Source organism: Corynebacterium sp. UMB9976, assembly GCF_030212265.1.
GTDB lineage: Bacteria > Actinomycetota > Actinomycetes > Mycobacteriales > Mycobacteriaceae > Corynebacterium.
Window position 1 is genome coordinate 173,015 of sequence record NZ_JASODY010000002.1, and the last position, 82,155, is coordinate 255,169.

Annotated in this window: 70 protein-coding genes, 3 tRNA genes and 1 pseudogene (1 of these 74 running past the window's edge); 17 read left to right on the top strand and 57 right to left on the bottom strand. The window is 65.9% G+C overall.

Annotated features, from left to right (window positions below; genetic code table 11):
* Nucleotides 1-200: the 3' end of a BCCT family transporter gene (locus tag QP140_RS02375; RefSeq protein ID WP_284757921.1), read on the top strand. Its footprint begins 1,948 nt before the window's first position; only the last 200 of its 2,148 coding nucleotides appear in the window; the start codon falls outside the window, past its left edge; its stop codon occupies nucleotides 198-200.
* An 89-nt stretch (nucleotides 201-289) separates the two neighbouring features.
* Here QP140_RS02375 and QP140_RS02380 read toward each other — a convergent pair.
* Nucleotides 290-361: transfer RNA gene (locus QP140_RS02380), tRNA-Asn, on the bottom strand.
* Between the two features lie 138 nt (nucleotides 362-499).
* Nucleotides 500-571: transfer RNA gene (locus QP140_RS02385), tRNA-Asn, on the bottom strand.
* Between the two features lie 118 nt (nucleotides 572-689).
* On the opposite strand from QP140_RS02385, the gene QP140_RS02390 reads away from it, so the two are divergent.
* A tRNA-Ile gene (locus QP140_RS02390) sits at nucleotides 690-763 on the top strand.
* Nucleotides 764-872: 109 nt separating this feature from the next.
* Here QP140_RS02390 and QP140_RS02395 read toward each other — a convergent pair.
* From QP140_RS02395 to QP140_RS02410, 4 genes are all read right to left on the bottom strand, one after another.
* Nucleotides 873-1,244, bottom strand: a complete 372-nt coding sequence (locus tag QP140_RS02395) for a metal-sensitive transcriptional regulator (RefSeq protein WP_284757923.1) — start codon at nucleotides 1,242-1,244, stop codon at nucleotides 873-875.
* Nucleotides 1,245-1,249: 5 nt separating this feature from the next.
* Entirely contained in the window at nucleotides 1,250-3,691 is a 2,442-nt protein-coding gene (locus QP140_RS02400) for a heavy metal translocating P-type ATPase (RefSeq protein WP_284757924.1), read from the bottom strand.
* A 162-nt stretch (nucleotides 3,692-3,853) separates the two neighbouring features.
* Nucleotides 3,854-4,537 (bottom strand): MBL fold metallo-hydrolase, encoded by a 684-nt coding sequence (locus QP140_RS02405; RefSeq protein WP_284757925.1) that lies wholly within the window; start codon nucleotides 4,535-4,537, stop codon nucleotides 3,854-3,856.
* Between the two features lie 70 nt (nucleotides 4,538-4,607).
* Complete coding sequence (locus QP140_RS02410; RefSeq protein WP_284757927.1) at nucleotides 4,608-5,708, bottom strand: S-(hydroxymethyl)mycothiol dehydrogenase; 1,101 nt, start codon at nucleotides 5,706-5,708, stop codon at nucleotides 4,608-4,610.
* Nucleotides 5,709-6,002: 294 nt separating this feature from the next.
* Between QP140_RS02410 and QP140_RS02415 the strand changes: the two genes are divergently transcribed.
* Entirely contained in the window at nucleotides 6,003-6,332 is a 330-nt protein-coding gene (locus QP140_RS02415; protein ID WP_070761644.1) for a hypothetical protein, read from the top strand.
* A 104-nt stretch (nucleotides 6,333-6,436) separates the two neighbouring features.
* Here QP140_RS02415 and dnaG read toward each other — a convergent pair whose 3' ends face one another.
* A complete protein-coding gene (dnaG, locus tag QP140_RS02420; protein ID WP_442874984.1) occupies nucleotides 6,437-8,437 on the bottom strand; it encodes a DNA primase in 2,001 nt (666 codons plus the stop codon).
* Between the two features lie 163 nt (nucleotides 8,438-8,600).
* Between dnaG and QP140_RS02425 the strand changes: the two genes are divergently transcribed.
* Together QP140_RS02425 and QP140_RS02430 are read left to right on the top strand one after the other, a co-directional pair.
* Nucleotides 8,601-10,328 carry an FAD-dependent oxidoreductase gene (locus QP140_RS02425; RefSeq protein WP_284757930.1) on the top strand — a complete coding sequence of 576 codons (1,728 nt, stop codon included), beginning with the start codon at nucleotides 8,601-8,603 and terminating at the stop codon, nucleotides 10,326-10,328.
* A gap of 29 nt (nucleotides 10,329-10,357) precedes the next feature.
* On the top strand, nucleotides 10,358-10,858 hold the full coding sequence (locus QP140_RS02430; protein WP_284757931.1) for a ribonuclease domain-containing protein: 501 nt from the start codon (nucleotides 10,358-10,360) through the stop codon (nucleotides 10,856-10,858).
* A 13-nt stretch (nucleotides 10,859-10,871) separates the two neighbouring features.
* Here the strand turns inward: QP140_RS02430 and QP140_RS02435 are convergent, their stop codons facing one another.
* The 4 genes from QP140_RS02435 to QP140_RS02450 form a co-directional block, all read right to left on the bottom strand.
* Nucleotides 10,872-12,152, bottom strand: a complete 1,281-nt coding sequence (locus tag QP140_RS02435; protein ID WP_070757670.1) for a deoxyguanosinetriphosphate triphosphohydrolase — start codon at nucleotides 12,150-12,152, stop codon at nucleotides 10,872-10,874.
* 96 nt (nucleotides 12,153-12,248) lie between these two features.
* Complete coding sequence (locus QP140_RS02440) at nucleotides 12,249-13,850, bottom strand: FMN-binding glutamate synthase family protein (RefSeq protein ID WP_070761619.1); 1,602 nt, start codon at nucleotides 13,848-13,850, stop codon at nucleotides 12,249-12,251.
* 32 nt (nucleotides 13,851-13,882) lie between these two features.
* Nucleotides 13,883-14,422: a hypothetical protein gene (locus tag QP140_RS02445; protein WP_070757666.1), complete on the bottom strand. Its 540-nt coding sequence runs from the start codon at nucleotides 14,420-14,422 to the stop codon at nucleotides 13,883-13,885.
* Nucleotides 14,422-15,801, bottom strand: coding sequence for a glycine--tRNA ligase (locus QP140_RS02450; protein ID WP_070757664.1), 1,380 nt, complete (start codon nucleotides 15,799-15,801; stop codon nucleotides 14,422-14,424). Before QP140_RS02450 ends, QP140_RS02445 begins: the two co-directional genes overlap by 1 nt.
* Before the next feature lie 113 nt (nucleotides 15,802-15,914).
* Between QP140_RS02450 and QP140_RS02455 the strand changes: the two genes are divergently transcribed.
* Nucleotides 15,915-16,448 carry a Fur family transcriptional regulator gene (locus QP140_RS02455; RefSeq protein WP_336620618.1) on the top strand — a complete coding sequence of 178 codons (534 nt, stop codon included), beginning with the start codon at nucleotides 15,915-15,917 and terminating at the stop codon, nucleotides 16,446-16,448.
* 5 nt (nucleotides 16,449-16,453) lie between these two features.
* Here the strand turns inward: QP140_RS02455 and QP140_RS02460 are convergent, their stop codons facing one another.
* From QP140_RS02460 to QP140_RS02545, 18 genes are all read right to left on the bottom strand, one after another.
* Nucleotides 16,454-17,635, bottom strand: a complete 1,182-nt coding sequence (locus QP140_RS02460; protein WP_284757934.1) for a VIT1/CCC1 transporter family protein — start codon at nucleotides 17,633-17,635, stop codon at nucleotides 16,454-16,456.
* Between the two features lie 81 nt (nucleotides 17,636-17,716).
* Nucleotides 17,717-18,475 carry an isoprenyl transferase gene (locus QP140_RS02465; RefSeq protein ID WP_012360574.1) on the bottom strand — a complete coding sequence of 253 codons (759 nt, stop codon included), beginning with the start codon at nucleotides 18,473-18,475 and terminating at the stop codon, nucleotides 17,717-17,719.
* 110 nt (nucleotides 18,476-18,585) lie between these two features.
* On the bottom strand, nucleotides 18,586-19,344 hold the full coding sequence (gene recO / locus QP140_RS02470) for a DNA repair protein RecO (RefSeq protein WP_015381768.1): 759 nt from the start codon (nucleotides 19,342-19,344) through the stop codon (nucleotides 18,586-18,588).
* A 30-nt stretch (nucleotides 19,345-19,374) separates the two neighbouring features.
* Nucleotides 19,375-19,794, bottom strand: a complete 420-nt coding sequence (locus tag QP140_RS02475) for a DUF4282 domain-containing protein (protein ID WP_148792508.1) — start codon at nucleotides 19,792-19,794, stop codon at nucleotides 19,375-19,377.
* Entirely contained in the window at nucleotides 19,778-20,320 is a 543-nt protein-coding gene (locus tag QP140_RS02480) for a DUF4282 domain-containing protein (protein WP_148812221.1), read from the bottom strand. Before QP140_RS02480 ends, QP140_RS02475 begins: the two co-directional genes overlap by 17 nt.
* Nucleotides 20,321-20,389: 69 nt before the next feature.
* On the bottom strand, nucleotides 20,390-21,430 hold the full coding sequence (gene era / locus QP140_RS02485) for a GTPase Era (protein WP_284757935.1): 1,041 nt from the start codon (nucleotides 21,428-21,430) through the stop codon (nucleotides 20,390-20,392).
* On the bottom strand, nucleotides 21,414-22,967 hold the full coding sequence (locus QP140_RS02490; protein WP_284757936.1) for a hemolysin family protein: 1,554 nt from the start codon (nucleotides 22,965-22,967) through the stop codon (nucleotides 21,414-21,416). The genes era and QP140_RS02490 overlap by 17 nt, the downstream gene beginning before the upstream one ends.
* Nucleotides 22,968-23,555 carry an rRNA maturation RNase YbeY gene (gene ybeY, locus QP140_RS02495; protein ID WP_210398558.1) on the bottom strand — a complete coding sequence of 196 codons (588 nt, stop codon included), beginning with the start codon at nucleotides 23,553-23,555 and terminating at the stop codon, nucleotides 22,968-22,970. It lies immediately after the preceding gene.
* On the bottom strand, nucleotides 23,555-24,607 hold the full coding sequence (locus QP140_RS02500) for a PhoH family protein (protein WP_070761610.1): 1,053 nt from the start codon (nucleotides 24,605-24,607) through the stop codon (nucleotides 23,555-23,557). The genes ybeY and QP140_RS02500 overlap by 1 nt, the downstream gene beginning before the upstream one ends.
* A gap of 7 nt (nucleotides 24,608-24,614) precedes the next feature.
* Nucleotides 24,615-25,370 (bottom strand): 16S rRNA (uracil(1498)-N(3))-methyltransferase, encoded by a 756-nt coding sequence (locus QP140_RS02505; protein WP_284757937.1) that lies wholly within the window; start codon nucleotides 25,368-25,370, stop codon nucleotides 24,615-24,617.
* Between the two features lie 95 nt (nucleotides 25,371-25,465).
* Nucleotides 25,466-26,608 (bottom strand): molecular chaperone DnaJ, encoded by a 1,143-nt coding sequence (gene dnaJ, locus QP140_RS02510; protein ID WP_284757938.1) that lies wholly within the window; start codon nucleotides 26,606-26,608, stop codon nucleotides 25,466-25,468.
* A gap of 46 nt (nucleotides 26,609-26,654) precedes the next feature.
* Nucleotides 26,655-27,707 carry a heat-inducible transcriptional repressor HrcA gene (gene hrcA, locus QP140_RS02515; RefSeq protein WP_284757939.1) on the bottom strand — a complete coding sequence of 351 codons (1,053 nt, stop codon included), beginning with the start codon at nucleotides 27,705-27,707 and terminating at the stop codon, nucleotides 26,655-26,657.
* A gap of 69 nt (nucleotides 27,708-27,776) precedes the next feature.
* On the bottom strand, nucleotides 27,777-29,042 hold the full coding sequence (gene hemW / locus QP140_RS02520) for a radical SAM family heme chaperone HemW (protein WP_284757940.1): 1,266 nt from the start codon (nucleotides 29,040-29,042) through the stop codon (nucleotides 27,777-27,779).
* Nucleotides 29,043-29,048: 6 nt separating this feature from the next.
* Nucleotides 29,049-29,795, bottom strand: coding sequence for a hypothetical protein (locus QP140_RS02525; RefSeq protein ID WP_284757941.1), 747 nt, complete (start codon nucleotides 29,793-29,795; stop codon nucleotides 29,049-29,051).
* A 170-nt stretch (nucleotides 29,796-29,965) separates the two neighbouring features.
* Nucleotides 29,966-31,801, bottom strand: a complete 1,836-nt coding sequence (locus QP140_RS02530) for an AMP-dependent synthetase/ligase (RefSeq protein WP_284757997.1) — start codon at nucleotides 31,799-31,801, stop codon at nucleotides 29,966-29,968.
* Between the two features lie 236 nt (nucleotides 31,802-32,037).
* Nucleotides 32,038-32,325, bottom strand: a complete 288-nt coding sequence (locus tag QP140_RS02535) for a hypothetical protein (protein WP_284757942.1) — start codon at nucleotides 32,323-32,325, stop codon at nucleotides 32,038-32,040.
* A gap of 35 nt (nucleotides 32,326-32,360) precedes the next feature.
* A complete protein-coding gene (locus QP140_RS02540; protein ID WP_284757943.1) occupies nucleotides 32,361-34,532 on the bottom strand; it encodes a M3 family metallopeptidase in 2,172 nt (723 codons plus the stop codon).
* Nucleotides 34,533-34,599: 67 nt separating this feature from the next.
* Nucleotides 34,600-35,568 carry an ABC transporter substrate-binding protein gene (locus QP140_RS02545; protein WP_284757944.1) on the bottom strand — a complete coding sequence of 323 codons (969 nt, stop codon included), beginning with the start codon at nucleotides 35,566-35,568 and terminating at the stop codon, nucleotides 34,600-34,602.
* A 175-nt stretch (nucleotides 35,569-35,743) separates the two neighbouring features.
* Between QP140_RS02545 and QP140_RS02550 the strand changes: the two genes are divergently transcribed.
* Both QP140_RS02550 and QP140_RS02555 read left to right on the top strand, forming a co-directional pair.
* Nucleotides 35,744-37,042 carry a MalY/PatB family protein gene (locus QP140_RS02550; RefSeq protein WP_284757945.1) on the top strand — a complete coding sequence of 433 codons (1,299 nt, stop codon included), beginning with the start codon at nucleotides 35,744-35,746 and terminating at the stop codon, nucleotides 37,040-37,042.
* Between the two features lie 71 nt (nucleotides 37,043-37,113).
* Entirely contained in the window at nucleotides 37,114-39,009 is a 1,896-nt protein-coding gene (locus QP140_RS02555; protein WP_284757946.1) for an ABC transporter ATP-binding protein, read from the top strand.
* A gap of 137 nt (nucleotides 39,010-39,146) precedes the next feature.
* Here QP140_RS02555 and QP140_RS02560 read toward each other — a convergent pair whose 3' ends face one another.
* Both QP140_RS02560 and QP140_RS02565 read right to left on the bottom strand, forming a co-directional pair.
* Nucleotides 39,147-39,320 (bottom strand): CsbD family protein, encoded by a 174-nt coding sequence (locus QP140_RS02560; protein ID WP_083317280.1) that lies wholly within the window; start codon nucleotides 39,318-39,320, stop codon nucleotides 39,147-39,149.
* A 78-nt stretch (nucleotides 39,321-39,398) separates the two neighbouring features.
* Nucleotides 39,399-40,250, bottom strand: coding sequence for a 3-hydroxybutyryl-CoA dehydrogenase (locus QP140_RS02565; protein WP_284757947.1), 852 nt, complete (start codon nucleotides 40,248-40,250; stop codon nucleotides 39,399-39,401).
* Between the two features lie 139 nt (nucleotides 40,251-40,389).
* On the opposite strand from QP140_RS02565, the gene QP140_RS02570 reads away from it, so the two are divergent.
* Nucleotides 40,390-42,990, top strand: a complete 2,601-nt coding sequence (locus tag QP140_RS02570; protein ID WP_284757948.1) for a DEAD/DEAH box helicase — start codon at nucleotides 40,390-40,392, stop codon at nucleotides 42,988-42,990.
* Nucleotides 42,991-43,078: 88 nt separating this feature from the next.
* On the opposite strand, the gene QP140_RS02575 is transcribed toward QP140_RS02570, so the two are convergent.
* The 3 genes from QP140_RS02575 to QP140_RS02585 all read right to left on the bottom strand — a co-directional run bounded on the left by QP140_RS02575 (nucleotide 43,079) and on the right by QP140_RS02585 (nucleotide 45,626).
* Entirely contained in the window at nucleotides 43,079-44,008 is a 930-nt protein-coding gene (locus QP140_RS02575; RefSeq protein WP_284757949.1) for a hypothetical protein, read from the bottom strand.
* A 65-nt stretch (nucleotides 44,009-44,073) separates the two neighbouring features.
* Nucleotides 44,074-44,844 (bottom strand): hypothetical protein, encoded by a 771-nt coding sequence (locus QP140_RS02580; protein ID WP_284757950.1) that lies wholly within the window; start codon nucleotides 44,842-44,844, stop codon nucleotides 44,074-44,076.
* Between the two features lie 152 nt (nucleotides 44,845-44,996).
* Nucleotides 44,997-45,626 carry a phosphoprotein phosphatase gene (locus QP140_RS02585; protein WP_284757952.1) on the bottom strand — a complete coding sequence of 210 codons (630 nt, stop codon included), beginning with the start codon at nucleotides 45,624-45,626 and terminating at the stop codon, nucleotides 44,997-44,999.
* Nucleotides 45,627-45,774: 148 nt separating this feature from the next.
* On the opposite strand from QP140_RS02585, the gene QP140_RS02590 reads away from it, so the two are divergent.
* From QP140_RS02590 to QP140_RS02600, 3 genes and pseudogenes are all read left to right on the top strand, one after another.
* Nucleotides 45,775-46,812 carry a bile acid:sodium symporter family protein gene (locus tag QP140_RS02590; protein WP_284757953.1) on the top strand — a complete coding sequence of 346 codons (1,038 nt, stop codon included), beginning with the start codon at nucleotides 45,775-45,777 and terminating at the stop codon, nucleotides 46,810-46,812.
* A 124-nt stretch (nucleotides 46,813-46,936) separates the two neighbouring features.
* Nucleotides 46,937-47,092: pseudogene (locus tag QP140_RS02595) on the top strand (bile acid:sodium symporter family protein); the annotation flags it as partial.
* A gap of 21 nt (nucleotides 47,093-47,113) precedes the next feature.
* The gene (locus QP140_RS02600) at nucleotides 47,114-48,043 is read left to right on the top strand and encodes an NADP-dependent oxidoreductase (RefSeq protein ID WP_246817964.1); all 930 of its coding nucleotides are present in this window, start codon (nucleotides 47,114-47,116) and stop codon (nucleotides 48,041-48,043) included.
* Nucleotides 48,044-48,370: 327 nt separating this feature from the next.
* Here the strand turns inward: QP140_RS02600 and lepA are convergent, their stop codons facing one another.
* Nucleotides 48,371-50,224 (bottom strand): translation elongation factor 4, encoded by a 1,854-nt coding sequence (gene lepA / locus QP140_RS02605; RefSeq protein WP_284757957.1) that lies wholly within the window; start codon nucleotides 50,222-50,224, stop codon nucleotides 48,371-48,373.
* Nucleotides 50,225-50,376: 152 nt separating this feature from the next.
* On the opposite strand from lepA, the gene QP140_RS02610 reads away from it, so the two are divergent.
* From QP140_RS02610 to QP140_RS02620, 3 genes are all read left to right on the top strand, one after another.
* Entirely contained in the window at nucleotides 50,377-50,946 is a 570-nt protein-coding gene (locus QP140_RS02610) for a type II toxin-antitoxin system PemK/MazF family toxin (RefSeq protein ID WP_070757614.1), read from the top strand.
* A gap of 176 nt (nucleotides 50,947-51,122) precedes the next feature.
* On the top strand, nucleotides 51,123-51,386 hold the full coding sequence (rpsT, locus tag QP140_RS02615; RefSeq protein WP_012360603.1) for a 30S ribosomal protein S20: 264 nt from the start codon (nucleotides 51,123-51,125) through the stop codon (nucleotides 51,384-51,386).
* Between the two features lie 157 nt (nucleotides 51,387-51,543).
* Nucleotides 51,544-52,572, top strand: coding sequence for an ADP-ribosylglycohydrolase family protein (locus tag QP140_RS02620; RefSeq protein ID WP_284757959.1), 1,029 nt, complete (start codon nucleotides 51,544-51,546; stop codon nucleotides 52,570-52,572).
* A gap of 93 nt (nucleotides 52,573-52,665) precedes the next feature.
* On the opposite strand, the gene holA is transcribed toward QP140_RS02620, so the two are convergent.
* The 13 genes from holA to QP140_RS02685 form a co-directional block, all read right to left on the bottom strand.
* The gene (gene holA, locus QP140_RS02625; RefSeq protein WP_284757960.1) at nucleotides 52,666-53,670 is read right to left on the bottom strand and encodes a DNA polymerase III subunit delta; all 1,005 of its coding nucleotides are present in this window, start codon (nucleotides 53,668-53,670) and stop codon (nucleotides 52,666-52,668) included.
* 6 nt (nucleotides 53,671-53,676) lie between these two features.
* Nucleotides 53,677-55,884, bottom strand: a complete 2,208-nt coding sequence (locus QP140_RS02630; RefSeq protein WP_284757961.1) for a ComEC/Rec2 family competence protein — start codon at nucleotides 55,882-55,884, stop codon at nucleotides 53,677-53,679.
* Nucleotides 55,881-56,852, bottom strand: a complete 972-nt coding sequence (locus tag QP140_RS02635; RefSeq protein ID WP_284757963.1) for a ComEA family DNA-binding protein — start codon at nucleotides 56,850-56,852, stop codon at nucleotides 55,881-55,883. The genes QP140_RS02630 and QP140_RS02635 overlap by 4 nt, the downstream gene beginning before the upstream one ends.
* A 50-nt stretch (nucleotides 56,853-56,902) precedes the next feature.
* Nucleotides 56,903-57,877, bottom strand: a complete 975-nt coding sequence (locus QP140_RS02640; RefSeq protein WP_284757964.1) for a DegV family protein — start codon at nucleotides 57,875-57,877, stop codon at nucleotides 56,903-56,905.
* Complete coding sequence (locus QP140_RS02645) at nucleotides 57,874-58,647, bottom strand: histidine phosphatase family protein (protein WP_284757965.1); 774 nt, start codon at nucleotides 58,645-58,647, stop codon at nucleotides 57,874-57,876. The genes QP140_RS02640 and QP140_RS02645 overlap by 4 nt, the downstream gene beginning before the upstream one ends.
* A gap of 39 nt (nucleotides 58,648-58,686) precedes the next feature.
* Complete coding sequence (gene rsfS / locus QP140_RS02650; RefSeq protein WP_284757966.1) at nucleotides 58,687-59,160, bottom strand: ribosome silencing factor; 474 nt, start codon at nucleotides 59,158-59,160, stop codon at nucleotides 58,687-58,689.
* 117 nt (nucleotides 59,161-59,277) lie between these two features.
* Nucleotides 59,278-59,928: a nicotinate-nucleotide adenylyltransferase gene (gene nadD, locus QP140_RS02655; RefSeq protein WP_284757968.1), complete on the bottom strand. Its 651-nt coding sequence runs from the start codon at nucleotides 59,926-59,928 to the stop codon at nucleotides 59,278-59,280.
* Nucleotides 59,929-59,979: 51 nt separating this feature from the next.
* A complete protein-coding gene (locus QP140_RS02660) occupies nucleotides 59,980-61,269 on the bottom strand; it encodes a glutamate-5-semialdehyde dehydrogenase (RefSeq protein WP_284757971.1) in 1,290 nt (429 codons plus the stop codon).
* 62 nt (nucleotides 61,270-61,331) lie between these two features.
* Entirely contained in the window at nucleotides 61,332-62,510 is a 1,179-nt protein-coding gene (gene proB / locus QP140_RS02665; RefSeq protein ID WP_442874987.1) for a glutamate 5-kinase, read from the bottom strand.
* A gap of 110 nt (nucleotides 62,511-62,620) precedes the next feature.
* Entirely contained in the window at nucleotides 62,621-64,135 is a 1,515-nt protein-coding gene (gene obgE, locus QP140_RS02670) for a GTPase ObgE (RefSeq protein WP_284757972.1), read from the bottom strand.
* Between the two features lie 128 nt (nucleotides 64,136-64,263).
* The gene (gene rpmA / locus QP140_RS02675) at nucleotides 64,264-64,530 is read right to left on the bottom strand and encodes a 50S ribosomal protein L27 (protein ID WP_012360615.1); all 267 of its coding nucleotides are present in this window, start codon (nucleotides 64,528-64,530) and stop codon (nucleotides 64,264-64,266) included.
* Between the two features lie 63 nt (nucleotides 64,531-64,593).
* Nucleotides 64,594-64,896: a 50S ribosomal protein L21 gene (gene rplU, locus QP140_RS02680; protein ID WP_012360616.1), complete on the bottom strand. Its 303-nt coding sequence runs from the start codon at nucleotides 64,894-64,896 to the stop codon at nucleotides 64,594-64,596.
* 367 nt (nucleotides 64,897-65,263) lie between these two features.
* Nucleotides 65,264-68,644: a translation initiation factor IF-2 N-terminal domain-containing protein gene (locus QP140_RS02685; protein ID WP_284757977.1), complete on the bottom strand. Its 3,381-nt coding sequence runs from the start codon at nucleotides 68,642-68,644 to the stop codon at nucleotides 65,264-65,266.
* A gap of 327 nt (nucleotides 68,645-68,971) precedes the next feature.
* On the opposite strand from QP140_RS02685, the gene QP140_RS02690 reads away from it, so the two are divergent.
* The gene (locus QP140_RS02690) at nucleotides 68,972-69,757 is read left to right on the top strand and encodes a hypothetical protein (protein ID WP_284757978.1); all 786 of its coding nucleotides are present in this window, start codon (nucleotides 68,972-68,974) and stop codon (nucleotides 69,755-69,757) included.
* Nucleotides 69,758-69,837: 80 nt separating this feature from the next.
* Here the strand turns inward: QP140_RS02690 and ndk are convergent, their stop codons facing one another.
* From ndk to QP140_RS02715, 5 genes are all read right to left on the bottom strand, one after another.
* A complete protein-coding gene (gene ndk, locus QP140_RS02695) occupies nucleotides 69,838-70,248 on the bottom strand; it encodes a nucleoside-diphosphate kinase (protein ID WP_070757592.1) in 411 nt (136 codons plus the stop codon).
* A gap of 81 nt (nucleotides 70,249-70,329) precedes the next feature.
* The gene (locus QP140_RS02700) at nucleotides 70,330-70,758 is read right to left on the bottom strand and encodes a DUF4233 domain-containing protein (protein ID WP_284757980.1); all 429 of its coding nucleotides are present in this window, start codon (nucleotides 70,756-70,758) and stop codon (nucleotides 70,330-70,332) included.
* Between the two features lie 32 nt (nucleotides 70,759-70,790).
* Entirely contained in the window at nucleotides 70,791-72,428 is a 1,638-nt protein-coding gene (gene folC / locus QP140_RS02705) for a bifunctional tetrahydrofolate synthase/dihydrofolate synthase (RefSeq protein WP_284757982.1), read from the bottom strand.
* Nucleotides 72,425-75,211, bottom strand: coding sequence for a valine--tRNA ligase (locus QP140_RS02710; protein ID WP_284757984.1), 2,787 nt, complete (start codon nucleotides 75,209-75,211; stop codon nucleotides 72,425-72,427). Before QP140_RS02710 ends, folC begins: the two co-directional genes overlap by 4 nt.
* Before the next feature lie 123 nt (nucleotides 75,212-75,334).
* Complete coding sequence (locus QP140_RS02715) at nucleotides 75,335-76,339, bottom strand: malate dehydrogenase (RefSeq protein ID WP_284757986.1); 1,005 nt, start codon at nucleotides 76,337-76,339, stop codon at nucleotides 75,335-75,337.
* A 132-nt stretch (nucleotides 76,340-76,471) separates the two neighbouring features.
* On the opposite strand from QP140_RS02715, the gene QP140_RS02720 reads away from it, so the two are divergent.
* A complete protein-coding gene (locus tag QP140_RS02720) occupies nucleotides 76,472-77,242 on the top strand; it encodes a hypothetical protein (protein ID WP_284757987.1) in 771 nt (256 codons plus the stop codon).
* A gap of 107 nt (nucleotides 77,243-77,349) precedes the next feature.
* Here QP140_RS02720 and clpX read toward each other — a convergent pair whose 3' ends face one another.
* The 4 genes from clpX to tig form a co-directional block, all read right to left on the bottom strand.
* Complete coding sequence (gene clpX, locus QP140_RS02725; RefSeq protein ID WP_070757578.1) at nucleotides 77,350-78,624, bottom strand: ATP-dependent Clp protease ATP-binding subunit ClpX; 1,275 nt, start codon at nucleotides 78,622-78,624, stop codon at nucleotides 77,350-77,352.
* Nucleotides 78,625-78,793: 169 nt separating this feature from the next.
* Nucleotides 78,794-79,414, bottom strand: coding sequence for an ATP-dependent Clp protease proteolytic subunit (locus tag QP140_RS02730; RefSeq protein ID WP_070757576.1), 621 nt, complete (start codon nucleotides 79,412-79,414; stop codon nucleotides 78,794-78,796).
* 3 nt (nucleotides 79,415-79,417) lie between these two features.
* The gene (locus QP140_RS02735; RefSeq protein WP_210398556.1) at nucleotides 79,418-79,990 is read right to left on the bottom strand and encodes an ATP-dependent Clp protease proteolytic subunit; all 573 of its coding nucleotides are present in this window, start codon (nucleotides 79,988-79,990) and stop codon (nucleotides 79,418-79,420) included.
* Nucleotides 79,991-80,252: 262 nt separating this feature from the next.
* On the bottom strand, nucleotides 80,253-81,827 hold the full coding sequence (gene tig, locus QP140_RS02740; RefSeq protein ID WP_284757988.1) for a trigger factor: 1,575 nt from the start codon (nucleotides 81,825-81,827) through the stop codon (nucleotides 80,253-80,255).
* Nucleotides 81,828-82,155 lie beyond the last annotated feature (328 nt).

Genomic DNA, 82,155 nt, shown 5'->3' on the forward strand with positions numbered 1-82,155 from the left:
GCGCACAGATCGAGCGGGAAGAGTTCGAGCAGGCCGTCGCTGACGCTGAGGCCCGGGCCCAGGCAGAGGCCGAGATCGCCAACGATGCCCGAGCGATGGAGGACTACTGGACTGAACGTGTCTCCGGATCCGATTCTGATTCGGACGCGGAGGAACACTCCAAGGAAGACGCGGACAGCGAAGACGATAGTTCCCGCTAGCTCCGGTTAGCGCGGTGGCGCGTGCCCCCTGCGTGCGCCGCTGACCGCAGAAAGAAAGAAGGCCCAGGCTGTGTAGCCTGGGCCTTTTGCTCCCCCAGCTGGATTCGAACCAGCAACCGCTCGATTAACAGTCGAGTGCTCTGCCATTGAGCTATGGGGGAATGCTCAGGAGGAAGCTTACTAAGGCTTAACCCGTCCACCAAATCTTGGCACCACCCCCAGCCCGGTACTGGGAACAGGTTCACAGGACGGTAGAAAAGAAGAAAACCCAGGGCTTTGGACCCTGGGTTGTGGTGTTGCTCCCCCAGCTGGATTCGAACCAGCAACCGCTCGATTAACAGTCGAGTGCTCTGCCATTGAGCTATGGGGGAATATGCCATCTTGGCAACGAATAGACACTCTACCCAGCAAGCCTATAAGCACCAAATCAGCAGGTCAGAACCGGAATATCGGCTTTAAGGCTACGGTATGGTTCAATGACCTGGTGGCGGGACTATAGCTCAGTCGGTTAGAGCCGCGAACTCATAATTCGCTGGTCGCGGGTTCGAGCCCCGCTGGTCCCACAAAGATCATTCGCCGCCCGACGCGGGGCGGCTCCCCGGCGGGCCGGCAGCTTGGAAAGAGCACCAGCCCCGCCGGGGTTTTCGTATCCTTCACCCCGCCCTTAGGCAGTTAGCGAGTGAAGCGCGCGATCGCCTGCGACACTTCCTCCAGTTTCTCCTCCACCGCCTGATCCGAGGTGCGGGCGGCCTGCACCACGCAGTGGGCCATGTGCTCCTCCAGCAGCACCAGGCCCACCCCCTTCAGTGCGGACTGCAGTGCCGCGATCTGGGTGAGCACGTCGATGCAGTACTCCTCCTCGGCAACCATACGCTGCACACCGCGCACCTGGCCTTCGATGCGCTTCAGCCGCGCGATCAGCTTGGCCCGGTCGCCGTGGCCGCTGAGCGGCTTCTCGCTGTGATCAACCTTGCCATTGGCCGCGGGCGCGCTGTGCTGCGGTGCATGGCAATCAGTCTTGGTCGCTGCCTTCGCATTAGTCATGGCGATTAGCTCTCCTCAACCTCGGGCTGAATGGACTTGAAACCGCGCAACCGCAGGCTGTTCGAGACCACGAACACACTGGACAGCGCCATGGCCGCACCCGCCAGCATCGGGTTCAGCAGGCCGAAAGCGGCCAGCGGGATCGCCGCGACGTTATAGGCAAAGGCCCAGAACAGGTTCATCTTGATGGTGCGCAGGGTCTTGCGCGACAAGCGTATGGAGTCCACCACCGCACTCATCTCGGCGCGCACGAGGGTGATGTCCGCGGCCTCGATGGCCACGTCCGTCCCCGTGCCCATGGCGATACCGAGGTCCGCCTGGGCCAGCGCGGCGGCATCGTTGACGCCATCGCCAACCATCGCCACGCGCTTGCCTTCGGCCTGCAGGTCCTTGACCGCGGTGACCTTATCGGCGGGCATCACGCCTGCCCGCACGTTGTCGGGGTTAATCCCCACGAGGCCAGCGACCTCACGTGCGACCTGCTCGTTGTCACCGGTGACCAGCATCGGTTCCAGGCCCAGCTCGTTGAGCTGAGCGATGGCCTCCGCACTGTCAGGCTTCACCGCATCCTCGACGGCGACCGCACCAGCCAGCTGACCGTCAACGAGCACCGGAACCACGGTGCCACCCAGCCCGCTGCGCTCGACGATCTCGGCGCCAACGGTGGTGCCGTCGGAGGTCTCGAAGCCGCGTCCGACCTGAACGGTCACGCCGTCGACGGTGGCGGTCACGCCGCGACCCGGGACGGACTCGAAGTCCTCCGCTTCGGGCAGCTCGCCGCCGATCTCCTCGCGGGCACGCTCGGCGATCGCCTGGGCGATCGGGTGCTCGGAGTGATTCTCCACCGCTCCGGCGATGCGCCACAGGTCCGCCTCGCTGAACCCGGCCTTGCCGGAACCATCCGCGATCGAGTCCGCAGCCGGCGCGAGCCAGGCCTCGGTGGCCGTCATCTCGCCGGTCGTGATGGTGCCGGTTTTATCCAGAATGATGGCATCCACGCCACGGGTCTGCTCCAGGGTCTCCGGCCCGCGGATCAGCACGCCCATCGAAGCGCCCCGGCCCGTACCGACCAATAGCGCGGTCGGGGTGGCAAGGCCCAGCGCACACGGGCAGGCGATGATCAACACCGCCACGGCCGAGGCCATCGCGGCACCCACATCACCCGTGATCAGGAGCCAGGCGACCAACGTGATGACTGCAAGGGCGATGACCACGGGCACGAACACCGCGGACACGCGGTCGGCAAGCCGCTGCACATCAGCCTTCCCGGACTGCGCCTGCTCCACCAGCTTGGCCATCTGCGCCAGCTGGGTATCGGAGCCCACGCGGGTGGCCTCAACGATCAGCCGGCCCGATGCGTTGACGGTCGCGCCCGTCACCATGTCACCCGGGGCGACCTCCACCGGCACGGATTCGCCGGTCAGCATGGACTCGTCCACTGCGGAGCTTCCTGCCACCACGCGCCCGTCCGTGGCGATCTTCTCGCCCGGGCGCACCACAAAGTACATACCCTCGGCCAGCTGGCCGATCGGGATGCGACGCTCGTTACCGCCCTGGGCGTCGTCAACGACGGCAACGTCCTTCGCACCCAGCTCGCTCAGCGCACGCAGTGCCTCGCCAGCACGGTGCTTCGCGCGCTTCTCGTAGTAGCGCCCGGCCAGGACGAACATGATCACGCCCGCGGCGACCTCGAGGTAAATATCCCCCATCGGGTCGCTGTGGGTATTGAACAGGCTCCAGGTATGGCTCATCCCGGGCTCGCCAGCGCTGCCGAAGAATAGCGCGACCAGCGACCACAGGAACGCTGCCCCCGTGCCCACCGTGATCAGGGTGTCCATCGTCACCGCGCCGTGCTTGATGTTCAGCCAGGTTGCGCGGTGGAACGGGTAGCCGGCCCACACGATCACGGGCGCGGCCAGCGTCAGTGAGAGCCACTGCCAGTTCGTGAACTGCAGGTTCGGAATCATGGCCAGCACGATCACCGGGATCGCCAGCCACAGGGAGCCGATCAGGCGGCTTCGCAGCCCCTCCAGCTCACGCTCTGCCGCCTGCTCCGCCGAGGTTTGGGACGTCGGTTCGGCCCCAGGCTGGGCCGCGTCCGCCGCCCCTTGTTCGCCGGCCCCGCCCTGCGGGTCACCGGCGCCCGGCTGGGAAGCCAGCGGCTGCGAGAGCTGGGCCTCGTAGCCCATGTCCGCGATGATCTCCCGGATCTGCTCATCCGTCACTGCCTCGGCGGCGCCGTCCTGCTCGACGTGCGCTTTCTCCGTGGCGTAGTTGACGGAGGCGGTCACCCCGTCCAGCTTGTTGAGTTTGCGCTCGATCCGGTTCGCGCACGAAGCGCAGGTCATGCCAGTGATCTGGTAGTCCAGGTCGAGAACTGGCTGGGCTGCCCCGATGGCGCCCACCTCGGTGGCCGAGCTGTCTTGGTGTTGAGACAAGTTTTCCATCCCCTTTCCACCACCGACCCTATACCCCCTGGGGGTATATGGCAAGGGGCTCCACGGTGGCACGGTAAAACGCAAAAAGATGCACCAAAGACGAGGAAAAGGGGCCGCGGGAAAACTCCCACAGCCCCTCGACCGAGACCCCTGAGGCCCCGATCCAGCGCACTAGTAGCCGCGCTTAATCCACTCGTCCAGGTGCGGGGCCTCGTCCCCGATGGTGGTGGAATCGCCGTGGCCGGTGAGCACCTTCGTCTCCGCCGGCAGTGCCAGCAGCTTCGTCTTGATCGACTCGATGATCGTGTCGAAGTCCGAGAAAGACCGGCCCGTTGCGCCCGGACCACCGTTGAACAGCGTGTCGCCGGAGAACAGCACGTCCGCGGCCGGCACGTAGAACACGCAGCAGCCCGGCGAGTGACCCGGGGTGTTCATCGTCTTGAGCTCCACACCGGCAACCTCGAAGACGTCGCCATCGGCCAGTTCCTTCGGCTCCAGGTCCGGGTAGCTCTGGTCCCAGAGCACGCGGTCCGCCGGGTGGACGTAGATGTCCGCGTCGAAGATCTGGGAAAGCTCCGGCGCCACGGTGATGTGGTCATTGTGCGCGTGGGTGCACAGGATGGCCTTGACCTCGCGGCCGTCGACCGCCTCCTGGATCGGGTCCAGCTCGTGGGCGGCGTCGATGATGTAGCACTCCTTATCATCGCCGATGACCCAGATGTTGTTCTCCACGTCCCACTCGCCGCCATCCAGGGCGAAGGTGCCGTTGGTGATCACGCGGGTCACCCGCAGCTTCTCGCCCGCGCCAGAGAGCTGGCCTGGGGAAATGATGTCCGTAATCGCGTTATCGCTCATTGTTCTTCTCCTTCATTGGGGTGCCAGTACCCCGGCAACTCAGCGCTGCGAACCCCGCAGCAAGGGGTTTTTAGGAAAACTCCACCACGGAGCGCATGACCTCGCCGTCGCGCATCTTCTCGAAGGCGGCCTCCACGTCCGCGATGCCGATGCGCTCGTCCACGAAGCGGTCGAGCGGGAAACGGCCCTGGCGGTAGAGGTCGATATAGGTCGGGAAGTCTCGCTCCGGCAGGCAGTCGCCGTACCAGCTGGACTTCAGCGCACCGCCGCGAGAGAAGACGTCCAGGAACGGCAGCTCCAGCGTCATCTCTGGGGTCGGCACGCCCACCAGCACCACACGGCCGGCCAGGTCGCGGATGTAGAAGGCCTGCTTGAAGGTCTCCGGGATTCCCACCGCGTCCACGGCGACGTCCACTCCGAAACCGCCGGTGAGCTCCTGGACCTTTTCCACCAGCTCGTCGGTGGTGAGGCCGCGGGAGTTGATGGTGTGGGTCGCGCCGAATTCTTCCTTCGCGCGCGTGAGCTTGTCCTCGGAGATGTCGATAGCGATGATCGTGCTGGCTCCGGCGACCTCGGCACCAGCGACGGCGGCCATGCCCACGCCACCCAGGCCGATGACGGCGATGGACTCGCCGCGCTGGATCTCACCGGTATTCACCGCGGCACCCAGGCCTGCCATCACGCCACAGCCCATCAGACCCGCAGCCGCCGGATCCGCCTCCGGATCCACCTTGGTGCACTGACGCTCATGGACCAGGGTCTTCTCCGCGAACGCACCAATGCCCAGGGCGGGCTCCAGCTCGGTGCCATCGGTCAGCGTCATCTTCTTCGAAGCATTGAAGGTATCGAAGCAGTAGTGCGGCTGGCCCTTCTTGCAGGCACGGCACTCGCCACACACCGCACGCCAGTTCAGGACCACATAATCGCCGACGGCGACGTGGGTGACGTCCGCACCGATCTCCGAGACCACACCCGCGGCCTCGTGGCCCAGCAGGAAGGGGTAATCGTCCGTAATGCCGCCATCGCGGTATGCCAGGTCGGTGTGGCACACGCCGCAGGCCTGCACCTGCACAACCACATCGTTCGCGCCCGGGGCAGGGATCTGGATATCCACCAGCTCCACCGGGTCACCCTTGCCGCGCGAGACAACCGCCTTAACGCTCTGAGTCATGCTTTCCTCCTGCTGTGTCTAAATTTTTGGCACCACCGCTGCTCTTCGGTCCGTCCTTTTAGGACGTCAACCCGTTCAGCGGGGCGCTGACTTGCACTTTCCATGGTGGCATAAGTTCCGCGGGTGCGCCCCGGGGCTGCTGCGCGGGTAGTATGTGGGCCCCTCGCACTCGGGCGAAGCTGATTCCCGTGGCGGGGTTATGACGTAGACTGGGCTTTCACAGCTCCACCGCTAGCCAAACACCCGGGCGGGCGGTGGCCGAGTGCACACCACGTTTGGGAGGGCTTGAACTTCATGATCCAGTTCGTTGTCGGGGCCGCAGCCGGCTACCTGATGGGAACCAAGGCCGGGCGGCGCCGTTACGAGCAGATCCGGCGCGGCTACGAAACCGCGATCAACTCTGAGGTCGCCCAGTCCGCGCTGCGCGCCAGCCGCAAGGCCCTGGCCAATCGCCTGGACCCGGATCCGCGCATGCACGAGGTACGCGACTTGAACGCCAACACCCGCAGCTCGCTGGCCGATGGGCACAGCATCGTCGAGCCGGACGATGCCCACCCCAACGACCGTCCGCTGCGCGCGGACTCCGAATTCAAGCGCCCCCGCTTCCCCAAGAAGCCCCGCTAGGGCTCACCCCAACCCACCTCTCGCCGGCTGCACCACCAGCGACGCTAATCCGCGTGCCGGGGCGCTCGGCATACCGCCCGCACAGTCCGTGAGTGGCGGGCGAATTAGTTGCCGAAGGTGAATTCCCCGTAGGCGTTGGCCCGGTCATTAAGCGAGCGCCGGTACTTCTCCAGCGCGGTGAGGTCGGCGAAGGTGGCCATGTAGGCCTCCTTGTCCTCGTCCGGGCGCATGCGCTGCATCTGCGCGCGCAGTTCCGCGACCTCGTTGCTCACCCAGCGCTCCTGCATCCGGGCCATGATCGCCGAGGCATAGTAGGGCAGCCGCTCCTGCTGGACCTGCAGGTCCTCCACCGCGAGCTCCGAAACCACGGCCTGGCCCATCGCATCCGGCACGTTATTGCTCACCGCGTCCAGCCAGCCCGAACCGGACTTCGCCTGCGCGGTGCCGCCGGCCGCGGCCATCGCATTGACGATCGCGATATACGTCGGGTGCACAAAGCTCTCCGGGGGCATGAGGTCGAAGATCTGCCCCGCCAGCTCCGGCTCCTGCAGCCCCAGCTTCAGCACCTCCCGGATGCCCAGCAGCAGTTCGTCCTGCGGGTCCGGGCGCTCCATGCCCGCCACGACGTGCAGGTGTCCGCCGGAGTCCTCGCCGCCAGGCACGCCCTGGCTCCCCGGGCCCTGACCTGCCGGAGCAGTATTCTCCGCGAGCCTTTCCCGGCGCGCCGCCCCGCGCTTGAGCTCCAGTTTCGGCTTTTCCACCCGGCCACGCCGGGCCTCCTCGCGCACCTGGGCCACGATGTCGTCCGGGTCGTCGAAACCGACCCAACCGGCGGCCTGGCGGGAGTACTCATCGCGCAGGGCGTCGTCCTTAATCCCGGCGAGCACCGGGATGATCCGCCGCATCGCGTGGATACGGCCATCCACGGCGGCGGTGTCGTAGCCCTCCAGCAGGGTGCGGATCACGAACTCGAACATGGGGATGCGGTTGGAGACCAGCTCCCGCACCGCCTCGTCGCCGCGTTCCAGGCGGATATCGCAGGGGTCCTGTCCACCCGGAGCGACGGTGACATAGCTGCGGCCGGTGAACTGCTGATCACCCTCGAAAGCACGCAGCGCGGCCTTCTGGCCGGCCTCGTCGCCGTCGAAGGTGTAGATGATCTCACCGCGGAAGTAGCGGTCATCCAGCATGAAGCGCCGCAGCATCGCCAGGTGCTCGGAGCCGAAAGCCGTACCACAGGAGGCCACCGCGGTGTCCACTCCCGCGGCGTGCATGGCCATGACGTCCGTGTAGCCCTCCACCACCACGGCCTGGTGCTTCTGCGCGATGCTGCGCTTGGCTTGGTCAATACCGAAGAGCACCTTGGACTTCTTGTACAACAAGGTTTCCGGGGTGTTCATATACTTGCCCAGCTTGTCGTCCTCGAACAACTTACGGGCGCCAAAACCAATGACGTCACCTGCCACCGAACGGATCGGCCACAGCAGACGGCGATGGAAACGGTCGATCGGCCCCTTGGATCCCATGCGGGATAGGCCAGCGGCCTCCAGCTCCTGGAACTCGAAGCCCTTGCGCAGCAGATGCTTGGTGAGGGTGTCCCAGCCGGGCGGGGCGTAGCCGCAGCCGAACTGATCCACATGCTCCTGGGTGAAGCCGCGGTCGATGAGGAACTGGCGGGCCACGTCCGCACCCTGGACGTCCGAGGCGAACTGTTCCCGATAGAACTCGAAGGCCGCCTTATTCGCCGCGATCAGCCGCTGGCGGGTGCCGGGCTTCTCCCGCCGCCCCGGGCCACCGCCCTCGTAGTTAATGCGGTAGCCGATGCGCTCGGCGACCTGCTCCACGGCCTCCGGGAAGGTCAGGTGCTCCATCTTCATGAGGAAGCTGAACACGTCCCCGCCCTCACCGGTGGAAAAGCAGTGGAAGTAGCCCTTATTCGGGCGGACGTGGAAGGACGGGGTCTTCTCATCCTTGAAGGGGCTTAATCCCTTCATGGAATCGACGCCGCCGGGCGTGAGCTGGACGTACTCCCCCACGATCTCCTCGATCGGCGTCGCCTCGCGAATCGCCTCGATGTCCCGCTCCGGGATCCTGCCCTTACCCATAAGGGACATGCTAATACACCCGCCAGACAAGGGATGTGGCCGAGCGGAACGCCCATTCGCCAGACAAAACCGGCCCGGCTTTTTAACATAGGTTCCCTGACATACTTATTTGCCACGATGTTTACCCATCGCGTGCACCACAGACCCGGGAAGGTAAGTCGCCATGGCCGCAACCCACTACGACGTTCTCATCATCGGCTCCGGTTTCGGCGGTTCCGTCACCGCCCTACGCCTCGTCGAGAAGGGATACAAGGTCGGTGTTCTGGAGGCCGGCAAGCGCTACGCGGACAAGGACTTCGCGAAGAACTCCTGGCACCTCAAGCAGTTCCTCTGGGCGCCCGCGATCGGCTGCTACGGCATCCAGCGCATCCACCTGCTGCGCAACGTCATGATCCTCGCCGGCGCAGGCGTGGGCGGTGGTTCGCTGAACTACGCCAACACCCTCTACCAGCCCGAGGACGAGTATTTCCGCAATAAGCAGTGGGCGCACATCACCGACTGGAAGGACGAGCTGACCCCCTACTACGACCAGGCACGCCGCATGCTGGGTGTGGTCACCAACCCCACCATGACCCCGGCGGACAAGCTGTCGAAGCAGACTGCCGAGGAACTCGGGGTGGGCGATACCTTCCGCATGGCACCGGTGGGCGTATTCTTCGGCGAGAAGGTCGGGCTCGAAGGCCAGCCGAAGGAAACCGTGGACGACCCCTACTTCGGTGGTGCAGGCCCGCAGCGCACCGCCTGCCACGAGTGCGGCGAGTGCATGACCGGCTGCCGCCACGGGGCGAAGAACACCCTGCTGAAGAACTACCTCTACCTCGCCGAGAAGGGCGGGGCCGAGGTCCACCCGCTGACCACGGTCACCGACATCACCCGCAAGCCGGGCGGCGGCTGGAACGTGGATACGAAGGCCACGGGAGGCCTGCTGGGCAAGAAGAAGACCCGCCGCTTCACCGCGGACAAGGTCGTCGTCGCTGCGGGTGCGTGGGGCACCCAGAACCTGCTGCACCGGCAGAAGGTCAACGGCAACCTACCGCAGCTGCCGGACTCCCTCGGCACGATGACCCGCACGAACTCCGAGGCCCTGCTCGGCGCGCAGTTCAAGAAGTACGACCCGGAGTGGGACTTCTCCGAGGGCGTGGCCATCACCTCCAGCTACTTCCCCGCCCCGGATACCCACATCGAACCAGTCCGCTACGGCAAGGGCTCGAACTCCATGGGCCTGCTGCAGACCCTCATGACCGACGGCGACAAACTGCGCCCCCGCGTGCTCGAGTTCCTCCGCCAGCTGGTTCTCCAGTTCCGCCAGATCCCTCGCCTGCTGAACCTGCGCCGCTGGTCGCAGCGCACGGTGATCAACCTGGTGATGCAGTCCCGCGATAACTCGCTGACCACTTACCCGCGCACGCTCGGGAAGTTCACCTGGCTGACCTCCAAGCAGGGCACCGGCGAGCCGAATCCGAACTGGATCCCGGAGGGCAACAAGGCCACCCGCATCCTGGCCTCCCTGCGCAAGGGTGGCCTGGCTGGCGGGGTGTGGTCAGAGGTGGTCGATATTCCGCTGACCGCCCACTTCCTCGGCGGCTGTTCAATCTCCAGCTCCCCGGCCGATGGCGTGGTGGATCCCTACCACCGCGTGTGGGGGCTGCCGGATCTCTTCGTGGTCGACGGCTCGTCCATGGCCGCCAACCCCGGCGTGAACCCTTCCCTGTCCATCACCGCCAACGCGGAGCGCGCCGCTGCGATGTGGCCGAATAAGGGCGAAGCGGACCCGCGCCCCAACCAGTCCGAGGGATATCAGCGCATCGAGGCCGTGGAGCCGGCCTCCCCGATGGTTCCTGCCACCGCCCCGGCCGCGCTGCGTCTGCCGATCACCCCGGTGGGACACTAGCCCCACCCAGCCCGGTATAACTGGCTGTTATGGCGCAGAAGAACAACGGTCCCAAAGCGGGTAAGTACGGAACGGTCGGCGGCGTGGTCGTCGCCCTGGCGCTGGCCGGGGCGAGCCAACTCGGTCTCTTCGGCGATGACGATAACGGCGGTGGCCAGGATGGCAGCTCCCAGTCCGGGCAGTCCTCCAACGCCGCCCAGCAGAACCCGGGCGCGGATAGCGCTGCGGGTTCCGAGTGCGCGGTGGACACCCTGCCGGAGGAGGCCCGGGAGCAGATCGAGGACATTCTTACCGGCGCCCCCTCCGACGACGGCCCGCACGACGGCAAGCACTTCGGCAATTACGAGGGCCTCCTGCCGAAGGAGAAGTCCAGTTATTACCGCGAGTACACCGTCAAAACCCCGGGCCTGAATCACCGGGGCGAGCGCCGCCTCGTCGTCGGCGGTGGCACAGAGACCGACCCTGAGGTCTGGTACTACACCTCCGACCACTTCGAAAGCTTCTGCGAGATCCCCGACGCCGAGGATTAACGCGAAGAAAACACTAAGCCCACGCCGCGCTGATACCGGCAGCGGAGGCGTCCAAGCGCTCCAGCCGGGATTCGGTGAGCGAGGCGACCTGGTCGATGACCACACGTCGACGCTCCACCTCGGTGGCCGCGTTCTCGTACCAGAGCCGAAAGACCGGATCCAGCGCCCCGGCACCGCCCCGGGCCAGGAACTCCGTGACGCGGAAGATGCGCTCCCGCTGCCGATCCTGCTCCGCCAGGTGCAGCTTCTCGTCCATCACATAGAGCACGGCGATGGACTTCAGCAGCGTGACCTCGGCCTTCACCTCCGCGGGGATGACGAGGTTCGCGGCATACCGGCCCAGCGGCCCTGTGCCGTACTCCCGACGGGTCGCGGTGACCACGGCCGTCACAAAGCGGCTGACCAACTCCGAAGTCATCGATTTCAGCGCGACCAAGTCCTGCAGGCTGTGGCGGAAGTCCGCGGCCCGGGAGACCACCGGCATCTGCCGCAGCCGGTCCGCCGCCTCCAGCAACTCCTCGGGTTCCCCGCCGAAGTGGTGGGCTCCCTTGTCCGCGAGTGCTGCCAGCTCCACCAGGTCCCACAGCACACCCAGGGTGATGCGACCGGAGAGCATGCCATCCTCGACGTCGTGGACGGAGTAAGCAACATCATCCGACCAGTCCATGATCTGTGCCTCCAGGCACTGCTCCCCCTCGGGCGCGCCCTGACGGATCCACTCCAGGATGTGCAGGTCGGACTCGTAGGCACTGTACTTGCGGCGCGGGGTGCCATCCGGGGCGGTCGGCCCCCAGGGGTATTTGCAGGCCGCATCCAGGGCGGCGCGGGTGAGGTTCAGACCATAGGAGGTGCCGTCCTCCCCAAGGGTCTTCGGCTCCAGGCGAGCCAGGATGCGCAGGGTCTGCGCGTTACCTTCGAAGCCGCCGATGCTGGCCGCGGCCTCGTCCAGGGCGCGCTCGCCGTTGTGGCCATAGGGCGGGTGGCCGATGTCGTGGCTCAGCCCCGCCAAGTCCGCGAGGTCGGGGTCCGCGCCCAGGGTCTTGCCGATGCCGCGGGCAATCTGGGCGACCTCCAGGGAGTGTGTGAGCCGGGTGCGCGGGGTATCCCCTGACCCCGGCCCCACGACCTGCGTCTTATCGGCCAAGCGGCGCAGCGCCGCGGAGTGCAGGACGCGCGCCCGGTCGCGGTCGAAATCCTCCCGTCCATCCGGGACCGATCCCTCCAGCCCCAGGGTCTTCGGTGCGACGGCATGACGGCGCGCGCAGTCGTGCTCCGTGTACTGATACCGCTGCATCTCGCGCTCCGTTAGTCCTGTCTCCGTCCCCGTGGGAGGTCGTTACCAGGTGCCCCGCACCGGCAGAACCACCCCAGCCCACGGGGTGTTTAACCCCTAGACGCTGCCGATGTTGCCCTCGGCGAAGAAGTGGTGGCCCGGGCGGCGCACACGGCCCTGCACCGGCGGCAGCATCGAGTACTGGTCGTAAGTCGCGCGGTCGTAGTCACGCTGCCAGTCGTCCGGAGCCTTGCCTTCCAGCAGGCTACCCGGCTCGAGCCACGGGTAGAGATCCTCGTACGGGCGGGCCTGGGTCTGGTCCACGCGGCGCACCAGGTGGCCGGGTCCCAGCTGGCTGACGTCATGCAGACCCATGGCTCCCAGAATGCGAGTGGTGGACTTCAGCGTATTGCGGTGGTAGTTCGCCACACGCTCGGCCTTGCTGTCCACGTCCAGGCCGCGGGAGAGCCACGGGTTCTGGGTGGCCACACCAGTCGGGCAGGTATTGTCGTGGCACTTCTTGGCCTGGATGCAGCCTGCGGCCATCATCATGCCGCGGGCGGACATCGTGAAGTCCGCGCCGATCGCGAGGCGGCGGATGATGTCCGCGCCACCGACGACCTTGCCGGCCGCGCCGACGGCGACCTGGTCGCGCAGACCCGTGCCCACCAGGGCATTGTGGACGATCATCAGCCCCTCGGTCAGCGGGGTACCCACACGGTCCAGGAACTCCAGCGGGGCCGCGCCCGTGCCGCCCTCGGCACCGTCGACGGTGATCCAATCCGGCGCGGTCTTCGCCTTGAGCATCGCCTTACACAGGGAGAGCACCTCGTGGCGGGAACCCACGCAGAACTTGATGCCCACCGGCTTGCCATTGGCCAGGCGGCGCAGCTTCTTGACGAAGTGCATCAGCTCGAGTGGGGTGTCGAACTCGGAGTGCCACGCCGGGGAGAGGCAGTCCTGCCCCTCCTCGATGCCACGGGCCTCGGCGATCTCCGCGGTGACCTTGTGGCCCGGCAGCATGCCGCCCATGCCGGGCTTCGCACCCTGGCTGAGCTTGATGAGGATGCCCTTGACCTCCGGGTAGTTCGCCTTGACGCGGAACTGCTCCGGGTCGAAGTGGCCATCCTCGGTGCGGCAGCCGAAGTAGCTGGAGCCGATCTCCCAGATCAGGTCCGCGCCGTACTCCAGGTGGTACTTGGTCAGTCCACCCTCGCCGGTTTCCTGGATGAAGCCGCCCATCGCCGCGCCCTTGTTCATGGCGAGCACGGCGTTGGCGGACAGGGAGCCGAAGGACATCGAGGAGATGTTGAACAGGGAGATGTCGTAGGGCTGGGTGCACTCCGGGCCGCCGAGGCGCACGAGTGGCGCATCGGTGCGGGCCGGCACCGGGTGGGTGGAGTGCAGCAGGTGGTCGTGGCCCGGCACGAAGAGGTCGCGCTGGGTACCGAAGGCCTCCTCCGCCGGGATGTTCTTGGCGTTCTGGTAGACCATCGTGCGGGTCACGCGGTCGAACGGGCGGCCGTCGGTGTTGGACTCGACGAAGTACTGCTGGATCTCCGGTCGGATGGATTCCATCAGCCAGCGGGCGCGGCCCAGGACCGGGTAGTTACGGCGAATAGCGTGCTTGGGCTGGACGATGTCCACCGCCGCGACGGCAGAGGCGGCCAGTGCCCCGTACTTCACCGCTTTACGGATGAGTTTGCGACCACTTGGCATTGATGATGCTCCTTAAGAATTTTATTCTTCGGCTAGGTGGTGAACCAGACGACAATCGCGATGACCACGCAAATGGCCAGCGCCATCGTCAACATCCCCGTGGTTCGAACCACTCGAGTTTCCAGGGTACGCCGGGCAACCCAGGATACGAAGACCTGGACATCCAGCGGCAGCTTCTCCCCCGGCCCTTCGAACTCCACGTGGAGGTTGCGCAGGCCCCGGTTGTCGGAACTGTACTGCCCAGCCTTCTCGCCATCGATGTCGAGGACGAAGTTGCGTCGGGATTCAGCAATGATTCCGATTTCGTGGCGGTCCGCGTTGATGGTCACCCGGTCCGCGGTGTGGAACTTATCGCTGTTCCCCTTCGCAGTCCAGGTGCCCGTCGGGGTCTCCGCCTGTGCCTCCGGCCCCTCGTCGGCGGTGAGCCGCCAGGTGTCGCCGCCAAAGCGGATGTGCTGCACCCCGCGCTCATCGGCGAACTCCGCGATGCGGTCCATGTCATCCGCCGGTCCGGCGTAGATCGGGAAGGTGTGCCCGTCGCTGGGCACGCCCCATCGGATGTCGCTGTTCATTAGCAGCCAGCCAGGCGCTGTGCGAGGTAGCCCTCGAGCTCGTCGATGGCGACGCGCTCCTGCTCCATCGTGTCGCGCTCGCGGACGGTGACGGCGTTGTCCTCCAGGGTGTCGAAGTCAACGGTCACGCAGTACGGGGTGCCGATCTCGTCCTGACGACGGTAACGGCGGCCGATGGCACCGGAGGTGTCGTAGTCGATGTTCCACAGACCGCGCAGCTTGTCAGCGATCTTCTCCGCCGTCGGGGTCAGGGTCTCCTTCTTCGACAGCGGCAAGACGGCGACCTTCACCGGGGACAGGCGCGGGTCCAGCTTCAGGACGGTGCGGGTGTCGGTGCCGCCCTTAGCGTTCGGCACCTCCTCCTCGGTGTAGGCGTCGACGAGGAAGGCCATCAGGGAGCGGCCCAGGCCGGCGGCCGGCTCGATGACGTACGGGATCCAGCGCTCTTCCTTCTGCTGGTCGTAGTAGGACAGATCCTCGCCGGAACCCTCGGAGTGGGTCTTCAGGTCGTAGTCCGTGCGGTTGGCGACGCCCTCGAGCTCGCCCCACTTGGAGCCGGTGAAGTGGAAGGCGTACTCGACGTCCACGGTGCGCTTGGCATAGTGGGACAGCTCGTCCTCGGTATGCTCGCGCAGGCGCAGGTTCTCGCGGTCGATACCCAGGTTGACGTACCAGTTCAGGCGCTGCTCGATCCAGTACTCCTGCCACTCCTCGTCGGTGCCCGGCTCGACGAAGAACTCCATCTCCATCTGCTCGAACTCGCGGGTACGGAAGATGAAGTTGCCCGGGGTGATCTCGTTGCGGAAGGACTTACCGATCTGGGCGATACCGAACGGTGGCTTCTGGCGGGAGGAGTTCATGACGTTCTTGAACTGCGTGAAGATGCCCTGTGCGGTCTCCGGACGCAGGTAGGCCAGGCCTTCCTTGTCGTCGACCGGGCCCAGGTAGGTCTTCATCAGGCCGGAGAAGGCGCGCGGCTCGGTCCACTTGCCCGGCTGGCCGGTCTCCGGGTCGTTGATGTCGGCCAGGCCGTTTGCCGGCGGGTGGCCGTGCTTCTCCTCGTAGGCCTCCAGCAGGTGGTCGGCGCGGTAACGCTTGTGGGTGTAGAGGGACTCGACCAGTGGGTCGGTGAAGACGTCCACGTGGCCGGAGACCTCCCACACGCGGCGCGGGAGGATGACGGAGCTGTCCAGGCCGACGACGTCGCCGCGGCTGGTCACCATCGAACGCCACCACTGGCGCTTGATGTTCTCCTTGAGCTCCACGCCCAGCGGGCCGTAATCCCACGCAGAGCGGGTACCGCCGTAAATCTCACCACAGGGGTAAACCAGGCCGCGACGCTTCGCGAGGTTGACAACGGCATCTACTTTTCCTGCCATGCTGGGACGCTCTCCTTTAAAAACGAACTCTGTTCTGCAATTTCTTGCACTGTTGCGCGACGTGCATTCCTGGGCACCAGGGCAGTCGCTTACCAGAGGCCATCTTAACCGATATGGCAATTCGGCGTTTCAGTGCGCCCCCTCCCCACCGAAGCGCCCCCAGACTCACTATTGACAACTTATTGAAAATCAGCGTCGGCAGGGCTAGGCTTCGATTCATGGTCAGCAAGAACTCCACCGGCGGAATCAACATCGGTCAACGCAACACCCGGCAGCGCGCGGCGGTCGTCGCCATGCTCGAACAGGTTGAGGAGTTCGCCAGCGCCCAGGACATCCACGCGCGCCTCGTCGCGGCCGGCGAGAAGGTTGGGCTCACCACGGTCTACCGCACCCTGCAGCAGATGTCCGCGATGGGGGCGATCGACACGCTCAACAACGAGTCCGGGGAAACCCTCTACCGGCGCTGCGCCATGGACACCCACCACCATCACTTGGTGTGCAACGAGTGCCGCACCACCGTGGAGATCGACGGCGGCCCGGTGGAGGATTGGGCCCGCGACGTCGCAAAGAAGTACGGATTCCGCAAGACCGGCCACACCGCGGACATCTTCGGCCTCTGCGCCGATTGCGCCGCCAAGAAGTCCTAGAAGTTTTAGACGCTGACGTCGAAGAGGGAACCCAGCCCGTAGGTCACCGCAGCGGCCCCGGCACCGATCGCCAGCTGGCGGAACGCGCGCTTAGCCGGGGAGGCACCCGAGAGCAGGCCCACGATCCCGCCGGTCAGCAGCAGCGCCAGGCCCACCAGCACGCAGGCGATCACCGCCGCGCTCAACCCCTCCGCACCAAAGAGGTACGGCAGCACCGGCACGATCGCGCCCAGGGAGAACAGCAGGAAGCTCGACACCGCGGCGGAGACCGGAGAGCCCGTGGACTCCTCGTCCCCCTTCTCTGCCTCCGCCGAATCCCCGTGACGAGGGGACTCGTGAGCCGGATCCTCGTGGGTCAATCCCACGCCCACGGCCGGGGAGGAAAGAATCTCCTCGAAGACCCGCTGCGCCTTCGCCCGGGCCTCCTCTGGCGCCATGCCGCGGGCGCGGTAGACCAGCTCCAGCTCGTTTTCCCGCACGTCCAGCTTGGGCACCGCCCCCGCCGTGTCTTCCGCCGGGGCGTTGGCGGCGAGCAGCTCCTGCTGGCTAGACACCGAAACGTATTCGCCGGCCGCCATGGACAGCGCACCGGCAAGCAGCCCGGCAATGCCGGTGACCAGCACGACCTGCCCGGACGCGCCGGTGCCCACCATGCCGAGCACTAGCGCGAGGTTCGACACTAGCCCGTCGTTGGCCCCGAAGATCGCTGCCCGGAAGTCCCCCGACATCCGTGCCCGGCCACGCGCCGCCAGACCGCGGACAACCTCGGCGTGAATGGCCTCGTCCGCGAGGATGGAATCCGCCGCGTCGATATCCGCCACCCCGCTGCGGCGTTCCTCAGCCGACTGCAGCAGCGCAAGCACGAAGACCGAACCGAAGCGCTCCGCCAAGAAGGCGTGCATCCGGGTGCTGAAACTGGCCTTCTGCGGCAGGCCAACGTACTCGCCCAGCCGGGCACGCCAATAGGCCTCGTGCCGGGCCTCCGCCTCAGCCAGGCCGAGCAGGATCTCGCGCTCCTCCCCCGTCTTCTTGCGCGCCAGCTCGCGGTAGACGGCCCCCTCCGCCCGCTCGTCGGCGAGATAGCGCCGCCACGTGGCGATCTGCTTCTTGGTCGGCTGCTCCACTGGTTGCTCAGCCGGCAGCCCGTCAGGCTGCTCGTTGGGCCGCTGATCCGGCTGATCAACCACGAACCATCACGCCTTCCTCACGCCGCGGCGGCGACGTCCTAAAAAAATCAGAGAAGCAGAAAAGAAAACCAGAGAGCAATCCTACTTCACGCCACCGAAACGGCGATCCCGCGAAGCGAACTCCCAGATCGCCCCGCGCAGGTGAGCCGGGGTGTAGTCCGGGAAGAGCACCTGCTGGTAGACCATCTCCGCGTAGGCCGACTGCCAGATCAAAAAGTTGCTGGTCCGCTGCTCCCCCGACGGGCGCAGGAACAGGTCCACGTCCGGCATGTCGGGCTCGTCGAGGTAGCGGGAAAAATCCTTCTCCGAGACATCCCGGGGCTTGATCCGCCCCTGATTCGCCTCCGCCACCAGGGCCTTCGCCGCATCCGCGATCTCCGCGCGGCCGCCGTAGTTGATGCACATGTACAGCGTCATCCGGGTGTTGTGCTTCGTCTGCTCCTCCGCGCGCTCCAGCTCGCTAATCACCGAGCGCCACAGGCGCGGTCGGCGGCCCACCCAACGGATCCGCACCCCGAGGGAGTCCAGGTAATCGCGCTGTTTGCGCAGCACATCGCGGTTGAAGCCCATGAGGAAGCGCACCTCCTCGGCCGAGCGTCGCCAGTTCTCCGTGGAGAAGGCGTAGGCGGAGAGCGCCTCGACACCCAGCTCCAGGCACTCCTCGACCAGGCTGATCAGCACCGACTCCCCGCGCTTGTGCCCCTCGGTGCGTGCCAGGCCGCGTTCCTGCGCCCAGCGACCGTTGCCGTCCATGACCAGCGCGATGTGCCGCGGCACAAGTCCAGTAGGCAGGCTGGCGATCTGTTCTCGGGTTGCGGTTTCGTTCTTCACAACAGCCATTGTGCCAGCCCCACCTCGCGGATCCGTTATCCCCTCCCGCGGTCACCCCGTTGTTGTGGGGACGACGCCACCGGCTGGCGGATGATTCTTCCCGGCCGGGTCCGATCGGTTCACAGGGCCGCGTAGGCCGGGCAGGCGACCTCTAGCTGCTGGCGGACGTGTGCCAGCAGCAGTTCGTGGGCCACCCGCACATTGCCGGGATTGGCCGCGACCTGGGCGGCCACTGCCAGCCGATCGTGAGCCAGCAGCCACAGCAGGCGCACCGCCTCGGGCGGCGGGGTGGCCGAACCCGGTGGGCGGCAGAGCACGCACACGCTGCCCCCGGCGCGCGGATGGAAGGCCCGGTGTGGCCCGGGACGGCCGCATTGGGCGCAGTCCACGAGGCTAGGCATCCAGCCAGCTTCTGCGAGCCCGTGGAGGACGAAGCGATCGGCCACGCTCACTGGGGGCAGCTCTGGGGTGGCTGGGTCAGTTCCGGCAAGGAGGGCGAGACCTGCGTCCAAGCTAGAAAAGACGGCTTCGGAGGACCCTTCCGCGGTGGAGAGGATCTGGGCGAGCTCCAGCATCGCGGCCCCGGCGAAGTATTTGTCCACGTCCGCGACGATAGGGCCGGCGTAACTAGCCAGGGAGGCGGCGTCCGTGATCTTTCCCAGGCTACGGCCCCGGTAGACCTGCACGTTGACCTTCGAGAAACGATCGAGGCGGGCCCCGAAGCGGGACTTCGTCTTGCGGATGCCCTTGGCGACCGCGCGCACCACCCCGTGACTGCGGGTCAGCAGCACGAGGATGAGGTCGGCCTCCCCCAGCTTGTAGCTGCGCAAGACAAAAGCCTCGTCCCGGAAGTTCGGGCGAGGCGAGAAAGATGACATGGCTGACAGGCTACCGCGTGAGGCAGCTACTTAGACGATGAGCTCGGGGTGCGCGTCGGAGCGGCGACGGATCCGCTGCCAGGCCGTGGCCGTCGCGGCGATGGCGGCGACCATCTCCAGGCCGACGCGCAGCAGGGCGATCTCGATGAAGGCGAGGACAGCGTAGAGCACGCCGGAAACCAGAACATTGGCCACGTTCGGCTCGAAGCTGATCTCCGGAGAGCTGGTGAAGAACTCGGAACCATCGAAGCCGTTGATGGAAATGCCCACCCCACTCAGCCCGATCATCGAACCGAAGGTCATAACCACCGCGTTCACCAGAATGATCACGATGCCCAGGATGTAGAGCACCCGGATGAAGCCGGGGGAAAGGATGCGGTCAAAGCCGAAATCCGTCAGGGTCCGGAGGAAGGCCCCCTGTTGCGCAGGCTGGTTAGTTCTGCGCGCCATGGTTCTGTCCCGGGTTCTGGTTCTGCTCCTGTTCCATGGCGCGCAGGCGCTGCTCCTGGCGCGCGTCGATGGCCTGCACCGACTGGGAAGTGCGGATCAGGGACACTGCAACCTCGAGGTAGACGCGGGACAGCGCCAGCACCGCCACCGTGATCAGCACGATCGGCGGGACAGCCAGGACGAAGACCAGCAGGCTGAAGCCCAGCGGCTGCCCGGAGAAGAACACGCTCACCGCCCCCAGCAGCGCCAGCCCCGCGGCCACGCCGATAACCACGAAGAGCACCATGTACAGCACCTGGGCCACGCTCGGGGTGACGTAGCGGCGGAAGCTGAAGTCGAAAAGCGCGCCGAGGAAGCTGCCGCCCTGCGGGTCCTGAGCCCCGGGGCTGGGCCGATACTCCGGAGTGCGATTTTCCATGCCCTGGCCCTGCAGGAAGGTCTCATTGGCCTGCCGGGCCTGCTCAGGTGTCAGCTCGCCCGGGGTGCGGGGCGAGAAGTCGGAAGGTTGGTTCTCGGGGTTATCCATGTGTACTCCTTGGATGCGCGATCGCGCCGGTGTGCCGCGACGCGCCCAGTGGCCGGGCCGGGCGTGGTTTTAGAAGCCCATGCGCTCCAATGCCTTCGGGTCGGATTGCCAGTTCTTTGCCACCTTCAGGCGGACGTCCAGGTAGATGTTCTGCCCCAGCATCTCGATGATCTGGAGGCGAGAGTTGTGCACGATCCGCGACAGGCGGCGGTTGTTGCGGCCCCGCAGGATGGCCTTCTGGCCCTCCCGCTCCACGTAGATCACCGCGTGCACGTTCAACACGCCCTCCCTGGTCGGGGACGGCAAGATCTCATCGACCTTCACAGCCACCGAGTGCGGCAGCTCGTGTTCCAGTCCGCTCAGCGCGGCCTCGCGGATCAGCTCGGCGATGCGGGTCTCGGTGTCGTCGTCGGTGACGTGGTCATCTGGGTAGAACTTCGGTCCCTCGGGCAGCTTTTCGGCGATGACGTCCACCAGGGTGTCCAGCTGGAATCCGTCCTGGGCGGACAGTGGGACGACGTCCACCTCGGCGCCGTCGAGTGCTTCGGTGAGCATGGCGTGCAGGCCGAGCAGCTGCTGGCCAACCCGGTCTTTGGAGACCTTGTCGGTCTTGGTGACGATGCCCATCAGCGGCACCTTGAGCGCGACCTGGCGGACGTTCTCCACGATCCAGCGGTCGCCGGGGCCGATCTTCTCATCGGCTGGCACGCACACACAGATCAGGTCCATGTCCACGTAGGTTTCCTTGACCACGTCGTTGAGCCGCTCGCCCAGCAGTGTGCGCGGCCGGTGCAGGCCCGGGGTGTCCACGACGACGATCTGGGCCTTCGGGCGATGCACGAGCCCACGGATCGGGTGGCGGGTGGTTTCCGGCTGATCGGCCGTGATGGCGATCTTCTCCCCAACCAGGGCATTCGTCAGCGTGGATTTACCGGTATTCGGCCGGCCCACGAAGCTCACGAAGCCGGAGCGGAAGCCCTCGGGCGTGTCGAAGCCGAGCCCAGCACCCGCACCGTCGGCAGCGGGGCTGCCTGCTGTTGGGTTGGCAGCGGCATCGGCGGGGAGCATCGACTCATCGGGGAAGTTCATCTCGCTAGTCACCCTCCCCATTCTGCCCTACTGCAGGCCGCGGGGCGGAATCATCGCGTCGCGGGGCAACCTCGCCGGAACCGGACGGGCCCACCGCCTCGGCGCTATCCGCATCGGGCTGTTCCTCCCCCGGGTCCACCCGGCTGACGACCGCGGACTTCACGATGTAGCGCCCCCTCTTGTTATGACCGCCCTCGAAGACCAGGTGCAGCCCGGCGGTGGTGATCTCCGCCCCCGGCATCGGCACCTTGCCCAGCTCCAGGGCGCCCAGCCCAGCCACGGTGTCGGCCTGGTCGTGCTGCTCCTCGCTGAATTCGATCTCCGTGGCCCGCTCCGGAATCCAGCTGCGGTCCTCCCAGGAGCCTTCTCCGCCGCGTTCCTCGTGGTCTGCCTCCCCGTTTCCAGGCTCGCCACGGGAGGGATTCCTCGGCTCCCCGTGGTGTCCGCCCTCGTAGCGCTGCTCGCGGAAAAGCTCCTCCAGCTCCCCCAGGGAAAGCCGGGAGCTGACCCGGTAGCGGCCATCGCCCAGCTCCTCAATCGGCAGGTCCTCGTCGGCGTCGTACTCGTCGGAGATCTCGCCGACGATCTCCTCCAGGATGTCCTCGATGGAGATCAGGCCCGCGACCGCGCCGTACTCGTCGACCAGTATCGTTAGGTGCACCTGGTCCCGCTGCATGTCCTCAAGCAGGTCGGTGAGCAGCCGGGAATCGGGGACGAAATTCGGCTTGCGCATCACCTCGGTCACCGGGGTGTGACGGCCGGCGTCCTGGTCGTGGTACGTCTGCGCGACCAGGTCCTTCAAGTAGACGATGCCGACGATGTCGTCGACATCCTCGCCGATCACCGGAAGCCGGGACAGCCCCGAGCGCACGCACAGGCTCGTCGCCTGCCCGGCGGACTTCGTGCCCTCGATCCACACCATCTCCGTGCGGGGCACCATCACCGCACGCGCGGTCGTATTCGTCAGATCGAAAACAGACTGGATCATCCGGCGCTCGTCCGTCTCCACGATCCCACGCTCCGTCGCGATGTCCACCATCTCCCGCAACTCAATCTCCGAGGCGAACGGGCCGTCCCTAAAGCCACGGCCCGGGGAGAGCACCGAACCGGCGCGCACCAACCCGCGGGCGAGAAAACCGAAGACCCGGTTCACCCCTAGCAGGAGCGGGGCCGCCGCCAGGGAGATGGAGTAGGGGTTTTGACGTCCCAAAGTACGAGACAGCACGCCGATGACGACGAAGTTGATGAGCGCCGTCAGCAGGATCGCGGCAAGCAGAGACCAAACGTGTAGGCCGAAAGCCTCGACGAACACCGCGGCCATCAGCGCCGTGCCCGTGACCTCGCACAGGGTGCGCAGCAGAACAAGCAGGTTAATGTGCTCCGCGCGGCGGGCCATGACCTTCGCCAAGCGGCGAGCCCCCGGGCGCTCGTCCTTCACCAGCGATTCGACCCGCGCCGGAGAGAGCGAGGATAGTGCTGTCTCAGCAAGGGAGAACATCGCGCCGACCGCGAGCGCGAGGATCAGGCCAATAGTGCCAGCTATTATCCAGGAGTCCATTTACTTCGGCTCGGTTTCTGGTCCTGTGCTGAAGGAGCTGCCGGAGCCGGTGTCGTCGCGGTCAGCGGCGCTCGGGAAGGCTGCAGCACCGCTTGGCTTCGGGCCGAACTTCACGCCGCGCTCCTCCTGGGAGTCGTACCAATTCGCCAGGACCTCGTTCTGGATGGAGAACATCTGCTGCTCCTCCTCCGGGGTCACGTGGTCGAAGCCCAGCAGGTGCAGCACGCCGTGCACGGTCAGCAAGTCCAGCTCGTGGGCCAGGGAGTGGCCGGCGCGCTCGGCCTGCCCCTTCGCGAAACTCGGGCAGAGCATGATGTCGCCCAGCATCGCCGGGGAGGTCGGCGGGCCGTCCTTGCGGCCCCAGCCCGGGGTCAGCTCATCCATCGGGAAGCTCATCACGTCCGTCGGACCCGGCAGGTTCAGCCAGCGCAGGTGGAGGTCGGCGATGGTCTCCTCGTCCACGATGTGGATGGACAGCTCCGCGCTGGAGTGGACGTCCATGGTCCACAGCGTGTAGCGGGCGACGTCGATCAGCTCTTCCTCGTTGATCTCGCCCCAGCCGGATTCGTTAAAAACCTCGATGCTCACTAGCGGGTTCTCCATTCCTGTTCTTCTTCACGGTCCAAGCGGGCGAGCTCCTCTTCAGCCTCGAAGCGCTCATAGGCGTCCACGATGCGGGTCACCAGGCGGTGCCGGACGACGTCGTTGCTGCTGAGCTCGGCGAACCGGATGCCGTCCACCCCATCCAGGATCTCCTGGCTGGCGGCCAGGCCGCTGCGCTGCTTCTTCGGCAGGTCCACCTGGGTCAGGTCGCCGGTGATCACCATCTTCGAGCCGAAACCCAAGCGGGTAAGGAACATCTTCATCTGCGCGGGCGTGGTGTTCTGTGCCTCGTCCAGGATGACAAAGCTGTTGTTCAGCGTGCGGCCGCGCATATAAGCCAGCGGGGCGACCTCGATGACGCCGGACTCCATGAGCCGTGGAATGATCTCCGGATCCACCATCTCCCGCAGCGCGTCGTGGAGGGGGCGCAGGTAGGGGTCGATCTTGTCGCCCAGGGTGCCGGGCAGGAAGCCGAGGTTCTCCCCCGCCTCCACGGCCGGGCGGGTGAGGATGATCCGGGTGACCTCCTTGGCCTGCAGCGCCTGCACGGCCTTGGCCATCGCCAGGTAGGTCTTGCCCGTGCCTGCGGGGCCAAGCCCGAAGACGACCGAGTAATTGTCGATCGCCTCGACGTACTCTTCCTGGCCGAGAGTCTTGGGGCGCACCGCCTTGCCGCGGTAGCTGACGATGGGGGCGGCCTTGTAGTTCAGTACTGCGCCTTGCTCGTCGAGCATGTCGATGATGCGGCGAGTGACGTCCGGGGTGACCGTCTGGCCGTGGTCGGCGATGGCGGCCATCTCCATCAGGATCTTGCGGGTGCGGCTCACTTCACTGGCTTCGCCGCGCAAGACCAGGTGGTTGCCGCGGGTCAGGATGTCTGCATCGACGACGTCTTCGACGATCCTGAGATTTTCATCTGCTGGACCGGAGATGGCCAGCACGGCTTCTGGAGGAAGTTCGAGGGTGGAGCTGGCGACTCGCGGGCGTGGTGACTGCGCTGCGTGGGCTCCGTGGGTGCGGACATTATGAGGAACCATATGGGCCTTATCCTACCGCGCCCCAACGGTCCGTGAGGGCGCCAATCGCTCCCAGCGCCACCGCGCCGGCGGTGGCCGTGCGCAGCACCTCGGGGCCAAGGACAACCGCGTGGCCGCCGAGCTCCTCGAGGGTCGCTAGCTCGTCCGGAGCGATGCCGCCCTCTGGGCCGATGACCAGCACGATGTCCTCGACCCCAGCCGCGCTCTCAACGAAGGAGCGGAAGTTGCCGCGGGCGTCCTCGTGAAGCATCCCGAGCCGTGCGGTTGGTTGTGGCCCGGCGAGCGTCGGCACCAGCTCTGGCAGGTCAGTGAGGTTGCGCAACAGACCGGTGATCTCGGGAAGGACGAGCCGGCGGGACTGCTTGGTGGCCGCGAACGCGGTTTTCTCCCAGCGGGCCAGAGCCTTATCTTCCTTCTTATCCCAGCGGGCGATGCAGCGGCTGGCCGCCCACGGGATGATGCGATCCGCCCCTGCCTGGACCATCAGGTCCACCGCTAGCTCGGAGCGGTCGGACTTCGGAAGCGCCTGGACGATCGTCACCCGAGGCGTGGGCTGCGGTAGCTCCAGCAGCTCAGTGACCTGAACCCCGGCGGCGGAGAACGCACCGCGCACGGCGGTGGCGGCCCCGTCGCTGACGATGACCGCCTCCCCGTCGGCGATGCGCTTGACCTGGCTGTGGCGAGCCTCCGCCCCGGTGAGCTGGACGGAATCACCGACCGCAATCCCCTCGGGCAGGGGCTGGATGAACACCGATTCTGTCACTAGATTCTTTCCGCTTCTTCTGCTGGTGCCTCGGCTGGCTGAGCCGAGGCACGGGTGCTTGGCCAGGCCGGCCTTAGCGGCCTCCCCGCGCCTTCTTAGGTGCGGGAGAAGTGCTTGCGCAGCCGGGAGAACAGGCCGCTGTGCTGGCCACCCTTCGTATTCACTGCCACGTCTTCCTTGGAGTGCTCACGCAGCTGCTCCAACAGGTCGCGCTGCTTGTGGCTCAGGTTGGTCGGCACGGTGACGTCCACGTGGACGATCAGATTGCCGTGGCCCTCGCGGCGCAGGTGCGGCATGCCCTGACCAGACAGGCGGATCTGCTCGTCCGGCTGGGTTCCTGCCGGGATCTCCACCGACTCGCTGCTGCCATCCAGCAACTCCAGGGAGGTCTTCGTCCCCAAAGCGGCGTCCACCGCCGGGACGGAGATGGTGACGTGCAGGTTATCGCCCTCACGGATGAACATCGGGTGCTCCTCGGCCTGGACCTCGATGTAAAGGTCACCGGCCGGCCCACCGCCCGGGCCAACCTCGCCCTCACCGGCCATGCGGATGCGCATGCCGTCGGAAATACCGGCCGGGATATTTACCGCGATGTCGCGGCGAGCGCGCACCCGGCCATCGCCCTGGCAGTTCTCGCACGGGTCCTCGATGACCTCGCCGGTACCACCGCAGCGGTGGCACGGGCGGGCCACCTGCACGCGGCCCAGGATGGAGTTCTGAACCTCCATGACCTGGCCCTGCCCGTGACAGGTAGGGCAACCCACCGGCTCGGACTTGGACTGCGAACCCGTGCCCTCGCACGGCTCGCACAGCACGGCGGTGTCCACGGTGACCTCGTGCTTGATTCCGGTGTAGATCTCCTCCAGGCTCAGCGAGATGCGCAGCAGCGCATCGTTGCCGCGGCGCACCCGGGGGACGCGCTGGCCAGTTCCCCCGCCGCCACCGCCGAAGAAGGCGTCGAAGATATCCCCCAGGCCACCGGTGCCGAAGCCACCGCCACCGCCCGGTTGGCCGAAGCCCTGCTCCTCCGGGTCCCCGCCGGCGTCCACGATCTGGCGCTTCTGCGGGTCAAGGAGAACCTCCTGGGCAAGGCTCGCCTCGCGGAACTTCTCCGCCGCGTCCTCGGACGGGTTGACGTCCGGGTGGTACTTGCGGGCGACCTTGCGATAAGCCTTCTTGATCTCCGAATCGGTGGCGTTTCGGTCCACGCCCAGAATGCCGTAATAGTCACGGGCCACGGTGAGTTTTATCCCCTTTGCTCGCTATCGAAACCAAACTTGCAGTCTACTCCCCGGCCAGAATCCGGGATACATAGTGCGCCACTGCGGTCACCTTAGACATCGTGCCGGGGTAGTCCAAGTGGGTCGGGCCCAGCACACCGAGCCCGCCCATGACCGCGTTTTCCGAGCCATAGCCGGTGGAGATCACCGAGGCGCTGCGCAGTTCTTCGTCCTCGTTTTCCTCGCCGATGCTGACCTGGATGCCCATGTCGCGAACCCCGGAGAGGAGTTTGAGAACGACGACCTGTTCTTCCAACGCTTCGAGCACCGGGGTTAATTCCCCCACCCGGGCGATATTTGGGGTACCAGCGAGGATGAGCCGGTCGTTGGGGCGCTCCACCATGGTCTCCATCAGCACGGTCGCCACCGCGATCAGGGCTGGCCGCAGCTCCGCGGGTACCGTCTTCGACCTGGCCTCCTGGGCCAGGGAGGCGATCTTCGCGCAGGCTTCCTCCAGGGTGAGTCCGACGACGCTGTGGTTGACCAGGTCGCGGACGCGCGGCAGGTCGGACTCGGCGAGCGGCTCCGCGAGGTCAACGTTGCGCTGGTCGACCCGCCCGGTGTCCGTGATGAGGACGACGAGCAGGCGGTGGGTGGTCAGGTGCACGAGCTCGCAGTGCTTCACCCGGCCGATGCGCATGTCCGGCAGCTGGACGACCGCCACCTGGCGGGTCAGCTGGGCCAGCAACTGAACGCTGCGGCGCAGGACGTCCTCCAGGTCCACCCCATGCTCCAGGAAGTCCAGGATCGCCCGGCGCTCCGGCATGCTCATCGGCTTGACCGCGTGGATGCCGTCCACGAAGTGGCGGTAGCCCTTCGCGGTGGGGATGCGCCCGGAGCTGGCATGCTGCTGGGTGATGTAGCCGTCCTGCTCGAGGACAGCCATGTCGTTGCGGATCGTCGCGGAGGACACACCCAACTGGTGCCGGTCGAGGAGCATCTTGGAACCCACCGGCTCCTGCAGGGAGATGTAGTCCGACACGATGGCGCGCAGCACCTCGCTGCGGCGTTGCTGAGTCGACAGCGACGCGCGATTCTTCGGCACGCGATTAGTCACGGAAAAAGCTCACCACCATCTATTCTGCTTCTCCCCCAGCCTAGGCGAAAGGCCCGACTCACTCCATGATCACTCCATGGCGAGCAGCAGATCGGTGACGATGCCATCCACCAGGTAGCGACCCTGCTCCGTGACCCGCAGACGCTGCGCGTGCGCATCGACCTCGAGCAGCCCCAGGCGCTGGTAACGCTCGATTTCCGCCTCGGCTCCCGCCAGCCCGGCGAGCGCGACTCCCTCCCGCAGTCGCAGCCCCAGCATCAGGTGCTCGGTGGCCAGGTCCGCGCGGCTCAGCGGCTCGAAGGTCACCGCTGGCAGGTCGCGGCGCTGAATGAGGGCCTCCCAGTAGCGGGCAGGGTACTTGGCGTTAACCAGGCGGGTGATGCCAGAGAAGTCTTCCGCGCCAACGCGCTCCGCGGCCTCGGCCGGTAGGTACTGCGCCGCCGCGTCCTCTTGTAGCCGCACGCAACCGTGGGCTCCCGGGCCCGCGCCCCACCACTGACCGTCGCGCCAGTAGATGAGGTTGTGCTCGCACTCCCCGCCCGGCTTGGCCCAGTTGGAGACCTCGTACCACTGGAAACCAGCCTGGGCGAGCCGCTCGTCGATCATGCGGTAACGATCGGCGTAGACGTCCTCGTCCGGGGCGGGCAGCTCCCCGCGGCGGACCTTGCGGGCCATCGCGGTGCCGTCCTCGACGATGAGGGAGTAGGCGGAGACGTGATCCACGTCCGCCTCAATGACGGCATCCACGCTGCGGGCCAGGTCCTCGTCGCGCTCGGTGGGCGTGCCGTAGATCAGGTCCAGGTTCACGTGCTCAAAGCCCGCGGCCTTGGCCTCGGCCACCGCCTGTTCCGGGCGGCCGGGCGTGTGCTGGCGCTCCAGAACCTTCAGCACGTGCCCCGCCGCCGACTGCATGCCAAGCGAGATCCGGTTGAAGCCGGCCTCGCGGAGTCGGGCGAAGAATTCCGGGCTCGTGGACTCCGGGTTAGCCTCGGTAGTGACCTCCGCGTCCGGGGCCAGGCCGACAGTGCGACGCACCGCGTTGAGGGCACGCACCAGCCCCTCGGCACCCAGCATGGAGGGGGTACCGCCGCCGAAGAAGACCGTGCTCACCCCGGGGTCGGATGCTCCCTCGTAGAGTCCTCGCCGATCCCAGGCCGCTGCCGCCAGCTCGAGTTCCACCTCGAGCGCGTCGAGATAGCCGGCCGGGGTGCGCCCCTGCGCGGACCCCATGCTGGCGGAATCGGCGGCCAGCTCCGCGGGGGTATAGGTGTTGAAGTCGCAATAGCCGCAGCGCGAGGCGCAGAACGGCACGTGGATATACAGCCCGCTGGTCATGCCCAGCTACACTACCCGGCCGCGACGCTTCGTCAGCTTTACGATGAGCTGCTCGATGCGCGCCCGCTCGGCGAGGAACTGCGGTGGGGCTTCTCCGCGCATGGCTTGCGCCACGGCGGGTTGTTTGGCCACGCCCTCCTGCCAGTGCGCCACGATCTCCCGAGTGCGCTTCTCCGCCTCGTTGAAGACCTGCGGCAGGAGCACGGCTTGCGCGTTGATGGCCAGGTCGGTCTGCTGGACGACCCACTCGGCGAGCTTCTCCAACTCCCCGATGAGCTCCTCGTTGCGCTCGCGCAGCCACAGCCGCCAGCCGACGGTCGTCGCCATCTGCGGCCGGGCTTCGTCGTCAGCGTCCTGCGAAGAGGACGTCGCCCCGGTTGCAGCCTCACCGCTGTCAGTCGGCAGTGTGGGTGCACCTTTGCGCAGGAAGGACAGGGTGCGCCCGGGGTGGTGGAAGGTATTGGACATCTCGCCGCTGCGCACGCCGGAGACGAAGGCCTGGCGCAGGCCGTTGAGCTCCGCGAGCCCCGGCCGGACCTCCTTGCGCCCCTGGCGGACGACGGAGGTGAACTCGAGCAAGCAGTCCTCGACCAACTCGCCGTCCCAGTCCGCGATGGCCTGGGCAATGTGCTCGATGTGCTCGGCGATTTCATCGCCGATGTCGTAGATGTTCTGGGTGAGGTCGCGCACGCGCAGCGACGCATCGTAGTGCACGTGACCTCCCTTTTTCGCTTCGTCCACGACATCCGGCACTTCGCCTTGTAGCTTCCGGTTCCCTGTAGGGTGGCGCATAAAAGGCTGTACCCGCATCACATTATGTGAGTGATGCGGGTACGTCCGGGAGGCTTGGCCGTGTCCGGGGATTTATATGAGCTTTCGGCCCCTCACCGCCACCGGGTGGGGCGGCGATTGGGGCCGGGCAGCTACTTCTCGGAGTAGATCCAGGCGATGTCGTCGGCGAAGTTCTTCTCCACCATGAAGCGCTTGAGCTTCATCGACGGGGTGACCTCACCGCGCTCCTCCTCGAAGTCGCGGTGGACGATGCGGAACTTCTTGATGCCCTCCGCGTGGGACACCGACTGGTTAGCCTCGTTGATCGCGTCCTGAATCTCGCCGCGCAGGTTCGGGTTCTTCGCCAGCTCGCGGATCGAGGTATTGGCGGAGATGCCGTTGCGGGCCTTCCAGCTCTCCACCGCATCCTCATCCAGGGAGATCAGGGCGCCGATGAACTTCTGATCATCGCCCACGACCATAGCCTGGGAGATCAGCGGGGCGGAACGCAGGATGTCCTCCAGCGGACCCGGGGAGACGTTCTTACCGCCGGCAGTAACGAGGATTTCCTTCTTGCGGCCGGTGATGCGCAGGTGGCCGGTCGGCAGCAGGGCGCCCAGGTCGCCGGTGGCGTAGAAACCGTCCTCGTCGAAGGCCTCCTTGGTGGCCTCCTCGTTGTTCCAGTAGCCGCCGAAGACGACGTCTCCCTTGAGCAGGATCTCGCCGTCGTCGGCGATGCGGACGGTGTTACCGCCAACGGGGCGGCCCACGGTGCCGATGATGTTATCCGGCTCGAAGTTCACGGTGATGGCGGCGGTGGACTCGGTCAGCCCGTAGCCTTCGTAGATGTACACGCCGACGCCGCGGAAGAAGTGCATGAGCTCCGCGTTGAGTGCCGAGCCGCCAGAGATGGCGTACTCCAGCTCCCCACCCATGGCCTCGCGAACCTTGGAGTAGATCAGCTTGTCGAAGATGGCGTGGCTGGCCTTCAGGGCCAGGTTCGGGCCCTGTGGGGTGTCCAGCGCCTTGGAGTACTCCACGGCGATCTTCTCGGCGCGCTCGAAGAGCTTCTCGCCGATCTTGGATCCATCGGAGGCCTTAGCACGCATGCCCGCGTGGACCTTCTCGAAGACGCGTGGCACGCCCAGGATCATGTTCGGATTGGAGCGCTGGAACTCGGTGACCAGAGTGCCGAAGTCCGACCAGTGGGTCTGAGTGCAGCCGGTGATCAGCAGCAGGTAGGACACCGCGCGGGAGAGCACGTGAGCCAGTGGCAGGAAGGTCACCGCGCTCTTGCCCGGCATACCCAGGCGACCAATCGGGTGAGTTCCCAGGCCGCGGGCCTCGCTGAGCCAGTTGGAATGCAGCACCATGCAGCCCTTCGGTCGGCCGGTGGTGCCGGAGGTGTAAACGATGGAGCAGACATCGGAGGTACGCACGTCGGCGATGCGGGCCTCGACCTCGTCCTGGGAGATCTTCTTGTCGCGGCCGTCGTTGATGAGAATGTCGACGGCGCCGCGGTTGATGCCCAGCACACGCGTCAGCGGTTCCTTCTCGGTAACAGTGCCGTCCTCGGGGATGAAGTTCTCGAGGCGCTCGCAGTGCTCCTGCGTCTCACCGACGGCGAAGCTGGCGCCGGAGTCCTGCACGATCCAGGCGCACTGGGAGGTCGAGGAGGAGGGGTAGATCGGCACGGAGATCGCGCCTGCAGCCTGGATCGCCAGGTCGAGCAGCGACCACTCGTAGCGGGTTTCCGACATGATGACGACGCGATCCTTGGCCTTCACCCCATTGGCGATGAGGCCGCGGGCGACGGCGTAGACCTCGTCGAGGAACTGGGTGGTGGTGACGTCCTCCCAGTCGAAGTTCTTCGGGCGACTGAAGGAGACCACGCTGGGGTGATCTTTCTGCAGGTCACGCAGCGCGGTGAGAATCGTCTCGTTCTCGCCGATGGTATACAGCGGTTCTGAGGTGTATTCCGTCCTCATCATTCTCCTTTGTGGACCGTAGCTCAGGAATAGATTTCGCTACAGCTATAAAAACACACATAAGTGGTGCAGATCACTAAAACGCCAATTTTCCCGAGTCGTGCATCTTTGCGGGCCTCCCCCACCGCCAAGGGGTGAAGACCTTAAAGGACGTTAGTCGCGAGCCACGCCACGAGAAGGAGCACGAGCAGCAGGGCGAGGGCCTGCCGAACCTTCGAATGGTGCTTCATGGTTTCCTAAACACTCTCCTGTTCACCGCAGCGCCCGCCATCAGCATCGGCGCCGCACTCTGGCTGAGAACCCGGGGACCGTTGAGCAGACCCCGAGGTCGTAGGTTTTTCAACCTGCGCTGCCAGCAGCTTCACGCTCTCTGGCCCCAGAACCTCCGCCTCCTCGGCACTTCGCGGGATAATCCCCCAGAGCACCTTATTGAGCAGCCAGGAGGCACCCCCGGCGAAGGCAGCCAGGAACGCCACCACCACCGGAGCCTGGATCCATACCGAGGCGTTGATCAGCCAATTCATGTTCTCTCTACCGAGAATCTACTCGTTGCGCGCGCTTAGCCGTTAACCGCACCGGCCAGACCACGGCGGCGCAGCAGTGGTTCGACGCTGCGCTGGCGGCCACGGAACATCCAGAACGCATCCTCGTAGTCGATGGTCGCACCGCGCGAGAGGATCATGCGGCGGAAGCGCTCCCCGGCAAAGCGGACATCGTCCGGATCGATCTCGTCGGCGCCCGCCTCGTTGCTCGTCGCTGCCTCGTCAGCATCCACCGCAGACTCCCGGGCGGCCCCGGTGTCAACGAAGGCCTGGAAACCATCGGCGTCCAGGACTTCCGCCCAGAGGTAGGACCAGTAGTCCGCCGAGTATCCACCGGCGAAGATGTGGTTGAAGTAGGCGGAGCGGTAGCGCGGGGCGATCTTATCCGCGATATCGATGCCAGCCTCCTCGAGCGCGCGGCGCTCGAAGGCGGCGATGTCCGTAACCTGGACGGCCTCGTCTTCGGTGAGCTGGTGCCAGGCCAGGTCCACCACGCAGGCGGCGACGTACTCGGTGGTGGCGAAGCCCTCGCCCCACTGCGCCTGCTTCTGGACGGCGGCGGCCAGCTCGGCGGGCAACACCTCGCCGGTGTCCACGTGCTTAGCGTAATTAGCGAGGATCTCCGGCTGCAAAGCCCAGTTCTCATTGATCTGGGAGGGGAACTCCACGAAGTCGCGTGGCACGGAGGTGCCGGACAGGCTCGGGTAGCGAACCTCGGAGAGCAACCCGTGCAGGGCGTGACCGAACTCGTGGAAGACCGTGGCAACCTCGTCGAGGCTGAGCAACGCCCGCCCCACCTCGCCCGGCGCGAGTTCGGCCGACTTGGCGATATTAAGGACGTTGACGACCACCGGCTTGGTTCCCAACAGGTCGGACTGATCCACGAAGCTGCTCATCCACGCGCCTCCCCGCTTGGTGGGGCGGGCGTACATGTCCGTGATGATCAGGCCGATACCCTCCCCGGGGGTCGCTCCTGGGTAGCTGCTGTCCGCACCCTCGCGGACCTCCCAGACCAGGGCTTCCGGGTGGTAGCCCTCGAGGTCCTCACGGCGGACAACCTCGATGCCATAGAGGCGCTGGGCGACGTAGAAGGCGCCGTCGATGAGGACCTGGTCCAGTGGGAAGTAGCTGCGCAGCTCCTCCTCGTCGACCGAGAGTTCCTCCTGCTTCAGCTGGGCGGACCAGTAGGCCCAATCCGCGCCCGTCAGCTCCGGGCTCTCCTCGCCGGCAGCTCCAGCGGAGACGGCCTGCTTGTCCAGCAGTCGCTTGTACTCACCGTGGGCATTGCTCACTGCGGCGGGAATCACCTGGTTCAGCAGCCCCTTGACGGCCTCGACGGAGCCGGCGGTTTCCTCCTCCGCCACGAAGTCCGCGTGGGAGGCGTAGCCCAGCAGCTTGGCGCGGCGGGCACGCAGGCGGGCGATTTCCTTGAGGGTCTCATCGTTGGCAGTGCCCGCCCGCTGCAGGGAGGCCTCGTAGACCCGGTGGCGGACCTCCGGGTTCTCGAGGGACTCCAGGATGGGCTGCACGCTGGGTAGGCCGAGCCGGATGAGCCAGCCCTCCTTGCCGGCCTCCTTCGCATCGGTGGCCAGCACCTCGCGGGTGGCCTCGCTGAGGCCGGCGAGCTCCGCCTCCTCGGTGATCAGCACGGCGGAGGCCTCGGTCTGCTCCTGCAGGACGCGGCCGAAGCGGGTGGAGAGCTCGGCGAGGCGCTCGTCGATTTGCTTGAGCTCATCCCGCTGCTCCGGGGCGAGTTCCGCCCCGCCCCGGCGGAACTTGCGGCGCCAGTAGGCCATGAGCGCGGCCTCCTCGCTGTCCTCCTCAATCTGAGTGTTCTCGTCGACCCGCTTGATGCGCTCCCACAGCGCCTCATTGAGGTAGAGCTCGGAGAAGTGCTTCGCCAGTGGCGGGGAGACCGCCTCTTCCACGTCGCGGATCTCCGGGGTGGCCATCGTGCCGGCGTAGTTGAAGATCACCGCGAGCACGCGGTCGAGCATCCGCCCAGAGGCCTCGAGGGCCTCCACGGTGTTCTCCCAAGTCGGCTCTTCGGGGTTCGCCGCGATGGCCGCAATCTCCGCGGCGTGGTCGTCCACCGCGGTGAAGAAGGCCGGAACGAGTTCGCTGACCTCGACTTTGGCGAAGTCCGGCAGCTCGTAGGGAAGGCTGGAAGGCGTGTCGAAATCAAACATGCGCTCCAGTGTAGCGACCCGCCCAGACATGGCCGTGGGGCCGGTGGGCAGGCAGCAAGGCTAGGAGCTAGTCGCCCTTGGAGACTTCCTTGGCGATGATCTCCAGCGGCTCGAGGGAGCGCACCGACGGGTCCAGGCCAACGCCCGGGACGACGATGAACTTGTTCTCGCGCACCGCCTTCATGTTCTTGGTCGCGGGCTCGCGCTTGAGCTCGTCGATCTTCTCCTGCGCGGTATCCATCGGCAGGCCGCGGCCGGAGATGTCGGCGACGACGATGTAGTCCGGGTCTTTCTCCGCGAAGGCCTCCCAGCTAACTTCGTTGCGGGCCTCCTTGAGGTCCTCGAAGACGTTGGTCGAGCCGGTGAGCTTCGCGATGTCATTGGAGATCCCGTAGCGGCCGTCGACCCATGGGGCGGCGTCGTTGATGTTGAAGAGGAAGGCGAGGGACTTGCCGGAGTTCACATCCGCCTTATCGACGACCTCCTGGGTCCGGTCGATCAGCTTCTTGGCCTCGTCTTCTGCGCCGAGGATCTGGCCCAGCTGCTCGTAGTCCTTCTGGAGGTTCTCGAAGCCGGTCGTGCCATCCGCCGGGCAGTCCGTGTTCGAGACGAAGGTGCGCACCCCGTTATCCGCCCAGAACTCACGGGTGCCGGTGAGGCTTTCGACGAAGCTGCCGCGCTGGGTGGCGACGATGAAGTCCGGGTCCGCGTCGAGCACCTGCTCCGCCGTCGCGACTGTCTTGTTCAGCACGGGAATGTTGTCATAGGCCTCCTGCCACTTCGGCTGGACCTTGTCGCGCAGCGAGCTGGTGCCGACCATCTTGTCCTTCTGGCCCAGCTCGAAGAGATTTTCGGTGGTGGCCTGGCGCAGAGTGACGATGCGCTCCGGCTTTTCCTCGATCGAGATCTCCATGCCGCAGTTGTCGATCGTGCGCCCACCCTGGGCAGCGGTGTCCTCCTCCGAGCACGCGACAAGGCCTGCCGCCAGGGTCACGCCGACGATGCCTGCGCCGATCCGCAGAGTTTTATTCTTCATGTTGACCTTCCTTCATCAGTCACGGGGACCATCCGCCGGACCGCGACAGCTCCATCGACAGCCGACACGCCTGTCGCTCTGGCGTTCAATCGATACTCGATTCTAGCTAAGCGCCCAACGCCACAACATAGACAGAGTTGTCTACACCCCCGTCCGGGCGCGTACACTGTTGCCCATGACTAGCCACAACTCCAGCACACTCGAATTGCCCACCCTGGCGGAGCTGCGCCGCCGCGGTACGAAGAAGTGGCGCGGCTACCCCAATGACGTCATCCCCATGTGGGTCGCGGAGTCCGACTTTCACACCTGCCCCGCCGTTGCCCGCGCCATCCAGGACTGCGTGGACCGCGAATACTTCGGCTACTCCGCTGACGACGAGGAGCTACGGGAAGCACTCGCCGCCTTCTACGAGCGCCGCTTCGGCTGGAGCTTCTCCCCCGACTGGGTTCGCTCTGTCCCCGACGTAGTCACAGGCGTGACAATCGCCGTCGAGGAACTCACCCCCGCTGGCTCCGCGATCGTGCTGCCCGTGCCCGCCTATAACCCCTTCTTCGAGATCCCCGACGTCACCGGTCGGCCGGCGATCGAGGTGCCCATGACTCCGGAGGGAGGCTTCGACCTCGCGGCCCTGGAGGAGGTCTTCGCATCCGGCACCGCAACCACGCGCGGCCGCGTCGTCGGAACAGAAGAGGGACACGGCGGCAACGCAGAAGAATCTCACGGAACCGCACCGGCCGGGTCGCTGATCCTGTGCAATCCTTATAACCCGCTCGGCCGGGTGTTCAGCGAGGAGGAACTGCGCGACGTCGTCGAGCTGGCGGCGAAGCACAACGTGCGAGTCATCTCCGACGAGATCCACGCCCCCATCGTCTATCCGGGACACCAGCACACCCCGGCCGCCTCGATCAGCGAGATCGCGGCGGAGAACACCATCACGGTCACCGCCACGTCGAAGGGGTGGAATACCGCCGGCCTCCGGTGCGCCCAAATGATCCTGAGCTCCCCGCGCGACCGCGAAATCATGGCCGGAGTGCACAAGCTGCGCACCGGGGAGGCATCCACCATCGGGATCGCCGCCGCGACCGCCGCCTACAGCGACGAGTCCGGCTGGCTGGAGGAACAGATCGACTACCTTAGCGGCAACCTCGACCTGCTCGAACGCCGCCTGCCCGAGGTTCTGCCCGGCGCGAAATTCCACCGCCCGGAAGGGACCTACCTGCTGTGGGTGGATGCCCGCGACGTCCCGGGGCTGGGTGCGACCACGGGCGCGGACAGTGAAACGTCGACGGATCCAGCGGGGCCCACAGACCCAGCCGAGCAGATCCTGCAGCGGGCGAAGGTGGCCTTCAACACCGGAGCCATCTACGGCGCCGGTGGGGCCGGACACCTGCGGATCAACTTCGCGACCTCGCGGGAGATTCTCACTCAAGCGTTGGATCGGATCGCTGCGGCGGGCTTCGGAGAGAGCGCTTAAGACTTGTCTGCCCTCTTGACTAGGCTTCTTGGTTGTTAGACCTCAAGCCCAACGAAGGAGCACGCGAGTACATGATTGCCGCTTTCGGCAGGATTCTACGGTCCACGAAGGAGCTCATGCCCTTCTACGTGATCGTGATGATCTCGAGCATCCTCACCGCCGGCCTGGCTCTGGCCGCACCATTCCTGGTGAAAAGCGCCACCGACACGATCGTGGCCTCGGTGCAGGGCGAGCTCTCCCGCGACGCCGCGCTGCAGACCGTGATCTGGCTGGCAGTGGCCCTGCTCGGCGTGGAGCTGGCCAATAACCTGGTGCGCAACATCGGCGGCTGGTTCGGTGATGTGATGGCCACCCGGATGCGGCAGATCCTCTCCAACCGTTACTTCGCGAAGCTGCTCAGCCTCCCGCAGAGCTACTACGACAAGCAGGTCACGGGCACCATCATCTCGCGACTGGACCGCTCAATCCTGGGGCTGACCCAGTTCCTGCAGTCCTTCGCCAATAACTTCTTCTCCATGCTGCTCACGGTGGCGATGATCCTGGTGATCACCGCGATCTACTACTGGCCACTGGCCCTGCTACTGGCCATCATCTTCCCGATGTACCTGTGGCTCACCGCACTGACGAGCCGGAAGTGGATCGTCTGGGAGAAGGAGAAAAACGAACACATCGATACCGCCCAAGGCCGGTTCGCTGAGGTCATCGGCCAGGTGAAGGTGGTGAAGTCCTTCGTCACGGAGCTGCGCGAGCTGCGTATCTTCCAGAAGCACTTCGACGACACCGTGCAGATCACCCGCGTGCAGTCCCGCTACTGGCACATGATGGACATCTTCCGCATGGGCGGGATGAACATCATCTTCTTCGCCATCTACCTCACCCTGTTCTGGCAGACGATCAACGGGCGCTTCACGCTCGGCGATATGGTTCTGCTGCTGCAGCTGGTAGTCATGGCCCGCCAGCCGGCCAGCATGATGAGCTGGCTGGTGGACACCGCCCAGCGCGCCGCCGCCGGTTCCCGCGAGTACTTCGAAGCGATGGAGGAACTGGAGGAGCCGACGACGGCCCCCGCCCTGCGGGACGCTTCCCGGCCGGGAGGCAGCATGCTCGTCGACCAGGAGACCGTGGACGCCGCGCTCGTCCCGCAGCTCTCCGCCCCGGAGTCCGGGCCGGTGTTCGAGTTCCGGGACGTGGACTTCGAGTACCTGCCCGGCGAGCCTGTCATCCACGATGTGAGCTTCAGCGCCCAGCGGGGCCAGACGGTGGCGCTGGTCGGCGAGTCCGGCGGCGGGAAGTCCACCCTGGTGAACCTCCTGCTGGGCCTGTACCAGCCCACTGCTGGGACGCTCACCGTCTGCGGTAAGGACGTCTCGACGTTGACCAGCGCGGAACTACGATCCTCGGTGGGCGTGGTCTTCCAGGAGCCGGCGCTATTCTCCGGCACGATCCGGGAGAACATCGCCTACGCCACCCCGGATGCCAGCCAGGCGGAGATCGAGGACGCCGCCAAGCGCGCAAATGCGCACGAGTTCATCATGGGCTTCACCGATGGCTACGACACGGTCATCGGCGAGCGGGGCCTGCGGCTTTCCGGTGGCCAGAAACAGCGCATCGCGGTGGCCCGCGCGATGTTGAAGGACGCACCCGTACTGGTGCTGGATGAGGCCACCTCCGCACTGGATACCAAGGCCGAGCGCGTGGTCCAGGCAGGCCTGGAGCAGCTGATGGAGGGACGCACCACGCTGGTCATCGCCCACCGGCTATCCACGATCGCAAACGTGGACACCATCGTCACCCTGGACGAGGGCCGCGTCGACGAGGTTGGCTCCCCCGCGGAGCTGGCGACCTCCGGGGGCATCTATTCCGAACTGCTGAAGCTCACGGGCTCGACCTCGGCGGCCGACCGCGAGCGGTTGAAGCGCTTCGGCTTCTGGGAGGGCGATCCGGAGGAGGAGCCCACGGAAGGCTAAGAACCCGGGCTCGCCCCCCGGGTCCAGGCGACGCGACGACAAGAAAGGCTCCCACCGGAAAACCGGTTGGGAGCCTCAAAAATTTTCGGCTTAAGCGCCGGAACTTACGCCCAGGGGCTTAAACGAGGGAAAATTCTTTACTTGTCGGTCGCGTCGTTGAAGGCCTCAGCAGCCTTGTCCTTGACCTCGTTAGCCTTGTCCTGCAGGTCGGACTTAGCCTGGTCGATCTTACCCTCAGCCTTGGTGGACTCGTCGCCCGTTGCGTCGCCGAAAGCTTCCTTTGCCTTGCCCTTGATGTCGTCGATAGACATATGCTCCTCCTAGAAGTAGGAATTTTCCTTTGCCCCTTCCATGGTACAGAAAGTTCGCGCGCGGGGCAGAAATAATTTTTAGTACTCGTAGAAGCCCTTGCCGGACTTGCGGCCAAAGTGGCCTGCCTGCACCATGCGGCGCAGCAGCGGCGGGCAGGAGTACGTCGGGTCGCCGAACTCCTCGAACATCACGTCCGCGATGAATGCGCAGGTATCCAGCCCAACCATGTCGGCCAGGGTCAGCGGGCCCATCGGGTGCGCGGCGCCCAGCTTCATGCCGGTGTCGATGTCCTCTGGGGTGGCCACGCCCTGCTCCACCATGCGGATCGCGGAGAGCATGTACGGCACCAGCAGGAAGTTCACGATGAAGCCGGAACGATCCTTCGCGCGGATGGCGGTCTTGCCCATCTTCTCGGTCGCGAAGGTCTGCGCCTTCTCCACGGCCTCCTCGGAGGTGGTCAGCGCCGGGATGACCTCCACCAGCGGCAGGACAGGAACCGGGTTGAAGAAGTGCAGGCCGAGCACGCGCTCCGGATTCTTCGTCGCCGAGGCGATGGTCTGGATCGGCAGCGAGGAGGTGTTGGAGCACAGCGGGGCGCTCTTGTCCTCGACGATCTCGTCGAGCTGTGCGAAGACGTCCTTCTTGATCTTCTCGTTCTCGACGATGGCCTCCATGACCATCTCGCGGTCCGCGAAGTCCTCCAGGTTGGTGGTGTAGCTCAGTCGGGACAGGGTGGCGTCCCGGTCCTCTGCGGAGAGCTTGCCGCGGTCCACGGCCTTGGCCAGGGACTTCTCGATGCGCTCCTTGCCTGCGTCCACGGCCTCCTGCTTCAGTTCCCACACGAGGACGTCCGCGCCGGACTTCGCTGCAACCTCTGCGATTCCGGATCCCATGAGTCCTGCTCCGACGATGCCTACTCGCTGCACCATGTGAAACCTCCGTTTTGTCGGTAGATAGTTATATTTTTCAGCATAGTGACGCAGGCTACATTTCGCCGTCTTTTCCTCCTCTCCGCTGCCGCTCCCCTCGCCTCATTTCGCGCGGTCTTCCGACACGGGCGTTGCTAGGATGATCGGCGTGAATATCGACGGCCAGGAAGTCACAGTTCAACGCATTGATTCGCTCATCGACGGGCTGGTCGACGTGCGTTTCCACTGGGAGGCCACCACGCAGCGGGTTAACCGGCTCCGCGAGGGCGGACCCGCTCCCACACTGTGTTCCGAGGACTCCGCCCGCCTGTTCGGGCTTGGACAGAATCTCAGCACGGCTGCTTTCCTGCGCAGCATTGAACCAGGCCGGGCCTCGAGCATTCCCTGGAACGAGGTCAACTCCTCGCTGCAGACCGTGGGAGAGATCCCCACCCGCGACGAGCTCGAGGAGCAGCGCCCGGAGCTCAAGAAGCTCGTCGAGTACCGGGGCCTGCGCCGCCTATTCCGGTCCCGCCCACAGGCCCAGATCGACACCTACCGCAGGTACGCCGCCATCGACGGCGCCACGGTGCACTCGGTGCTGACTGGCGTGGACGCCGCCCTGGGTTCCACGGACCGCGGCCAGTTCCTGGGGATCGATCTGGCGGCGATGCGCCCGGCGATCACCGCCGAGCTGGAGCGCCTCACGGGCTGGGATGTGCACTGGCACCAGCCCGCGGAGCTCGATGTCCACCGGCAAGCACTCGCGCGGCTGGCCGAGGTCGACGCCACCGAGAAGTCCCTGCTGGCGGAGGTCGAGAGCCAGCAGCGCTCGCTGAAGAGCACGCTGGCGGACGCGGAGCTGAGGCAGACCGACATCCAGATCCTCGACCAGCTCACGCCGTCGACCTCCCTGCGCCTAGGCCCCCTGCATCACCTGAACCTGCTGGATATCGAGGCCGCCACCGTCAGCGACCTCACCCGCTACGACGGCGTAGGAGAACAAACCGCTCGGCAGGCGATCGCCGCGGCGAAGCGCTACGCCGCCGAGATGCGCGCGGACCAGCCCGCGATCATCGACTACCGGGATAAGGGCCCCTCCACCGCCTACGTCCGGGCGCTCGCGGATCTCCTCCAGTTCCGCGAGCAGCTGCGTGAGGCCCAGCTCACCGGCCCGTTCCTGGCGCTGCCGGAAGGCTTCGATGCCTACGCGCAGGGTTTCAGCGAATTTGCGCTGGCCCGCCCGGCCGATGGTCCACGTCTGATCACGCAGGCAGAGCTCGCGAAGATCCCGACCCGTAGAGCCCCACTGTCCGCAGAGCAGGCGTGGCACCTTTACGCCATCCGCGCGGCAGAGTTCCATGCCTTCGGCGACGACAAGTCTGCCACCGCCGTGCCGGAGGATATCGCCAAGTCCATCGAGGAGATCACCCTCCGTGGCGTGCTGCACGCGAGCTTGCGCGGCTACCAGGACTTCGGGGCGAGGTACGCGCTTGCCCAGCGCAAGGTCCTGATCGGCGATGAGATGGGCCTGGGAAAAACCATGCAGGCTTTGGCTGTGTTCGCCCATCTCGCTGCCCGCGGCGAGAAGCACTTTCTGGTGGTCTGCCCTCCCAGCCTGCGCATCAACTGGGAGCGAGAGATCAAAAAGTTCACGGATCTTGAGCCCCACATCATCGCCGGACCGTACAAGGACGCCGCCTACGAGGCCTTCAGCAACCGGGGCGGGGTCGCCATCGTGGGCTTCCCCGAGGTTCGCGGAGACTCCACAGTCATGACCGGTGACCTGGAATTCGGCGCGCTCGTCGTCGACGAAGCGCACCGGGCAAAGAACCCCAAATCCAAGCAAGCCCAGGGGGTGCAGCAACTCACCGCACGGACGGAGGTCGTCACCTACCTTTCCGGCACCCCGCTGGAAAACCGGGTGTCGGAGATGGAAACGCTGCTGGGCTACCTCGACCCAGAGCTCGAACCCAAGCTCGAGAAGGCACGCAGGAGCGCGCGTGAGTTCCGCACCGTCGTCGCGCGCCGCTACCTGCGCCGCAACCAGAGCGACGTCCTCGCCGAGCTGCCCCCGCTGACCGAAACAGAGGAATGGATCGAGGCCTTCGAGTCGGACCGTGAGAAGTACAACGAGGCCGTCGAGGCGGGCAACTTCATGCAGATGCGGCAGAGCTTCAGCGGGCCGGGGTCCGCGAAGATGGAGCGCTTCGCCGAGCTGCTCACCGACGGCCTGGATGATGATAAGACGATCGTGTTCACGTACTTCCGCGGCGTGCTCGATCACCTCATGAATAGCCTCGGCGACCGGGCATTCGGCCCGATCGCGGGCGGGGTGAGCCACCAGGAACGCCAGCAAGCGGTGGATGATTTCACGGCAGCTGAACCCGGCGCGGTGCTCGTCGCTCAGATCAATGCCGCCAGCGAAGGGCTGAATATCCAGGCGGCGAACCACGTGGTGCTCATCGAGCCCCAGCTCAACCCGGCGGTTGAGGCGCAGGCCATCGCGCGCGCCCACCGCATGGGCCAGATTAACCCGGTAGAAGTGCACCGGCTGCTCACCCCGGATTCCGTGGAGGAGCGGCTGCATCTGCTGCTGGCAACCAAGCGGGAGCTCTTTGATTCCTATGCCCGCGACTCGGTGGCCGCCCAGCAGAACCCGGAGGCCATGGACATCACGGACCAGCAGGTCATGAGTGAGGTGCTCGCCGCCGAGAAGGAGCGGATCAAGGAGCGTCGCGGCGAGACCCCGACCCTCTAGGTCGTTCTCAGGCGTTCTGGGCCACTCTCACCTTCTTAAGCGTGCCCAGGGGGGCGCGCCGCAACGCCCCGCCGGCAGGCGCCGGATACTAGCCCAGCTGGTTGAGCAGATCGTCGGCGCGGTTGCGCAGGTCCTGCTCGAGTTGGTCGGTGTCGGGCAGCTCGATGCCGCCGGTGCCGTTGCCCGGGTTATTGCCCTCCGGCGCGGGGTTGGTGTCCCCTCCCGGCTGGCCACCCGGGTCCTGGTTATCGCGACCGCCGAGGCGGTTGCGCAGGTCGTCCAGGTTCGGGCCGCGGCTGGGCTCCTCCTGCGTTTCTGGCGCTTCGGTGCTCGGCTCGGTGGTGACGGTGGTGGTGGACGTCGTGGAGGTCGAGGATTCGTCGTCCGCCGACTCGTCGGAACGGTTATTCCACCACATGAACCCGCCGATCAGCAGGGCGATGACCAGCAGGATTCCCAAGATGGGGCCCACTGGGGTGCGCCGCTTGCCCTGACCATTCTGCCCAGGGGTACCGCCGCTGAACTGGGGGTTGCCGTGCTGCTGTGGCTGGCGCGGTGGGTAGCCATTCGGCGGCTGCCGGTAGCCCTGCTGTGGGCCTGGCCCTTGCGGCCCCGGGTAGCTGGCACCGTAGCCCGGTGGCGGGCCTTGCTGATACTGGGGCGGGCCCTGCTGGTACTGGGGCTGATCATGGCGATACTGGGGAGGTTGCCCGTTCTGGTAGTCCGGCTGCCCGGCCGCCCCGTGCGGCGGATACTGCGCGGCCCCGTGGTCGGGGTAGTCACCGAACCCATCCGGGAGGTACTGGGTGTCGAACTGATCGGCGGCAGCGTGATTTGACCCGTGATCCGGCCCCTGCTCCGGGCGGATGACGCGCGTCGCATCGTCGTTTCCGTCGAAACCGCCGTCGGCCTGGTCAAAGCCCTCGTCGTTGACGCGGGGGAAGAACGAGGTCTCGGCGTCGTCGTCCTCGTAGTTCCAGTTCGGACGGCCGCTTGCGTTGTCGCGGTTGTTATTCACAGTCTGTTTCCTCCTTCAAGGGAAGAACCCTTTTCTTGAGGAACCAGTCTAGGTGACTTAAGCGACTACCAGGAGTGTGGGCGGGCGGACTTCACATCTTCCGTCTGCTTGGCAGGCCCACCCCAAGTGAAGGCGGCGGCGGTGTAATTCGCGCCGTAGCTGGCAGAGCTCACCGCGGTCTGGCCATAATCGGACCAGCCCCACTTGGTGCCTTCGGCGCCCGGCAGCTGCGCGGTACCCCAGTTTTGGCGGGTGCCGTCGCTGGCCACAGGGGCCGCCGTGCCCATCCAGAACAACACCGGGGAGTTGGGGGTGTGCTTGCGCAGATTATCGAGGAAGACCGCGGCGTCCGTCGCGCTCGTCAGCGAGGTGCCCCACTTATCCCCCGCCACGGTGCTCCACAGGCCATAGCGCTGGGCGGTCTTGGTGATCGCCTCCGGGTACTTCTTATAGAGCTGATTAGCGGCATCGTCGTCGGAGATCCGCAGCATCTTCTGCGTGAGGTACCAGTCCCGGCCGGACTTATCCCCGGACTTCAGGACGTAGTCCGCGATATACATCTTCATCACGGACAGGCCGGGGCGCGGTTCGTCGGCATTGCCGGTCTTCGCGATCCCCTTCCGGGTGACGACGGCCATCGTGGTCTCGGCAGGCACGTTGGCGATGTACTTGCCCAGATCTTCGGACGTCGCGGGCCACGCTGCGAGCGCGTCCTGCTTCGCCGCGTTCGTTGCACCAACCGGGCCAGCGACGGCGGAGACAGTAAGGCCCGCACCGAGGAGTACGGCAGCGAGCGAGCGCGCCGGTGTCGCGGCAGTGCGAATATTGAACTTCACTGTCTTCCCACCTTTCAACGTCCAGGGGCGCCCGCAGCAGGAGAAATGCCTCTGAGGGCACGAGGTTTTCAGATTAACCCTACCTTAGAGGCTTCTCAGAGCAATGCAGCCTGTCCGATTTTTCTCAGCGCAGACCTCGAGCAGCTCAGTGCTTAGTCACTCCCGGAGGCCATGAGGGTTTCCATGAGCTCCTCCTTGACCACCGGCTTCAGCCCCCAGGGGTCCACGCCCACATCGACCTGGCCGGCCCCGGTGATGGGGGTCGGCGAGTGAAGGTGGCCGTGCAGCATCCAGGGCACGTCCAGGCGCAGCTCATCGTGGCGGGAACCACCCGGGATATGGTCCTGGCCGGGGCGCGGGAAATGGTTGAGCCACACCGTGTGTCCCTCCCAGAGGAGGTTTTGCATCGACTGCACGGAGTCGAAGACCTCCAGGAAGCGGGGCTGGCGCAGGTAGGCGTGCGTGTGCAGCGGATGGGTCGAGTCGTGGTTTCCGCTCACCAGGTGGAGGTAGACCCGCGGCATGTCATCCGCCTTCAGTGCCGCCTGGATCTTGTCGAGTGCTGCCTCTTCTTGCGGTTTCCAGCCGCTGGAGATATCCCCGAGGATCCACAGGTGGTCCCCCTCTTGCAGGGCTTCGCGAAGGTTGCCTAGCAGTGTGGCGTCGTGCCGGGCGACCCCGGCCTCGTCCTCGCCGAAACCCCTAATGCCGGACACCAAGGGGTGCCCAAGATGCAGATCGCTCGTGAACCAGGTCGTGGATCCTTCTCCGCCGGTCAACATCGCGCACACCTCCCTTAATCCTCACGCGCGCTGCGCCCGCCGGACTGACGGCCGCGCTCTGTTGAACACTTTCGCTCCAGCTTAGCCATACTCAGCACAAAACCGCCCCGTTTCACACTTTGGGAACTTAATCCCATATAGTGGGTTTATGACACAGCACGACAACACCACGAACACCACCACCGTGGACGCCGAAGAGCGCTCGGCACGTATCGCCGTCTTCGCTTTCCCGGCGTTCATCTTGGCTGGCTCTGCCCTGGCCTTCTTCTCCCCGGGCACCTTCACCCCGCTGGCCCCGCACGTCTCCACGATGATCGCCATCATCATGCTGTGCATGGGGCTCACGCTGACCCTGCCGGACTTCAAGGAGATCCTGCGCCGCCCCTGGCCGATCTTCATCGGCGTCGTCGCCCAGTTCATCATCATGCCGCTGGGCGCGGTCGCGGTCGCCAAGCTGCTGGGGCTCAACCCGATGCTCGCCATCGGCCTGCTGATGCTGGGCTCCGTCCCCGGCGGCACCACCTCCAACGTGGTCGCCTACCTCGCGAAGGGCGACGTCGCCCTCTCCGTCGCCATGACTTCCGTGTCGACGATCCTGTCCCCCATCGCCACCCCGATCATCATGCTGCTGCTCGCCGGTGAGGAGACCCCGGTCGACGGCGCGAACATGGCCTGGTCCCTGGTCCAGACGGTGCTGCTGCCCGTCGTCGGCGGCCTGGTCATCCGCGTGATCTTCGACCGCTTCGTCACCGCGCTGCTGCCGATCCTGCCGTGGCTGTCCATCATCGCCATCGGTGGAGTGGTCTTCCCCGCTGTCGCGAAGTCCTCCGACACCCTCGCCCAGGTCGGCCTGCTCACCCTCATCGCGGTGATCCTGCACAACGCCATCGGCTACGGCCTGGGCTTCCTGGCAGCCAAGGTCTTCGGTTACCCACAGGCCGTCGCCCGCACCACCTCCATCGAGGTCGCCACCCAGTCCGCAGGCCTGTCCTCCGCGATGGCAGGCAAGTACTGGAGCCCCGAGGCTGCTATCCCGGGCGCGATCGCCGCGGTCTGGCACAACATCTCCGGCGCGATCTTCGCCTTCCTGGCCCGCCGCATCGACGCCAAGCGCGCCGCACAGCCCGCACAGCAGGCAGCCGAGCAGGCCAGCCCAGCGGAGGTACCGACCCCGGTCGCGGACTAAAAGCTCACAGAGCTTGCTCACCCTCCCGGCGCGTGAGCCCACGGGTTCACGCGCACAACCCAGAGACAGCTTCAATACACAACGATCCGGCGACGCCAAGTTTGGCGGCCGGGTCGTCGTCATAATCGAGGTCGCCACCCAATCCGCAGGCCTGTCCTCCGCGATGGCGGGCAAGTACTGGAGCCCCGAGGCTGCCATCCCGGGCGCGATCGCCGCGGTCTGGCACAACATCTCCGGGGCTCTGTTCGCTTTCCCCATGCGCCGCTTCGCCAAGAACTAGCGGACCCCTACCATGGGGTTCATGCGCATCTTCGGCTTTGAATCCTTCGGCGGCCCCGATGTCACCCGCTTCCTCGACGTCGCCGACCTCACCTGGCAGCCCGGCAGCGTGCTGATCCGCCCCACGGCGATCAGCTTGAACCCCGGCGACATTAAAGTGCGGAATGGCCAGCGCCAGGGTTCCTTCCCGGTCTCTTTCCCCATGGCCATGGGCCGCGAGGCCGCCGGCACCGTCGTGCAGGCCGACCCTTCTACCGGTTTCTCACCAGGTGATCGCGTCTTCGGCTCGGCTTTCTCCGGCACTGGTGCTGCGAGCGATGCTCTTGTTCTTTTGGACGCCACCTCGACCGCAGCTATCCCCAGCGGTGTAGAGGCCACGGATGCCACCTGCCTCCCCGCGGCTGCCGGGACCGCCTACGACGCTTTGGCAGAACTGCACGACCTGGAGACTTGGCCGGATGAGGGCGCCCGTCTGCTGGTGATCGGCGCAGGTGGCGGTGTGGGCACGCATGCCCTGCAGTTAGCGCGGCATTTCGACATTGAGGTCATCGGCATTGCCAGTGCTCGCAAGAAGGCGCTGGTAGAGCGCCTGGGGGCGCGGTTTATGGACACCGCGGAGCTAGGCAAGACCGGTTCCCACGTCACCGTTCCACCAGTGGACGGCATCCTGGATCTAGTCGGCGGCGAGGTCTTGGAGGGGCTGGCGCACCTTGCACCAGAGGGCGCGATCCGCAGCGCCGCAGACAAGCAGCTGGCCGCCCGCCTGGGTGGCAGTGGCATCACTCGAATCCGCACCCAAGAGCGTTTCGCGGAGCTCGCCCGCTTGGTCGCGGACGGCGCGATGCGCCCGGTGATCGGCAGAGAGCTACCTTTCAGCGCCGCCGCCGAGGGCTACCAGGAGGTCGAGTCGGGCCACGCGCTGGGAAAGGTTGTTCTCACTGTGAATGACTAGCGGAAGCGCTAGGCTTCTCCATTAATACGAATCTTTGCTTTGCTTAAGGGCATTTTCATGAAGCGCATGCCTGCCCTAGTCCTACTCACCGTCGCCGCGATGGGATTAAGCGCCTGCGGATCTGAAGATTCCAACGATGCCGCCGACTCAGGCAGTGCCGCCAACGCCTCTGCACAGCAGGATTCGGCAGCTAAGGATCACAAAGCCCGCTTGCCCTCCCGGCGCGTGAGCCCACGGGTTCATGCGCACAACCCAGAGCAGCTGAAATACACAACGACCCGGCGACGCCAAATTTGGCGGCCGGGTCGTCGTCATAAAGGAAGGAAGTTAGTCCTCACCCCCGGTGGACAGGGCGGCGACGAAGGCCTCCTGCGGCACCGAGACGGTACCGATGTTCTTCATGCGCTTCTTACCTTCCTTCTGCTTCTCCAGCAGCTTGCGCTTACGCGAAATGTCACCGCCGTAGCACTTCGCGAGGACGTCCTTGCGCAGCGCGCGGATGTTCTCACGCGCGATGATCTTCGAACCGATGGCAGCCTGGATCGGCACCTCGAACTGCTGGCGCGGGATCAGATCCTTGAGCTTCACGGCCATCTTGTTGCCGTAGTAGTGAGCATTCTCGCGGTGCACGATCGCACTGAACGCATCCACCGGCTCACCCTGCAGCAGGATATCCACCTTCACCAGGTCCGCCTGCTCCTCGCCGGCCTCCTCGTAGTTCAGGGAGGCATAGCCCTTGGTGCGGGACTTCAAGGAATCGAAGAAGTCGAAGATGATCTCGCCCAGCGGGATGCGGTAGCGCAGTTCCACGCGGTCCTGGGAGAGGAAGTCCATGTTCTTCATCTGGCCGCGCTTGGACTGGCACAGCTCCATGGTCCCGCCCAGCAAAGCTTCCGGCACGATGATGGTCATATCCACCATCGGTTCGTACACCGCCTGCAGCTTGCCGCCCGGCCAGTCGGACGGGTTGCGCACGAAGGTCTCCGTGCCATCCTCCTGGATCACGCGGTAAACCACGGACGGGGCGGTGGAGATCAGATCCAGGCCGAACTCCCGCTCCAGGCGGGTGCGGGTGATCTCCATGTGCAGCAGGCCCAGGAAGCCGCAGCGGAAACCGAAGCCCAGGGCGACGGAGGTCTCCGGCTCGAAGCTCAGGGAGGCGTCGTTGAGCTGCAGCTTCTCGATGGCCTCGCGCAGCTCCGGGTACTGGTCCGCGGAGATCGGGAACAGACCCGAGTAGACCATCGGCTTCGGCTCCGCGTAACCCTGCAGCGGCTCGGTCGCGCCGTTGTGCGCCAGGGTGACGGTATCGCCGACCTTGGACTGGCGGACATCCTTCACACCGGTGATGAGGTAGCCCACCTCGCCCACGCCAAGGCCCTTAGTCTTCGTCGGCCCCGGGGAGACAACACCGATCTCCAGGGTGTCGTGCTCCGTCCCGGTGGACATCATCTTGTTCTTCTCGCGGTCATTCAGGCGACCGTCCATCATGCGGACGTAGGTCACCACGCCGCGGTAGGTGTCGTAGACCGAGTCGAAGATCAGCGCGCGGGCCGGGGCATCCGGGTCGCCCACCGGGTGCGGGACAAGCTCGCAGACCCGGTCCAGCAGCTCCGGCACGCCCTCGCCCGTCTTACCCGAGACGCGGAGGACCTCCTCCGGCTCGCAGCCGATGATGTTCGCCAGCTCCTGGGAGTACTTCTCCGGATCGGCGGCCGGGAGGTCGATCTTGTTCAGGACCGGGATGATCTCCAGGTCCTTATCCATCGCGAGGTACAGGTTCGCCAGGGTCTGGGCCTCAATACCCTGGGCCGCGTCGACCAGCAGGATCGCGCCTTCACATGCCTCGAGGGCGCGGGAGACCTCGTAGGTGAAGTCCACGTGGCCCGGGGTATCAATGAGCTGGAGAACCAGCTCCTCGCCCTCGTGCTCACCGGACTTCGGTACCCACGGGATGCGCACGTTCTGCGCCTTAATGGTGATGCCGCGCTCCCGCTCCAGCTCCATGTTGTCCAGGTAGCGGTCGCGCATATCGCGGTGCTCGATGACGCCGGAAAGGTCGAGGATGCGGTCCGCCAGCGTCGACTTCCCGTGGTCGATGTGCGCGATGATGCAGAAGTTTCGGATCCGCTCGGGCTCCGTAAACGTCTCGATGGCGTAGTTCTTCTGCTTGGCGCTCATGCCGTACTCCTCGACTCTCCTTCAAGCCACTTCTCCCCAGCACCGTGCGGGGGTAAATCGCTATCCAAACCCTACTATGTTCCGCGGATTGTGCACTATCGTCGCGCCTCGTTCCGCACGCCCCGCCTACCGGGCGCGATAAGATCAGCGCTATGCCCCTTTTCGACAGGACGCCACCGCAACCGAAGCAGCAGGACCGGCCCGGCCGGATCACCCGGCTGCTCAACCGGCACTTCCGGCACTACGGGAACCTGGCCGAGGGGCTCGAGCTATTGAACTCCGAGCTGGGGCTCACGGAATCCGCGAGCGTGCGCTACGTGCCGCCCGAGCCCACCGTCAAAACACCAACGCATGTGCACGCGCGCGCCACGATCTACGCACCAGACATGGACGGCCAAGCAGACCCCGGTGAGGTGGTGTGGGCAGACATTCGCCCCAACCGTGGGGCAGAGATCCAACGACGCGCCGTCCTCATCGTCGGACGTAACCACCACACGCTGCTAACCCTGCTGATCTCGTCGAACGAAGAGCACCGCAACCACGACAACTGGACCGCGATCGGGCCGGGCGCGTGGGACATGAACCGCAGCGAAAGCTGGGTGCGCCTCGACAAGATCCTCGAAATCCCGGAGTCACAGATCCTGCGGCGCGGGCTGCACATGCCGGAACGGCGCTACGACCGCATCGCCCAGCGGCTCCGCGAGGACTACGGCTGGCACTAGGCCGGTTAGGTTTCGCGTCACGCAGCTGCTAAAATTCCTCGAGTTCCCCATGGCGGATTCGGGCCACCGGCCGCACGGCGCAGGACCTTGGGCATCGTGTGAGAGAACGTCGTTGGACACACTCGGCCACCATGGTTGTCACGAACACTGATTTTTAAGGAAGAGGTAGCCAGCACATGGCAAACATCAAGCAGACTAAGAAGCGCGTTCTCACCAACGAGATCGCACGTCAGCGCAACAAGGCAGTCCGCTCCCGCCTGCGCACCGAGTCCCGCAAGTTCCACGCACTCGTGGAGGCCGGCGACAAGGATGCAGCCGAGAAGCAGATGCGCGTTGCTGCTCGTCTGTACGACAAGGCCGTCACCAAGGGCGTTCTGCACCGCAACAACGCGGCGAACAAGAAGTCCCGCATGGCCGCACACCTGAACGGCATGAAGTAAAGTACGCCGTTTCAGGGGGACCGCGCAGCGCGGGGGTTTCTCCGCCGCGGGGTTCCACTAGAGTACGAAGGGATCGGTTCTCCGGTCCCTTTTTGCTTTCCTGCGAAACCGCAATTTCGCACTCCTCTTTTTGAGAATCCAAGGAGCCACAAGTTCTATGAAGGAACGCTTCCGTTCGGCACTGTTCGGCACCGCGTTGGGGGACGCATGGGGCTTTCCTTATAACGCCGAGCCCCAGTCGGACAGCACCCCGCTGCCGGATCAGCTGAAGATCAGCGACGACACGCAGATGACGCTGGCGCTGACCGCCGCGATGCGGGCGATCGACGAGGGCGACATGGACCGCGACGAGGGCATGGAGACCATCGCCAGCCAGTTCATCGCGTACCGCCGGGACCCGGACTACCAGCGCTACCCGGGCGCGTCGAACACCGAGTCCCTGGACCGCCTGCTGGAACACGGCCCCAAGGAGTGGGACAAGGTATCGACCCACTCCCCTGGTTCGGGCGCGGTGCTGCGTTCCTCGGCCTCCGCGTTCCTCGGCCAGGGCGGCACCGGCGTGGGTTGGAGCGTGCTGCAGACCACGCTGACCCACGACTCCTGCCCGGCACGTGCGGCGGCAGCGGTCGTGGCGTGCGCGCTGCTCGCGGATCCGGGTTCGGATCTGCTCGACGTGGCCTCCGGGCTGGCGGGCGACCGGCATTTCGATGAGGACACGATCCTCACCGACCAGGAGAAGTCGGACATCATCGAGGACCTGGAGAACGCGCTCATCACGGACCTGCCGGGCCCGGATGTGCCGCTCATCGAGCTGGTCAACCGCGTGATCGAGGTACGCAAGGTGATCAGCCCCATGCTGGCCAACGGCGACTTCGAGGAGCTCTACCGCGATGCCCACAAGTTCCTGAAGATCCTGGGGCGCGGCTGGGGCGCGGGTTCCGCGACGGCCTCCGCGCTGCTCCTGGCGCAGCTTTACCTGGACAACGCCGAGCGCTACGCCCCGCAGGACTTCCTGCACGTCGCCGTGAGCTGGAAGGGCAACCGCAACTCCCGCGCCGCGCTGACGGGCGCGCTGATCGGCGCGCACCTGGGGGATACCCGCTGGGAGGCGACCCGCAATTACGACTTCGGATCCCGCTACGACCAGGCGATCCACTCCGGGGTCTGGGCCGGCTTCGGCGTCTAGTTTCCCCGCGTCGCGGGCTGCTCGCTCCCCGGGGGAGCGAGCGACACACCATGGGTCGCGGGGTGGGGTTGGGCGGGGGCTAGGCCCAGGGCGCTAACGGCGGGCGATGAGCCCCGCGAGCTGCCGCACCGTGTCCTCCACCGCATACTCCGGGGCGGGCAGCTGCCCCTTCACCCCGGCATCCAGCTGCGCGACCAGCTGCACGCCCCGGGACACCGCCGCCGGGGGCCACTGCCTGGCCACCCGCAGCGTCTTCTCCAGCTTCCAGGGCGCCATCCCGAAGGCCGACGCGTCCCTGCGTGGGTCGATCCGTCCGGCACCGGCCACGCGCGCTACGTCTCGCATCGCGGTGGACAGCGCCGAGGCGATGAGAACCAGTGGCACGCCCAGCTGGATCGCCCGGCGCGCCGCGGCCACGGCCTCCCCCTGGCGGCCGGCCAACACCAGGTCCGCGATATCGAAGCCGGTGACCTCCGCCTGTCCCTGGTAGTAGCGCTGCACAGCATCCGGGGTGACGTTCGCATCGGTGTCGGCGACCAGCTGGCTCACCGCACTCGCCAGCTCGCGCAGATCGGAACCCACCGAGTCGAGCATCCGGTCCACGACCTCCGGGCCCACGCTCACCCCATAGGAGCGGAACTCCTGCTCCACGAAGAATCGCCGCTCCCGGGGCCGGAGTGGCTCCGCCGGGAAGATCCGCACCCCGAGCTTCTGCCACTCGTTGACCAGCCGCTTATTGCGGCCCTTCCCGCTGTGCAGCAGGATCAGCACCACGCCATCAGCCGGGCTTTCGATGGCGGACTTCAGCAGCGCCACCGTCTCCTTCCCACAGTCCGCGACCCCGGAGATCACCACGATCCGGTCCTCTGCGAACAGCGAGGGGCTCAGCAGCTCGATGAGCTGCGGCTCGCTCAGGTTGGTGGCCTTGTGCAGCTCCACGGGTAGGTCTGGATTGCCCGCGTTCTTGCGAGCCGCGTGGACGATGGCGAAGCGTTGCCGCTCGGCGAGGAATTCCTCCGCGCCCACGATCATGTTGACCGCGGAGATCGCCGGGGGTTTCTTGCTCGCCTGTTCGCCACGTGCCATGCCCAAAATCATGCCAGATCATCGCGGGCCACCGGAAACAACCAGCCCCTTCGGTGTGAGCAGCCCCGCCCCATCGGCGCAGGGATAGTGCACGGGCACCCCACCCGGCGTCTGGCTTGGCCGCCCGTGGCTGCGCCTCCCCGTGCCCTCGGCGGGCCCTTCGCAGTCCAGCACGACGATGAGTGCTGCCTCCCGGACGCTTAAGGCCTGCGCATCGCTGTTCACCGTCACTACCTTCGGCTCTCCGGCCGCTGCCTGTTCCCCTTTCTTTTCGACGACGCCGCCCGCTTGCAGTGTGAGCTTCCCCCGCGGCGTCTGGCAGGGCTGGCGCGTGCCGGTGGGATAGCGAAGCTGCCAACCGCTTGTCCCGTCTCCCGCACCACAGACCGCGACGGCCCAGTGTGGCTCGGCACCGAGGTCGCTGCCCCAGCCCGGCGCGGGTGCCGCTGCCTCGTAGGGCCCGAGCTGCCAGGTGCCAATGCGTACGAGAAGCATCGCGCAGGCGATGAGCACGGGGATGGTCTGCCACCACAGCACCCCCATTGCTGCCAGGATCATCGCCCCGAGCATCGCTGCCCAGGCCAGCGCCCACCAGGGACCGCCAGGGGTGTGCAGCACCCAGGTGCGGGAGCAACGCTCGGCCACGGTGTGGATCCACCATGCCGCGGGGGCTGCAGGAACGAGAAGCCAGGCGGCCAGACCCACGGGCATACCGAGGAGCAAGGCAGCGCTGCCGACGAGGCAGGCAACAAGCGCCAGCACCATCAGCGGGGCGACCGCCCATCCCACCGCGAGGTTGGCGGGCACGGCCGCGGGCGAGACGATGCCCGTCATCATGACGATCGCCGGCTGGGTCGCCACATCGGCGACGAAGGAGACCGCGAGAGCGCGCAGGAGCATCCCTTCGACCACCCGTGGCTCGCGAGCCCAGCGGCGCTGGGTGAACCGGCCCCAGACCAGGATGAGCCAGCGGCCAATCCGGGGGCCGGCGGTCACGATCGCCACGGTCGCCAGCACCGAGAGCAGCAGGCCGTACTCCACTGCCATGCCAGGCCGGATCAGCACCAGGGCCAGAACCGCCCCACCAAGGGCTGCCAGCGAGTCGCTCCACCGGGAGCTCAACACCGCCACCGCCCCGACGAGCCCCATAAACCCGGCGCGCAGGATACTCGGCAGCGGCCCCACCACCATCGTGAAAGCCACGAGGGTGCCCATGACGATGATCCACCTACCCCGCCGGGACACCCCGCATGCGGTGGCGGCGATGGTCACCGCGCTGATGAGCACGGCGACATGCAGCCCGGAGACGGCGGTCAGGTGGGAAAGCCCGCTGACGATGTAGTGCTGCCGAATGTCCTGGGGCATCTGTGAGATATCCCCGATGAGCATGCCCGGGATCAGCGCCTCCGCACCGGAAAACCAGGCCTGGTTGGCCAACGTAGCCATCGGCCCGGTGCTGGCCAGCTCGTTGATGTTCCGGCGCAGCCGTGCGGAGATCCCCATAACGCCCCGTGGCTCTGCCGTGATGCTGGGCTGCCTGGTCGCGGAGAGCCTGGCGGGCACCAGCCCAGGGCGCTCATCGGCCCGCACGGTCGCCGCGAGTTCGAGGGTGGTGCCGGGCTGAGCAGAAAGCAGCTCCGGGCTGCGGTGGCGGTCGTTCACAAACAGTGGCAGCTCGCCCAGCCCAGTGATCCGTACCGGGATCTTCAGGCTGCCGCCGTTGAGCACCCGTGCCCCACCGGCGATGGTGACCTCTCCCCGGTAGTGGCCCCGCGCCCCCTCCTCGTTTTTCTCACCTTGCTGGCCTGTCGATTCGCTGGAGCTGAGTTCGCGCATGATCGGGTGACTATCCACCCGGTGAACCTGCAGGGCTGTGCCCGCTGCGGCCAGGCTGGCGATCGCCGCCGCGACCACAAGGTTCCACCCGGCAGCCCGAAGCAACCCGCGCCAGCGCAGGTAGCTGCGCACCCGTGATGAGACCAGCACCGCTGCCACAACAACCGCAAGGCCCACCGCAGCGACTGCCACCCACGGGCCCCGCAGCAGGATCGTCATTGCCGTTGCGGCCCACGCGGCCGCGGCGGGAAGCAGCAGCCTGAGGTCCGGTCCACGGCGGGCGCGCTGCGCATCGGGTGAGCGCGGATCTCGAGCCGCCTCCGGGGGCCTGCGGCCCGCCACCGAGTCCACGGGTTGGGTCTGCTCACCCGGGTGCTGCCGCACGCTCACAAGCTGACCCCGTCCTTCATCGCCGCGAGTTTGCCCGGCCCGATGCCGCGGACCTCCATGAGCTGCTCCACGGAGCGGAATGGCCCGTTGGCCTCCCGCCATTCGACGATCGCCTTGGCCGTCGCAGGTCCCACCCCGTCCAGCGTCTCCAGCTGCGTGGCATCCGCGGAGTTGATGTTGACCTTCCCGCCAGCTGCACCTCCCCCGGCTCCGCTGCCACCAGACCCGCCAGCCGGCGTACCACCCGCTGCACCGCCCGATGGGCCACCAGCACCAGCCGGCCCGGCCTCTCCTGGCCGCAGCACATAGGAACCGTGCTGGTCCACAACGATCTGCAGGCCGTCGGAAACCTTCTCTGCCAAGTTCACGTTATTGAGATTCGCCCCGGGCAATCCCCCGCCGGCCTTATTGATGGCATCGCCCAGCCGCTGCTTTCCGGTCATCTCCAGCAGCCCCGGGGTGCGCACCTTGCCCTGCACGGATACGACGACCGCCGCGGCGTCGTCCTGCTTGCCGTCACCCGCCGCCGCGCCGGAGCCACTGCCCTGGCTGGTGGCGTCGGCTCCGGCGTCCCCGTCACCGGCAGCGCCGTCCTTCGCCGTTGCACCGCCAGCCCCGTCCCCACCCGCCGAAAGCACCCTCTCGGCATCTTCGCTATGAACGTTCCTGCCCGCCGGGTTGATGACGTCCTCTGCCTCGTCACCTGTCCGAGTGAGCAATCCGATGCCACCCACCGCGATCACCACAGCGGCGACGATCCCCACCAGCACTTTCGCCGACGCAGCACTCAACCAGGAGCGCTTCTCGAAGTCCACAAGCGCTGTCTCGTGCCCCGGCATCGGCTGGGTCAGCGCGGCGATCCGTTCCTGGAGCGCGCTGTGATCCTGCTTGCGTTGAAAACTGCCTCCCATGCCGCCCAGCGAATCACGGTTGCCGGGCAGTCCCACCGAAGCAGAAGGTAACCCCACGTCAAAAACCCTGGAGCCTGTGGACAACCCCGACCTGTGGATGGGGCAGGTTAGTCGCAGACCACGGCCACACCGATCGCACCCGGACCCGTGTGAACCGCGATTCCTTCGGAGACCTCGTAGAGCTCGACGTCGACCTCGGGCAGAGTCGGCGGCGTCGGCTCGGCTGAAGCACCCCCATCGGCAGTCTCCGCCGCGGCATCCTGCGCAGCCTTCGCCGCCTTGTCGGCTTTATCAGCCTTCTCGGACTTCTTCGACTTTTCCGGCTTCAGGGCCCGCTCCACCAGCTGCGCTGGGAGCTCAGCCAACTGTTCCTGGAGCATCTGCTTCAGGTGCTTGGCGGGCTCCACCGCCTCCGACTGCATAATCCCGATCTTCATGCGGCGGGGCTTGCGCCCCTCCTCGGCCGCGGCATCAGCCTCGGCGACGACGACCTCGCTGGCCATCTCCACCAGCTTCGCCATCGCCTTGGCCTGGGTGCGGGTCTTCGCCGCCAGCTGCAGCTCCCCGTCCGCAAGCTTGAGGATCGGCTTGATCGCCAGAGCGGTGGTCAGCAGCGTGCGCGCGGTGGACAGGCGCCCACCCCGGCGCAGGCTATCGATCTTGTGCACATACAGCCACAGGGTCGCGGTGCTCAGCACCCGGTCCGCGGCATCGGCCACCTCGTCGAGGCTGCCCCCGGCGCGAGCCACCCGGGCGGCCTCCAGCGCGGCGTAGCCGAGCGTCATACCCGCCGTGTTCGTGTCCACGACGCGCACTTTGCCCTCCAACACCCCGGCTGCGGTCACCGCGTTGGACCAGGTGGAGGACAGCTCCTTGGATAGATGCAGTGCGACCACGCCATCGTCCCCGCTGCGTTCCAGCAGGCGGGCATAATTCGCGGTCAGCTCCAACGCCCCCAGCCCGGCGGTGGTCTTCTCTGCCCCCTGCCCCGAGGTGTACAGATCCACCACCGTCACGCCCGCGGCGTCGGCGAGCTCGCGGGGCAGGCAGCTCGAGGAATCCGTGATCACATGAACGGTCACCGTGCTGCGCCCCCTTCATCCGGGTTGTCCAGCTGCTGACCCGGAACCTCTACTCCGACGTTCCAGCCCTCCAGGTACCAGCGCGGGCTCAGCCACCACTCGGCCGCGGCCTCCGGCACCTCAGGGACGGTCGAACCGTCCACCGCGGGCGCGGTCTGCGGCCCGTCCCCCTGCCCAGACACCGGGAAGTGCGGGCGCGCCACCAGCTCGGCCCAGCGCGCGTTGCCGAGCCGGGCGAATACCGGGTAGTGCTCCGCCGGGACATCCAGCAAGCGCGAGGTCAGCGCCGCAATCGACCCACCATGCGCCACCACCAGCACGGTGCCATCGAAGGCATCGGAGGCCATGAGGTCCGCGATCCCGGCCGCGGTGCGTTCAGCCACATCCAGCCGGGTCTCCCCACGGGGCGGTGACCAGCGCGGATCGTGGCGCCAATACGCCCGCTGGCCGGGGTATTGCTCGTCGATCTCGGTGTGGGATCCGCCCTGCCAGTCCCCCAGGTGCGTTTCCCGGAACCGGGGGTCGACCTCGACGTCCAGCTCCCAGGCCTCGGCGACGATACTCGCCGTCTCCACCGCGCGCTCCAGGTCGGAGGCGACCACCTTGGTGACGTTCCAGTCGCGGGCCACCGCGGCGACGTCGCGGGCTTGCTGCCGGCCAACCTCCGATAGCGGGGTGTCCAGCTGGCCCTGCATGCGCCCTGCGGAGTTGTACTCCGTCTCTCCGTGGCGCATCAGGATGAGCCTGCGCTGGCTCGCGTTAGCAGTCATGGCGGTGTTCTTCTCGGTCGTTTTGATCGTGGCCGGGTTTTAGAGCTCGTCGGCGTCGGGTTCTGGGCCAGCCAACGGCAGGTCGTCGATGGTCTGGACGTCGAGGACATCCACCTCAGCATCCGGATCCCAGTTGGCGCCGCGATCGACCTGCTCCACGCCCTCGACCTCAATCTGCGGGGCGTCGAGGAAGAGACGATCCAGCGCGTAGTACTCGCGCTCCGCGCGGCGCTGCACGTGGACGACGACGTCGCCGTAGTCCAGCAGCACCCACAGTCCCTCGCCGCGACCCTCGCGACACAGGGGCTTCGTGCCATTTTCGGCCAGGTGATCCTCGACTTCGTCAACGATGGACTGCACGTGGCGCTCGTTATCGCCGGTGACGATCACGAAGCAGTCGATGATGGCCAGGCGGTTGGAGACGTCGATGACGAGGATGTCTTCGCCCTTCTTCTCATCTGCCGCCTGGGCAGCGAGACTGGCGAGGGCGATGGATTCTGGTTGTGCGGTCAAGCGAAACCTTTCTAAAGAAGTATGCTCTGGCCCCCATGATAGCTGGGCATCCGCGAGGGCTCCGCGTGTTCCCGGCGCGTCGGGCAGTGCGGGGCGCCGTAGGTTGCTGAATGTCGCCTAATCGGCGTACATGCGGTGCTTGGCGATGTACTGCACCACCCCGTCGGGGACGAGGTACCAGACTGGCCGGCCGCTCATCGCGCGCTCCCGGCAGTCCGTGGAGGAGATCGCCATCGCGGGGATCTCCACCAGGCTCAATCTCCCGGCTTCCACTTCCCGGGCCAACGGGGAGTCCAGCATCGAGAGCTCGTAACCAGGCCGGGTCACCCCGACGAAGTTCGCCAAATCGAACATGGATTCCCAGTCCCGCCAGGTGATGATCTGGTTCAACGCGTCCGCGCCGGTGATGAAGAACAGCTCCGCGTCCGGGTAGATCTTGCGCATATCCGCCAGCGTGTCGACCGTGTAAGTGTTTCCCCCACGGTCGATGTCCACCCGGGAGACTCGGAAATTCGGGTTCGCGGCGGTCGCAATGACGGTCATCAGGTAGCGGTCTTCCGCCGGGGAGACCCGCTTACCCTTCTTTTGCCAGGGTTGCCCGGTGGGGACGAAGACGACAACGTCCAGGTCGAAACGGTCCGCAACCTCACTCGCGGCGACCAGGTGGCCATTGTGGATGGGGTCGAAGGTCCCACCCATGACGCCGACGCGGCGCGGCGAGTCGGGGTTCGCGGGAGCCTCCGTGGCCGGGGACGGGGTGTTAGTCATGCTGCTTAGGCTAGCGCACCGGGGTCGCGGGGCCGGTGCGCGCTGTGTCGCCTAGGGGCGGGTCTGACCCTCGCCAGTGAGCACCCACTTGGTGCTCGTGAGCTCCGGAAGGCCCATCGGCCCGCGGGCGTGCAGCTTCTGGGTGGAGATGCCGATCTCCGCGCCGAAGCCGAACTCCTCGCCGTCCGTCCAGGCGGTGGAGGTATTCAGGGAGAGCGCGGCGGCATCCACGTGCTTCTCGAAGTAGCGCAGCACCTCGTAGTCCCGTGCGGAGATCCCCTCGGTGTGGCCAGAACTGTAGGTGGTGATGTGCTCCACCGCGCCGCGCACCCCATCGACGATCGCGGCGGCGATATCGAAGCTCAGGTACTCGTCGGTCCAGTCCTCCGCGGTGGCCTCCACCACGTCCTCGGCCAGGCTATCCAGTTCGGCCTTCACGCCGTGGACGCGCACGCCGGCAGCAGCCAGTTCTGCGAAGACACGCTTCTTGGCGTCATCAGAAAGAGCCGCATCCAGCAGGACGGTCTCGGTCGCATTGCACACCGAGCAGCGGCGGGTCTTGCCGTTGAGCAGTAGCTGGATCGCCTCGTCCAGGTCGGCGGAGGCGTCGATGTAGAAGTGGCACTTGCCCGTGCCCGTCTCGATCGCGGGAACGGTCGCGTTCAGAACAACCGCCTCGATCAGTCGCGCCCCACCGCGCGGGATGACGACGTCGATCAGGCCACGAGCGGTGACCAAGTCCTGGACGGAGTCGTGGCTATCGCACGGCAGCAGCTGGACGATGTCGCGGGTAAGGCCCTGCTCGGCGGCGACGTCCTGCAGCAGCTCCACCAGCTTCTCGTTGGTCTGGCGGGCGGAGCGGGAGCCGCGCAGCAGCGGGACGTTGCCGGACTTGATGGCCAGGCCGAAGGCGTCGACGGTGACGTTCGGGCGGGCCTCGTAGACCATGCCCATCACGCCGAGCGGAGTGCGGACCTGCTTGAGGTCGATGCCGTTCGGGCGGGTGTGGCCTCGGACGACCTCTCCCACCGGATCCGGCAGGCCGACGATCTGGCGCAGACCGCCGGCGATGCCCTCGATGCGACCGGCGTCCAGGGCGAGGCGGTCGATCAGGGCGTCGTCGAAACCGGCCTCGCGGCCCGCGGCGACGTCCTTGGCATTGGCCTCGAGGATCGCGTCGGTGTTGGAGATCAGCGCGTCGGCGGCGGCGAGCAGCAGATCATTCTTCTGCTGGGTGGTGAGCACGACCCGGCTGGCCTGCTTCGCCTTGGCGGCCTTGGCGAGCACTTCTTCGCGCTCGGCTTGACGCTGTGGGGAAAGGTTATCGTTCTTTTCGCTCATCATGCCTCTTTCATCGTTGGGAAAGTTTGGGTCTGCCCTGGCGGGCCAAAGGAATCGTGGGGCTAAATTGGCAGCTGCTGGCGGCGGGGCGGCTGCCGGTTGGCGTAATAAGAGAGGTAATCGGTGTGGATCACAGGGCGCTGCGCGTCACCCGGAAGCTCCGATGTGTGGCGTCCCAGCATCGGGACCAGGTCGGTGGCGTCGTAGTTCACCTCACCGCGGCCGAAGATCTTTCCGTCGCTGCCCACGAGGTCCACGATGTCGCCGCGGTTGAAGTCACCCATGACCTGGGTGACGCCGACTGCGAGGAGGGACTTGTTGCCGTCGACCACGGCCTCCTTCGCGCCATCGTCGAGCTGCAGTGCGCCGCGGGACTCGGCGGCGTAGAGCACCCAGAACTTCCACGCGGACAGGCGATCTTCCTCGGGCCAGAAGCAGGTGCCCACGGACGCGCTTTCCAGGGCTGGGGCGATGTTCTCGGTGGAGGTCAGCAGCACCGGAACGCCCGCTCGGGAGGCCAGGCGAGCAGCGGTGACCTTCGCGGCCATGCCGCCGGTGCCGAGGCGACCGCCGTCGCCCGCTGCGACGCCCGAGAGGTCGTTGCTGCTGCGCACCTCGGAGACGAACTGTGCATCCGGCTCGTTCGGGTTGCGGTCGTAGAGACCATCCACGTCGGAGAGCAGGACGAGGGCGTCCGCGAAGACGAGGTGGGAGACGATGGCGGCGAGGCGGTCGTTATCGCCGAAGCGCATCTCGGAGGTCGCGACCGTATCGTTTTCGTTGACGATCGGTACGGCGGAGAGCTGGCGCAGGCGGTCGATGGTGCGCTGCGCGTTGCGGGCGCGGTCGCGGCGGCCGGCGTCGGCGGCGGTCAGAAGCACCTGGCCGATGGTGCGGCCATAGCGGGCGAAGCTCCTCCCCCACTCCTGGGCGAGCAGCACCTGGCCCACCGAGGCGGCCGCCTGCTTGGTGGCCAGGTCGCTGGGACGCTGGCGCAGGCCCAGCGGGTCCATGCCCGAGGCCACTGCACCGGAGGAGACGACGATGAGGTCCGTGTCATCCGACATGCGGGATTCCAGAGCATCGGCGATGGTGTCGATGCGGGCGGGGTCCACGCGGCCGGACTCGTCGGTGAGGGACGAGGATCCAATTTTCACCACCAGCCGCTTGGCATTGGCGATGCGGTGACGCACGGTGCCGGGTTCCGGCATCGTGGTGGCATCTAGCTGCTGTGTGGGCATTGAATTTTCGTTGCTCGCTGCAGACATGCCCACCAGTATGCCAAATTACTTATGAATCCTGAGGCTTTTGAGTTATCTAAACGTTATCTAATTCGCTACTCAACGTCGCGCTAACCCTGCCAGCGCTCGGTGTCCGCGACCTCGCCGTCGCCGTAATCATATTCGTCGATCAGGCCGCGTCGTGCCTGGGAGGCACGCTTACGCTGCTCTGCGGTCACGCGGTCCGTCTGCTCCAGTCGGCGGTCCTTGCCGCGGCCGTACGCTGGGGTCTGGTCCACGCCCGCCACGGTCTGCGGATCCCACTCGAAGGTGATCCCACCGATGGTGACCTCGGAACCGTCCACGGCACCGGCCTGCCACAGGGCTTCCTCGACGCCTGCCTTGGCCAGGCGGTCGGCGAGGAAGCCGATGGCCTCGTCGTTCTCGAAGTCGGTCTGCAGGATCCAGCGGTCGATCTTGTGCCCGGTGACGATGAACGCGCCCGGGTTCTGCTTATCCTCGTGGACCTCGAAGTCCGCGAAGCGGCCCTTGCGCTTCGGCCCCACCGACTGCGGGCGGATGACCTGCTGTGGCGCTGGGGTGTCCTCAACCTTCTTGCGGTGCTCCCGGACGATGTCCATCAGAGCAAAGCGCAGCTCGTTGAGCCCGGTGCGCGCGACCGTGGAGATGCGGAAGATCGGCCAGCCGAACTTCTTCAGCTCCTCTTCCTGCAGGTCCGCCATGTCTTCGGCGTCCGGGACGTCCATCTTGTTCAGGATGATGACGCGGGGACGTTCCCGGAGGTCGCCCAGGCCCGCATCGGCGCTGAGCTCACTCTGGTAGCTGTCCAGCTCGTGCTCGAGGGCGCGGATATCGTCCAGCGGGTTGCGCTCGGATTCCAGCGCGGCTGCGTCCACGACATGCGCTAGGACGGCGGTGCGCTCGATGTGGCGGAGGAAGTCCAGGCCGAGGCCGCGGCCTTCGCTGGCGCCGGGGATGAGGCCCGGGACGTCGGCGATGGTGAAGGTATCGTGATCCACGCTGACCACGCCGAGGTTCGGTGCGAGCGTGGTGAAGGGGTAGTCCGCGATCTTGGGCTTGGCCGCGGAAAGCACGGAAATCAGGGAGGACTTACCCGCCGAGGGGAAGCCTACGAGGCCGACGTCGGCCATGGACTTCAGCTCGAGGGTGACGTCCTTCTGCTCGCCGGGCTCACCGAGCAGCGCGAAGCCCGGAGCCTTGCGCGTCTTGGAGGCCAGGGAGGCGTTGCCCAACCCACCGAAGCCGCCCTGGGCGACGATGACCTTCTGCCCGGGGCTGACGAGGTCGGCGAGGACCTCGCCGTCGTCGTCGATGACGACGGTTCCCTGCGGGACGTGGAGGGTCAGGTCCTTACCACGAGCGCCGTGCCGGTCGTCGCCGGCGCCGTTGTTGCCGCGCTCGGCCCGCACGTGCGGGGAGAAGCGGAAGTCCAGGAGGGTGTGCACCTGGGGGTCAACTTCGAGGATGATGTCTCCGCCGTGGCCGCCGTTGCCACCGTCCGGCCCGCCCAGGGGCATGAACTTCTCGCGGCGCACGGAGTTACAGCCATTGCCGCCATCGCCGGCTTTGAGGTGCAGAACGACCCGGTCAACGAATTGCGACATGGATGTAAGTCCTTCCTTCGATCGGATTCAAATTTTAGCGAATAATGCAAAGAAGCTCCCGCCCTCGCCCCGGTGGGGCGGAAAGTGCGGGAGCTTCGTGCTCGTGAGGTTTTGAAAAACCGCGGGCCTTAAGCCTCGACGGCCTCGTCCTCCACGATGTTCACCAGGCGACGGTTGCGCTTGGTGGAGAACTGGACGGCGCCAGCCTTCAGTGCGAACAGCGTGTCATCGCCGCCGCGACCAACGTTCACACCTGGGTGGAACTTGGTACCGCGCTGACGGATGAGGATCTCGCCCGCCTTGACCTGCTGGCCGCCGAAGCGCTTAACACCGAGACGCTTTGCCTCGGAGTCGCGACCGTTACTGGAGCTAGAAGCACCCTTCTTAGTTGCCATGAGTCTCCCTCCTCGGGAAGAAGTAAGAGCACCCGCGCACTCAGCACGGACGCGTCTCGGTTATTACTTGATGCCGGTGATCTTCAGCACGGTCAGGGCCTGACGGTGGCCCCAGCGGCGCTTGTATCCGGTCTTGTTCTTGTAGTGCATTCCGCGGATCTTCGGGCCACGAACGTGCTCGACGATCTCTGCGTTCACGGCGACGTTTTCCAGCTTGTCGCCGGAGGTCAGATCCGCGCCATCGACGACGAGAACCGGGGTGAGAGCCACGGCGGAACCTGGCTCACCCTCGATCTTCTCGACCTTGACGAGGTCACCTTCGGCAACCTTGTACTGCTTGCCGCCGGTCTTGACGATCGCGTACATGGTAGGGCTACCCCTTATAAATCTCTTCGACTCAGGCAGCTCTCGACGACGATCCCACGTGCGACGCGAGCATCCTGACTGGACAATATGCAAAATTAAGTGTGTTCATTTCGGCATCACAAGCCGCGCCCGATTAGAGGCGATGAACAACGACTGCCCAATACTACCCAGCCGGGGCCGGAAAACCAAAATCTTTTTCCAGCCCATCGCAGGTAGCGCCCGGCTCAACCGCCTGGCTGTGAAGGGTGGGACGAATGTGGCGAAACCGGCACACGCCCCCCTCCCCGCCCGCGGTCGAGCACACAGAGGTGGCTGATGCACAGCCGCGGGGCAAGCGGGCAGCCGTGGCGCTAGCGCAACCGTGAGGTTAGCGTCGCGGGCTGCTGCGCACCACCCGGCGACGCCGACCGCGCGCCCGACCCTGGGTCTCCCCCTTCGCCGATTGCCCGGACTTCCCGGCGCTCTGGTTTTCCCGCTTCTGCTCACCCTTGGGCTGGGCAGCCTCGGGCTGCTGGCCGAAGTCCTCCGGCTGCGGGCGGCGATCCGAGACGGAGTTACCACGCGTACGACGGCGACGGCGTGGGGAGTTCTCGAACTCCTTCACCGCCTCCTCGTAGGTATTGGCGCCGTATTTCCCAGCACCCCGGGTCCCAGAGCGTCGCGCCCCGGCGTTGCGACGATCGCCTTCGGAGCCTCGCTTCTGGCCGGAAGGCTGGTCGCCCTTCCCCTTCTTGTGGGAGCTGTACTCGCCTGCCTGGCGGGCACCAGTCTGCCGAGCGGCTGGCTTAGAGCGAACCACGCGGCGGCCACGGCGACGCGCACCCTGGGAGCCACGCTCGGGCTTCTCCTGCTCATGCCGCTGCGCGGAGGCGCGGTCCTCGCGGGAGGAAATCTTCAGCTCCGGGGCATCGGCGTTCGCCGCTGACTTGCGCTGGCCGGTGCCACCGCGCTGCTGGCTAGGTGCCGTGCGCCGCACGATGCGGCGAACCACCCGGCGCGGAGCGCGCTCCTGGCCGGCCTGGGACTGATCGCCCGATCGGTCGGCAGGCTGCTTCTTCTCCGCGGACCCCTGCTCGGCGCGGGCGGTGGCGTCGTTGACTGCGGAGCTGGTGCGGCGCTTGACGGAACGGCGCCCGCCCCGGCGCGACGTCCTCGTCTCCTGCTTCTGACCCTCGCCGCTCTCCGCAGCGGACTCAGAACCAGACTGGGAACCCTGGCGCTGCTTGCGGGAGCGACGCTCCTGCCCCTCGGAATTGGAGTGGTCCCGGGAATCCTCGCGCCCCTTGCCGTGGGAGGCACTGGACTTGGGCCCCCTGCCCTCGTGGCCCTTCGCCTCTTCGCGACGCTCGTCACGCTGCTCCTCACGGCCCTGGTCCCTGGAGCCCTGATTCTTGCGCTGCTCCTTCGAGCCTTGTTCGTCACGGCCGCGACCATTGCCGCGGGAGGAACGGCGGCGGCGCTCCGGCTCCTCGTTGAAGTCCTGCTCGACTGGGTCCGGGTGCACGATCACGCCACGGCCGTCGCAGCACTCACAGGTGGTGGAGAAAGTCTCCAGCAGGCCGGCGCCCAGGCGCTTGCGGGTGATCTGCACCAGCCCCAGCGAGGTGACCTCACTGACCTTGTGGTGGGTGCGGTCGCGGCCCAAGTACTCGATGAGGCGTCGCAGGACCAAGTCCTGGTTCTCTTCCAGCACCATGTCGATGAAGTCGACGACGATCATGCCGCCGATGTCGCGCAGCCGCATCTGGCGCACGATCTCCTCGGCTGCCTCGAGGTTGTTCTCGGTGACCGTCTCCTCGAGGTTGCCGCCGGAGCCCACGAAGGAGCCGGTGTTGACGTCGATGACGGTCATCGCCTCGGTGTGGTCGATGACCAGGTGGCCACCGGAGGGCAGCCAGACCTTCCTGCTCAGCGCCTTGGCGAGCTGGTCGTCGAGGCGGTGCGCGGCGAAGACGTCCTCGTCGGCGTGCTGCTCGGGGTGCCACTTGTGCACCCGGTCCATCAGCTCCGGGGCCATGCGGCCCATGTAGTCGCGGACCATGCGCCAGGACTTATCGCCCTCGATGAGCAGCTCGGAGAAGTCCTCGTTGAACAGGTCGCGGATGACCGTGATCAGCATGTTCGGCTCTTCGTAGAGCGTGACGGGCTTCGCGCCCTTAGACTTACGCTCCTTAGCCTCAGTCTTCTCGATGTTCAGCCACTGCTTGTGGAGGCGGTTGACGTCCTCCTCGATGAGCTCTTCGGCCACGTTTTCCGCAGCGGTGCGGATGATCGCCCCACCCTGGCCCGGCACGACGCGCTGCAGAATCTCCTTCAGGCGCTTGCGTTCGGCCTCCGGCAGCTTGCGGGAGATACCCGCGGTGGTGCCGCCCGGGAAGTACACGAGGTAGCGACCCGCGAAGCTGATGCGGTTGGTCAGGCGGGCGCCCTTGTGGCCGACCGGGTCCTTGATGACCTGGACCATCACCTGGTCGCCAGAGCGCAGCGCCTGGTCGATGCGGCGGGACTTGGAGTGCAGGTGCGGGGAGTGCCAGTTGACCTCGCTGGCGTAGAGCACGGCATTGCGGCCGGTGCCGATGTCGATGAAGGCCGCCTCCATGGAGGCTAGAACGTTTTGCACCCGGCCCAGGTAGATATTGCCGATCATCGACTGCTGGGTGTCGCTGGTGACGAAGTGCTCCACCAGCTGGCCATCTTCGACGACGCCCACCTGGGTCGTCAGGCCGGTGTGGTCGTGTCGCTCGGCGTCGCGCACCATCATCTGGCGGTGCACGGACTCCCGGCGCGCGAGGAACTCGGAGCGGCTGATGGCCTTGTGGCGGCCGCGCTCGCGGTTCTCCTCACGCCAGCGGCGCTTGGATTCCAGGCGGGTGGAGCCCTTCAGGCGCACCGGCTCGTCGACGATGTCCGCTTCCTCGCGCTCGCCCGGGTGCAGCTGGTCGGCCGGGGTCTCCTCCTCGGCCGCGGGCTGAAGCTCGGCGGGGCGCTGCTCGGCCTTCTGTTCCTTCTTCTTGGGCTCAGCCTTCTTCGGCTCGGCCTTCTTCGGCTGCTCCCGCTTCTCGGCCATCTCCTCGGACGAGGCCTCCGCCTTTTTCGCTGCGGTGTCCTGCTGGATGGCGCGGCTGCCCACGCGGCGCACGATTCGGCGCACGCGGCGGCGAGCGGGCTGTGGAGCCTCCTCGCTTGTAGAAGCCTGCTGCTCCGGGGTCGTGGACGCCGCTTCTTCAGCCTGGGATTGTGGCGCCTCAGCGGCCTGGTGCTGCTGTGCGTTCTCCGCCTCGGCGTTCTTGGCTTCCGCCTTCTTGCTGGCCGTGCGCTTGGTCGTCTTCTTCGCGGCAGCCTTCTTGGCGCTCTTCTTGGCCGCAGCCTTCTTAGCCGTGGACTTCTTCGCGCTCTTCTTGGCAGCGGCCTTCTTGGCTCCCGCCTTCTTGGCAGTGCTCTTCGTGTCCCCGGCCTTGTCGGCAGCGGGCTCGGCGGCGTCCGCCTCGTCCTTCACCGCTGGCTGCTCAGACTGGGTTAGCCCTCCCCCGCCAGCCAGACGAGAGACCACGTCGGTGGCCTCCTCGTTCGACAGCGTCGAGGAAGGCACCTTGCCGGTGATCCCGAACTCCCCCAGCACGGCGATGAACTCCTTGCTGGTGATCCCCAGTTCCTTGGCCACCGAGTGCACGCGCACCCTGCGACCGAAGCTTTCAGTATTAATTTTTCCGGCCGATTCAATCAGCGCTGGTTCCGGCGTAAAAGCCACGTTTCTCCTTGAAAGTTTTTCTCGCGCTAGCTGGCGGCGTCCTAAAGAAAAAGATCGAGAACAGCAGCGGACCTGTGGAAACGACGGCCGCTGCGCCAGCCAGGCGCCAGAGCGACACCGAGGCCGGGCGCCTCAAAGGAGGCCTGGCGATGGAGGTGTGCTCGCAAACGATGTTTAAGTGTGATGGATTGCCCTTGCCGAACCGCATCGTCGTTGTGGGTACGGGTGTAAGGAAAATCCTGTCCCCCATCTTGTCATAACTTCCCCCGCCGGGAGGTAGCCAGCGTCCCGAGAAATCGTGTCTACACCGGTTGCTAACCTGATGGAATGTTCCAGATCAGCGAGAAGCAGCTTCAAGGCCACTACGCGAAGCATCAACCTTCCACGGTGCTTGGTTGGGCCCTCGGCGTTGTGTGGACGCTCGTCGTCATCGCCTGTTCTGCCCTGCCAGAAGTGTGGATGGGTTTCGTGGCGATTGCTTTTCTGCTGGGGCTGATGGTCTTCGGCTATATGAAGTTCTTCAACCGGCATGGCTACCGCATGAACGACTACGATCCGCTCAAGCCGGATGCGAAGCTGCAGCGGACCGAGTTCAACTGGCGCGAAGTGCTGCGCTTCGTTGTCCCCTACTCCGCAGCCTATGTGGCACTGAACCTCGCGCAGTCCGCGGCGCCGTGGGTGGTCGTCATTCCGGCAGCGATCGCCACCGGGTTGGGGATGGTGTGGTACTTCACCTCCGGGGCGCACCACCCAACGCATTATGCGGCGCCACCACAACTCTTCGGCGACGCGGGCGATGACTCCGCGCCACGTGGGACTGGCCAGGTGTTCGAGGGTCCGGATGCCATCGTGGCCTTCATGCATGCCGATGAGCTCGTGCCCGGCATTTATCAGCGTTTGGAAAGCGAGCTCGTGGCGGAGCTGGTCGCGCACGGGGCCGTCGAGCACGAGGTCAAGGCTGCCCTCAACGGGGCCGATGCGCACGGGCAGGTGGTGCGGATCCGCGAGATGCGACACCGCGGTAGCACCGACCAGTGGTTGACGCTGACTGAAGAAGCTAGCCAGGAGTACCAGGACAGCGTCCGCGCCACCCGTGGTCTAGCAAGCAAGTAACGGCACCGCTCCCCGCAGCATAAGAAAACGTCCCGGCGAGCCTATGTGGGCTTGCCGGGACGTTGTGCGTTGAGCAGTTTTTAGAGGTTCGGGAACCAGATAGCGATCTCGCGCTCAGCGGACTCCGGAGAGTCGGAGCCGTGAACGACGTTCTCGCCGACGGTCAGTGCGAAGTCGCCGCGGATGGTGCCCGGGGTGGCTGCCTCGACCGGGTGGGTGCCACCGGCCAGCTGACGCCAGGCAGCGATGGCGGACTCGCCCTCGACGATGCCCGCGACCAGCGGTGCGGAGGTGATGAAGTCCACGAGCTCGCCGAAGAACGGCTTGTCCTTGTGCTCCTCGTAGTGCTTCTCTGCGGTTGCGCGGTCTGCGGTGCGCAGATCCATCTCGACGAGCTTCAGGCCCTTGCGCTCGATGCGGGAGATGATCTCGCCGACGTGGCCATTAGCGACACCGTCCGGCTTAATGAGGATGAGAGTGCGTTCAGTCATGGTTCCTAAGGATAGCGAATTCTTAAAACCCTCGCCGCACCGGGTTCCCCTGCCCGGCGCAGCATTCCGCAATGGTTGCCGCTAGACGTGCTGGCTCGGAAGCAGGCCACGCCGCATGCGCTCCTGGACCACCTTACGCAGGTGGTAGATGTACCACCACACCCCGATGAAGATCAGGGCCATCACGCCGATCACCAGGTTGGCGAATACCCCGATCAGGGCCAGGATCTGCAGGCCCCAGTTGATCTTGTCCGCCGCCTCAGCCTTCTGCATGAAGGCCGCCGCGAACATCAGCACCGCCACGGCCAGGACGTAGCCGAACTGCAGCCAGACCGGACCCAGCCCCGAATCCACGCGGCCGACCACGGTCAGCCCCAGCAGCATGACGATCCCCTCCAGGATCAGGGTTCCCGCCATGACACCGCGAATGCCCTTCATCGGGTCGTTGGCTGGGGCGTGTCCCGGGCCGAGTGGCCCCATCTCCAGTTCTTCAGCCGGCTTGCGCGCCATCTGCTTCCAATCCTCCTGTGTACTCGAGCGTCCTACTCGGGCTTCTTGGCGAACAGCGTTCGCGCCTCACCTGCGGTCACCACAGAGCCGGTGATCAGCACCCCGGCCCCGGCCAGCATGCCATCGCTATCGTCCTCAGCCAACTGGATCGCGGTCTCCACCGCGGTCGGCAGCTGCTCGGCGACGTGGACCCGCTCCTCCCCGAAGGCATCCCGGGCGTACTCGGCGAGCACATCCACCGGCAGGGCGCGCGGGGACTGCACCTCCGTGACGACGACGTCGTCGAGAACCGGCTCGAGCGCGGCGAGAATGCCTCGGGCGTCCTTGTCCCCCAGCACCCCGACCACGCCGATGAGGCGGCGGAAATCGAAGTCCCGGTCCACCGCCTTCGCCAAAGCTGCCGCGCCGTGCGGGTTGTGGGAGGCGTCGATGAACACGCTCGGGGTGGCGCGCACGCGCTCCAACCGCCCGGGGGACGCCACAGTGGCGAAGCCCTCGCGCACCTTGTCGACGTCCAGCTGACGGTCTCCGCCCGCCCCGAAGAAGGCCTCCACGGCAGCCAGGGCGGTCGCAGCGTTGCAAGCCTGGTGCTCCCCGGACAGCGGCAGGAAAATGTCGTCGTAGGTCCCGGCGAGCCCCTTGATGGTCAGACGCTGACCACCGACCGCGACGGTGGATTCCACGGCACCGAACTCCACTCCGGCGCGAGCGACCGCGGCGTCGACCTCGACCGCACGCTCCAGCAGCACGCGCATCGCCTCGGGCTCTTGCTCCGAGATGATCGCGATATTCTCCGGCGGCGTGAGCAGATCCTCACGGTCCCAACGGGACTTGATGATGCCTGCCTTTTCACCGGCGATCTCGGTGAGGGTATCGCCGAGAAAGTCCGTGTGATCCATGCCGATGGGCGTGATCACGGAGACATCGGAGTTCACGACGTTCGTCGCGTCCCAGGTTCCGCCCATGCCGGTTTCGATGACGGCGACGTCCACCGGGGCGTCCGCGAAGGCGCTGTACGCGAGGGCGACCAACACCTCGAACTTGCTCATCTGCGGGCCACCCTCGGCCGTGGACTTCGCATCCACCATCTCCACCATCGGCTGGATCTCCCGCCATAAGCGGATGTAGTCCTGCGGATGGATCGGCTCGCCGTCGACGGCGATGCGCTCGGTGACCAGCTGCAGGTGCGGGGAGGTCGTGCGGCCCGTGCGGCGGTGGAATGCCCGCAGCAGGGACTCGATCATCCGCACCACGGAGGTCTTGCCGTTGGTACCGGCGACCTGGATGGTGGCAAAGGAGCGCTCCGGGTTACCCAACAGGTCCATGAGCATCTCGATGCGTTCCAGGGAGGGGTCGATCTTCGTCTCCGGCCAGCGCTGGTTCAGCTCGGCTTCGACCGCGGCGAGATCCGCCAGATCCTCCTCCGTGATGGGCCGAGGCGGCAGCGCGTCGTCGCCGCTCAGCTGACCATCCTCCTCACCGGGCTTCGCGCCGGCGGCATCGATGGGCAGCGCCAAGCCGTGCTCGTCGAGGCGCACTCCCCCGACGGCGGACGCGGCAACGGACGCCTCCTGGCCGGTCAGCTCGGCCGCACCGGCATCCCCTGCCCCGCCGTGGCCGCGATCCTCGGCCGGCGTGGTGTTCAGATCACGATCCGTGGAATCGGTCATTTCTTTGGCAGCCCCTCCAGACGGCGGGTGATGCGGTCGAACTCCTCCTGAGCCACGACCTGACGCTCCTTGATATCCGCCACGACGTGCTCCGGGGCCTTGTTCAGGAAGTTCTCGTTGCCGAGCTTCTTCGCCGCGTTATCCAGCTCCTTCTGAGCGTTGCCGAGGTCCTTCTCCAGGCGCTTGCGCTCAGCCTCAATATCCACCGCGTCGGAGGTGTCCAGCTCCACGGTGATCGTGGCCTGGCTAAGGCGCAGCTCGATGGAGGCGGTGGTCTCCCAATCATCCCCCGGTTCCTCAAGTCGGGCCAGGGAGCGGATGGCTGCCTCTTCCTCCTCGAGGTCCACGGCGGCGAAGTCCAGGCGGCCCGGGACACGCTGCTTCGGCTTGACACCCTGGTCGGCGCGGAAGCGGCGCAGCTCGGTGACCAGCTTCTCCAGGTCCGCCATGCGGCGAGCAGCCAGCTCGTCTGGCTCGGCACCGTTATTGGTCATGGACTGGTCCGGCCACTCGGCGATGACCAGGGACTCCGGGTAGCCCTCGACGTCCTTGGTCAGGGCGGTCCACAGCGTCTCCGTGACGAAAGGCATCGCCGGGTGCAGCAGGCGCAGCACCGCGTCGAGGACGCGACCAAGCACTACCTGGGTGTTCACGCCGCGGGCGTATTCCTCCTCGGTGGCGGAGTCCCAGTCACGCGGGATCTGTACCTTCGCGATCTCGAGGTACCAATCGCAGAACTCGCCCCAGGCGAACTTGTAGAGGTTCTCGTTAGCCAGGGAGAACTCGTAGCGCTCCAGGGCATCGTCGACGAGGGCGCGGGTGGCCTCCAGCCGGTCGAGAATCCAGCGGTCCGCATCGGTCAGCTCCTCGCGCGGTGGCAGCTCGCCGATCTGAGCGCCGTTCATGAGCGCGAACTTGGTGGCGTTGTATAGCTTCGTCGCGAAGTTACGGGAAGACTGCGCGGAGTGTTCGCCAACCGGCAGGTCCGCACCAGGGTTGGCACCACGAGCCAGGGTGAAGCGCAGCGCGTCAGCGCCGTAGTCGCGCACCCAGTCCATCGGGTCGATGCCGTTGCCCAGGGACTTGGACATCTTGCGGCCGTGCTCGTCACGGACGAGGCCGTGGAGGAAGACATCCTTGAAAGGCACCTGCGGGCGCCCATCACGAGCAGCCGGGTCCTCGCCATTCGCCTTGCCGTGCAGCGGGGAGCCCTCGAGCGTGTCCGCGAAGGTGGCGAACATCATCATGCGGGCGACCCAGAAGAACAAAATGTCATAGCCGGTGACCAGCACGGAGGTTGGGTAGAACTTCTGCAGGTCCGGGGTGTTCTCCGGCCAGCCCATCGTGGAGAACGGCCACAAAGCGGAGCTGAACCAGGTGTCCAGCACGTCCTCGTCCTGGCGCCAGCCCTCGCCTGTCGGCGGCTCATCATCCGGGCCGCAGCACACGACCTCGCCATCCGGCCCGTACCAGATCGGGATGCGGTGACCCCACCACAGCTGGCGGGAGATGGTCCAGTCGTGCATGTTGTCCACCCAGTCGAACCAGCGCGGTTCCTGGGAGGCCGGGTAGATGGTCGTATCGCCCTCACGGACGGCGTCGCCGGACATCTTCGCCAGCTTCTTCACATCCACCCACCACTGCAGGGAAAGCCGCGGCTCGATCGGCTCGCCGGAGCGCTCGGAGTGGCCGACGGAGTGCACGTAGGGGTGCTTGCGGGCCACAACACGGCCCTGCTCTTCGAGGGCCAAGCGGATCTTCTCGCGGGCCTCGAAGCGATCCATGCCGTCGAACTGCGTGCCCGTGCCGGACACGTGGCCGGTCTCGTCGAGCACCACCGGCATCGGAAGGTCGTGGCGCTGCCCCATCGCGAAGTCGTTCGGGTCGTGCGCCGGGGTGATCTTCACCGCACCGGTGCCGAACTCCGGGTCCACGTAGTCATCCGCGATGATGACCATCTCGCGGTCCGGCAGGAATGGGTGCGGCAGCGTGGTGCCGACGAGGTCGGCGTAGCGCTCGTCCTCCGGGTGCACCGCGACGGCCACGTCGCCCAGCATCGTTTCCACACGGGTGGTCGCGACGATGACGTGGGGCTCGTCGTCGTTAAGGGAACCGTAACGGAGGCTGACCAGCTCGCCCTCGACGTCCTCGTAGTTGACCTCGATGTCGGAGATGGCGGTCTGCAGCACCGGCGACCAGTTGACCATCCGGTTGGCCTGGTAGATCATGCCCTGGTCGAACAGGGCCTTGAAGATGGTCTGGACGGCGCGGGACAGCCCCTCGTCCAGGGTGAAGCGCTCGCGGGACCAGTCCACCGAGTCGCCGATGGCGCGCATCTGCTGCTGGATCAGGCCACCATATTCGTCCTTCCACTCCCAGACGCGCTCGACGAACTCCTCGCGGCCGTAATCAAAGCGGTCCTTCGATTCGCGCTTCTTCAGGTCGGATTCCACGCGGGTCTGGGTGGCGATACCTGCGTGGTCGGAGCCCGGCAGCCACAGGACCTCGTAGCCCTGCATGCGACGGCGGCGGGACATCGCGTCGATCAGAGTGTGATCCAGCGCGTGGCCCATGTGCAGCCGACCGGTGACGTTCGGCGGCGGCAGGACGATGGAGAACGGCGGCTTATCGCTCGTCGCGTCGGCCTTGAAGTAGCCGGCCGAAACCCAGCCTTCGTAGAGCTCCGATTCCACATCGGATGGGTTCCACTGATTGGGCAGCAGCTGCGAACGATCCTCGCCGCGCTGGACACCCTGGGACGTTGCAGGAGTATTGCTGGTCATCGCACCCTGATCACTTACTCGGGGACAAATTCTGTTGAACTCATCCCAGTGTAGTAGACGGGGCGGACACGGCTGGCAGCTCGTCGGCTAACCCGAGCCACCAGCCGGAACAGCGGTGTGGGGCTAGTCGATGAAGCCGGCTTCGCGCACCGCAGCCAGCTCCTCTTCCAGCTCCTGCTGGGTGCGCGCGATGCGCTGCTTCTGCTCCTCCCCCAGATCCAAGCCCTGGACGATCTCCCACTCGCCGTTCACGCTGCGGCACGGGAAGCCGAAGACCAGCCCCTCCGGAACACCGTAGGAACCGTCGGAAGGCAGCGCGACGGAGACCCACTCGTCGCCCTCGGTGCCTAGCAGCCAATCCCGCATGTGGTCGATGGCAGCGGACGCCGCGGAAGCTGCAGAGGAGTGGCCACGGACCTCGATGATCTCAGCGCCTCGCTTGGCCACGCGCGGGATGAATTCCTCACTGACCCACTCCGCGCCCAGCTTCTCGAAGACTGGCTCGCCGCCCGCGCGCAGGGCGGTGGCATCCGGGAACTGGGAGGCCGAGTGGTTGCCCCACACCACCATGCCCGAGAGCTCGGAGACCGGGACGTCCAGGCGGTCGGCGGCCTGGGACAGCGCGCGGTTGTGATCCAGGCGCATCATTGCGGTGATGCGGTTCGGCGCGACGGACTTGGCGTGGGCGGCGAGGATAGCGGCATTGGTGTTCGCCGGGTTGCCGACCACCAGCACGCGGGCGTTCGGGGCGACCTCACCCAGCGCCTCACCCTGCGGGCCGAAGATCGCACCGTTGGCAGCGAGCAGATCCGCGCGTTCCTGCCCCTTCTGGCGCGGCTTCGCACCAACCAGGAAGACGACGTCAGCGTCCTGGAAGCCCTCCCGGGCGTCAGTGTGGACGGTGACGTCCCCGAGCAGCGGGAACGCGGCGTCCTTCAGCTCCATGGTCACACCCTCCGCGGCGCGCTTTGCGGGCTCGATCTCAATGAGGCGGAGGTTCACCTTCCGTCCCGGGGAGATCTCGCCTGCCGCCAGACGGAACAGCAGGGAGTACGCGATCTGCCCCGCCGCGCCGGTGACCGCCACGTTCAAGGCACCGGAGGTGTTCTGCGAAGTGTTATCAACCATGAGTGAAACCGCCTTTAATCAGGATCGGGGGCACCAACCGGGGGCGATATCCCCCAATTGATCTTTCCGACCCCAGCCTACCCGCGAACAGTCATTACGATGAGGAGAGATAGTTTTGACTGGAGAGGAACAATGACCGACGACTCAGCTCGCCATCTTCCTCACTCGGCGCACCGGTACGACCTCGACCCGGTGGACTACGCCCGAGCGATGGAGTGCGCCCTGCCGATCGCCGTGGAATACGGGACGGATATCCCGAAGGCCCAGCTGGTGGCGATCCAACGCGCCGGTAACCTCCCCGCCAAGCACGCCCTGCTGAGTAATAACCAGGACCTCTACGAGGAGGCCCTGCGCTACGCGCTAGCAACCCTCTGGCCAGCCGAACCGAAGAAGTTTGAGGACGACATCGCCAGCCTCACCCCGGTGCAGGCAGTGCGGCGCCTCGTGCGCGAAACGCTCGCCCGGGCGCAGCGCAATCCGGATTCCATGCGCCTGATCGCCGCGGAGAACCTCTACAACCGAGCGGACGTGCCGAACCGTATCGACGTGCTCGAGCAGTCCCCCGTCATTCTCCAGATCGACCGTGCTCTCCTGCGAGGCCACGACCTCGGCGCCTTCCGCACCGGGGTGTCCGCGGAGGACGTCTACATCCTCATCCTGGGGCTATCCGGTTTCGCCACACTGCACCGCAACACCTTCTACGCGCTCTACGGGATGGACGTCCGCGAGCCGCACAACGAGTCCGGGGTCACCGAACTTGCCTGCGACGCCGTCGTCGCCTTCCTCACCACGCCGATGCGGACCAAGCAGGATAATTCCTATACCCACTCCTCCCCCTCCGAGATTGTGGGCGAATCGGTTGCCGCGAGCCTCTACGACTCCGAGGAGTTCTGGCAGGAGTAGCCCCGCCAACCGACCGCCCGACCCCACGCGGTGCACAGGGTGGGTCGCGGTTCACTGCCCCCTCGTGGACCGCGACCCCTAGTCGCCTTGTCCCCCTGGCGCGCTGCCTAAGCGGAGCGCTTATCCCGCTCGGCGACCTCCTCGTGGGTCAGGCGGGTCGGCTCGGATTCACCCTTCGCGGCAGCCTCGGTGATCAACACCTCGGCAATGTCCTCCTCCTCGGGGATGGAGTACATGATCGGCAGCAGGATCCGCTCCATGATGGAGCGCAACCCGCGCGCGCCGGTCTCCCGCGCGAGCGCCTGGCGGGCAACCTCGCGCAGCGCGCCGTCCTCGAATGCCAGCTGCACGTTGTCCATCTCAAACAGACGCTGGTACTGGCGCACCAGGGCGTTCTTCGGCTCGGTGAGCACCTGCACCAGCGCGTCCTCGTCCAGGTGTCCGACGTGGGTAACCACCGGCAGGCGGCCAATGACCTCTGGGATCAGCCCGAACTTCACCAAGTCCTCCGGCTCCACATACTGGAACGGGTCCTTGACCTGGTCGTTCTTGGAGGTGACCTCCGCACCGAAGCCCAGGCCCTTCTTGCCGCGGCGATCCTCGATGACCTTCTCCAGGCCCGCGAACGCACCCGCGACGATGAAGAGCACGTTCTTCGTGTCGAACTGGATGAACTCCTGGTTCGGGTGCTTGCGCCCACCCTGCGGCGGGACGGCAGCGACCGTACCCTCCAGGATCTTCAGCAACGCCTGCTGCACGCCCTCGCCGGAGACGTCGCGCGTGATCGACGGGTTCTCGGACTTCCGGCCGATCTTGTCCACCTCGTCGATGTAGATGATGCCGCGCTGTGCCTTCTCGACGTCGAAGTCGGCGCTCTGCAGCAGCTTCAGCAGGATGTTCTCGACGTCCTCGCCCACGTAACCGGCCTCGGTCAGCGAGGTCGCGTCCGCGATGGCGAAGGGGACGTCCAACATGCGTGCCAGGGACTGCGCCAGGTACGTCTTACCGGAGCCGGTGGGCCCCAGCATGAGGATATTGGACTTAGAGAGCTCGACCTCGTCGTCGTTGCGGCGGGCCAGCGCGTTGGCCTCTTCAACCTGGATGCGCTTGTAGTGGTTGTAGACAGCCACCGCGAGGGTGCGCTTCGCTTCATCCTGGCCGATGACGTACTTGTCCAGGAAAGCGGAAATCTCGGACGGGGTCGGCAGCTTGCCCTGTGGCTCCTGCGCGCTGGTGGCTACCAGCTCTTCCTCGATGATCTCGTTGCAGAGTTCAATGCATTCATCGCAGATGTAGACCCCGGGGCCAGCGATGAGTTTGCGGACTTGTTTTTGGCTCTTGCCGCAAAACGAGCACTTCAGCAGCTCTGCGCTTTCTTGCATCTGTGAGAACCAGTCTTTCTGAGAAATTGGTGGTGCTACGGCGGGGTATCCAACACTACCCAAAAACCCCGCTGCGCTGACTGAGCAACACTGCGGGGCTTGAGGGGCTGGGATCACCAGCCCCGGTCGCGGGAGCCGTGAAGCCGGGCCTCACGGAAACTATCGACCGCTACTCCTGAGCGGAGAGCTTCCGGTACTCGAAGACCTGGTCGATGATGCCGTATTCCTTAGCGGCCTCGGCGTCCAGGATCTTGTCGCGGTCGGTGTCGATGCGGATCTGCTCCGCGGACTTACCGGTGTGGCGCGCCAGGGTGGTCTCCATCAGCTGGCGCATGCGCTCGATCTCGTTGGCCTGGATCTCCAGGTCGGAGACCTGGCCCTGCACGCCGCCGGAGGCCGGCTGGTGGATCAGCACGCGGGCGTTCGGGAGCGCGGCGCGCTTGCCCGGGGTACCCGCGGCGAGCAGCACGGCGGCGGCAGAGGCTGCCTGGCCGAGGCAGACGGTCTGCACGTCCGGGCGGACGTACTGCATCGTGTCGTAGATGGCCATCAGGCTGGTGAAGGAACCACCAGGCGAGTTGATGTACATCGTGATGTCGCGGTCCGGGTCGAGCCCCTCCAGGACGAGCAGCTGGGCCATGATGTCGTTGGCCGCGGCGTCGTCCACCTGGGTGCCCAGGAAGATGATCCGCTCTTCGAAGAGCTTGTTGTACGGGTTGGATTCCTTCGCCCCGTAGCTGGAGTGCTCAACGAAGGATGGCAGGATGTAGCGCGATTCTGGCATCTTCATTCTTTACTTCTCCTTCGCAGAGCTGATGACGTGGTCGACGAAGCCGTAGTCCTTGGCCTGCTCGGCGGTGAACCAGCGGTCGCGGTCGGAGTCCTTCGTAATCTGCTCGACGGTCTGGCCGGTGAAGCCAGCGATCAGCTCCGCCATTTCACGCTTGGTGTGTGCAAACTGCTCCGCCTGGATGGCGATGTCGGCCGCGGTGCCGCCCACGCCGGCGGAAGGCTGGTGCATCATGATGCGGGCGTGCGGCAGAGCGTAGCGCTTGCCCTTCGTGCCCGCGGAGAGCAGGAACTGGCCCATGGATGCGGCCAGGCCCATGCCGTAGGTGGCGATGTCGCAGGGCGCGTACTGCATGGTGTCGAAGATGGCCATACCCGCGGTGACGGAGCCACCTGGCGAGTTGATGTACAGGGAGATGTCCTTCTCCGGGTCCTCGGCTGCCAGCAGCAGGATCTGAGCGCAGAGCTTGTTCGCGATTTCGTCGTCGACCTGGCTACCCAGGAAGATGATGCGCTCGCGCAGCAGACGCTCGAAGACTGAGTCGTTGAGGTTCATCCCAGCCGTGTCGGCGGACATGAGGCTGCTCGAAAGACTGCTCATTGTGCCCCTTTTCGTTCATTGGTTTATTCTTTGTGGCTTCCACAGTAGCGACTAACCCTCGGGTCGTGCCCGATGAAAAGCCCCTGTTCGCTTTAAGCGCACAGCACCCCCGGAGTATTCCTCCAGGGGTGCTGCGTCAAAGCGGTCGGTCAAAGCCGTTGCTTTAGTGTCACGACGCCACCGGCGCTCACCGAACCGAGTCAGGCTAGGCAGGCCGGGTGGCTAGCGTGCGCGAGGTTTACTTATCCTCGCTCTTCTTGGCTGCAGCCTTCTTCGTGGTCTTCTTCGCTGCGGCCTTCTTGGTCGTCTTCTTGGCGGTCGTCTTCTTGGTGGTCTTCTTCGCCGTGGACTTCTTGGCGGTCGACTTCTTGGTCGTCTTCTTCGCCGTGGACTTCTTAGCAGCCTTCTTGGTGGTCTTCTTCGCGGAAGACTTCTTAGCGGCCTTCTTCGGCTTCTCGTCCTTCTTGGCCTCCTCGGCCTTCTCGGACTCCTCCTCGGTGCCGAAGAACTGCTTCGGGTCGATCTCGTTGCCCTCGGAGTCCTTCACGGAGCTCTTGGAGATGTTGATCGCCAGAGCCTTGCCGCGGCGGACGTCGGCGAACAGGCTGCCAATCTGACCGGCCTGCTGCAGCTGCATGATGAACTGGTTCGGGTCCATGCCGTACTGGGCAGCGGTGAAGCCGATGTGGTCCATCAGCTCCTCCTGGGAGACCTCCGGCTGCTCGACGTCAGCCAGGGCGTCCAGGAACAGCTGGGTGCGGACGGAGCCCTCGGCGGCCTCGCGGGCATCTTCCTCGAACTTCTCGCGGGTGATGTCCTGAGCTGCGAGCATCTGCTCGAAGACCTTCTCGTCGCCACCGAACTGGCCGATGAGCTGCTGGATCTGGCCCTGCACCTGCTCGTCAACCACGGACTGCGGCAGTGGAACCTCGACCTTTTCGAGCGCAGCCTCGAGGACCTTGTCGCGGATCTGGCCGGCCTGGCCGTTCTTCAGCTGCTCCTCGACCTGGGTTGCCAGGGAGTCCTTGAGCTCGTCCAGGGTGTCGAACTCGGATGCCAGCTGTGCGAAGTCGTCGTCCAGCTCCGGCAGCTCGCGCTCCTTGACGGAGCCGACCTTGACGGTGACCTCTGCCTCTTCGTCGGCGTGCTCGCCGGCAACCAGCTTGGAGGTGAAGGTGGACTCCTCGCCGGCCTTCATGCCGACCAGGGCGTCGTCCAGGCCCTCGATGAGGGAGTCGTTACCGACCTCGTGGGACAGGCCCTCGGTGGTGGCCTCGTCCACGGTCTCGCCGTCAACGGTGGCGGACAGGTCGATGGAGACGAAGTCGCCCTTCTTGACCTTGCGGTCAACGGACTTCAGGGTGCCGAAGCGAGCCTGCAGGTTCTTCAGCTCGCCTTCGACGGCCTCATCGTCGGCCTTGATGGCGTCGACCTCAACGGAGATGTCGGAGAAGTCTGGGACCTCAATCTCCGGACGGACGTCGACCTCGGCGGTGAAGGTGACGGACTCGCCGTCCTTCAGCTCGGTGATGTCGATCTCCGGCTGGCCGAGAGCCTTGACGTCGTGCTCCTCGACAGCCTGGCTGTAGCGGGACGGCAGCATTTCGTTGATCACCTGGTCGAGGACCACGCCGCGGCCGAGACGGGTCTCGATGATCTTCGCCGGGACCTTGCCCTTGCGGAAGCCAGGGATGCTGACCTGCTGGCTCAGGGAGGCATACGCCTTGTCGAACTCCGGCTTGAGCTCGTCGAAGGGTACCTCGACGGTGATCTTGGTGCGGGTAGCGCTGAGCTTTTCAACAGAGCTCTTCACGAGTGCACTCTCCTGTGTATTCATGGTTGCTGACGGCCTGTGTCGCCAGTCAGCGTTGGACATCGACCAAGTTTATAGGGTCTTGATTTTCCGTGTCACCACACCCCCACCTAGTTTTGGCCAAGGTCGCCCCACCAGGCGAGTTTCGGCCAAGCGGAAATCACGCAATTTCGGTTCACCCGTCCGATCATGCAGCGGCGATGAGGTGCCCTCTCCTCCGCGCCAAGTCGTGCCAGATTCGTGCCAAATGTGGGTTAAGTAAAGAAAAGTGTGTCCGCATGCCACCATAACCCCAGACCACACACCACAAATCACCAAAGAATAGCTC

Excerpts from the sequence above, each read along its gene's own strand:
- QP140_RS02395 (WP_284757923.1), bottom strand. The coding sequence starts at position 1,244 with ATGACTAATGCGAAGGCAGCGACCAAGACTGATTGCCATGCACCGCAG.
- QP140_RS02400 (WP_284757924.1), bottom strand. The coding sequence starts at position 3,691 with ATGGAAAACTTGTCTCAACACCAAGACAGCTCGGCCACCGAGGTGGGC.
- QP140_RS02405 (WP_284757925.1), bottom strand. The coding sequence starts at position 4,537 with ATGAGCGATAACGCGATTACGGACATCATTTCCCCAGGCCAGCTCTCT.
- QP140_RS02410 (WP_284757927.1), bottom strand. The coding sequence starts at position 5,708 with ATGACTCAGAGCGTTAAGGCGGTTGTCTCGCGCGGCAAGGGTGACCCG.
- QP140_RS02415 (WP_070761644.1), top strand. The coding sequence starts at position 6,003 with ATGATCCAGTTCGTTGTCGGGGCCGCAGCCGGCTACCTGATGGGAACC.
- dnaG (WP_442874984.1), bottom strand. The coding sequence starts at position 8,437 with ATGGGTAAGGGCAGGATCCCGGAGCGGGACATCGAGGCGATTCGCGAG.
- QP140_RS02425 (WP_284757930.1), top strand. The coding sequence starts at position 8,601 with ATGGCCGCAACCCACTACGACGTTCTCATCATCGGCTCCGGTTTCGGC.
- QP140_RS02430 (WP_284757931.1), top strand. The coding sequence starts at position 10,358 with ATGGCGCAGAAGAACAACGGTCCCAAAGCGGGTAAGTACGGAACGGTC.
- QP140_RS02435 (WP_070757670.1), bottom strand. The coding sequence starts at position 12,152 with ATGCAGCGGTATCAGTACACGGAGCACGACTGCGCGCGCCGTCATGCC.
- QP140_RS02440 (WP_070761619.1), bottom strand. The coding sequence starts at position 13,850 with ATGCCAAGTGGTCGCAAACTCATCCGTAAAGCGGTGAAGTACGGGGCA.
- QP140_RS02445 (WP_070757666.1), bottom strand. The coding sequence starts at position 14,422 with ATGAACAGCGACATCCGATGGGGCGTGCCCAGCGACGGGCACACCTTC.
- QP140_RS02450 (WP_070757664.1), bottom strand. The coding sequence starts at position 15,801 with ATGGCAGGAAAAGTAGATGCCGTTGTCAACCTCGCGAAGCGTCGCGGC.
- QP140_RS02455 (WP_336620618.1), top strand. The coding sequence starts at position 15,915 with ATGGCAATTCGGCGTTTCAGTGCGCCCCCTCCCCACCGAAGCGCCCCC.
- QP140_RS02465 (WP_012360574.1), bottom strand. The coding sequence starts at position 18,475 with ATGGCTGTTGTGAAGAACGAAACCGCAACCCGAGAACAGATCGCCAGC.
- recO (WP_015381768.1), bottom strand. The coding sequence starts at position 19,344 with ATGTCATCTTTCTCGCCTCGCCCGAACTTCCGGGACGAGGCTTTTGTC.
- QP140_RS02475 (WP_148792508.1), bottom strand. The coding sequence starts at position 19,794 with ATGGCGCGCAGAACTAACCAGCCTGCGCAACAGGGGGCCTTCCTCCGG.
- QP140_RS02480 (WP_148812221.1), bottom strand. The coding sequence starts at position 20,320 with ATGGATAACCCCGAGAACCAACCTTCCGACTTCTCGCCCCGCACCCCG.
- era (WP_284757935.1), bottom strand. The coding sequence starts at position 21,430 with ATGGGGAGGGTGACTAGCGAGATGAACTTCCCCGATGAGTCGATGCTC.
- QP140_RS02490 (WP_284757936.1), bottom strand. The coding sequence starts at position 22,967 with ATGGACTCCTGGATAATAGCTGGCACTATTGGCCTGATCCTCGCGCTC.
- QP140_RS02500 (WP_070761610.1), bottom strand. The coding sequence starts at position 24,607 with ATGGTTCCTCATAATGTCCGCACCCACGGAGCCCACGCAGCGCAGTCA.
- hemW (WP_284757940.1), bottom strand. The coding sequence starts at position 29,042 with ATGACCAGCGGGCTGTATATCCACGTGCCGTTCTGCGCCTCGCGCTGC.
- QP140_RS02530 (WP_284757997.1), bottom strand. The coding sequence starts at position 31,801 with ATGAGGACGGAATACACCTCAGAACCGCTGTATACCATCGGCGAGAAC.
- QP140_RS02535 (WP_284757942.1), bottom strand. The coding sequence starts at position 32,325 with ATGAATTGGCTGATCAACGCCTCGGTATGGATCCAGGCTCCGGTGGTG.
- QP140_RS02540 (WP_284757943.1), bottom strand. The coding sequence starts at position 34,532 with ATGTTTGATTTCGACACGCCTTCCAGCCTTCCCTACGAGCTGCCGGAC.
- QP140_RS02545 (WP_284757944.1), bottom strand. The coding sequence starts at position 35,568 with ATGAAGAATAAAACTCTGCGGATCGGCGCAGGCATCGTCGGCGTGACC.
- QP140_RS02550 (WP_284757945.1), top strand. The coding sequence starts at position 35,744 with ATGACTAGCCACAACTCCAGCACACTCGAATTGCCCACCCTGGCGGAG.
- QP140_RS02555 (WP_284757946.1), top strand. The coding sequence starts at position 37,114 with ATGATTGCCGCTTTCGGCAGGATTCTACGGTCCACGAAGGAGCTCATG.
- QP140_RS02560 (WP_083317280.1), bottom strand. The coding sequence starts at position 39,320 with ATGTCTATCGACGACATCAAGGGCAAGGCAAAGGAAGCTTTCGGCGAC.
- QP140_RS02565 (WP_284757947.1), bottom strand. The coding sequence starts at position 40,250 with ATGGTGCAGCGAGTAGGCATCGTCGGAGCAGGACTCATGGGATCCGGA.
- QP140_RS02570 (WP_284757948.1), top strand. The coding sequence starts at position 40,390 with ATGATCGGCGTGAATATCGACGGCCAGGAAGTCACAGTTCAACGCATT.
- QP140_RS02585 (WP_284757952.1), bottom strand. The coding sequence starts at position 45,626 with ATGTTGACCGGCGGAGAAGGATCCACGACCTGGTTCACGAGCGATCTG.
- QP140_RS02590 (WP_284757953.1), top strand. The coding sequence starts at position 45,775 with ATGACACAGCACGACAACACCACGAACACCACCACCGTGGACGCCGAA.
- QP140_RS02600 (WP_246817964.1), top strand. The coding sequence starts at position 47,114 with ATGCGCATCTTCGGCTTTGAATCCTTCGGCGGCCCCGATGTCACCCGC.
- lepA (WP_284757957.1), bottom strand. The coding sequence starts at position 50,224 with ATGAGCGCCAAGCAGAAGAACTACGCCATCGAGACGTTTACGGAGCCC.
- QP140_RS02610 (WP_070757614.1), top strand. The coding sequence starts at position 50,377 with ATGCCCCTTTTCGACAGGACGCCACCGCAACCGAAGCAGCAGGACCGG.
- rpsT (WP_012360603.1), top strand. The coding sequence starts at position 51,123 with ATGGCAAACATCAAGCAGACTAAGAAGCGCGTTCTCACCAACGAGATC.
- QP140_RS02620 (WP_284757959.1), top strand. The coding sequence starts at position 51,544 with ATGAAGGAACGCTTCCGTTCGGCACTGTTCGGCACCGCGTTGGGGGAC.
- holA (WP_284757960.1), bottom strand. The coding sequence starts at position 53,670 with ATGATTTTGGGCATGGCACGTGGCGAACAGGCGAGCAAGAAACCCCCG.
- QP140_RS02645 (WP_284757965.1), bottom strand. The coding sequence starts at position 58,647 with ATGACTGCTAACGCGAGCCAGCGCAGGCTCATCCTGATGCGCCACGGA.
- nadD (WP_284757968.1), bottom strand. The coding sequence starts at position 59,928 with ATGACTAACACCCCGTCCCCGGCCACGGAGGCTCCCGCGAACCCCGAC.
- QP140_RS02660 (WP_284757971.1), bottom strand. The coding sequence starts at position 61,269 with ATGAGCGAAAAGAACGATAACCTTTCCCCACAGCGTCAAGCCGAGCGC.
- proB (WP_442874987.1), bottom strand. The coding sequence starts at position 62,510 with ATGCCCACACAGCAGCTAGATGCCACCACGATGCCGGAACCCGGCACC.
- obgE (WP_284757972.1), bottom strand. The coding sequence starts at position 64,135 with ATGTCGCAATTCGTTGACCGGGTCGTTCTGCACCTCAAAGCCGGCGAT.
- rpmA (WP_012360615.1), bottom strand. The coding sequence starts at position 64,530 with ATGGCAACTAAGAAGGGTGCTTCTAGCTCCAGTAACGGTCGCGACTCC.
- rplU (WP_012360616.1), bottom strand. The coding sequence starts at position 64,896 with ATGTACGCGATCGTCAAGACCGGCGGCAAGCAGTACAAGGTTGCCGAA.
- QP140_RS02690 (WP_284757978.1), top strand. The coding sequence starts at position 68,972 with ATGTTCCAGATCAGCGAGAAGCAGCTTCAAGGCCACTACGCGAAGCAT.
- ndk (WP_070757592.1), bottom strand. The coding sequence starts at position 70,248 with ATGACTGAACGCACTCTCATCCTCATTAAGCCGGACGGTGTCGCTAAT.
- QP140_RS02700 (WP_284757980.1), bottom strand. The coding sequence starts at position 70,758 with ATGGCGCGCAAGCCGGCTGAAGAACTGGAGATGGGGCCACTCGGCCCG.
- folC (WP_284757982.1), bottom strand. The coding sequence starts at position 72,428 with ATGACCGATTCCACGGATCGTGATCTGAACACCACGCCGGCCGAGGAT.
- QP140_RS02710 (WP_284757984.1), bottom strand. The coding sequence starts at position 75,211 with ATGACCAGCAATACTCCTGCAACGTCCCAGGGTGTCCAGCGCGGCGAG.
- QP140_RS02715 (WP_284757986.1), bottom strand. The coding sequence starts at position 76,339 with ATGGTTGATAACACTTCGCAGAACACCTCCGGTGCCTTGAACGTGGCG.
- QP140_RS02720 (WP_284757987.1), top strand. The coding sequence starts at position 76,472 with ATGACCGACGACTCAGCTCGCCATCTTCCTCACTCGGCGCACCGGTAC.
- clpX (WP_070757578.1), bottom strand. The coding sequence starts at position 78,624 with ATGCAAGAAAGCGCAGAGCTGCTGAAGTGCTCGTTTTGCGGCAAGAGC.
- QP140_RS02730 (WP_070757576.1), bottom strand. The coding sequence starts at position 79,414 with ATGAAGATGCCAGAATCGCGCTACATCCTGCCATCCTTCGTTGAGCAC.
- QP140_RS02735 (WP_210398556.1), bottom strand. The coding sequence starts at position 79,990 with ATGTCCGCCGACACGGCTGGGATGAACCTCAACGACTCAGTCTTCGAG.